Origin of the sequence: Bradyrhizobium cosmicum (assembly GCF_032290525.1) — a bacterium.
Taxonomy (GTDB): domain Bacteria; phylum Pseudomonadota; class Alphaproteobacteria; order Rhizobiales; family Xanthobacteraceae; genus Bradyrhizobium; species Bradyrhizobium cosmicum_A.
The window spans coordinates 167375-276782 of record NZ_JASXTA010000005.1; the positions used below are offsets into that span (position 1 = coordinate 167375).

The 109408-nt window shown below is 64.0% G+C and carries 118 protein-coding genes and 4 pseudogenes (2 of these 122 cut by a window edge); 64 read left to right on the plus strand and 58 right to left on the minus strand.

Annotation, left to right across the window (positions count from 1 at the left end):
• The 7 genes and pseudogenes from QSV46_RS11380 to QSV46_RS11410 form a co-directional block, all read left to right on the plus strand.
• Window positions 1-128 carry the 3' end of a pyridoxamine 5'-phosphate oxidase family protein gene (locus QSV46_RS11380; protein WP_314950333.1) on the plus strand. The gene continues 598 nt to the left of window position 1, outside the view, so 128 of the gene's 726 nt are visible here — the last part of the coding sequence; its start codon lies beyond the left edge, outside the window; it ends in the stop codon at window positions 126-128.
• 50 nt (window positions 129-178) lie between these two features.
• Window positions 179-1456, plus strand: a complete 1278-nt coding sequence (locus tag QSV46_RS11385) for an ArgE/DapE family deacylase (protein WP_314950336.1) — start codon at window positions 179-181, stop codon at window positions 1454-1456.
• Between the two features lie 255 nt (window positions 1457-1711).
• Window positions 1712-2521: an alpha/beta hydrolase gene (locus QSV46_RS11390; protein ID WP_314950338.1), complete on the plus strand. Its 810-nt coding sequence runs from the start codon at window positions 1712-1714 to the stop codon at window positions 2519-2521.
• A 34-nt stretch (window positions 2522-2555) separates the two neighbouring features.
• Window positions 2556-3397, plus strand: a pseudogene (gene kynA / locus QSV46_RS11395) (tryptophan 2,3-dioxygenase).
• Window positions 3398-3405: 8 nt separating this feature from the next.
• The gene (gene kynU, locus QSV46_RS11400) at window positions 3406-4608 is read left to right on the plus strand and encodes a kynureninase (protein WP_314950339.1); all 1203 of its coding nucleotides are present in this window, start codon (window positions 3406-3408) and stop codon (window positions 4606-4608) included.
• 141 nt (window positions 4609-4749) lie between these two features.
• Entirely contained in the window at window positions 4750-5148 is a 399-nt protein-coding gene (locus QSV46_RS11405; RefSeq protein ID WP_314950341.1) for a PaaI family thioesterase, read from the plus strand.
• Window positions 5149-5299: 151 nt separating this feature from the next.
• The gene (locus QSV46_RS11410) at window positions 5300-5911 is read left to right on the plus strand and encodes a GNAT family N-acetyltransferase (RefSeq protein ID WP_314950343.1); all 612 of its coding nucleotides are present in this window, start codon (window positions 5300-5302) and stop codon (window positions 5909-5911) included.
• A gap of 78 nt (window positions 5912-5989) precedes the next feature.
• On the opposite strand, the gene QSV46_RS11415 is transcribed toward QSV46_RS11410, so the two are convergent.
• Both QSV46_RS11415 and QSV46_RS11420 read right to left on the minus strand, forming a co-directional pair.
• Window positions 5990-6295, minus strand: a complete 306-nt coding sequence (locus QSV46_RS11415; RefSeq protein WP_271602968.1) for a hypothetical protein — start codon at window positions 6293-6295, stop codon at window positions 5990-5992.
• Window positions 6296-6390: 95 nt separating this feature from the next.
• The gene (locus QSV46_RS11420) at window positions 6391-7077 is read right to left on the minus strand and encodes a DUF2161 domain-containing phosphodiesterase (RefSeq protein WP_314950348.1); all 687 of its coding nucleotides are present in this window, start codon (window positions 7075-7077) and stop codon (window positions 6391-6393) included.
• Window positions 7078-7202: 125 nt separating this feature from the next.
• On the opposite strand from QSV46_RS11420, the gene QSV46_RS11425 reads away from it, so the two are divergent.
• Complete coding sequence (locus tag QSV46_RS11425) at window positions 7203-7550, plus strand: GrlR family regulatory protein (RefSeq protein ID WP_314950351.1); 348 nt, start codon at window positions 7203-7205, stop codon at window positions 7548-7550.
• On the opposite strand, the gene QSV46_RS11430 is transcribed toward QSV46_RS11425, so the two are convergent.
• Complete coding sequence (locus QSV46_RS11430; RefSeq protein ID WP_314950353.1) at window positions 7551-8231, minus strand: SDR family oxidoreductase; 681 nt, start codon at window positions 8229-8231, stop codon at window positions 7551-7553.
• Window positions 8232-8345: 114 nt separating this feature from the next.
• Between QSV46_RS11430 and QSV46_RS11435 the strand changes: the two genes are divergently transcribed.
• A complete protein-coding gene (locus tag QSV46_RS11435; RefSeq protein WP_314950356.1) occupies window positions 8346-9089 on the plus strand; it encodes an SGNH/GDSL hydrolase family protein in 744 nt (247 codons plus the stop codon).
• On the opposite strand, the gene QSV46_RS11440 is transcribed toward QSV46_RS11435, so the two are convergent.
• Entirely contained in the window at window positions 9079-9822 is a 744-nt protein-coding gene (locus QSV46_RS11440; RefSeq protein ID WP_314950357.1) for a tyrosine-protein phosphatase, read from the minus strand. The genes QSV46_RS11435 and QSV46_RS11440 overlap by 11 nt on opposite strands.
• Window positions 9823-9893: 71 nt before the next feature.
• Between QSV46_RS11440 and QSV46_RS11445 the strand changes: the two genes are divergently transcribed.
• Window positions 9894-10205, plus strand: coding sequence for an MliC family protein (locus QSV46_RS11445; protein ID WP_314950359.1), 312 nt, complete (start codon window positions 9894-9896; stop codon window positions 10203-10205).
• Between the two features lie 112 nt (window positions 10206-10317).
• Here QSV46_RS11445 and QSV46_RS11450 read toward each other — a convergent pair whose 3' ends face one another.
• On the minus strand, window positions 10318-10521 hold the full coding sequence (locus QSV46_RS11450; protein ID WP_314950361.1) for a DUF2735 domain-containing protein: 204 nt from the start codon (window positions 10519-10521) through the stop codon (window positions 10318-10320).
• Window positions 10522-11061: 540 nt separating this feature from the next.
• Here QSV46_RS11450 and QSV46_RS11455 point away from each other — a divergent pair.
• The 4 genes from QSV46_RS11455 to QSV46_RS11470 all read left to right on the plus strand — a co-directional run bounded on the left by QSV46_RS11455 (window position 11062) and on the right by QSV46_RS11470 (window position 14546).
• On the plus strand, window positions 11062-12096 hold the full coding sequence (locus QSV46_RS11455) for a glutamine synthetase beta-grasp domain-containing protein (RefSeq protein WP_314950363.1): 1035 nt from the start codon (window positions 11062-11064) through the stop codon (window positions 12094-12096).
• Between the two features lie 195 nt (window positions 12097-12291).
• Complete coding sequence (locus tag QSV46_RS11460; protein WP_314950366.1) at window positions 12292-12993, plus strand: GrlR family regulatory protein; 702 nt, start codon at window positions 12292-12294, stop codon at window positions 12991-12993.
• An 18-nt stretch (window positions 12994-13011) separates the two neighbouring features.
• Window positions 13012-13695, plus strand: coding sequence for a substrate-binding domain-containing protein (locus tag QSV46_RS11465; protein ID WP_314950369.1), 684 nt, complete (start codon window positions 13012-13014; stop codon window positions 13693-13695).
• Window positions 13696-13727: 32 nt separating this feature from the next.
• Window positions 13728-14546 (plus strand): tetratricopeptide repeat protein, encoded by an 819-nt coding sequence (locus tag QSV46_RS11470; RefSeq protein WP_314950371.1) that lies wholly within the window; start codon window positions 13728-13730, stop codon window positions 14544-14546.
• Here the strand turns inward: QSV46_RS11470 and QSV46_RS11475 are convergent, their stop codons facing one another.
• Window positions 14547-14777, minus strand: coding sequence for a hypothetical protein (locus QSV46_RS11475; protein WP_314950373.1), 231 nt, complete (start codon window positions 14775-14777; stop codon window positions 14547-14549). It abuts the gene before it with no gap.
• A 601-nt stretch (window positions 14778-15378) separates the two neighbouring features.
• On the opposite strand from QSV46_RS11475, the gene QSV46_RS11480 reads away from it, so the two are divergent.
• The gene (locus QSV46_RS11480; protein WP_314950375.1) at window positions 15379-16083 is read left to right on the plus strand and encodes a GrlR family regulatory protein; all 705 of its coding nucleotides are present in this window, start codon (window positions 15379-15381) and stop codon (window positions 16081-16083) included.
• A gap of 69 nt (window positions 16084-16152) precedes the next feature.
• On the opposite strand, the pseudogene QSV46_RS11485 reads toward QSV46_RS11480, so the two are convergent.
• The 6 genes and pseudogenes from QSV46_RS11485 to QSV46_RS11510 all read right to left on the minus strand — a co-directional run.
• Window positions 16153-16689: pseudogene (locus tag QSV46_RS11485) on the minus strand (transporter); the annotation flags it as partial.
• 167 nt (window positions 16690-16856) lie between these two features.
• Entirely contained in the window at window positions 16857-17003 is a 147-nt protein-coding gene (locus tag QSV46_RS11490) for a hypothetical protein (protein WP_314950378.1), read from the minus strand.
• Between the two features lie 101 nt (window positions 17004-17104).
• A complete protein-coding gene (locus tag QSV46_RS11495) occupies window positions 17105-17377 on the minus strand; it encodes a DUF2721 domain-containing protein (protein ID WP_314950379.1) in 273 nt (90 codons plus the stop codon).
• A 227-nt stretch (window positions 17378-17604) separates the two neighbouring features.
• Window positions 17605-19048, minus strand: a pseudogene (locus QSV46_RS11500) (DUF1254 domain-containing protein).
• A 70-nt stretch (window positions 19049-19118) separates the two neighbouring features.
• Window positions 19119-20588 (minus strand): DUF1254 domain-containing protein, encoded by a 1470-nt coding sequence (locus QSV46_RS11505; RefSeq protein ID WP_314950382.1) that lies wholly within the window; start codon window positions 20586-20588, stop codon window positions 19119-19121.
• Between the two features lie 103 nt (window positions 20589-20691).
• Window positions 20692-21378, minus strand: a complete 687-nt coding sequence (locus QSV46_RS11510) for a hypothetical protein (RefSeq protein WP_409997167.1) — start codon at window positions 21376-21378, stop codon at window positions 20692-20694.
• A gap of 659 nt (window positions 21379-22037) precedes the next feature.
• Between QSV46_RS11510 and QSV46_RS11515 the strand changes: the two genes are divergently transcribed.
• On the plus strand, window positions 22038-22409 hold the full coding sequence (locus QSV46_RS11515; protein ID WP_314950385.1) for a hypothetical protein: 372 nt from the start codon (window positions 22038-22040) through the stop codon (window positions 22407-22409).
• A 231-nt stretch (window positions 22410-22640) separates the two neighbouring features.
• Here the strand turns inward: QSV46_RS11515 and QSV46_RS11520 are convergent, their stop codons facing one another.
• The gene (locus tag QSV46_RS11520; protein ID WP_314950388.1) at window positions 22641-23612 is read right to left on the minus strand and encodes a hypothetical protein; all 972 of its coding nucleotides are present in this window, start codon (window positions 23610-23612) and stop codon (window positions 22641-22643) included.
• A 241-nt stretch (window positions 23613-23853) separates the two neighbouring features.
• Window positions 23854-24033, minus strand: a complete 180-nt coding sequence (locus QSV46_RS11525; protein ID WP_314950391.1) for a hypothetical protein — start codon at window positions 24031-24033, stop codon at window positions 23854-23856.
• Window positions 24034-24459: 426 nt separating this feature from the next.
• On the opposite strand from QSV46_RS11525, the gene QSV46_RS11530 reads away from it, so the two are divergent.
• A complete protein-coding gene (locus tag QSV46_RS11530; RefSeq protein WP_314950394.1) occupies window positions 24460-24939 on the plus strand; it encodes a tail fiber domain-containing protein in 480 nt (159 codons plus the stop codon).
• A 738-nt stretch (window positions 24940-25677) separates the two neighbouring features.
• Here QSV46_RS11530 and QSV46_RS11535 read toward each other — a convergent pair.
• A complete protein-coding gene (locus QSV46_RS11535) occupies window positions 25678-26592 on the minus strand; it encodes a LysR family transcriptional regulator (protein WP_314950948.1) in 915 nt (304 codons plus the stop codon).
• 75 nt (window positions 26593-26667) lie between these two features.
• On the opposite strand from QSV46_RS11535, the gene QSV46_RS11540 reads away from it, so the two are divergent.
• Complete coding sequence (locus tag QSV46_RS11540; protein ID WP_314950398.1) at window positions 26668-27129, plus strand: heme-binding protein; 462 nt, start codon at window positions 26668-26670, stop codon at window positions 27127-27129.
• 68 nt (window positions 27130-27197) lie between these two features.
• Here the strand turns inward: QSV46_RS11540 and QSV46_RS11545 are convergent, their stop codons facing one another.
• Genes QSV46_RS11545 through QSV46_RS11555 form a run of 3 tightly spaced genes read right to left on the minus strand, consistent with a single transcriptional unit; the run spans window position 27198 to window position 31143 of the window.
• Window positions 27198-27815, minus strand: a complete 618-nt coding sequence (locus tag QSV46_RS11545) for an Isoquinoline 1-oxidoreductase subunit (RefSeq protein WP_314950400.1) — start codon at window positions 27813-27815, stop codon at window positions 27198-27200.
• A 23-nt stretch (window positions 27816-27838) separates the two neighbouring features.
• A complete protein-coding gene (locus QSV46_RS11550; protein WP_314950402.1) occupies window positions 27839-28363 on the minus strand; it encodes a (2Fe-2S)-binding protein in 525 nt (174 codons plus the stop codon).
• The gene (locus tag QSV46_RS11555) at window positions 28360-31143 is read right to left on the minus strand and encodes a xanthine dehydrogenase family protein molybdopterin-binding subunit (protein WP_314950405.1); all 2784 of its coding nucleotides are present in this window, start codon (window positions 31141-31143) and stop codon (window positions 28360-28362) included. The genes QSV46_RS11550 and QSV46_RS11555 overlap by 4 nt, the downstream gene beginning before the upstream one ends.
• A 274-nt stretch (window positions 31144-31417) precedes the next feature.
• Here QSV46_RS11555 and QSV46_RS11560 point away from each other — a divergent pair, with 274 nt between their 5' ends.
• Together QSV46_RS11560 and QSV46_RS11565 are read left to right on the plus strand one after the other, a co-directional pair.
• Complete coding sequence (locus tag QSV46_RS11560; protein WP_314950407.1) at window positions 31418-32977, plus strand: multicopper oxidase family protein; 1560 nt, start codon at window positions 31418-31420, stop codon at window positions 32975-32977.
• A gap of 119 nt (window positions 32978-33096) precedes the next feature.
• A complete protein-coding gene (locus tag QSV46_RS11565) occupies window positions 33097-34719 on the plus strand; it encodes an ABC-F family ATP-binding cassette domain-containing protein (protein WP_314950950.1) in 1623 nt (540 codons plus the stop codon).
• A 165-nt stretch (window positions 34720-34884) separates the two neighbouring features.
• On the opposite strand, the gene QSV46_RS11570 is transcribed toward QSV46_RS11565, so the two are convergent.
• On the minus strand, window positions 34885-35418 hold the full coding sequence (locus QSV46_RS11570) for an REP-associated tyrosine transposase (protein WP_314950409.1): 534 nt from the start codon (window positions 35416-35418) through the stop codon (window positions 34885-34887).
• A gap of 194 nt (window positions 35419-35612) precedes the next feature.
• Window positions 35613-37829 carry an alkaline phosphatase family protein gene (locus tag QSV46_RS11575; protein WP_314950411.1) on the minus strand — a complete coding sequence of 739 codons (2217 nt, stop codon included), beginning with the start codon at window positions 37827-37829 and terminating at the stop codon, window positions 35613-35615.
• A gap of 254 nt (window positions 37830-38083) precedes the next feature.
• Here QSV46_RS11575 and QSV46_RS11580 point away from each other — a divergent pair, with 254 nt between their 5' ends.
• Entirely contained in the window at window positions 38084-38959 is an 876-nt protein-coding gene (locus QSV46_RS11580; RefSeq protein ID WP_314950414.1) for an MBL fold metallo-hydrolase, read from the plus strand.
• Window positions 38960-39089: 130 nt separating this feature from the next.
• Here QSV46_RS11580 and QSV46_RS11585 read toward each other — a convergent pair whose 3' ends face one another.
• From QSV46_RS11585 to QSV46_RS11595, 3 genes are all read right to left on the minus strand, one after another.
• Entirely contained in the window at window positions 39090-40142 is a 1053-nt protein-coding gene (locus QSV46_RS11585) for a type II asparaginase (protein WP_314950416.1), read from the minus strand.
• 243 nt (window positions 40143-40385) lie between these two features.
• On the minus strand, window positions 40386-40634 hold the full coding sequence (locus QSV46_RS11590) for a hypothetical protein (protein WP_314950419.1): 249 nt from the start codon (window positions 40632-40634) through the stop codon (window positions 40386-40388).
• Between the two features lie 95 nt (window positions 40635-40729).
• Window positions 40730-41293: a helix-turn-helix domain-containing protein gene (locus tag QSV46_RS11595; RefSeq protein WP_314950420.1), complete on the minus strand. Its 564-nt coding sequence runs from the start codon at window positions 41291-41293 to the stop codon at window positions 40730-40732.
• Between the two features lie 103 nt (window positions 41294-41396).
• Here QSV46_RS11595 and QSV46_RS11600 point away from each other — a divergent pair, with 103 nt between their 5' ends.
• Complete coding sequence (locus tag QSV46_RS11600; RefSeq protein ID WP_314950421.1) at window positions 41397-41768, plus strand: nuclear transport factor 2 family protein; 372 nt, start codon at window positions 41397-41399, stop codon at window positions 41766-41768.
• A gap of 44 nt (window positions 41769-41812) precedes the next feature.
• Here the strand turns inward: QSV46_RS11600 and QSV46_RS11605 are convergent, their stop codons facing one another.
• On the minus strand, window positions 41813-42775 hold the full coding sequence (locus tag QSV46_RS11605; protein WP_314950422.1) for an alpha/beta hydrolase: 963 nt from the start codon (window positions 42773-42775) through the stop codon (window positions 41813-41815).
• Between the two features lie 105 nt (window positions 42776-42880).
• On the opposite strand from QSV46_RS11605, the gene QSV46_RS11610 reads away from it, so the two are divergent.
• From QSV46_RS11610 to QSV46_RS11620, 3 genes are all read left to right on the plus strand, one after another.
• Window positions 42881-43558, plus strand: coding sequence for a nitroreductase (locus QSV46_RS11610; protein ID WP_314950424.1), 678 nt, complete (start codon window positions 42881-42883; stop codon window positions 43556-43558).
• Window positions 43559-43688: 130 nt separating this feature from the next.
• Window positions 43689-43892, plus strand: coding sequence for a hypothetical protein (locus tag QSV46_RS11615; RefSeq protein ID WP_314950426.1), 204 nt, complete (start codon window positions 43689-43691; stop codon window positions 43890-43892).
• A 56-nt stretch (window positions 43893-43948) separates the two neighbouring features.
• Entirely contained in the window at window positions 43949-44539 is a 591-nt protein-coding gene (locus tag QSV46_RS11620) for an NAD(P)H-dependent oxidoreductase (RefSeq protein WP_314950428.1), read from the plus strand.
• On the opposite strand, the gene QSV46_RS11625 is transcribed toward QSV46_RS11620, so the two are convergent.
• The 3 genes from QSV46_RS11625 to QSV46_RS11635 all read right to left on the minus strand — a co-directional run bounded on the left by QSV46_RS11625 (window position 44536) and on the right by QSV46_RS11635 (window position 48142).
• Window positions 44536-46617: a methyl-accepting chemotaxis protein gene (locus QSV46_RS11625; protein ID WP_314950430.1), complete on the minus strand. Its 2082-nt coding sequence runs from the start codon at window positions 46615-46617 to the stop codon at window positions 44536-44538. The two genes, QSV46_RS11620 and QSV46_RS11625, sit on opposite strands and share 4 nt — an antisense overlap.
• Before the next feature lie 112 nt (window positions 46618-46729).
• Window positions 46730-47515, minus strand: coding sequence for a 2-keto-4-pentenoate hydratase (locus tag QSV46_RS11630; protein WP_314950432.1), 786 nt, complete (start codon window positions 47513-47515; stop codon window positions 46730-46732).
• 15 nt (window positions 47516-47530) lie between these two features.
• A complete protein-coding gene (locus QSV46_RS11635) occupies window positions 47531-48142 on the minus strand; it encodes a helix-turn-helix domain-containing protein (RefSeq protein WP_314950435.1) in 612 nt (203 codons plus the stop codon).
• 100 nt (window positions 48143-48242) lie between these two features.
• Here QSV46_RS11635 and QSV46_RS11640 point away from each other — a divergent pair, with 100 nt between their 5' ends.
• Together QSV46_RS11640 and QSV46_RS11645 are read left to right on the plus strand one after the other, a co-directional pair.
• The gene (locus QSV46_RS11640) at window positions 48243-48725 is read left to right on the plus strand and encodes a tautomerase enzyme (protein WP_314950438.1); all 483 of its coding nucleotides are present in this window, start codon (window positions 48243-48245) and stop codon (window positions 48723-48725) included.
• 37 nt (window positions 48726-48762) lie between these two features.
• Window positions 48763-49497, plus strand: coding sequence for a crotonase/enoyl-CoA hydratase family protein (locus tag QSV46_RS11645; RefSeq protein WP_314950441.1), 735 nt, complete (start codon window positions 48763-48765; stop codon window positions 49495-49497).
• Between the two features lie 12 nt (window positions 49498-49509).
• Here the strand turns inward: QSV46_RS11645 and QSV46_RS11650 are convergent, their stop codons facing one another.
• Window positions 49510-49950: a DUF1810 domain-containing protein gene (locus QSV46_RS11650; RefSeq protein WP_314950444.1), complete on the minus strand. Its 441-nt coding sequence runs from the start codon at window positions 49948-49950 to the stop codon at window positions 49510-49512.
• A gap of 190 nt (window positions 49951-50140) precedes the next feature.
• Here QSV46_RS11650 and QSV46_RS11655 point away from each other — a divergent pair, with 190 nt between their 5' ends.
• Window positions 50141-51091, plus strand: a complete 951-nt coding sequence (locus tag QSV46_RS11655; protein ID WP_314950446.1) for a DUF2778 domain-containing protein — start codon at window positions 50141-50143, stop codon at window positions 51089-51091.
• A 65-nt stretch (window positions 51092-51156) separates the two neighbouring features.
• Window positions 51157-51414: a hypothetical protein gene (locus QSV46_RS11660; protein ID WP_314950447.1), complete on the plus strand. Its 258-nt coding sequence runs from the start codon at window positions 51157-51159 to the stop codon at window positions 51412-51414.
• Window positions 51415-51658: 244 nt separating this feature from the next.
• Here QSV46_RS11660 and QSV46_RS11665 read toward each other — a convergent pair whose 3' ends face one another.
• The gene (locus QSV46_RS11665; RefSeq protein WP_314950449.1) at window positions 51659-53515 is read right to left on the minus strand and encodes a tannase/feruloyl esterase family alpha/beta hydrolase; all 1857 of its coding nucleotides are present in this window, start codon (window positions 53513-53515) and stop codon (window positions 51659-51661) included.
• 1 nt (window position 53516) lies between these two features.
• Window positions 53517-53765, minus strand: coding sequence for a hypothetical protein (locus tag QSV46_RS11670; protein WP_314950452.1), 249 nt, complete (start codon window positions 53763-53765; stop codon window positions 53517-53519).
• 274 nt (window positions 53766-54039) lie between these two features.
• Here QSV46_RS11670 and QSV46_RS11675 point away from each other — a divergent pair, with 274 nt between their 5' ends.
• The gene (locus QSV46_RS11675) at window positions 54040-54531 is read left to right on the plus strand and encodes a MarR family winged helix-turn-helix transcriptional regulator (protein ID WP_314950454.1); all 492 of its coding nucleotides are present in this window, start codon (window positions 54040-54042) and stop codon (window positions 54529-54531) included.
• Between the two features lie 140 nt (window positions 54532-54671).
• Window positions 54672-55763 (plus strand): substrate-binding domain-containing protein, encoded by a 1092-nt coding sequence (locus QSV46_RS11680; RefSeq protein WP_314950458.1) that lies wholly within the window; start codon window positions 54672-54674, stop codon window positions 55761-55763.
• 156 nt (window positions 55764-55919) lie between these two features.
• Here QSV46_RS11680 and QSV46_RS11685 read toward each other — a convergent pair whose 3' ends face one another.
• The 6 genes from QSV46_RS11685 to QSV46_RS11710 form a co-directional block, all read right to left on the minus strand.
• Entirely contained in the window at window positions 55920-56702 is a 783-nt protein-coding gene (locus QSV46_RS11685; RefSeq protein ID WP_314950460.1) for an ABC transporter ATP-binding protein, read from the minus strand.
• A complete protein-coding gene (locus tag QSV46_RS11690; RefSeq protein ID WP_314950462.1) occupies window positions 56690-57745 on the minus strand; it encodes a dihydrodipicolinate synthase family protein in 1056 nt (351 codons plus the stop codon). The genes QSV46_RS11685 and QSV46_RS11690 overlap by 13 nt, the downstream gene beginning before the upstream one ends.
• A gap of 6 nt (window positions 57746-57751) precedes the next feature.
• Entirely contained in the window at window positions 57752-58573 is an 822-nt protein-coding gene (locus tag QSV46_RS11695; protein WP_314950464.1) for a GNAT family N-acetyltransferase, read from the minus strand.
• Window positions 58560-59597, minus strand: a complete 1038-nt coding sequence (locus tag QSV46_RS11700) for an NAD-dependent epimerase/dehydratase family protein (RefSeq protein WP_314950466.1) — start codon at window positions 59595-59597, stop codon at window positions 58560-58562. The genes QSV46_RS11695 and QSV46_RS11700 overlap by 14 nt, the downstream gene beginning before the upstream one ends.
• Before the next feature lie 18 nt (window positions 59598-59615).
• The gene (locus QSV46_RS11705; protein ID WP_314950468.1) at window positions 59616-60386 is read right to left on the minus strand and encodes an ABC transporter permease; all 771 of its coding nucleotides are present in this window, start codon (window positions 60384-60386) and stop codon (window positions 59616-59618) included.
• A gap of 84 nt (window positions 60387-60470) precedes the next feature.
• Window positions 60471-61118, minus strand: coding sequence for a TetR/AcrR family transcriptional regulator (locus QSV46_RS11710; protein ID WP_314950470.1), 648 nt, complete (start codon window positions 61116-61118; stop codon window positions 60471-60473).
• Window positions 61119-61219: 101 nt separating this feature from the next.
• Between QSV46_RS11710 and QSV46_RS11715 the strand changes: the two genes are divergently transcribed.
• The 5 genes from QSV46_RS11715 to QSV46_RS11735 all read left to right on the plus strand — a co-directional run bounded on the left by QSV46_RS11715 (window position 61220) and on the right by QSV46_RS11735 (window position 64718).
• The gene (locus tag QSV46_RS11715) at window positions 61220-62224 is read left to right on the plus strand and encodes an ABC transporter substrate-binding protein (protein ID WP_314950472.1); all 1005 of its coding nucleotides are present in this window, start codon (window positions 61220-61222) and stop codon (window positions 62222-62224) included.
• Between the two features lie 295 nt (window positions 62225-62519).
• A complete protein-coding gene (gene minC / locus QSV46_RS11720) occupies window positions 62520-63218 on the plus strand; it encodes a septum site-determining protein MinC (protein ID WP_314950474.1) in 699 nt (232 codons plus the stop codon).
• Between the two features lie 19 nt (window positions 63219-63237).
• Window positions 63238-64053, plus strand: coding sequence for a septum site-determining protein MinD (gene minD / locus QSV46_RS11725; protein ID WP_314950476.1), 816 nt, complete (start codon window positions 63238-63240; stop codon window positions 64051-64053).
• Complete coding sequence (gene minE, locus QSV46_RS11730) at window positions 64050-64331, plus strand: cell division topological specificity factor MinE (RefSeq protein WP_314950478.1); 282 nt, start codon at window positions 64050-64052, stop codon at window positions 64329-64331. Before minD ends, minE begins: the two co-directional genes overlap by 4 nt.
• Window positions 64332-64532: 201 nt before the next feature.
• The gene (locus tag QSV46_RS11735) at window positions 64533-64718 is read left to right on the plus strand and encodes a hypothetical protein (protein WP_314950481.1); all 186 of its coding nucleotides are present in this window, start codon (window positions 64533-64535) and stop codon (window positions 64716-64718) included.
• Window positions 64719-64739: 21 nt separating this feature from the next.
• Here QSV46_RS11735 and QSV46_RS11740 read toward each other — a convergent pair whose 3' ends face one another.
• Window positions 64740-64988 carry a hypothetical protein gene (locus QSV46_RS11740; RefSeq protein WP_314950483.1) on the minus strand — a complete coding sequence of 83 codons (249 nt, stop codon included), beginning with the start codon at window positions 64986-64988 and terminating at the stop codon, window positions 64740-64742.
• A gap of 113 nt (window positions 64989-65101) precedes the next feature.
• Window positions 65102-65491 carry a hypothetical protein gene (locus QSV46_RS11745; RefSeq protein ID WP_314950484.1) on the minus strand — a complete coding sequence of 130 codons (390 nt, stop codon included), beginning with the start codon at window positions 65489-65491 and terminating at the stop codon, window positions 65102-65104.
• Window positions 65492-65621: 130 nt separating this feature from the next.
• Here QSV46_RS11745 and QSV46_RS11750 point away from each other — a divergent pair, with 130 nt between their 5' ends.
• A complete protein-coding gene (locus QSV46_RS11750) occupies window positions 65622-66407 on the plus strand; it encodes an SDR family oxidoreductase (RefSeq protein ID WP_314950486.1) in 786 nt (261 codons plus the stop codon).
• On the opposite strand, the gene QSV46_RS11755 is transcribed toward QSV46_RS11750, so the two are convergent.
• Together QSV46_RS11755 and QSV46_RS11760 are read right to left on the minus strand one after the other, a co-directional pair.
• Entirely contained in the window at window positions 66408-66638 is a 231-nt protein-coding gene (locus QSV46_RS11755; RefSeq protein ID WP_314950487.1) for a DUF6894 family protein, read from the minus strand.
• Between the two features lie 360 nt (window positions 66639-66998).
• Window positions 66999-68027: a hypothetical protein gene (locus QSV46_RS11760; RefSeq protein WP_314950488.1), complete on the minus strand. Its 1029-nt coding sequence runs from the start codon at window positions 68025-68027 to the stop codon at window positions 66999-67001.
• A gap of 357 nt (window positions 68028-68384) precedes the next feature.
• Between QSV46_RS11760 and QSV46_RS11765 the strand changes: the two genes are divergently transcribed.
• The gene (locus QSV46_RS11765) at window positions 68385-68981 is read left to right on the plus strand and encodes a L,D-transpeptidase (RefSeq protein WP_314950490.1); all 597 of its coding nucleotides are present in this window, start codon (window positions 68385-68387) and stop codon (window positions 68979-68981) included.
• Between the two features lie 139 nt (window positions 68982-69120).
• Window positions 69121-69342, plus strand: coding sequence for a hypothetical protein (locus QSV46_RS11770; protein WP_314950493.1), 222 nt, complete (start codon window positions 69121-69123; stop codon window positions 69340-69342).
• Here the strand turns inward: QSV46_RS11770 and QSV46_RS11775 are convergent.
• Together QSV46_RS11775 and QSV46_RS11780 are read right to left on the minus strand one after the other, a co-directional pair.
• Window positions 69339-69770 (minus strand): hypothetical protein, encoded by a 432-nt coding sequence (locus QSV46_RS11775; RefSeq protein WP_314950496.1) that lies wholly within the window; start codon window positions 69768-69770, stop codon window positions 69339-69341. The two genes, QSV46_RS11770 and QSV46_RS11775, sit on opposite strands and share 4 nt — an antisense overlap.
• A gap of 180 nt (window positions 69771-69950) precedes the next feature.
• Window positions 69951-70415 carry a MarR family winged helix-turn-helix transcriptional regulator gene (locus tag QSV46_RS11780; protein WP_314950499.1) on the minus strand — a complete coding sequence of 155 codons (465 nt, stop codon included), beginning with the start codon at window positions 70413-70415 and terminating at the stop codon, window positions 69951-69953.
• A 101-nt stretch (window positions 70416-70516) separates the two neighbouring features.
• On the opposite strand from QSV46_RS11780, the gene QSV46_RS11785 reads away from it, so the two are divergent.
• The 6 genes from QSV46_RS11785 (at window position 70517) to QSV46_RS11810 (ending at window position 76748) form a co-directional block, all read left to right on the plus strand.
• Window positions 70517-72439, plus strand: coding sequence for an FAD-binding monooxygenase (locus QSV46_RS11785; RefSeq protein WP_314950501.1), 1923 nt, complete (start codon window positions 70517-70519; stop codon window positions 72437-72439).
• A gap of 154 nt (window positions 72440-72593) precedes the next feature.
• Complete coding sequence (locus QSV46_RS11790) at window positions 72594-73598, plus strand: SH3 domain-containing protein (protein WP_314950503.1); 1005 nt, start codon at window positions 72594-72596, stop codon at window positions 73596-73598.
• A gap of 170 nt (window positions 73599-73768) precedes the next feature.
• Window positions 73769-74047, plus strand: a complete 279-nt coding sequence (locus tag QSV46_RS11795) for a hypothetical protein (protein ID WP_314950506.1) — start codon at window positions 73769-73771, stop codon at window positions 74045-74047.
• A 324-nt stretch (window positions 74048-74371) separates the two neighbouring features.
• The gene (locus tag QSV46_RS11800) at window positions 74372-74539 is read left to right on the plus strand and encodes a hypothetical protein (protein WP_314950508.1); all 168 of its coding nucleotides are present in this window, start codon (window positions 74372-74374) and stop codon (window positions 74537-74539) included.
• Window positions 74540-74564: 25 nt separating this feature from the next.
• The gene (locus QSV46_RS11805) at window positions 74565-74918 is read left to right on the plus strand and encodes a hypothetical protein (protein WP_409997165.1); all 354 of its coding nucleotides are present in this window, start codon (window positions 74565-74567) and stop codon (window positions 74916-74918) included.
• A gap of 219 nt (window positions 74919-75137) precedes the next feature.
• Window positions 75138-76748, plus strand: coding sequence for a hypothetical protein (locus QSV46_RS11810; RefSeq protein ID WP_314950510.1), 1611 nt, complete (start codon window positions 75138-75140; stop codon window positions 76746-76748).
• A 37-nt stretch (window positions 76749-76785) separates the two neighbouring features.
• On the opposite strand, the pseudogene QSV46_RS11815 reads toward QSV46_RS11810, so the two are convergent.
• Window positions 76786-77378 (minus strand): annotated as a pseudogene (locus QSV46_RS11815) (TetR family transcriptional regulator).
• The gene (locus tag QSV46_RS11820; RefSeq protein WP_314950512.1) at window positions 77378-77722 is read right to left on the minus strand and encodes a multidrug efflux SMR transporter; all 345 of its coding nucleotides are present in this window, start codon (window positions 77720-77722) and stop codon (window positions 77378-77380) included. Before QSV46_RS11820 ends, QSV46_RS11815 begins: the two are co-directional and overlap by 1 nt.
• A gap of 236 nt (window positions 77723-77958) precedes the next feature.
• Here QSV46_RS11820 and pdxY point away from each other — a divergent pair, with 236 nt between their 5' ends.
• On the plus strand, window positions 77959-78771 hold the full coding sequence (gene pdxY / locus QSV46_RS11825; protein ID WP_314950514.1) for a pyridoxal kinase: 813 nt from the start codon (window positions 77959-77961) through the stop codon (window positions 78769-78771).
• 4 nt (window positions 78772-78775) lie between these two features.
• On the opposite strand, the gene QSV46_RS11830 is transcribed toward pdxY, so the two are convergent.
• Window positions 78776-80068, minus strand: a complete 1293-nt coding sequence (locus QSV46_RS11830) for a hypothetical protein (RefSeq protein WP_314950516.1) — start codon at window positions 80066-80068, stop codon at window positions 78776-78778.
• 307 nt (window positions 80069-80375) lie between these two features.
• On the opposite strand from QSV46_RS11830, the gene QSV46_RS11835 reads away from it, so the two are divergent.
• The 4 genes from QSV46_RS11835 to QSV46_RS11850 all read left to right on the plus strand — a co-directional run bounded on the left by QSV46_RS11835 (window position 80376) and on the right by QSV46_RS11850 (window position 81737).
• On the plus strand, window positions 80376-80540 hold the full coding sequence (locus tag QSV46_RS11835) for a Flp family type IVb pilin (RefSeq protein ID WP_314950955.1): 165 nt from the start codon (window positions 80376-80378) through the stop codon (window positions 80538-80540).
• A gap of 129 nt (window positions 80541-80669) precedes the next feature.
• The gene (locus tag QSV46_RS11840; protein WP_314950519.1) at window positions 80670-80849 is read left to right on the plus strand and encodes a hypothetical protein; all 180 of its coding nucleotides are present in this window, start codon (window positions 80670-80672) and stop codon (window positions 80847-80849) included.
• A gap of 177 nt (window positions 80850-81026) precedes the next feature.
• The gene (locus QSV46_RS11845; RefSeq protein WP_314950522.1) at window positions 81027-81281 is read left to right on the plus strand and encodes a hypothetical protein; all 255 of its coding nucleotides are present in this window, start codon (window positions 81027-81029) and stop codon (window positions 81279-81281) included.
• Window positions 81282-81590: 309 nt separating this feature from the next.
• On the plus strand, window positions 81591-81737 hold the full coding sequence (locus QSV46_RS11850; RefSeq protein WP_314950524.1) for a hypothetical protein: 147 nt from the start codon (window positions 81591-81593) through the stop codon (window positions 81735-81737).
• Here QSV46_RS11850 and QSV46_RS11855 read toward each other — a convergent pair.
• Entirely contained in the window at window positions 81704-82327 is a 624-nt protein-coding gene (locus QSV46_RS11855) for a bifunctional transcriptional activator/DNA repair enzyme AdaA (RefSeq protein ID WP_314950526.1), read from the minus strand. The genes QSV46_RS11850 and QSV46_RS11855 overlap by 34 nt on opposite strands.
• A gap of 107 nt (window positions 82328-82434) precedes the next feature.
• On the opposite strand from QSV46_RS11855, the gene QSV46_RS11860 reads away from it, so the two are divergent.
• From QSV46_RS11860 to QSV46_RS11870, 3 genes are all read left to right on the plus strand, one after another.
• Window positions 82435-82911: a nuclear transport factor 2 family protein gene (locus QSV46_RS11860; RefSeq protein WP_314950529.1), complete on the plus strand. Its 477-nt coding sequence runs from the start codon at window positions 82435-82437 to the stop codon at window positions 82909-82911.
• A gap of 15 nt (window positions 82912-82926) precedes the next feature.
• On the plus strand, window positions 82927-83847 hold the full coding sequence (locus QSV46_RS11865) for a DMT family transporter (protein ID WP_314950531.1): 921 nt from the start codon (window positions 82927-82929) through the stop codon (window positions 83845-83847).
• A 70-nt stretch (window positions 83848-83917) separates the two neighbouring features.
• Window positions 83918-84319, plus strand: a complete 402-nt coding sequence (locus tag QSV46_RS11870) for a VOC family protein (RefSeq protein ID WP_314950533.1) — start codon at window positions 83918-83920, stop codon at window positions 84317-84319.
• A gap of 4 nt (window positions 84320-84323) precedes the next feature.
• On the opposite strand, the gene QSV46_RS11875 is transcribed toward QSV46_RS11870, so the two are convergent.
• Window positions 84324-84674 carry a zinc ribbon domain-containing protein YjdM gene (locus QSV46_RS11875; RefSeq protein WP_314950536.1) on the minus strand — a complete coding sequence of 117 codons (351 nt, stop codon included), beginning with the start codon at window positions 84672-84674 and terminating at the stop codon, window positions 84324-84326.
• Window positions 84675-84840: 166 nt separating this feature from the next.
• Here QSV46_RS11875 and QSV46_RS11880 point away from each other — a divergent pair, with 166 nt between their 5' ends.
• The 3 genes from QSV46_RS11880 (at window position 84841) to QSV46_RS11890 (ending at window position 86878) form a co-directional block, all read left to right on the plus strand.
• Window positions 84841-85374: a helix-turn-helix domain-containing protein gene (locus tag QSV46_RS11880; RefSeq protein ID WP_314950538.1), complete on the plus strand. Its 534-nt coding sequence runs from the start codon at window positions 84841-84843 to the stop codon at window positions 85372-85374.
• Between the two features lie 336 nt (window positions 85375-85710).
• Window positions 85711-86391 (plus strand): cell envelope biogenesis protein TolA, encoded by a 681-nt coding sequence (locus QSV46_RS11885; RefSeq protein ID WP_314950540.1) that lies wholly within the window; start codon window positions 85711-85713, stop codon window positions 86389-86391.
• Window positions 86392-86599: 208 nt separating this feature from the next.
• Window positions 86600-86878, plus strand: a complete 279-nt coding sequence (locus tag QSV46_RS11890; RefSeq protein ID WP_314950543.1) for a hypothetical protein — start codon at window positions 86600-86602, stop codon at window positions 86876-86878.
• A gap of 116 nt (window positions 86879-86994) precedes the next feature.
• Here the strand turns inward: QSV46_RS11890 and QSV46_RS11895 are convergent, their stop codons facing one another.
• Window positions 86995-87783 carry a transglycosylase SLT domain-containing protein gene (locus QSV46_RS11895; protein WP_314950957.1) on the minus strand — a complete coding sequence of 263 codons (789 nt, stop codon included), beginning with the start codon at window positions 87781-87783 and terminating at the stop codon, window positions 86995-86997.
• Window positions 87784-87999: 216 nt separating this feature from the next.
• Between QSV46_RS11895 and QSV46_RS11900 the strand changes: the two genes are divergently transcribed.
• Together QSV46_RS11900 and QSV46_RS11905 are read left to right on the plus strand one after the other, a co-directional pair.
• Complete coding sequence (locus QSV46_RS11900; protein ID WP_314950545.1) at window positions 88000-88470, plus strand: SMI1/KNR4 family protein; 471 nt, start codon at window positions 88000-88002, stop codon at window positions 88468-88470.
• Between the two features lie 149 nt (window positions 88471-88619).
• A complete protein-coding gene (locus QSV46_RS11905) occupies window positions 88620-88937 on the plus strand; it encodes a hypothetical protein (RefSeq protein WP_314950548.1) in 318 nt (105 codons plus the stop codon).
• A gap of 143 nt (window positions 88938-89080) precedes the next feature.
• Here QSV46_RS11905 and QSV46_RS11910 read toward each other — a convergent pair whose 3' ends face one another.
• Window positions 89081-89827, minus strand: coding sequence for a DUF1236 domain-containing protein (locus tag QSV46_RS11910; protein WP_314950551.1), 747 nt, complete (start codon window positions 89825-89827; stop codon window positions 89081-89083).
• A 392-nt stretch (window positions 89828-90219) separates the two neighbouring features.
• Here QSV46_RS11910 and QSV46_RS11915 point away from each other — a divergent pair, with 392 nt between their 5' ends.
• The 3 genes from QSV46_RS11915 to QSV46_RS11925 all read left to right on the plus strand — a co-directional run bounded on the left by QSV46_RS11915 (window position 90220) and on the right by QSV46_RS11925 (window position 91020).
• Window positions 90220-90417 carry a hypothetical protein gene (locus QSV46_RS11915; protein ID WP_314950553.1) on the plus strand — a complete coding sequence of 66 codons (198 nt, stop codon included), beginning with the start codon at window positions 90220-90222 and terminating at the stop codon, window positions 90415-90417.
• Window positions 90414-90719, plus strand: a complete 306-nt coding sequence (locus tag QSV46_RS11920; protein WP_314950555.1) for a GlsB/YeaQ/YmgE family stress response membrane protein — start codon at window positions 90414-90416, stop codon at window positions 90717-90719. Before QSV46_RS11915 ends, QSV46_RS11920 begins: the two co-directional genes overlap by 4 nt.
• An 82-nt stretch (window positions 90720-90801) precedes the next feature.
• The gene (locus QSV46_RS11925; RefSeq protein ID WP_314950557.1) at window positions 90802-91020 is read left to right on the plus strand and encodes a hypothetical protein; all 219 of its coding nucleotides are present in this window, start codon (window positions 90802-90804) and stop codon (window positions 91018-91020) included.
• Window positions 91021-91112: 92 nt separating this feature from the next.
• On the opposite strand, the gene QSV46_RS11930 is transcribed toward QSV46_RS11925, so the two are convergent.
• Window positions 91113-91895: a methyltransferase domain-containing protein gene (locus QSV46_RS11930; protein ID WP_314950560.1), complete on the minus strand. Its 783-nt coding sequence runs from the start codon at window positions 91893-91895 to the stop codon at window positions 91113-91115.
• Window positions 91896-92001: 106 nt separating this feature from the next.
• Here QSV46_RS11930 and QSV46_RS11935 point away from each other — a divergent pair, with 106 nt between their 5' ends.
• Entirely contained in the window at window positions 92002-92268 is a 267-nt protein-coding gene (locus tag QSV46_RS11935) for a DUF2312 domain-containing protein (protein WP_314950562.1), read from the plus strand.
• Window positions 92269-92417: 149 nt separating this feature from the next.
• Here QSV46_RS11935 and QSV46_RS11940 read toward each other — a convergent pair whose 3' ends face one another.
• The 5 genes from QSV46_RS11940 to QSV46_RS11960 form a co-directional block, all read right to left on the minus strand.
• Entirely contained in the window at window positions 92418-92930 is a 513-nt protein-coding gene (locus tag QSV46_RS11940) for a ParB N-terminal domain-containing protein (RefSeq protein ID WP_314950564.1), read from the minus strand.
• Window positions 92931-93091: 161 nt separating this feature from the next.
• On the minus strand, window positions 93092-94108 hold the full coding sequence (locus tag QSV46_RS11945) for a hypothetical protein (RefSeq protein WP_314950566.1): 1017 nt from the start codon (window positions 94106-94108) through the stop codon (window positions 93092-93094).
• A 745-nt stretch (window positions 94109-94853) separates the two neighbouring features.
• Entirely contained in the window at window positions 94854-95375 is a 522-nt protein-coding gene (locus QSV46_RS11950) for a hypothetical protein (protein WP_314950569.1), read from the minus strand.
• The gene (locus tag QSV46_RS11955) at window positions 95372-96472 is read right to left on the minus strand and encodes an SMODS domain-containing nucleotidyltransferase (RefSeq protein WP_314950571.1); all 1101 of its coding nucleotides are present in this window, start codon (window positions 96470-96472) and stop codon (window positions 95372-95374) included. The genes QSV46_RS11950 and QSV46_RS11955 overlap by 4 nt, the downstream gene beginning before the upstream one ends.
• Window positions 96473-96556: 84 nt before the next feature.
• Window positions 96557-100321: a vitamin B12-dependent ribonucleotide reductase gene (locus QSV46_RS11960; protein ID WP_314950572.1), complete on the minus strand. Its 3765-nt coding sequence runs from the start codon at window positions 100319-100321 to the stop codon at window positions 96557-96559.
• A gap of 762 nt (window positions 100322-101083) precedes the next feature.
• Between QSV46_RS11960 and QSV46_RS11965 the strand changes: the two genes are divergently transcribed.
• The gene (locus QSV46_RS11965) at window positions 101084-101980 is read left to right on the plus strand and encodes a DMT family transporter (RefSeq protein WP_314950574.1); all 897 of its coding nucleotides are present in this window, start codon (window positions 101084-101086) and stop codon (window positions 101978-101980) included.
• Here QSV46_RS11965 and QSV46_RS11970 read toward each other — a convergent pair whose 3' ends face one another.
• The 3 genes from QSV46_RS11970 to QSV46_RS11980 form a co-directional block, all read right to left on the minus strand.
• Window positions 101981-104233, minus strand: a complete 2253-nt coding sequence (locus QSV46_RS11970; RefSeq protein ID WP_314950577.1) for a CHASE3 domain-containing protein — start codon at window positions 104231-104233, stop codon at window positions 101981-101983.
• A complete protein-coding gene (locus tag QSV46_RS11975; RefSeq protein ID WP_314950580.1) occupies window positions 104230-104643 on the minus strand; it encodes a response regulator in 414 nt (137 codons plus the stop codon). Before QSV46_RS11975 ends, QSV46_RS11970 begins: the two co-directional genes overlap by 4 nt.
• Window positions 104644-105132: 489 nt before the next feature.
• The gene (locus QSV46_RS11980) at window positions 105133-107973 is read right to left on the minus strand and encodes an autotransporter domain-containing protein (protein ID WP_314950583.1); all 2841 of its coding nucleotides are present in this window, start codon (window positions 107971-107973) and stop codon (window positions 105133-105135) included.
• Window positions 107974-108442: 469 nt separating this feature from the next.
• Here QSV46_RS11980 and QSV46_RS11985 point away from each other — a divergent pair, with 469 nt between their 5' ends.
• Window positions 108443-109408, plus strand: partial view of a helix-turn-helix transcriptional regulator gene (locus tag QSV46_RS11985; RefSeq protein WP_314950584.1) — the 5' portion only. The gene runs 177 nt beyond the window's last position; 966 of the gene's 1143 nt are visible here — the first part of the coding sequence; its start codon is at window positions 108443-108445; its stop codon lies off the right edge, out of view.

Genomic DNA, 109408 nt, shown 5'->3' on the forward strand with positions numbered 1-109408 from the left:
CACCGGAGCCGTGCCCGCGCCTGCTCGACGGCGTCACCCGGCCTGCGACGCTCGATGGCTATTCGGAAGGCCGGCTGCTCGAAGATGCATTGCGGGATGCCTATTTTGCAGAGTACCCGAACGGTTGAAATCGGCTAGCTTGCGCGCTGTTCGATTGTTGAACGCCTGGAGCAGCCTGATGAATGCGCAAACGCAGCAGAGGATTCTTGACGCCGTCGATGCCGGCTTCGAGGCCCAGCTTGCGACCACACGTGATTTCGTCGCGATTCCTTCGACCCGCGGGGCGGAGGGGCCCTGCCAGGACATGATCGGGGACCTCCTGCGCGCGCGGGGCTATGAGGTCGACGACTGGCACATCAACGTCGATGATCTGAAGGACCTGCGCGGCTTCGGGCCGATCGAGCATGATTTTTCGAAGGCGCGCTCGGTGGTCGGTACGTACCGTCCCAAGACCGAGACGGGCAAATCGCTGATCCTTCAGGGCCACTGCGACGTCGTGCCCGCCGGCCCGCTGGAATTGTGGGACACGCCGCCGTTCTCGCCCGTCATCAAGGACGGCAAGATGTTCGGCCGCGGCGCCTGCGACATGAAATCGGGCACCATCGGCGCACTCTATGCGCTGGATGCGATCAAGGCCGCAGGCCTCAAGCCGACGGCGCGGATCCACTTCCAGTCCGTGATCGAGGAGGAGAGCACCGGTGTCGGCGCGCTTTCGACGCTGCAGCGCGGCTACCGGGCGGATGCCTGCTTCATTCCGGAGCCGACCGGCGGCAAGATGGTGCGCTCGCAGGTCGGCGTGATCTGGTTCCGCCTCCGCGTGAAGGGGCATCCGACCCACGTTGCCTTCGCGGGCTCCGGCGCCAACGCCATCATGGCGGCCTATCATCTGATCCAGGCGGTCCAGAAGCTCGAGATCGAGTGGAACGAGCGCGCGAAGGCCGATCGCCACTTCAAGACGCTGAACCATCCCATCAACTTCAATCCCGGCATCATCAAGGGCGGCGACTGGGCCTCCAGCGTGCCGGCCTGGTGCGATGTCGACTGCCGGATTGCGGTGCTGCCAGGCTGGTCGGTCGCCGATCACCAGAAAGAGATTGCGGCCTGCATTGCCGCGGCCGCGCGCAACCACCGCTTCCTCGCCAACAACCCGCCGGAGATCGAATGGTCGGGCTTCCTGTCGGAAGGCTATGAGCTGACGGGTTCCGCCGCGCAGGAGGCGGCGTTCGCAAAGGCCTTCGACAAGGTCTATGGCGGCGCGGTCGAGGACCTCGTATTCACCGCGCTCACCGACACACGCTTCTATGGCCTCAACTACGGCATCCCGAGCCTGTGCTTCGGCGCCAGCGGCGGCGAGATGCACGGCTTCAACGAGTTCGTCGAGCTGGACTCGCTGAAGAAGACGACCAAGGCGATGGCGCTGTTCATCGCGGATTGGTCCGGAGTGGAGAAGGCGTAACCACGGGCGTTGCTCTTTCCGCCGTCATTGCGAGGAGCCCTTGCGACGAAGCAATCCAGGCTGCCGCCGTGGAAAGACTCTGGATTGCTTTGCTGCGCTCGCAATGCGGGCGGGTTTCGTTGCCAGCGGCGCCTGTTGCCCAATCCACCGGCTCTCCCGAATACTTTAAGCTTAAAAGAAGGACTAGGATGCCGGCCTTACCGGTGGCAGACTGGTGCTCGTTCGCAATGCCTTGAGTCCGCCGAGGAAGTCACGATGCGCGATTGGGATGATGCTTACGCCAATTCCGCCCATATCCCGGGCTCGGACAAGATGCCGGCGCAGTGGGCGGAGCGGGCGGCGGCCTATCGGGTTGGGCTGAAAGATTTTCGTGCCGACATCGCCTATGGCCCCGGTGAGCGCCAGCGTCTCGACCTGGTCCTGCCCAACGGCGACAGCAAGGGCCTCGTCGTGTTCGTGCACGGCGGCTACTGGATGCGCTTCGACAAATCAACCTGGACGGATCTCGCCGAAGGCGCGCGGCATCACGGCTGGACGGTGGCGCTGCCGAGCTACACCCTGGCGCCCGCCGCGTACATCTCCGACATTACCGCTGAAATTGCCGCCGCGACCGCCAAGGCGGCCTCGCTCGTCTCGGGCCCGATCCGGCTCGCCGGGCATTCGGCCGGCGGCCATCTCGTCACGCGCATGCTGTGCGACGACAGCCGGCTCGAGCCCTCCGTCTACGATCGTATCACCGGCACGCTGTCGATCAGCGGCCTGCACGATCTGCGTCCGCTGCTGAAGACGAAGATGAACGAGACGTTGCGCATGACCATGGAAGAGGCCGCGCTCGAAAGCGCGGCGCTCCATCTGCCGCGCGGGCATTCGCCTGTGACCGCCTGGGTCGGCGGCAGCGAGCGGCCCGAATTCATCCGCCAGTCCGACCTGATGGCCAATGTCTGGACCGGCTTCGATGTGCCGACGCGCCTCGTCGTCGATCCCGGACTGAACCATTTCACCGTGATCGACGGACTGAAGGATCCGTCGTCGCCGATCACCGCGCGCCTGATCGGCCTCGACTGACGAGGCGAGGGATGATCGATCGAAAGGGCAAGCCATGACGTCCAGCGATTACGATCCCACCAAAGAGGGCGCCCAGACCGATTTTGCCCGGCGCATGTCTTACGGCGACTATCTGGCCTTGGATGCGATCCTCGGCGCGCAGCATCCGCTCTCGGAAGCGCACGACGAGATGCTGTTCATCATCCAGCATCAGACCACTGAGCTGTGGATGCGGCTTGCGATCCACGAGCTCAGCGCCGCCCGCCGCGCCATTGCCAAAGACGAGGTGCAGCCCGCGATGAAGATGCTGGCGCGGATGTCGCGCATCTTCGAGCAGTTGAATAGCGCCTGGGACGTGCTGCGCACGATGACGCCGAGCGAATACACGCGCTTCCGCTCGCAACTCGGCCAATCCTCGGGCTTCCAGTCGCGTCAATACCGGCTGATCGAATTCCTGCTCGGCAACCGCAACCGCGCCATGCTCAAGCCGCACGCGCACGATGTGGAGACGACCGAGCTGCTCGAAGCAGAGCTCGCGACGCCAAGCTCCTCTACGACGAGGTGCTCCGGCTTGCGGACCGCAACGGGCTCAAGATGCCGGCTGCCGTGCTGGCACGCGACGTCCGCGAGCCCCACAGCTTCAACGAGGGCGTGCTGCAGGCCTGGCGTATCGTCTACGAGGCGCCGGAGACGCACTGGATGCTCTACGAGCTCGCCGAGAAGATGGTCGATTTCGAGGACTATTTCCGCCGCTGGCGCTTCAACCATGTGACGACGGTTGAGCGGGTCATCGGCTTCAAGCGCGGCACCGGCGGCACCGGCGGTGTCAGCTACCTCAAGCGCATGCTGGAGATCGAGCTGTTTCCCGAGCTCTGGCGCGTCCGCACCATTCTTTAGAGATGTCCATGACCGGGTTTCGCGTCTACGACGACACCAAGGCTCTGTTCCACCTGCCTGACGGCGTGATCTATCTCGACGGCAATTCGCTCGGCGCGCTGCCGCTGGGTGTTGCCGAGCGCGTCAGCCGCGTCATCACCGCCGAATGGGGTAACGAGCTGATCCGCGCCTGGAACAGCGCCGGCTGGTATGTCCAGCCGCGTCGCGTGGGCGATCGCATCGCGCGATTGATCGGCGCGGAAGCCGGCTCCGTGATGGTGGGCGATACGCTGTCGCTCAAGGTCTATCAGGCGCTTGCGGCCGCGCTCGACATGAACGCCTCGCGCAAGGTGGTGCTGTCAGACACCGGCAATTTCCCAACCGATCTCTATATGGCCGAAGGCCTGATCGCGACGCTCGGGCGCGGCCATCAACTGCGCCTGGTCGCGCCGGAGAAGATCGAGGCCGCATTGTCGGAGGAGGTCGCTGTCCTCTACATCACCGAAGTCGATTACCGAACCGGCCGCCGCCACGACATGGCGAGGCTGACCGCGAAGGCGCATGCGCTCGGCATCGTCACGGTGTGGGATCTCGCACATTCGGCGGGCGCATTGCCGGTCGATCTCGCCGCCTGCGGTGCGGATTTCGCCGCCGGGTGCACCTACAAATACATCAATGCCGGCCCCGGCGCGCCGGCCTTTCTCTACGTCGCGCCGCGCCATGCGGACAGGGCGCACGCCGCGTTGTCGGGGTGGATGGGCCATGCAAAGCCCTTTGCGTTCGAGCTTGGCTATGCGGCTGCTGGCGGCGTTGAACGCATGCGCGTCGGCACGCCGCCGGTGCTCGCAATGGCGGCGCTGGAGGCTTCGCTCGACATCTGGGACCGGGTCGATATCGCCGAGGTCCGCGCGCGCTCGCTGGCGCTCGGCGACCTCCTGATTGCGGAGGTCGAGCGCCGCTGCCCGTCTTTGAAGCTGGTGACGCCACGCGCGCATGAGCGTCGCGGCTCGCAAGTCTCCTTCGCCTTCGATGGCGGCTACGCCGCGATGCAGGCGCTGATCGCCCGCGGCGTCATCGGTGATTTCCGCGCACCCGACATCATGAGGTTCGGGATCACGCCGCTGTATATCGGTGAAAGCGAGATCGTTCGGGCGGCGGAGATCATCGAAGCGGTGATTGCGGGAGAGGTGTGGCGACAGCCGGGATATCAGATCGTGAATGCGGTGACGTGAGCACCCCGGGCATCGTTGCGGGCAAGGCGAAGCATGCGCAAATGCGGGCGCCGATGTCGGCACGGTAATTACCTCGGACGTCATTGCTTTGCCGTGCGAAGCCATTCACGCTGAGATAACAATGAATTGGGAGGAGATCCGATGACACCGCTCGAGAAACTTAAAGCGATGAAGATGCCGTTCGCCGAGCTCAAGGGCGTCGAGTTCGTCGAGGCCGGGAAGGATCGCGTGGTGGCGAGGATGACGGTGCGGCCCGACCTCTGCACGCTCCACCACACCATCCATGGCGGCGCGGTGATGGCGCTGGCCGATTCCGTTGGCGCGGCGGCGACCGTGATCAACCTGCCTGAGGATGCCAAGGGCACGACGACCCTAGAGAGCAAGACCAACTTCATCGGCGGCGCCAAGGAGGGAACCACGGTCATCGCGACCGCCACGCCGATCCACAGGGGCCGGCGGACCCAGGTGTGGAGCACCCGGCTGGAAACCGAGGACGGCAAGCTGGTCGCATTGGTGACCCAGACGCAGCTCGTCCTGTAAGACTACGGGCCTTTGATTTTGTTAACGAATTAGTCGATCCCGCTGCCCGAAACTTGGGCAGGTTCCGTCTTGAAAAATTTGTTGCGACGCACAATATTGGAAGCCTAGGGATTCGAACGCCTCCTCGAGGGACACCAAGAGGAGTTTTGACGTGGTACTTGAAGAGACGACTCGCGCAACGTCCGTTCCGGGCTATGTGCGGACCCTGAGCCAGCAGGAAGAATTGCCGCTTCTGCGCGATCACCTGCTCAGGCTCGATGCCGAAAGCCGGCATGACCGTTTCAATGGCTTTCTCGACGACAGCTTCATCGAGCGGTACGCCGCGCGCTGCGCCGAGGACGGCACCGTGATCGTCGCCTATATCGTCGACGGCGTGGTCCGCGGTGCGGCCGAGCTGCATCCGCCCGAGGACGATTCGCTGCCCGAGGTGGCCTTCAGCGTGGAAGCCTCCGCGCGCCGCCAGAACGTCGGCACGATCTTGTTCAGTCGGCTGATCGCGGAAGCCCGCTGGAAGGGCTACAAGCGCCTGCGCATCACCACGGGCGCCGAGAATCACGCGATGCGGGCGCTCGCCAGGAAGTTCGGCGCGCATCTGCAGTTCCGCCACGGCGAATCGACCGGCACGATCGATCTCGCCAAGACGCCGGAGGCCGAGCTTGCCGATCTCGCGGCCTCGCCATTCACGGCCAGCCGCGCACTTCTCAGCTTCAACTCGACCTGCTGGAAGCTGATCTCCGCGATGTACGGCAATCGCGCCGCCTGAATAGAGACGCGGACCGGAATCAAAAAAGCGGACCGGCAAAACCGGTCCGCTTTTGTATTGGGACAAGGAATTAGGCGCTCAGGTACCGGTGCGCTTGTCGTTGCCGAAGCGGCGCACGACGCGACGTTCGACCACCACCGAGCGCTGCGCACCCTGTTCGCCGGCGATCACGCGCGTGGCGGTGATGCGGCTGTTGGTGCGGGCTTGCTTCTTCACCTCGGCCTGGACGGTTTCGAGCGGCATGCCCATCAGAGCTGCAGCAATCTCGGCCTGCTGCTCCTGGTCGTCGGTGATGCCGACGGCGGCGAAGATCGCCTCGTCCAAGGTCGGAGGATCGTGGCGCACGCGCCGCGTGCCATATTTGGTATTCCAGTCTGCGCTCATAACGGCCTCGTTTCGATGCCGGGATACCTAGTGCTGGAGATGTTGCATTGCAATATGAAATCCGTGTGGCATCACAGCTATGCACCGGTCGGGTGTCATGGCGGTGACGTGACACCGGCATCGCCAGCAACCTGCTGCTGCGGCCAGCGCTTCAGCGCGGCATGACCGGCATCGGTGAGCCCGTAGATTCCCCGGTCGGCGCGTTGGAACCAGCCATACACATTGTTAAGCAAGATCTTGCCGGCGTCGGGGCAGCGCTCGCGCAATTCGCTCACGCGCTGCGGGCCTGCCGCGAGCGCCGAGGCGCAAGCCAGCGCCTGCTGGCGATAGGCCGTCATGATCGGCGCGCGCGTGCTGCCGCCGAGCACGGGATCGCCTTGGCGGCGCTGATGCTCGGCGACCAGGCGCGAGCGGACCTTCGGCTCGCGGCGCGGCGCGGCCGTCGGCGGCTTCACCAGCACCTCGACCTGGCCGCGGTCGGTGACCCCGAGCATGCCGAAGCCGAGGCGGCGGCAGAGGTTGCGATAGCGCGCATCGCTCTCGCGTCCCTTGCCGCGGATCGACATCTTTGCCGCGATCCAGACCTCGTCGCCGGCGGGCGCGCGGTCGACCGCCTGGAGGATCAGCTCGAGATTGAAGGCGAGTTTGAGCTCCCCGATCACGACGACCGGCGGATCGCCGGCGCTGAGGCCAACGAGATCGCAGCCGCCAATCTCGCCCTTCACGGAGAAGCCGAGCTCTTCGAGGAAACGTTTGACGGGCAGGTAAAGCGCGGTTTCCAAGGAATGTCCGATCGGAGAATCAGTTGCGGGCAGTTTAGCCGGGTTCGGATTTGAGACTCTGCACCAATTGATCGGGAACCGATGGTGCGGTTATCTTGCCACCGGACAGTCGGCGCTCCACGAAGATGACGATCAGGAACGGGCTCTATCACATCCGCATCGAGATGCTGGATGCCGTCCAGGGCGGCAATCAGGGCGTGATGGTGCTGCGCGACGGCACCATGCGGGGCGGAGATTCATTCTTCTTCGCCTATGGCAGCTACACCTCCGCCGGCGGCAAGTGGAAGGGCGAGCTGACCAATGAGGAGCACTCGCCCTCATTCGACGAGCGCCCGGTATGGGGTCGCAAGGTCGTGACCATCGGCTTCAGCGGCACCTACGACGACGAAACCGCGTATGGCGAGGGCATCGCGCTCGCCGGCAAGCAGAGCATCCGCTTCAAAGGCAATCTGCGGCTGCTGGTGCCGGATTGACTATACCCGCCCGCCAACCGGGATCAGCGCGCCCGTGACGCCGCTGGCGGCATCGCTGGCGAGGAACAAGATCACTTCGGCGAGTTCCTGCGGCGTGACCCATTCGGAAAAATCCGCTTTTGGCATGTCGGCGCGGTTGGCCTTGGTGTCGATGATCGAGGGTAGCACCGCGTTCACCGTGACCTTGCCTTTCCACTCGCTGGCCAGCGCCTCGGTGAGGCGATGCACGCCGGCTTTCGACGCGGCATAGGGGCCCATGCCGGAGCCAGCCTGAAGCGCGGCCATGGCGCCGATATTGACGATGCGGCCAGCTTTCGACGCGGCGAGGTGCGGCAGCGCCGCGCGCGAGGTGTTGAGCCCGGTCAGCACGTTCAAGGCGTGCATGCGCTGCCATGTCTTGATGTCGCCGTCGGCGACCGTCTCGAACGCGAAGCCGCCGGCGATGTTGATCAGCGCATCGAGCCGGCCGAAATGCTTCGCCGCCGTCTCGACCGCCGTCGTCGCCTGCGCCGCATCGGAGAGGTCGATGCCGCCGATCTCGATACGCTCGGGCGTTGCGGGGATCTGCGACGGCGCATGGTCGATGCCTGCAACGCGCGCACCGCGCGCCAGCGCGGTCTCGGCGACCACCTTGCCCAGCGCGCCGACTGCGCCGGTCACGACAATGACTTTTCCCTGCACGAGACTCTCCGTCGTTCACTGGCGCCGACTATTGCTCCGCTCAAATTGGACTTGCAATGGCGGTCGGTTCCAAATTGGGCTATGGATGCAACCTTAGATCGAGGAGATTGTTTCATGACCGACAATTTGCCGACCCTCGAGTTTCCTGCTGCGATCGTTGACTTGCAGTACCCGCTGGCGAACTTCAGGAAGGCATTGGGCGGAAGGGGGCCCGTGCGCATCGTGGCGATGGGGTCATCCTCGACGGCCGGACTTGGCAACGTCGTTGCATATCCCGCGCGGCTCGAGCTGTATTTGAGAAAGCACTACAAGGATGACGATCTTCATCGGGACATCCGGATCGACGTGCTCAACCGTGGCAAGGGCGGCGAAGAGGCACCGCAAGAAGTGGCTCGGTTCAACGACGACATCTTTGCCGACAATCCTTCGCTGGTGCTCTGGCAGGTCGGAACCAACGCCGTGTTTCGCAGCAACGAATTCGACTTCGATGAGGTGGTGGCCAAGATCGCCGAGGGATTGGCGCTCCTGCGCGATCATCCCACCACGGATGTCATTCTCATCGACCCGCAATACGTGACGGCCATGCTCGGCGACAATGCCGAGCTCTCGGAGAAGATGGTCTCGGCGATCCGGACCGCGGCGCAAGGCGCCAAGGTCAATTTGTTCCAGCGCTGGGCGCTGATGCGGCATTGGAACCAGCACAACAACGCGTCGTTGGAGCAACTGCTCGCTCCGGACGACGAGTTGAAGCTGCACCAGAGTGACTGGAGCACCATGCAAGTCACGCGAGCTCTGCGCTCGGCGATCCTGACGGCGACCGGTGCAACACAAAGATGCCCGTGCCTGATTACGACGTGAGATAGCGCTCCTTGAGCGCGGTCCGCTCGGCCGCGCCGAGCTTGAGGCCGTCGCGCAAATAGGCTTCGAGGTCGCCATATTCGCTGCCGACGGCTTCGAACGCAGCCGCAAGGTAAGAGGCCTCGACGCTGCCGATGGCATTGCGTACGTCGTCGGGCAGGTCGGTGGCGGCCGTTGCGTCGCGCCTGTAGTGCTGGTTGGTCAGCAGATAGTCCTCGGCGATGATTTCATCGGCCACGCCGAGCGCATGCAGGATCAGCGCGCTGGCAAAGCCGGTGCGGTCCTTGCCGGCGGTGCAGTGGATCACGAGCGGCGCGCGATCTTCCAGCAGATGGCCGAACAGCGCGCGAAAGCTGTGCGTGTTGTGACGGACATAGTTGCGGTAGGACTCGCGCATGAGCTCGATCGCGACCGGCGCAGTCAGCGCGCCCTTGGCGAGCTCGGCGCGCAGCGCGGCGACCACCGTCGGCTCGATCGGCAGCGAGTGCACGGCGATCTCGGTCACCACGCAGACGCCGGCCGCGCGCTCCTCGACGCCGCGAAAATCGAACGCGCTTCGCACGCCCAGCCGCCGGACGATCTCGACGTCGGCGGCGGTGAGCTGGCCGAGATGGTTGGAGCGGAAGATGTGCCGCCAGCGTGTGATGCGGCCGTCCGACGTCGGATAGCCGCCGAGGTCGCGGAAATTGCTGGCGCCTTGCAGGGCGAGGTGGCGGACAGGGGAATCTGACATGAGATCAGCTTGGGGTTATGTTTTCCTTGGACGCACGACGGGTGTCCTTGAGGTCTATACAGGGGGCGATCATGGACCGGCACAAGGCCATTCTTTGGGGGATCACCATGCTGTCGGGTGGAATTGTCAGTATGCAGCAGGCCGAGGCGCAGACGTTCCGGACCTACCGCTGCGCCGATGGTACGCAGTTCATCGTGGGGTTTTATGACGAGGACAAGCGCGCCTTCCTTCAGATCGACGGCGAACCTGTGACTCTCGCGAAGCGGCTGACGGTCTCGGGCGCGCGTTATTCGGGGGCGGGGATCACGCTGAAGATTCCCAAGAGCGGGGCCGCCACGGTCAAGCATCTGAAGCGGCCGGTGACGGACTGCGCGGTGATCTGAACGACGGCATTCCCGCCAGAATCAAAAAGGGCCGAAACCTCGTTGTTTCGACCCTTCTTCAAACTGCCGGTCGCTCCAGCGAGCGCGGCGGTATCAAACCGGCGAAAGGGCATCATCGTTCCCATTTGGGCTTTGCTTCGTCGACGGCGTCCTGATGGTACCAGCTATCGCTGCAGATCGAGGCGTTCGCGGGAAGCGAGGCATGATCGGCGGGAAGGCGGGCGTCGCCATGACGGCGTCCGGCGAGAGCTGCGCGGCCCCCGACAGGGAATTGGTAGATCGTTGCTGATCCGTGGCTCAGACCATTGTTCATCATTTCGATTTGCTCCTCAGTCGAAGCGCCTTGGCCTCCATGGTGCGCCCGACTCGTTCGATTGTGGTTACCGGAATCCCCATATCGGCCCCGCCCCCTGGATTGGAAAGTGCTGAAAAGGAAATCAGTTGCCGCCCAATTCGTAGGCAGGAGACCGTCTGCACCCCCTAGGGCACTGCGTCAGTGACTAACGCGTGGGCCATTCCAAAGGTTGCCAAGCAGGGGCGGGGCGCTTTACGAAAATTGCCGGACGTTGATGCGCGATTCATCGGCAACCTCCGCAACCACTTGGCTGCCCTAGAATCAGGCGTTTTTCGCGGGTTTTTTGCGGTGCAGCTTCACGCGAAGGTGCGCGTCTATGACGCACGCGGCTGCAGACAATTCCTCGGCAGCGTCGTGCCCCCGGCTTGGGGACGGACAGCTTCCCTGCTGCGGCCTTTTGGCATGTAAAATGCTTGTAAAGCGCCGGCCGATGATGGCCGGGTACAAACGTGCAGGGGCCCTGCGGGCCCCCGCCTTTCGCATCATCTACAGAGAGGCTCAATGACCAAGTATAAGCTCGAGTACATCTGGCTCGACGGATATACGCCGACTCCGAACTTGCGCGGCAAAACACAGATCAAGGAATTCGCGTCGTTCCCGACGCTCGAGCAGCTCCCGCTCTGGGGCTTCGATGGCTCCTCCACCCAGCAGGCCGAGGGCCACAGCTCGGATTGCGTGCTGAAGCCGGTCGCGGTGTTCCCGGATGCCGCCCGCACCAACGGCGTGCTCGTGATGTGCGAAGTCATGATGCCCGACGGCAAGACCCCGCACGCCTCCAACAAGCGCGCCACCATCCTCGACGATTCCGGCGCCTGGTTCGGCTTCGAGCAGGAATACTTCTTCTACAAGGACGGCCGTCCGCTCGGCTTCCCGGCCTCGGGGTATCCGGCGCCTCAGGGTCCGTACTACACCGGCGTCGGCTTCTCCAACGTCGGCGACGTCGCTCGCAAGATCGTCGAGGAGCATCTCGACCTCTGCCTGGCGGCCGGCATCAACCATGAAGGCATCAACGCGGAAGTCGCCAAGGGCCAGTGGGAATTCCAGATCTTCGGCAAGGGCTCCAAGAAGGCCGCTGACGAAATGTGGATGGCCCGCTACCTGATGCTGCGTCTGACCGAGAAGTACGGCATCGACATCGAATTCCACTGCAAGCCGCTCGGCGACACCGACTGGAACGGCTCGGGCATGCATGCCAACTTCTCCACCGAGTACATGCGCACCGTCGGCGGCAAGGAGTACTTCGAGGCGCTGATGGCCGCCTTCGACAAGAACCTGATGGACCACATCGCCGTCTACGGCCCGGACAACGACAAGCGTCTGACCGGCAAGCACGAGACCGCGCCGTGGAACAAGTTCAGCTACGGCGTTGCTGACCGCGGTGCTTCGATCCGCGTTCCGCACTCCTTCGTCAACAACGGCTACAAGGGCTATCTGGAAGACCGCCGTCCAAACTCGCAGGGCGACCCATACCAGATCGCCTCGCAGATCCTGAAGACGATCGCATCCGTGCCGACCGAACAGAAGGCAGTCGCCTGAGATCCTCCCCGCCCGGGCTGGGGGGCTGGCCCGGGTTGGCTCTCAATCCGCCGGAGCTGAAAAGCTCCGGCGGATTTTTTGCATCTTCATGACGGCCATCTCCAGGATCCACGGGCCCCGATTGCGCGAAAATTGTCCTTCGCGGCCGAAAGCGGGATAGACTGCGCATGGATGTGCGTAAGCCCGGGACGGCTGGTGTTTGAAGGCTTCTACAAGACGAGATTTCAGCTCGGCGGCAGCGTCGGCCGGAGCGTGATGCATGCCGGCAATGGCAAGATGCTCGGCGGCAATTCGGCGTTCGCCCATATCGGCAGCTATGAGAAGACGGACAGCGGCGTCGACATCGTCATCAAGACCGTCCGCCACAACCCCGATCCGAACTACCGGGCCATGGCCGGCACCGACGATGCGACGCTGCTTGCGAAAGGCTGGGCTGAAGGCGATCTCTATCGCTTCAAGGGCGAGCTCAAGGAGCTGCCCGGCGTTCCCTTCCAGTCGCTGATGACGCCGATCACCGAGGATGAGGTGCCGATCGCCGGCGGCGTCGGCGAGGCTGGCATCGCCGACGGGCTCTATTCGATCCACCTGCGCATGCTCGACGGCCTCGACGGCGGTCTCACCGGCGTGATGCTACTGAACCGGGGCCGCATCCTCGGCGGCGATGCCTCGTTCTACTATCTCGGCAGCTACACCGCCGCGAACGGGCGCTGGAAGGGCCTGATCCTCAACCAGGAGCACACGCCGGCCAAGCACGATCCGATCTTCGGCGGCCACGAGGTCGGCATCGGGTTCTCCGGCACCTATGACCGCGAGGAGGCGGTGCTGGAGGCGACCGCACTGGCCGGCAAGCGCAGCCTGCGCCTGACCGCCGCGCTCAAGCTGATGCATCCCGCCTGATCGCGACAGGAATTGCTCATGGAAAAAATTCGCATGCTCTCGACGCTCGGCCTGATGGGCGCGATGCCCAGCCTGTCCTCCGCCTTCGAGGCTTCGACAGGCATCCATGTCGATGCCGACTTCGCGCCGACCTTGGCGCTGCTGAAACGCCTGCGCGACGGCGAGGCCGCCGATCTCGTGATCCTCACCCGTGAAGGGCTCGACGAGATGATCGGCGAGGGCCGCGTGGTCGCGGGCGGCGCGGCCGATCTCGCGCGGTCCTTCGTCGGCATCGCCGTGCGGGCAGGGCAGGCGCATCCCGATATCGGCAATGAATCCGCGCTGCGCAAAACGCTGCTGGCGGCGCGATCCGTCGCCTATTCGCGGCTCGGCGCGAGCGGGGTCTACTTCGCCCAGCTGATCGTGCGGATAGACATCGCCGCGGAGATCAACGCCAAGGCCGTCATCGTCGAACAGGGGTTTACGGCGGAGCGGCTCCTGAGCGGCGAGGCGGATCTGGCCGTGCAGCAGATCAGCGAACTGAAGCAGGTCGAGGGCATCGAGATCGTCGGCCCGATCCCGCACGAGTTGCAGATGCCGGCCGTGTTCTCCGCCGGCCGGATGGCCCACGCCAAACACGCCGAAGCGGCGGACCGGCTGCTGCGCTATCTGGCTTCGTCCGAGGCCGTCCCGGTGCTGCGCCAATCGGGACTCGAGCCTTGAAATTGCCGGCGCGGGGACGCAACGTAATGGCCATGCGGATCTGTCTCCTTGTCATCATCCTCGCGCTTGCCGCGCCGCCATCGGCGCATGCGCAATCGGCCGACCTCGTGCTGTGCGACCGGGTGGCCGCCGATCCCAGCGATCCGGACAAGCCGGCTGACGTGAGGGGCGTGAGCGAGATCGCGGCCTCCGACGTCGCGACCGCGATCAAGTTCTGCAAGCAGGCAGCAAGCTCGTCGCGGCGGGCGATGTTCGCGCTCGGCCGCGCCTATGCGGCCAACCGGCAGACAGGCGAGGCGATCGCCGCCTGGCGCAAGGCGGCCGACAAGGGATCGAGCGCGGCGATGGTCGAGCTCGGCGTCGCCTACGGCACCGGCTCCGGCATTGCGAAGGATGAAGCGCAGGCGCGAAAACTGTTCGAGAAGGCGGCGCAATCGGGCAACCCCCGCGGCGTCAGCAATCTTGCGGCGCTCGGCGGCACAGGCGGCGCGCCCGCCGATCCCGCGCAGGCGAGAGCCTTGCTGGGCAGGGCCGCCGAGACCAATGCGGAAGCGCAGTACCAGCTCGGCCTGATGCTTTCCAACGGCAATGGCGGCGAGAAGGACGATGTCGCGGCGCGCGCCCTGTTCGAGAAGGCCGCCGCGCAAAACCATGCCGGCGCGCTGGAGCGCATGGGGGCCTTCGCGCAGGACGGCCGCGGCGGGCCGAAGGACAAGGACGCGGCGAAGGCCTATTACGAGCGCGCCGCCGCGCTCGGCGACGAGGATGCGAAGAAGGCGCTGGAGCGGATACGCTGTCCCTATGCGATCAAGGACAAGCAGGGCAAGCTCGTCACCACGCTGTGCTTCTGATCACTTCATGTAGTAGGCGAGATCGTTACGGGCGTCCCGATAGGTCGTATCGAGATAGCCCGGATATTTTCGCGCGGCCTGCGCCACGGCGCGCACCACGCAATCCCAGAAGTCGCCGTTCCAGTCGAAATGCTTGTTGTAGGCGTCTTCGAATTTGACGGCGGTGATGATGGCCTGCCGGATCGCTTGATCCTCGGCGTGGGGATGGGCGCGCTTCAGATAGCCGAACATCGACCCTTCATGGGCATGGTCGCGCTCGTAGCGATATTTCGCGCCGGACTGCTCCGGCTTGAGCGCGCGATTGATGCTGACCTCTTCGGCGGTCGGACGGCCCTCGATCGTGTCAAGACGGTAGCGCTGGGCCAGAGCTCGTACGCGGCGTCCAGCAGCGGCTGCTCGCGGCGCTGGCGATGATGGCGCTGAGCTCGTCTCTGCCCGATGGCTGCGGCGTATCCATGCCGCTTTGTCGCGCCTTGGCGCAGGCGGGTTCGAAGCCGCCCAAGCCCGCCGAGAAGCACGACATGAGGTGCAGCGTCACTGACGCTTGAGGAGGGCCATCCGGAACCGGCCAAAACAAAAACCGCGAAAACAACCCCATGCACAGTAGCCAAGTCGTTGAAATCGCTTGGTCGCCGAATTCACTTGCCGGCCGAGATCGCCGATTGCGGATTTTGCGAAAACATCTTGCCTCGTCGGGCAAAACAGGGGCATGATGGCATCCTGCGGCGAGTGGCTCCACGAGCAGCCCCTGCGCGGAAAAGCCGGGTGGCCTTGGCACCGCGAGGGTGCTAGGTAGCCCGCGATTCTTTCTTATCTTTGCGGGTCAATTGCGTTGCTGGACGGACTCTACAAGGTTGAATACGGCATCAATGGCGCCTTCGGCCGCAGCATCATGTGCATGCACAATGGCAAGCTGCTGGGCGGCAATTCCGCCTTCGCGCATCTCGGGACCTATGAGGTCAGGGACGGAGCGATCGAAGCCAATGTCATCACCGAGCGCCACAACGACGATCCCAACTATAAGCCGCTGATGGGCACCGATGTCGCCGCGATCAAGGTGCGCGGCAGGACGGAGGGGTCGACGATCCTGTTCGAGGGCAAGGCCGATCCGGTGCCGGGCAGCGTGTTCTGGGCGAACCTTGCGCCACTCGACGACAAGGCGCTGCCGCCGCGCGGCGCGGTCGGTCCCGGCGGCATCGTCAACGGCCTGTACTCCATCCACCTCCGCGCGCTCGACGGCGTCGAGGCCGGCCTCTCCGGCGTCATGCTGCTGATGGACGGCCGCATCCTCGGCGGCGATGCGTTCTTCTACTATCTCGGTGCCTACTCGTCGGCGAACGGCCGCTGGAAGGGCGAGATGCTGAACCAGGAGCATACGCCGGCGAAGGGCGAAAACCCGGTCTTTGGCGGCTGCGAGGTCGGGATCGGCTTCTCCGGCACCTGCACGGCCGAGAGTGGCGAACTCGAAGGCATCGCGCTCGCAGGCAAGCGCAGTTTGCGGCTGGCGGCTTCGCTCAAGCTGATGCGGCGGGCTTGAGGCGCTTGCTCAGAGTGCAGATGTCCGTTGCTTGCGTGAAGCAGGCCTCATGCGTCGCCTCCGGCAAAGTCAGCAAGTGACACAATGCGGAGAGCGCCGCGTCGGCGTTACCGTGCTGGGGGGCGCCATTGGCGAAATCGAAAACGTCAGCCAGGTATTCCAACCCGCCGGGCGGTTTGCGGCAGCGAATTCGCCGTATCCCTTCAGATTCAGGTAACCCTGCACGTCCCCGACCGGAAACAGAAATCCGATCTGCGGACCTACGCCGAGGACGCGTGACCGGAAACCACCCAGGAGCGGGTGCTGTCCGGAATCGTCTGTGATCTGCTGATAGGCATATCCCACCAGGCCGACAAAGACCTGCTTCGAGAGAAACTGGAAAGCGCCCCAATCGACGTGAAAATCAGTGCCGTTCTGATATTGCGTGTCGTTGTTATTGAAATTGTAGATAAATCCGGCGACGGCCGAAAACTCGTGCCCCGCTTGCGGACTGAAGTAGGTGTAGCCGCCGCCGCCATCGATGGCGCCATGGCCGATGCCGAGATTGGCGAGGCGGTTTGGAACGTATGCCCCGATGGGAATGTCGCCCGTCACGTAGGTCATGAAGCAGCGCCACGCTGAGACTTGAGTGGACGAGCCAACGCCGAGATTTCCGTTGGATGTGTCGCGTGTCATTTGTCTGCCCAAATGGCTGAGATCACATTGCAACCACAGGCGAGGTGAGGAGCCTCGGTTGCGCACATACTACCTGAAGTCGTCGTCGCAAAACGGCATCAGTAGTCTGGAATCGCCCGATTGCAAAACAGCATCGGTGGTTGCTGATGGTGGTATGCGGCATACGAACTGACCCAGACCAGGAGCGACATGATCAGGCCGATGACGCCGGCGTTGTCCGCAAACACGGTGCCGGTGCCGGGCATGCCGAGCCTGAGCTGGCTCCCGCCAGGCGATGGCCCTCACGCTTGTTGCAGCCGTTCATTGAATTCACCTCCGCTTCAACAACGATCTGAATGCAACGGGCTCAACCGTGATGATCGTGCTCACTGAGCGCAATCCTCACCTCGCGGGCGAAATCAACCAGCGCCGTCGTGAAGGCGCCGAGGGCAACAATGAAGAGGATGGCAACTCCGTGCTCATGCTGAAATCTAAGGAGCGCAGTCGTGAACGCGACGATGATGAGGATACTGATAGCGATACTCCCGACCACCGCCCAGTAGATTGCCCGGTTCAACATGGCTGCACGTCGAGTGAGACGCGGAACGTCGGCCTTAAGCCGGTTCCTCGTCGTATCCATCTCGGGGATCGCGTTCAGGAAGATCGATCGATGATTCTGTTGAGCCGGGATATCAGCACGGCGATGAAAGCGGCAAGCGCGCCGAGCAGGAAGGCGGGAGCCGCTGCCTGCGAAATGACTTGCGACAGCCGACTGACGGAGGGTGTATCCATTGGCTCCGCGCTCGGGGTGTGATCGCGGGAAGGTCGGCCGCCATCACCGTGCGATGACGGCGGCCGGCGTGATCGTTAGTTCGCCACCGCCACGATCGCCGGCGGCTTCCAGGTGCCTTCGCCCGGGGGCAGAATCGAGGGAGCTTCGGTCTTGGGCGAGTACAGGCGCATGACGAGGTAAATGTCGCCGTTCGGCGCCGGCAGCCAGTTGGACTCTTTGTCGGCGCCCGGCGACTTTTTCTGGATATATAGCGTCATGGAGCCGTCGGCGTTCTTCTTCATGTTCGGCAGCATCGGCGAATTGATCAGATGGCGGTTGATCGGGTTTTCGACCAGCAGCTGGGTCTTGCCGTCGTACATGGTCACCGACCAGAACGCGTTGACCGGCGGGAATTGCCCGGCGGCAAAGGTGATCGTGTAATTGTTCTTGCTGCCGTCGAGCGCCTCACCATTGGCGAGGGTCTTCGTCATTGGATATGTCGCCTCTGCAGCGTCATTGCCGTAGATTCCAGCCTTTGCGCCGGCGGCGCGAAGCAGCCAATTGCCGTTGAAAAATGCACGATCGCCGAACAGCGAGCCAACCTTCCAGCCGTTGACATGTTTTTGTTGATCCTCAACGTATTTCTCGACCTTGGCTTCGCCCTCCTTCATGCCAAGCCCGATCTCGAGCTTGTGCGTCAGGGGGAGGTCCTTGAAATTGAACGTCTTGCCGGCACCGACGCCGATACGCGCGAGCTTGGCGCGAATTTCCGTCTCCTCAGGCCCGGCCGGCGCGAATTGCAGCGCAAAGTCGAGATATTCGAAGAAATTCGTCTTCACCATCTCCTTGTCGATCTTGGGGAAGTTCATCGCGACCGTGGCGACCGTCGCTGGCTGATTCAAATACGTTGAAAGCGGCTGCACCTTGTAGCCAGCCTGGACCTTTTCGACATTGAGCATGTCGTCCGCTCCAAACAGCTGAGTGCGGTAGCCCGCCACGGAGAACTGCGTTGTGGACTGAAACACCTTCTTGATGCCGGGCGGAGTGGCGCCTTTCCAGTCGGGGCCGACGACCATGTAGTCGCCCGGCTGGCTGCCGGTCGTGCGGGTGCCGATGTAGCCGTAGTTGAAGGTGTTACCGTCTTCGAGTTGCACCGAATAGTAGCGGCCCGTCTCCACCGGAGGCACAGACAGCACGATCGGCTCTGCCCGTAAATCCATCCAGAGGAATGAGTAGGGCGTGTCGCTGTTTGGTGACGACCGACGTGTCCTTGTAGGTAAAGACGCGCGCTTCGTTCTTGATCTGGTTGAACGGCGCCTTGAATTGTCCCGAGTTCTTGTCGACCGCGTACTCGTACATGACCGCATAGTTCATCACGATGGGCAGGCCGTAGATGAAGCCTTCCTCGGCGATGTTCTTGGCCTCGCGGATGTCAGGCCATTCCACCTTGGCCTGCGCGCTCGCCGGAATTGGCGTCATTGTCGTAACCGTCAGTGCAGTCAGTGCTGCGGAACGAAGTAGATCGCGTTTTGTCAACATGATGCCGATCCTCATCTGGGACGCTACATGCACACACGGCGGCGCCGAAGCGCCGGCGCTCAAATCAATTTCACTGGACCGACAGGCCCACCGTTCCGGTCTGTGCCTTCACGACCGGCGGCGGATTCCATTTTCCGGTCAGGGCGTCGGCTTTCGGGCTGTAAAGCCGCATGGTCAGATTGAAAGCTCCCTTCGGCGCCGGAAGCCAGTTGGCTTCCTTGTCCTTGCCTGGACTCTCGTTCTGAAAATAGAGATCGAGCGACCCGTCGGCGTTGGTCTTGAATGGCATCCAGCTGCTGACGGCGAAGCGGTTCAACACGTTGCCCACCTGGAATCCCTCCGAGTCGTAAAGGGTAATCGACCAGAACGCATTGACCGGTGGCACCGCGCCCTTCTCGAAGGTGATGGTGTACTTGTTGGCGCCGTCAAGCGGCCTGCCGGTGTCGTCGGCGAGATTGAGCGGATAGACGGCATCCTCCGGCAGATTGGCGCCAAGCCCCAACTGCGCGACAATGGCCCGCTTCAAATAGTAGTTGCCGTAAACACCCATCGTGTCGGTGTTCATTGACCAGCCATTTACAACGCGCGCCAGCGTCGGCACCTTCCACGTCATCAGCTTCTGCCCGGCCTGCGGCGCAGTCTCCAGTGCCCGCTGCACGACCGGATCGAGCTTGCTGATTTCAAAACTCTTGCTCGGCTCAATCCCGATTTTCTTCATCTGCGCGATGATCGGCTGATCGGTGATGTGCGGCGGGTGAAGCTTGAGCAACTCGGCCGCTTGCGCGAAGTAGACTCCGGCCGACATCGTATCGACCTGTAGCTTCGGCGCCGTCTTCATGTCGACGCTGGGATCGATCTTGACCTCTAACGGATTTGGCGTTTTGCCGAACTCGGAAAGCAGAGCGACTTTGTAGCCGGCCTGGATCTTGTGGACCGCATCATAGTCCGCTGGGCCGTCCGTCTTGGTGCGGCCGATGATCCAGACATAAGGGGTCGGCGCGTCAATGCGCACGGTGTCCTTCGGCAGCTTGAACTCCTCGGCAAACCTGTCGCGCAGATCGGGCCGCCAGCCGGGTGACGTGACCAGGAAAGTCCCCGCCTTGGTACCCGTCGTGCGCCAGCCCGGTGAGGCAAACACGTTCGACCACATATCCAGCATTGGCAGGAGGTAATAGCGTCCATTGGTATCCGGCACCGAGATCACGACCGGCTCCTTGGTCATGTCCAGCCATGAAACTGAATAAAGCGTATCAAAGTTGGTCCGCACCACGCCCTTGTAACTCGCCGGCGGGTATTCGGGCACGTTGACGAAGGTGTTCATCGGGCCCTTGAACGAGTCTTTGCCCGGCTCAACGTTGGTGGCCTGCTTTCGCGTAATGTCCATCGTCAGGAGGGGGTAGAAGTAGACATAGGCGTCCACGGCGATCGCGTGCGCCTCCTCCTCGGTGATTTTCGGTGCCCCGCCTTGGGCAAGTGCCGCGGGTGCGGCCGCAACACCGAGATATAGACATAAGGTCAGCTGCAGAATTCGTCGGAACATGTCGAACACTCCTTCTACATTGCCACTGAGCACCCTGGCGCCGGTGCCATTTCGTTCAACTCAATCGAAAACAGGGAAGCTGCCGCTTCCCCGTGCATTGCCGTCAATAGCAGGGCGGGTATGGATAATAGCCGCAGGCCGGGCGAGCGTAGGAATAGGGGGCATACGGTGCGGCATAAGCTGCCGCGCCATATGCAGCCGCGCCAACGGCGCCGGCATACATCGCGCCACGGAACGCGCTGCGCCGCGCAACGCCGGCAAACGACATCGGCGTGAAGGGCCGGCCGATGATGTCGATGAAGAGGGCGGCCCCACCGTCGGCGCCGGCAAGATCACCTTCAAGGGTCTGAACGTTGAAGGTGAGCTTGTCGCCCTCGATCTTCGGATTCTTCAGGACCACGACGGCATCCTTGACCGAGCCGTCCTTGCCCAGCACGGAGACGGTCGCGTTCGGAGGATTTTTGGCGAAACTGTCTTCACCCGATCCCCACTCCGCGATCACGTCAGCGGTCGGCTGGTGGCCGGCGGATCTTACCGGGCGGTCGGCAAATATGATCGAGCTGGGTGATACGCCGGTCAAAGTGAGTGTGTCGCCCTGCAACGTCGCACCGCGGGAGTTGAGCACGAACAGCGACGGCACGATCTCGGGTTTGGCTGCGCCAGATGGCGCACCGATCGTCTTCATTGAAGGCGGCGCTGCCGCGTTCTGGGCGAGCGCCGCGTTGGTGGTGTATAACGTTGTGCCCAAGGCAAGCATGCCGAAAATATGATTCAGATGTGTGATGCGCATGGCTTTCCATTCCTGTTTCGCAAAAACAGATCGGTCGCGTGGAAGCACTCTCGCGTCAGATGCGAGAAGGGGCGCAAGAAAGGAATACGGCTTCGTTTGCAGAGAACCGCCGCTCGACGTCTGCAGCAATCGTTATCAGGGCCAGAATTACTTCGTTGTAAGGTAAAAATTGAGCGACGACTTGGAAGCGTTTTGCTTCGACTACCTCCACGAGCTATCTAGAGTATAGCACTCAGGAAGGGCGAGAACCAGCCATGGTGTTCTATTTTGTCCCCCTACATCTCTCGCACTCTCAACTACTCACCCCTCGCAGCGTGGGGGTGTTCGTGTTGTGGAAGTGATCCGAGTGTGACGAGGCGAATTGTCGCATTCCGGTTCGTGAAGGCAAACGATGTGCTGTCTTAATCGACCGCTGCACTTTCAACGTTCAACAAGTCGGCTCCTCGCATGACTGGAGGCAGCGACCACAACGGAACGTAAGCGTCGCTGCCGTTCAGCGGAGCGGTTGACAGAATTCTAGCTTCCATATTGCGCCCGTGCGCGTTACGCTCTCACGGAGAGACAATCCATTCACTTCTCTTGATTCAAATCAATACGATACCCGCACGATTGTCGTCCGATGAAATTGCTTCGGTGAGATCTCAACCGGGGAGTTCTGCATGAAGAGTGTATTGCTTTTCTTGGCGATGATGGGCGGCCAAACAACAATTCCAGTCAGCGAACGCGTCCCTCAGCTGAATGTCGAGGCGACGTGCAAGGCGACCGTAGCCACGGATAAGGCGATGGGCCTGGATCTGCCGCAGAGCTATGATGATTGCATGCGCGACGAGAATTCCGCGCTGCAACAGCTCAATTCCGTATGGCTCACGAACTCCGATAGCCTTCGAAACCGATGCGAAGGCGAGGCGACGGCTGGCGGCAGTGACAGCTATGTCGACCTGCTCACCTGCATGCAAATGGCAGATTGGGTGAAATCGACGCCGGACGCTCCAAAGTTGAGGGGAGCGAGCAAGAACCGAAACAAGCTGTGAGACGCCGCCGGGGATTGTTTGCAGCCGGATGCTGTGCCGATGCTTACCTTGACCGCATCGCGTGGACCGTTACCTGCAGCAACTCGACAAGCGGATAGTAGCGAACGTCGAGCCGCTGCAGTGAGGAAAAAGGTCGGCACGAAAGCAATACTCAGTCGGCGCGGCGATCTGGCAGCGGGATTGGATCCGTCTCCGCGCGGTGTCGTCAACAAGATGGGCCCGCCCGGCGTCTCAGTTTCTGACGAAGTATAGCGGCGTTCTGATCGTCAGCTGATAGGCGGGCTTTGGGGTCCATGCAATCTGGGCTGTGACGCCAAACAAGCGATTATCGTTATCGTCCATCCGGTCGAGGTCGAGCCGTACAATGGGCTGAGTAAAGGATGGCATTGTCGCGAGGTTCAGCAGCTGCGCACCCCCGAATGATTGAACGCCCGCGCGGCCCGTGAGCTTCCAGTTGTTGGGCCACTGATAGTAGCCGCCGAGATAGCCAATGGTGTTCGGGTTGATCGTTGCGAGTGGAGAGTCGACATTGATCCTCGTGTATTGGGCCCCGGCCAGCAACCCGTTGGTCTCGTCTTCGTTCAGCGCATAATCGAACTCCACAATGTTGTTGAAGGACGTCGTCGCAAGCGCCGAATCCGGCACCGATCTCGTGATGGTGGTCTGCAGTGTAATCGTTGGTATCGATCCGCCATTCTGCTGATAAAGGTCAGCCTGGAAACCGACGTTCCAGCTGGAGATCGCAAGGGACGACCAATCAGACGTCCCACTTTGCGACGCGCTCGCCGTGACACCGCCGTACAACGAGACGGCGTCGGTAACATCGACCGTCAGCGGAACGTCCAGCGCGATGCTTTGGCTTGAGGGCGAGGAACGAGCCGGAAAGCTCGAAAGTCGCGGAGAACTCGACAGATCCGACAGGGTTCGAAGCGCCGCGATGGCCGTTGACAGCGAAGGACTGCTGAAGCCGATCGAAAGTGTATTGGCCGGCACCGTGGCGTAGTTCGTTCTCAAGTCCAGATAGATATTGGGCCACGAAGTCGGCCTGGAGGCATCATCGCTGTCGCCAGGATCCTTAGCCAGCACGGGATCGGAGAGACATACCAAAACCGGCACCCACGTCAGACGACAACACGACCGAACCAACGCGGTAAAACCCAGGACTTGCGCCGTCCCTTTGGCTCGAGTGCGGAAAACTGACATTCTCATCCAAACCCGCCGCCTTAAAGTACGGAGTTTTGGAGCGGAAGTCATAGCTTACCGAGAATTCGCGTCGGGAGCTACGCCCCGGTGGCAAGGTCAGCATGTGCTGATCCTCAGGTAGCGCTGGTTGGGAATTCAGGATCGTATTGCCAGGGCGAAGCTAGAGCACATCCACTTACCGTCCGATCTGTCCAGTGCCACAGCACCAAGGCCGACACTTGCGCCCTTATGGGGGCATGCCCTACGCAGCCTTCTCGCTGCGGCCGGAGGTTGGATGGATCCGGGCGATCTCCTGCCAAGCCATCGCCAGGCGGACCAAGCGTTGCCGCTCCAGCCCATCGGCCGCCAGGGCGAACTTCATAGCGGTGAGCGTTTCGCGTTCGGGGTCACAATCGTCATGCATCAACGGGAATGTGGTCACGGACGCGTTTCGCCGACATTTGAACGCCTCCTCTGCAGAGAGGGGCAGCAAAGCCGATGCCAGATGCCTGCAAGAGGGCGTGCATGACCAGCTGCATCAAACGCGGCGTGGCGTCTGTAGAACTCAAGACAAGGTCGCCAGAAAAAGAGCTATTAAGCGCAATTGAAGGTGCGTCGCTTGAGGAGCCTCTTTTGTTTGCAATGCGGCACCTCCAGTATTTTTTTCTTAGCACAACCTGTCCGTGAGGGCCAGCGACGATAGTTAGTCTGCATCTCTGTCACAGTCTGTCGATGCGGCGATGGTCTGTGAATTGAGGCGCGGAAGGTATCGCCTCGGAGAACAATTGCTCGCCGGGCGAAAATCTGATCCTATTCTTTATTCTTTGGCGAGAAATTCCCTGACAACAATTGAACGAAGGAGACAATGATGCGCTCGATCCTCCTCGCTGCGCTCGGCATTACCGCCTTCTCCGCAACCATGGCCATCGAGACACCCGAGGCAAATGCTGTTGTCTATTGTGCCGCTGGTGTCTACCGCGCGGGCTGCGTCGTCCGTCCTGTTGTCGCGCCCGTCGTCGCACCAGTGGTCGGCGTGCGAGGTGTTGCACGGCGGACCACCCGGCGTGTCGTCCGGCGATCGGACATGATGCTCAAGCACGACATCTTCCTGATCGGTCATCTCGAAAACGGCATCGGCTTCTATCGCTTCACCTACAACGGCGGCAACAAATCCCATGTCGGCGTGATGGCGCAGGAAGTGGAGACGATCATGCCCACCGCGGTGCTGCGCGGCAGCGACGGCTACCTGCGAGTTTCGTACGACATGCTCGGCGTGAAGTTCCAGACCTACGACCAATGGATCGCGTCGGGCGCCCATGTCCCGGCCGGCACACCCGTTGATCAGTAACGCGCCCGATGCCGCATCTGGCGCGCAGCGGCCGTGAGGTGGCGCGGAGCCGTCCTCTGCTCCCTGCGGCCAGCTGCGGGCTGGGTCAGCGCTTCAAGCTCGCTGCGCAGTCCAATGGCCTGAGCAACGTGCGCTTCCCGAATGGCCACTCCAGCTCCCGCGGCCAAAGTTACCAGAGAGCCGGCCTGAGCCGGACGCGAATTTGTCCTGGACTGTCACCGACGCCCGAACTGCGCCGGAACGCGCCACGTAGCCTCTGAACCTGACTAAGTTCGGATGTGTGATTGTTCCGTTGGTGATGTTGACGGTGAAATTATAGGTCGCATCGCAAGTGCCTCTTTGCGTCACGAAAACGAGGTCCCAGGAGCCGTCGAATGCGGAGCGGGCTTGCGCGATAGAGAGAAGGGCGACCAGGCAGCTCATGGCCGCCACACACGTGAGAAGCTTTTTCATTTTGTGCTCCAAGCGGTCCTCTACACATGGCGAGCGGAACTGGCGACTTCAATGCGGCTCGCCGGGGCCGGAGGAGGGATCTTCGCTTCGAGCCTTGGCCGTGCAAAGACTTGGTCGCGCAAAGCCTTGGTCGTGCAAAGTCTTGGCCATGCAAAGTCTTGGCCATGCAAAGTCTTGGCCACGCAAAAGCGGGTTCAAAGGACGTCGGTCCGAAACGCCGTCTTCAAGATCAGGGCGTCGTGTCCTCCAGGCCATTTCGAGGGGGCCATGCGGTGAAGCCGCAACTCATATCCGCAGGGCAGAGAGCCGCGTCACGAGGAATTCCATCGCGGCACGGACGCGCCGCGGCAACGCGCCGGCACCCCGCTTGACCCAGACGATCTGGAGGGGAATAGGCGGCGGCTCGTGACCGACGAGGATTTGCTCGACAATTCCCTGCTCGATGAGCCTGCGCACCTGCCAGAGCGGTGCGAGCCCGATGCCAAAGCCAGACGCCACGGCCGCATTGCGCACGGCGGCATTTTCCGATCGAAAGCGGCCATGCACCTCGATGCGCCGGTTGTTGCCGTCAAATACCCATCTGTCGTCGTCGCTGGTCCGCAGCACGCATTCATGACGGGATAGCTCGCGTGGATGCTCGGGACGACCGTACGTGGCGAGATAAGCCGGTGACGCGAAGACCGCCCAATTCAATCCGCCGAGGCGGCGAACCCGCAAGTTCGAGTCCGGCAGGTTGCCGATGCGCACGACGAAATCGAGCTTCTCAGCGACAAGGTCGACATGCTCGTCAGACAACACGAGTTCGATGTCGACCTCCGGATTCCGCATCAAGAATTGGCTGAGCGCGGGGGTCACATATTCGGGGCCAAACAGGCTGGATGTGCCGATGCGGATGATGCCGGCGAGGCGGCGATCGCGGGCGAGGAGATCTTCACGGGCGCCCTCGATGGTCGTGAGTGCGAGGCGGATGCGGTCGGCAAAGTCGAGCCCTGCCGCCGTCGGATGCAGGCGCCGCGTCGTGCGCGACACGAGCTCCACGCCGACATCCTGCTCGAGCCTCGCCAGCGACCGGCTCACCGCCTGCAGCGATCTGCCGAGACGAGCTGCTGCCGACGTCAGGCTACCCTCATCAACAATAGCCAGAAACGTCGTGTAGTCCGCCAGCGAGGTCAGGGTTATTCTCTCGGAAAGTGAGATAATGTCTCCTCAGTATCAGATATTATCAGCAGATGTGAGATATGTTGTTGATGAGCTCTCAACGACCTGGAGCTCTCCATGACGAAACTTGACCCCAATGCGGCAAACGCACCTCTCGCGGCCCTGACGCCGCTCTATGGTGCCCCTATAACGCTCGATGAGGCAGTGCTCGTCGCCGGCGCGGCGCGCGCCGAAGCGCAACGTCATGGCTGGCCAATGGTGATCGCCGTCACTGACAGCGGCGGCCATCTCGTTCTGCTATACCGTCTCGATCAGGCGCAGCACGGCAGCGTGCTCGTCGCTCAGCAAAAGGCGAAAACAGCGGTCGATTTCAGGCGGTCGACAGGGGCGTTCGAATCCGCGCTTGCCGACGGCGGCCTTCATCTGCGGCTTCTCGGCATGACCAATCTGACGCCTCTGGAAGGCGGCCTTCCGATCGTGCGCGACGGAAGGGTAATCGGCGCGATCGGCGTCTCAGGCATGCAATCGACCCAGGACGCGCAGGTCGCATCGGCAGGTCTTGCCGCGTTCGGATCCTGACCGGTCTCAAACCCCGAGGGCAGCGGAGAAGCACGAATACGCGGTGCAGTACGTCAACCGGCACGAGCTCACGGCGCAGGACACGCAGCTCCCGCCTTCACCCAAGCCTCCACCAGCGCGCCGGCCTGCGCCTGCGTACCCGGCACGGGCGAGCGGCCGAAGCCGGGCTTCCAGGCCCAGCCAACGAGGGTGTCCTTGCCGATGTGGTCGATCAGGTCTTCCACCTTGCGCCCGCCATTGCGGGCGGGATCCCTGATCTGCTCGCAGATTTCGCGGACGGTCTTGCCTTCCCAGGCCATCTCGCGCGGGGCCAGATGCCAATCGCGATGGCCGGGCATGCGGCCGGGTTCGAAATTGGCCTTCTGGTGGCAGGTGTTGCAGCGCATCGCCTCAAGGCCATGGCCGTCAGCGCCGCGCGTGACCGGCGGCTGATGCAGGCGGGCATTGTCGCCCTGGTGCGGCCTGTCGCCGGCCGGATGGCAATTGGTGCAACGCGGATGCGTCAGCACCCGGCCGAGCTCGGTGAAGATCGCAGCCGAGCGCTTTTCGGTGTCGCTGATCGCGGCAAAGCTCTCGGGCGAAGCGAGCGCATGGCTCGCCGTCTCCGACGCCGCGTAGCCCGCGCACAGGCTGCTCGCGAGTGCCGCGATCACCGCAATCGTCTTGAATCGTGCGTCGCAGATCATGGCTCGTGTGCCCCCAGGCACGCTCACTTGGTGGCAATGAGGTAGCGGGCTGAATCGGCGAGGATCACGTCGCGCACCGCCTCGTGATATTTGATGTAGCCGGTGCAGCGGCAGAGATGACCGTCGAGCGCATCCGCAATGGTCTGCTCCAGCGCCTCGCGCGCGACCGGCGTGCGCGAGAGACGTTCGAGCAGCACCTGACCCTCGTTGAGGAAACCGGCGGTGCAGTAGCCGCACTGAAAGGCGAAGTGCTCGATGAACGCTTTTTGCAGGGCCGAGAGCTCGCCGTCCCTGGCGTGCCCCTCGACGGTGCGGATCGACTTGCCGTCAAAGTTCACGGCGGGCGCGACGCAGGTGGGGCTGGTGGTGCTGGTGCCGTCGGGTGCGTCGACGATGATGGCGCAGCTCAGGCATTGCGCGGCGCCGCAGCCGAACTTGGTGCCGGTCATCCCGAGCATCTCGCGCAAAAAATCGTTCATCGAGAGGTCGTCGCGGACGTCCATCGGACCGTGCTTCTGGCCGTTGATGGTGAGGCTGAGGGTCGTCACGCGAGCACTCCCTTCAATAGGCTTGCGGTGACCGGCAGCGCGCGAAAGCGATGGCCGGTGGCGTCATGGATGGCGTTGATGAGGGCCGGCACGATCGGGATCATCACGACTTCGGCCATGCCCTTTGGCGCTTCGTCCGGTACTAGCGGCTTCAGCATCTCGATCTCGAGGTCGCGGAGCGGCAGGTCGGAGCCGCGCGCGACCAGATAGCGCCCGAGATTCCATTCGCCGTTGCCGGGACCGCCCTCGAACGGCGGCAGTGTCTCCAATAGCGCATAGCCGACGCCCATCGCGAAGCCGCCCTGGGCCTGGCCCATCACGACTTCCGGCACCAGCGCGGTGCCGCATTCGAACACGCTGTAGGCCTTGGCGATGCGCAAGGCACCCGTCGAGCGCTCGATCTCGACGCGGACGACCGTGCCGCACATCGAGGTGTAGGCGGTGCCGATCCGGTTGTTGTCGGTCGGCGGAAACTTGACGCTGGTGCGGTTGATCCGCTCGAACTTGCCGTTGCCTTTGCGGATCGCCAGCGCGTCGATGTCGGCGCGGTATTGCTCGCCGGACAGCGGAAAGCGGGCCCGCGACCACGCCCAGCGGGAGAAGCTGTGCGCCACCGCACCGGTGACGAAGCTGCGCGCATGGGCTGTCGCGGCCAGGACCGGCAGCGCCAGCGGTTCGAGGCCGGGCATGGTGAGCTGCCCGTTCTGCCAGCTTGCGACGTCCCATTGCCGCGCGCGCGGATCGGTCCTGGCGATGCGCCACAGCTCAAGCGCCGCGGGCCACAGGCCGAAGCGGAAGATGACGTGGGCGGCTTCCCCGGCGGAATGGGTGCCGACATGCGCGCCGATCGAGGAGCTTGTCGGCGAACTGATCGCGGGCACCCAGCGCGGATTTTTCTCCGCCGCATCCTGGGTCTTCTGGTCCATGGTGGCGGGATCGCCTGAGGTGACCAGCCCGAGCACGTCATAGCTATCGACGCGGGCGACCGAGACCTCGTCGGCAATGACGCCGAGATGACTTGCGACCCGGTTGGCCAGCGCCGTCCCGATGCCGTTGCCCATCTCGACATGATCGCAATAGATCGCGATCTTGCCGTCGAGTCCAAGCTCCACGCGTCCGAGCGAGCCGTCCGCGCCGGAGCCATAGTCTTTCGTCACGCAGGCGACGCCGGTGCCGACCAGCCGATCCGACGAGGTCTGCTTGAACTGTGCGCGCTGCTGCCAGATCGGATGCTGCTCGAGCTTGTCGAGGATTTCGGGCGTGCGCACCGAGACGATGTAGGGATTGCCCGTCATGGTCCGGCCGTTCTGGGGCAGCGCATTGCGCCGCCGGAATTCGATCGGATCGCGCTTGAGCTCGGATGCCGCCTCGTCGATCAAGACCTCCAGCGCCGTCTCGGCCTGCAGGATGCCGTAGCCACGCATCGAGCCCGCGCTCACGCCGCGCGAGTGCACCGCGACGGTCCTGACGTCGACCTTCGGAATGTCGTAGATGCCGATCGCGCCGGTGCCGGCGACGACGGCCACGCTGGCCGAGAAATGGGCGAGCCCGCCGCCGTCGAGCACGTGATCGGCTGCGAACGCCTTGATCTTGCCGGTGGCACGATCGATGCCGATGCGCGAGCGCATCTTGATAGCGTGGCGCTTGATGCCGCCCTGAAACTGCTGATAGCGATCATGCGCCAGCCGCACGGGCTTGCCGGGAAAGCAGACTGCCGCGAGCGCAACATAGAGAATGAAAGGTGTGTGATCGCGGCCACCAAAGCCGCCACCGACATGGGCGAACTGCGCGTTGATGTGCGACGGCTTGTAGGGCGCGCGGGCCTTGCCGAACAGATGCGCGATCGACTCCGCCGCCTCGTAGGGCGACTGTACCCCGAGCAGGAGTTCGAGGTTGCCGCCCTTATTGCCGTCCTTGCCGTTGTACCAGCCGAGCCCGCATTCCGGCTCCAGGAACATCGGGTCGACCGATTGCGTCTCGAACTCGCGGTCGAGCACCAGCAGCGAGGCGTCGTTTGCGGCGAGCTCGGCGCGGATCTGCTCGCCATATTTTGCCGCCTTGGCGTAATCCGCCGGCATGTCCTTCGCAAGGGGCGACCACACCGGCAGCGCCGCGCTCTGCACCTTCTTGGGCGAGACCCAACCGGCCTGGATCGGCGAATAAACATCCGGCTTGTCAGGCGAGGGGCCCGCCAGGCGGGTGAAGCGGAAGGCCCCGTAATCGGGGACGACCACAGGCCCGGTCTCCTCGCCGAATTGGACGAACGTGCCGTCGCGCAGCGCGAGACGCGCCTGGTCGAAGGCGTCGAACTTTTCGAAGATCAAAAGCGCGACCGGCTGTCCCAGATAAAGCGGCGTCGTGCCGACCGGACAGAACAGGTCGCCCGCATAGAATTGCGGCACCTGCGTCCCGATCCGGTCGAGATCAGCGGCGGTCATCACCACCGACGGCTTGAGCGCGCCGCCAAGGCGGGCGAGGTCCATGCCGGTATAGACGTGCGTGGCGTCATTGGCGCGGACCAGGATGGCGTGCGAGGTGGCCTGCGGCCAGCCAGCGAGATCGTTGGCCCGGAAGTCGGAGGCGTAAAGCTTTGCGCCGGTGACCTTGGCGACGCCGTCGACACGGCCGGTGCCCCTGGTCGCGGGATTGAACTTGCCGCGTCCAGGCAGCGTCTCGTGGGCTGCGAAGGGCACGCCCGCCGCGGACGCCAGATGTGACAGGCTGACCGAGATGCCTCCCGCCGACAACCACTTCACGAACTCGCGTCGCGAAGGCCCCATGATCAGATCCTTGTGCAAGGTTTCGGGGACATCATGATGCTGGCGGCATCAATGCCAGGAGAGTACGCCAATGCTAGCCCATATCCGTCGTGATTCGTCATGCGACGATAGAGAGGGGCAGGGCGTTTACAACCGGTGAATGTCCAGTGCTTCCCGGATTGGATCGTCGTTTCGCTTTTGCTTTAGACTCGAATCGAACTGAAGACGGATTGGCAACGGGGGCGAAACTCAAATGCAGCACGATCCGAACGATATCTCTCCAGTCACGGCGAATATGACAAAGCTCTCGCGGCGCCAATTGCTCGACTACGGTCTTAAGGTGGGAGCGTTGTCGCTGTTCGCAGGTGCGGCGAATGCCCAGCACGCCGTGCACGATCATGCGGGCATGTCCCACACCTCGGACATGTCGCCGACCATGGGGATGGTCGCTGAAACGCCCGTTCCTGCCATGGACCAGCTGCTGGTCGAGCCCGAGGTGCGGCGGTCCGTCAATGGCGTGCTGAGCACGACCTTGCGCGTCGGCTATGCCTATCGCCAGATCGGCGGCGTCAGGCTCTATGTCAGATCCTATGAAGGCGGCAGCCCCGGACCGACCTTGCGCATGAAGCCCGGCGAAACGCTGCGCATCAAGCTGATCAACGACCTGCCGCCGAACCGCGATGGATTGCCGGCCGACATCAGCCATCCGCACCAGTTCAACAACACCAATTTCCATTTCCACGGCGCGCATACGAGCCCGAGCGGGATCGCCGATAACGTCATGCGCTCGATGGCGCCGGGCCGCAGCTACAACATCGAAATCGCCCTGCCGGCCGATCACACCAGGGGTACCTACTGGTATCACCCGCACCACCACGGCAGCGCCGATATCCAGATGTCCTCCGGCATGGTCGGCGCCGTCGTCATCGAGGGCGATTTCGCCGACGTTCCCGAGATCGCCACAGCCCGCGAGCGCCTCATGGTGCTGACCCAGGTGGTCTACGACGCCAAGGGCATGGTCGAGAATTTCGAGACGCTGTTTCCGGAGACGGCGACGCGTTTTCTTGCCATCAACGGCCAGCGGCGGCCGGTGATCGAGATGCGCCCCGGAGAGGTGCAGCGCTGGCGCCTCCTCAATGCCGCCTATCAGGACGACATGCTGCTCGACCTGGAAAAGCATGATCTGCAAGCGATCGCCTATGACGGCATCCAACTCGGCGCCGTGCAACAGATGAAGCAGCTCCTGATCGCGCCGGGCCAGCGTGCCGACATCCTGGTGAAAGCGGGCACGCCCGGCACCTACGCCTTCAACGCGGCGCCCTACGATCAGGGCCACCCCTCGCCAGTCGGGCCGCTCGCGCGGGTCGTGGTCTCAGGCGAGCCGATGGAGATGAAGCTGCCGCGCGCCCTGCCACCGGCGCCGCTCGCCACCATCAAGGACACGGAGATCACCAACCGCCGCAAGGTGGTGCTGTCGGCGACCGCGCCGGAGGCCGATGCCGCCGGCCATTGGCAGGAATTCGAGTTCTTCGTCGACGGCAAGAAGTTCGACCCCAACCGCATCGACCAGAGGGTCAAGCTCGGGGCGGTCGAGGAATGGACCATCGTCAACACCCATGAGCACGATGACCATGTCTTCCACATCCACACCAACCCGTTCCAGGTGGTCTCGGTCAACGGCAAGGCGCTGGCGGTGCCGGAATGGCGGGATTCCGTGATCGTGGAGCGCAAGGGCGGCGTGGTCGTGTTCCGCTCCCGTTTCCTGGATTTCACCGGCGTCTACATGCTCCACTGCCATATGATGAACCATGAGGAGATGGGCATGATGCAGACGGTCGAGGTCTACAAGCCGTAAGCTTCCAGGGAATTGGAGGAATTCGGCGATTGGCCGGACAACCGGGCCCGGCCGGGCTTCCCCTGGCGGCTCGCATGGCCTATTACGCCGCAACGCAACAATTCCCCCAAAAAGACCCCATGATCCGCCTCGACAACGTCAGCAAGCAAGCCGGCCACCAGATCCTGTTCATCGAAGCCTCCGCCGCCCTCAACAAGGGCGAGAAGATCGGGCTCGTCGGCCCGAACGGCGCGGGCAAGACCACGCTGTTCCGGATGATCGCCGGCGAGGAACTGCCCGACGAGGGGCAGGTCTCGACCGATCGCGGCATCACCATCGGCTATTTCAACCAGGACGTCGGCGAGATGGCCGGCCGCAGCGCCGTGGCCGAGGTGATGAATGGCGCGGGTCCCGTCAGCGAGGTCGCGGCCGAGCTGCGCCAGCTCGAGGCTGACATGGCCGACCCCGACAAGGCCGACCAGATGGACGAGATCATCGCGCGCTATGGCGAGGTGCAGCACGCCTTCGAGGAGCTCGACGGCTACGCACTCGACGGCCGCGCGCGTGAAGCCCTGTCCGGCCTCGGCTTCAGCCAGGAGATGATGGACGGCGACGTCGGCAAGCTCTCGGGCGGCTGGAAGATGCGCGTGGCGCTGGCGCGCATTCTCCTGATGCGGCCCGACGTCATGCTGCTCGACGAGCCGAGCAACCATCTCGATCTCGAAAGCCTGATCTGGCTGGAGAAGTTCTTGCACGATTACGAAGGCACGCTGCTGATGACCTCGCATGACCGCGAGTTCATCAACCGCGTGATCTCCAAGGTGATCGAGATCGATTCCGGCTCGCTCACCACCTACACCGGCGATTACGAGTTCTATGAGCAGCAGCGGGCGCAGAACGAGAAGCAGCAGCAGGCCCAGTTCGAGCGCCAGCAGGCCATGCTCGCCAAGGAGATCAAGTTCATCGAGCGCTTCAAGGCGCGCGCCTCGCATGCAGCCCAGGTGCAGAGCCGGGTCAAGAAGCTCGACAAGATCGAGCGGGTCGAGCCGCCGCGCCGTCGCCAGACGGTGGCGTTCGATTTTCCGCCGGCGCCGCGTTCGGGCGAAGACGTTGTGGCGCTCAAGAACGTCTACAAGGGCTATGGCAGCAAGCGGATCTATGACGGACTCGATTTCATGATCCGCCGCAGGGAGCGCTGGTGCGTGATGGGCGTCAACGGCGCCGGCAAATCGACGCTGCTCAAGCTCATTGCCGGTGCGAGCGAGCCGGATCAGGGCACCGTGGCGGTCGGCGGCAGCGTCAAGATGGGCTATTTCGCCCAGCACGCGATGGATCTGCTCGACGGCGAACGCACCGTGTTCCAGTCGCTGGAAGACCAGTTTCCGACCGCCGGGCAGGGCTCTTTGCGCGCGCTCGCCGGCTGCTTCGGCTTCTCCGGTGACGACGTCGAGAAGCGCTGCCGCGTGCTGTCAGGCGGCGAGAAGGCGCGCCTCGTGATGGCGAAGATGCTGTTCGACCCGCCGAACTTTCTGGTGCTGGACGAGCCGACCAACCATCTCGACCTCGCCACCAAGGAGATGCTGATCACGGCGCTGGCGGATTTCGAAGGCACCATGCTGTTCGTCTCGCATGACCGGCACTTTTTGGCGACGCTATCCAACCGCGTGCTGGAGCTCACGCCGGACGGCATCCACCAGTTCGGCGGCGGCTACACCGAGTATGTCGCGCGCACGGGGCAGGAAGCGCCGGGATTGCGCTCGTAGTTGTAATCCGTAGCCCGGATGGAGCACAGCGCAATCCGGGTTTCGTGCCACGAGGATAGCCGAGCGATGAGGATGGTCCGGCCCCGGATTACGCTGCGCTCCATCCGGGCTACAGACCTCGATGGAATTTCGTAGCCCGGATGGAGCGAAGCGCAATCCGGGGGTTCAATTTCCTCGTTCACCAAAATTGCCGTTTATCTCGCCCACTCCTCCCCAATCAGCGGGCAGTATGTCGACGCGGACGTAACGATGCAGCGAGGAGTACGGCCAGTCGACCGGCGACGCGACCAGGCCGTGCTTGACGGGATTGTAATGGATGTAATCGGCGCAGCGTTCGAAATCGGTCTCGCCGCGAATTGTGTGCTCCCAGAATCGCCGCTGCCACAGGGCGAACTCGCCGCGACGATTGCGGGAGATCGAGGCGCCGGACGCGGCCAGTCGATGCGTGAACAGGCTCTTGATCCGCCGCCATCTGCCCGGGAAATCTGCATCACCTTCCGGCAAGGTCATGATGACGTGGAGATGGTCGGGCAGGATGACGATCGCATCGACCGTGAATGGTCGCTCGGCGCGCGTGGCGCGAAAGGCCGCGCGCAGCTTGTCGATGTGATCGACCAGCGCGGATGATCTTCGGTCATTCAGTGTCGCGGTAAAGAAGTAGCTTCCGCCCGGAACAAAATTGCGCCGATAGCGAACCATGCGAGGGACTTTCCCGGATTGCGCTTCGCTCCATCCGGGCTACAACCAAATCGGGAGATTTGCAATGAACTCGCTTGCGGTGCGGCGATCGTGCGGCGTGGATGGTCTGGCCCCGGATTGCGCTTCGCTTCATCGGGGCTACGATTACGTCGCCGGATGGACGCCGATCGGCGTCCATCCGTTGGGTTGTGTCTCTACCGCAAAATCTCGCGCAGTACCTCGCCATCGACCTGGTGCGGCCTGACGCCGAGAAGGTGCATGATGGTCGGCGCCACGTCGACATTGCGCATGCGGCGGATCGTTCTGTTGTTGCGGATCTGCGGGCCGGCGGCGATGAAGGTGGCGCTCATCACCGGCAGTTTGGGATCATGGCCGTGGGCCCCGTAGAAATTCGGCATCGACAGCGTGGTCGTCGCCGCGTTGAACGGCGCATCGCCGAGGCGTGCCACGCCGGGGTTCTGGATGCCGTCGAAATTGTAGCCGGGAGCCATCAGCGCGAACACATCGCCGAAATCCTGCCCGATGGTCTTGCTGGTGCATTGCCCGATTCCGGCCTCGCACTGCAGTGGACGGGTCTCGACTACGCTGAAGAGCCGCCCGCCCTCGAGCGAGCCGTTGAACTTCGGGTTGGGATCGACAGCATTTTTCACGGCATCGGTGATCTGCGTGACCAGCGCCGTGTAGGTGGCGGGATCGACGGTGCCATTCAATTCGCGTTGCTGCAGGTTGACATAGATGTTGACCGCCGGCCCCGAGGTGCGGATCGCGAGCTTGGTGGTGTCGATGCCGGCATTCTTCAGGATGTTGGCCATGCTGACCGAGGTATGGAATGGCGCGAAGCCGTGGTCCGAGACGACGATGACGTTGCTGTCTTGCCCCGCCGCGTCGGCGATCCGCTTCACAGCCTTGTCCGCCGTCTGATAGGCGAAGCGGATATAGGATTTATAGCGGGCGACCTTGGCGGGGTCCTGGCCAGCGCCGATCGAGTTCGGGTCCTTCGGATTGGTGCCCTGGCGCGGGTCGGCGAGCAGGAACTGATGCTCCGAGCCGTCGGGCTGCTCGATATAGATCATGACGAGGTCGGCGTCGGGATTGTTCTTGATCGCGCGCTCGCCGATCTCGGTCTGATAGCGCACGAAGGTCTTGACCATGTCCTCGTACATTGCCTCGACCTCAATGTCAGGGAAGTCGGTGAAGCCCGGGCTCAGCCGCTCCGGAATACGGAAGTCGGCCTGCGGCCGCCAGAATCCGATGCTGTTGTTGATGTCGTCGACGTCGGCCAGCACGGCTGCGTTGCGCGGGATGAAGTTGGCGCCGTAACGGGCGAAGCGCACCACCGACAGATCAGGTGCGAGCTGCGAGACGAAGTACGCGGCGCCGACCTTGGCTCCGCTACTATCGAAGAAGAACGGCGCGTTCTCGCCGCCGAACTTCGCGTAGGCCGGTCCGGTCGCCGGCGGCGGGAACGGTCCCGCCGTGATGCCGCGCGTGACGTCGAAAAAGACGAGCGTGTCGTAGTTCACCTTGTTGTCATTGGTGGTATCGAGTGCGGCAACCCGGATCGCGTATTTCAGGTCCTGCGTGGCTGCGCTGGTGCAGGTTGCGGTCGGCGCCGACGCGCATGAAAACGTCTCGATCGGCGTGGACGTCGCCAGCACCGGGCTGAACGAGAAGCGGCCGGCCGCCTGGAGGGCCGTGGCCACCGCCGGATCGGGGGCGAATTCTGACCGGGAGAGCGAAAAACCCTGGGCACCGAGGCCGCCAAATGCACCGAACGGCACGGTGTAGTCGGTGATGCGGATCGGTTGGGCAGGTTGCACCACCGTGCCGTTGATAGAGATGTCGGCGCCATCGCCGCCCGGCCATGTGGCGGTGACCACTTTCTTTCCCTGCTGGCGCAGTTGCACCCACAGCGGCAGTGCCGTCGGCCGCGGCGAAGGTCCAAGCGGGCTCTCGCGATAGCCCCCGATCGGAGCGGCGAAGCCGCTGAGGCTCGATGTGATCGGCCCGACGATCGCCTGGAATGTGTTGGAGGGGATGTCGTTGTGGACAGCGGTCGAGCCGGTGGCGATTTCGATATGCGAGACCGCGGTGAGCGATGGCGACGCCGTGATGTTCTGGAGCGCCACGGCGCCGTGGCGGCTCAGTCGGGCCAGGCCGCCGTCGCGTGGCAGCACGCCCTCCTCGATGAACTGCTGGATGAAATCAGGCCTTGCACCATCGAGGGAGATGACGACCACCGACGGCGATCGATGCCCGTGATGGCGGCCCTGATCATGGTCGCGATCCCTGGCGTTGTCGAAGCCGCGGTCACGGCCGTTGTTATCCTGATCGGCGTGCGCCGGCACAGCCGTGCCCGCCAGCGTTGCCGCGAGCGAAATTGAAGATATCAGGGAGAAGAGCTTTTTCACGAGAACGCCCCATGTTTTTGCTGCGCAATCTGTGCGCGTGTAGCCTGAAATGACACGGAGATTATCGAGCGCGGCCGACGACGCGCGTATGACGCTTGCGCGACGCATCTGCGTCGTTGCGTGAAGCTGTCGCGAGAGTCCAAGTGAGGTTTTCGTCGCGCCGGTGATGGGAACTCGTCAGCGCAAGCAGACGCTCATGCGTCTTGAAGGCTGCGAACTCGTTCGCTACGCTTGAGAAAATTGGGGAGTGAACCGTGAAGCAGCTCAGGATCGGCGACATCACCATCGATGCGGTGATCGAGCGGGAGGGGCCGTGGCGGCGGCCGCAGGATTTTTTCCCGGCCTATGACGAGGGCGTCTTCAAGCGCCATCTGCCGAGCTTGGAGCCGGAGGTGTTTGACGCGGCGCGCGGCATGATGGTCATCACCTACCAGACCTTCGTGGTGCGCACGCCGCGCCACACCATTTTGGTCGACACCTGCACGGGCGAGGACAAAGGCCATCCGCCGCCGTTCGATTTTCCGGGCAAGGAGCGCTGGCGCAACGAACTGTTCGCGCTCGGCATCTCTTTCGAGCAGATCGACTACGTGTTCTGCACGCATCTGCACATCGATCACACCGGCTGGAATACGACCTTGCGCGACGGGCGCTGGGTGCCGACGTTTCCGAACGCGAAATACGTCTTCCACAAGGGCGAGTATGCGGCCTGGGAGGCCGAGCATGCCAAGGGCAGCAATCCGCCGGGGACCGTATTTCGCGACAACTGCCTGCCGATCGTCGAGGCCGGCCAGGCGCTGCTGGTGGACGACGATTACGCGCTCGATGACACCATCACGTTGACGCCGACGCCGGGGCATTCGCCCTGTCATTGCTGCGTGAACATCTCTTCGAAGGGTAGCCGCGCGGTGGTCGCAGGCGACCTCATGCATCACCAGATCCAGTGCCGCGAGCCCGACTGGTCGGCCATGCCCGATTGGGATCCAAAGCAGTCGGCGGTGTCGCGGCGAAAGTTCTTCGCTTCCGTCGCCGACACCGACACGCTGATCCTGCCGATCCATTTCCCGGCACCGACGGCCGGACTGATCAAGCCGCTGGGCGCCGCCTTTGATTACCGTTTCAAGCGGGATTGACCACCGCCTCGCCGTCATGGCCGGGCTTGTCCCGGCCATCCACGACCTTTGCTACACGGCAACAAGAACGTGGATGCCCGGGACAAGCCCGGGCATGACGAGTTCGTGGAGCGACCGCGCGTCGGACGCTCTAATACGCATAGAACATCCGCTGGATCTCCTTGGTATCGGTCGTCCTGGTCAGCGCCAGCATCAGCAGAATGCGCGCCTTTTGAGGATTGAGCGTATCCGAGACGACGAAGTCGTGTTCGTCGTCCTTGGCCTCGCCATTGCGCGCGACGATGCCGTTGCCGACACGGCTGCTGCGAACGATCACGACACCCTTCTTGCGGGCCTCGTCGAGAGCCGGCTCGACCGCAGGCCGGGCCAGGCTGCCGTCACCCACGCCGGCATGCACGATCCCCTTGGCCCCGGCGCCGACGAAGGCGTCGACCGCGACCCGGTTCATGTTGGCATAGCCGTAGACGATGTCGACTTGCGGGAGGGCATCGAGACTGGAGACGTCGAATTCGGAGTCCGCCGTGTGCCGGCGCGTCGACTGGCGATAGAAGTACGGCTTGTTGCCCTGCATGTAGCCGAGAAAGCCGAGCTCCGGCGTACGGAAGGTGTCTGCCGTCGAGGTGTTGTTCTTGGTGACGTCGCGCGCCGCGTTGATCTGATCGTTGAGAGCGACCAGCACGCCCTTGCCGATCGCCTCGTCACTGCCTGCGAGGATCACCGCGTTGAAGAGATTGATCGGCCCATCCGCGCTGATCGCTGTCGACGGCCGCATCGCGCCGACGATGACGACGGGCTTCTTGCTCTTGACGACCAGGTTCAGGAAATAGCTGGTTTCCTCGATCGTATCGGTCCCGTGGGTGATCACGATTCCATCGACGTCGTCCTGCGCCAGGAGCGCGTTGACGCGCTTGGCAAGCTTTAGCCAGTAGTCATTGTTCATGTTCTCGCTGGCGATCTGGAAAACCTGCTCGCCCTTGATGTTGGCCACCGTTTTCAGTTCAGGGACGGCGTTCAGGAGGGTGTCGATGCCCACCGTGGCTGCGGTATAGCCGACGACGGTGGTGCTGCTCGCGCCGGTGCCGGCGATCGTGCCACCGGTTGCCAGAACCATGACGTTGGGCAGGCCGGGGCCGCGCGCATTCGCGGCCTCAAGTCCGATGAGCAGCGCGAAGAGCAAGCTCATTATCGCCATGATCTGATGACGCACTCGCAGTTGCCACATCTTGACGTCCCTTTCCAGAAAACGATGCGCCCCGGTTCGCTCAGCACTGCATGATCCGTCAGTCGAGGCCTCCTGTCCAGCGTGGCGATACTTCGGATGATTTGGTCTGGACGCTGGGTACACGGAAACACATACACGAATGGCCGGGACAAGCCCGGCCATGTGGCAGTTCGTCTAACGATTGCTCGCCAAAGAAGCAGTGCGTTACGCGCCGACCTCGCACTTCTTCATAAAGCTGTTCTTGGCGGCGCCGGCGAGTGGCTTGCCTTCGGCGCTGACGGCCTTGGGCGCGCAGGCATCCGCCTTGCACTTCTTCAGGAACGAGGTCTTGGCGGCGCCGGCCAGCGGCTTGCCGTCCTTGCCGACGGCCTTGCTCTCGCAGGTCTCTTGGGCGAATGCCGAGCCTGCCGCGAAGGTGGCAAGAATCGCAGCGAGGAAAATCCGCTTCATCATGGGTGTCTCCCTAAACCAAAAATTGGCAGACGGATTGGAGCCGGGAATCGTGGCGCAATCAAGCAGGACGGCGTCGATATTTCGGCCGCCGCATCTTAGATGTCTCCGCCGATGCTTCTGACCAGCATGCCAACCTGAACGGTGATCAGCCGCCGCATCTCCTTGCCGCTTCTCGCGGTTTCGCGCAGCCCGCGCATGCCGAACACCAGGCATCGCGCCAGCACTTCCGGATCCTCCGCGATCCCTGCGGCCTGCACCTGATCGCGAATGAGATCGGCGACTAGGACCTGGAAGTTGTCGTAGACCTTCCGGACCGCGGGGAAACCGAGGTCGAAGAGATCTGCCGCGTCGGGATGCGCCTCGATCAGATCGAACCCATGGGTTCCCCAGGACTTGCAGGCGTGGAGCAGCTTGGCGTCAAGACCATCGAGGCGGGCGATCGCGGCCCTGATGTCGCGATGCTTCTGCGCGTCCATCCTCCAGATCACCGCCGCGAACACGGCATCCTTGTCGGGGAAGAGCAGATAGAGCGCCGGCCGCGATATCCCGGCCTGCGCGGCGATGTCACCCATGGTCGTGCGGGCGTAGCCGTAGCGCGAAAACACTTCTGTCGCCGCCGCGGTGGCAAGCTCCTCTTTCGAAACCGTGTGCTGGGGCATCACTCCTCAGGGGCGCGAGAAATCGCACAGGCCGGAGATTGACAAAATTTCGATAATTGTCAATACGTCAAAAACGACATGCAGCCACGAGAGGTTCGGCAGGATGAACGACGAAGCGCGACTGAAGACCTGGAACACCTATCAATCGGCGTGGGGGCCCGTCGACGAGCACGAGCGCCGCCGGCTGCTCGAGCTAAGCGTGGCCGCCGACTGCGTGTACACCGATCCGGGCTCGCAGATTGAGGGGCGCGAGGCCTTGATGCTGCGCATCGGTCAGACCCAGCTCAAGTTTCCCGGCGCCTATTTCAGGAATGACAGCTTCCTCGAGCACCACGCGCAGGGCCTCTTCCGCTGGACGATGTACGACGGCGCCGGAACAGCATTCGTGAAGGGAGAGAGCTTCGGCCGCTTTGGCGAAGACGGGCGGCTCGTTCAGGCAACGGGATTCTTCGAGGTGCCGGCGGCCAAGGGTTGATCGCCGGCTGATGTTGCAAAGGTGAATCCGTTGCGGGCCGTGCGTCACGTCCCCTGCGCGAGCAGCGCCTTGAAATCGGCTCGCGCACGCTGCGCCTCGGCCCGCGCGACGTCCGAGGAATCGCCGAGGCCGAAATAGCCGTGGATCAGGCCGGGACCTTCATGGTGCTTGACGCGCACGCCGGCTGCTTCCAGAGCCCGCGCATAGGCCGCGCCCTCGTCGCGCAAGGGATCGAACCAGGCGGTGGTCACGATCGCGGGTGCGATGCCGGCAAGGGATGCCGCACGAAGCGGCGAGACGCGCCAGTCGGCGGCGTGCTTGGGATCGGCGAGATAGTGGCCGCAAAACCATTCCATCGTGGCGCGGGTGAGGAAGTAGCCGTCGGCATTCTCCATGCGTGACGGAAAGCGATCGTTCTCGCGCGCATCGGCATAGCTGCCGAGGACGTCGGTCACGGGATAGACCAGCAGTTGGGCGGCGAGCTTGATGCCGGCGTCGCGGCAGGCGATCGCGGTCGCGGCCGCGAGATTGCCGCCGGCGCTGTCGCCGGCCACGCCGATGCGCTTGGCATCGCCGCCAAATTCCGCGACGCGGCCAAATACGTCGCGCATTGCGGCGAAGGCGTCCTCGAACGCGCCGGGAAAGCGCGTCTCCGGCGGTCGCCGGTAGTACACCGAGACAACGACCGCGCCGGTCTCGATCGCGAGGTTGCGCGCCTGCCGGTCGTGGGTCTCGAGATCGCCTGCGACCCAGCCCCCGCCATGGAAGAACACCACCGTCGGTGCGGGATTGGTGCCGATGCGGTAGACACGCGCATCGAGCAGGCCGGCGCCGCCCTTCACCTTGATATCCTGCACGGTGTCGACGGGCGGCGGCGGCACGGCCGCGCGTGAGGCAGCCAGTGCACGCAAGGAATCGCGGGCGCTCTGTGGCGTCATCACGGTGGGATCGCGCAGCGGCAGTAGCGGGATGATCTGGGCGATGACGGGATCGAGCGGCACGGCCATGGTGGTCTCCTCACGGGGTTCTTGGTCTTGCTTGCGGATCAACATAGATTTTGCGCATGACGTCGGCAACCGGTCGCCGAACGAACGGGCAGGGAGGTTGAAGAGGTGGAATTCGAAACGCTAGTCCAGTCGCGCCGCAGCGTGCGCGGCTTCAGGAACGAGCCGGTGCCGCGCGCGGTGATCGAGGCGATCATCGAGAGCGCCAAGCGTGCGCCGTCGTCGATGAACACTCAGCCCTGGCACGTCCATGTGCTCACGGGCAGCCCGCTGGAACAGCTGCGCCGCCGCAACATGGAGGAGATGGTCGGCGGCGCCAAGGTTATGCGCGACATCGTCAGCCATGGCGAGTACCAGGGCGTACATCGCACTCGCCAGGTCGACATCGCCAAGAAATTGTTCGGCGCGATGGGAATCGCGCGCGACGACAAGCCGATGCGCCAGGACTGGGTGCTGCGCGGCTTTCGCCAGTTCGACGCGCCGGTCTCGCTGGTGCTGACCTATGACCGCGTGCTCGACCCCGGCGCGGTCTGCCATTTCGATCTCGGCGCGCTCTGCTACGGAATCGTGCTGTCGGCCTGGGACCGTGGACTCGGCTCGGTGATCAACGGGCAGGGCATCATGCGCTCCGACATCGTGCGCGAGGTCGCGAGAATCCCGGAGGACGAGGTCATCATGACCTGCGTCGCGATGGGCTATCCCGACGACGGCTTTGCCGCGAACGCGGTTCGCTCGGACCGCGAGTATAACGAGGAGTTCGTGCACTACGTGGGTTTTGCCGACTAGCACGACGAAGAGACGATTATTCTCTGGAGAAATTTTTGGTGCGGACTCCTTGCGACCTCTTGCAATCTCGAAGGTGCAGGAGGAACAATATGCGGATTGAGAGGTTTGTTGCTGGCGCGAGGGAATTGACATGCGGCGGCTGGCTAGCCTGGTTCGGCGGTTGTTCGGCCCGCGAATGCGGCGCCCGATCGATGATGATCCAAACCTTCCCTTCACACCCGACGAATTCGGCCGGCTGATCCGCAGCGGCAGACGCGAGGACATGAAGCTGCTGGCCGAAGGGCTGGCGTGCCGGTCCATCCCGCACCGCGCCAGTTATCGCGCCACGCACTGAATCGCCGCGACCAAGGGAAGCGTCCCCGCGCGCGGGTTTCGTGCTAGTCTGATCGCATGAGCAATCGCATCCTCGTCCTCTACGGTTCCTACCGCTCCGACCGCATGGGCATTCGCCTTGCGAATTTCATCATCAATGGCCTGCGCGGCCGCGGCGACGACGTCGAGTTCATCGACGCCAAGGCGATCGGCCTGCCGATGCTCGACCGCATGTACAAGGAATATCCCAAGGGGACTGCGCCCGAGGCGCTGGAGAAGCTGGCCGGGCAGATCCGCAGCGCCGACGGCTTCGTGTTTGTGACTGGCGAGTACAATTGGGGCATCCAGCCCGGCCTGAAGAATCTCACCGACCATTTCCTCGAAGAATGGTTCTGGCGTCCGGCCGCGATCGTGAGCTATTCCGCCGGCCGGCTGTCCGGCGCGCGCGCCGCGACGGCCTGGCACGGCACGCTGTCGGAGATGGGCATGGTGGTGATCTCGAGCACGATCGGGGTCGGACCGATCGCGCAGACCTTGTCGGAGGCGGCCGAGCCGATCGGCGACGGCGGCAAGGCGCTGGAGCGCTCGTTCCCGCGTTTTGCCGACGATCTCAATTGGTGGATCGAGGCGGCGAAGGCGCAGCGGGCGCGCAAGGCGCCGCCTTATTAAGCGGCCCTGACCTCGCCGAGGAAGCGGTCGAACTGTCCGGCGAGGTCGCGCGACTGGGTCGAGAGCTGCTCGGCCGCGCCCAGCACTTCCCTTGCGGCCGCACCGGTGTGGTCGGCGGCGCGCTGCACGCCCGATATGTTGGTGTTGACCTCCTGAGTGCCGCGCGCGGCTTCCTGGACGCTGCGGGCGATCTCCTTGGTGGCGGAGCCCTGCTCCTCGATCGCCGCGGCAATCGCAGTGCCGATCTGGTCGATCTCGCCGATGACGTCGGCGACGTTGCGGATCGCGGCGACGGTCTCGTCACTCGCGGCCTGGATCGCCGAGATCTGCTCGGAGATTTCGGTGGTGGCCTTGGCGGTCTGGCCCGCCAGCGACTTCACTTCGGCAGCAACCACCGCAAAGCCGCGGCCGGCATCGCCGGCGCGTGCGGCCTCGATGGTCGCGTTCAGCGCCAGCAGATTGGTTTGCTCGGCGATGCTCTGGATCAGCGTGACGACGTCGCCGATCTTCTGGGCGCCCTCGGCGAGCGCGCGTGCGGTGTCGCCGGTGCGGCGGGCGTTGTCGACGGCGCGCGCCGCGATCTCTGTGCTTTGAGCCACTTGACGGCCGATCTCCGCGATCGAGGAGGTCAGCTCTTCCGTGGCGCTGGCAACGGTCTGCACGTTGGTCGACGTCTGCTCGGAGGCGGCGGCGACGACCGCGGCCTGGCTGTTGGTCTGGGCCGCCGTCGAGGTCATCGATTGCGCCGTGCTTTCCATGGTGGATGAAGCCCGGGACAAGCCGCCGACAAGCTCGGTGATCTTGGCCTCGAACGCGCGGGTGAGCCCGTCGAGGGCCTGGGCGCGGCGCATCTTGCCGTCGTTCTCGGCCTGCTTCTCCGCCGCGAGCCGTTCGGCCCGGATCATGCTGTCCTTGAACACCTGGACGGCGGCGGCCATCGCGCCGATCTCGTCGGAGCGCTCGGCGCCGGGAATCTCCTCGGCAACGTCGCCGTCGGCGAGCCGCGACATCCGGCTCGTCAGATCGACGATCGGGGCGCAGACGCGGCGGCGGACCGTCACGACGAGGCCGGCGCTCGCGATCAGTACGGCGAGAAGCCCGACGAGTGCGATGGTGAAGCTGGTGCGCGCGGCGGCGGCGGCACCGGCGAGGATAGATTCGGCATTGTCGTAGAAGGCGTCGCGGACCTCGATGATGGTGCCGAGGCCGCGTTGCGTGGCGGCGTAATAGGTGTCCACGTCGTGTTCGTACTTGCCGCTGATCGCACCTTCCTTCGCGAGCTTGAGTTCGCGGCCGAACTCCTCGATATAGATCGCGTTGAACTTCTCCAGTGCGGCGGCGACGTTGGCCGGAGTTGCGGGATTGCCGCGCAGCTCCAGCAGCGACATCACGATCTGGTCGTTGCGGCCCTGCGAGCGGCTGATCTCGGCCTTCTCGGTGTCGGTCGCCGGTTTCTTGCCGCCGACGAGATTCTTGTGCAGGCTGGAGTTGAAGCCGCCCACATCGCGCAATGTCATCGCGATGTTGGCGTAGCTGGCCTGCCGGTAGGCATCGCCGTTGAGGATCGCCATGCGGCGGACCTGCTCGTTGAGCAGCGCGGTCACGCCGCCGTTGAGCACGGCGTTGTCGGCGACGATCTTCTTGGCCGCGTCCTTGCGTGCCTCTGGCGGTCCCGCCATCGCCTTGTCGATGGCCTCGCGCAGCGACGTGAATTTCGAATTGATGCCGTCGATGCTGCCGCCGATGGTGTTGCCGTCGTCGAACGGACCCGGCAGCTCCTTGCGCAGCGCATTTATCTTGTCGCGCGCGCCATCGGTCTGCTTGCGCAGCTTGTCGTGCTCGGAAAGCTGCGCCGGATCGTAGGTCGCGGGACCGTAAAGGATGTTGGTGGCAAAGCCGCGCTCGGGGTTGAGATAGCGCGGGATGTCGCTGACGGCGCGGACGATCGCGAGCCGCCCCTGCGCTTCGGTGATCCGCTCCATTGTCTGGTATTTCGTCACCGCGACATAGACGGCGAGGCCGCCGCCGACGGTCGAGAGCGAGACGATGGCGGCGGTCAGCAGCGTACCGATTTTCATGATCTGTCCGGCAATAGCGCGGGAGAAGTGTTTGCACGGAAGATAGGCAGGCGATGTTAATCCCGGGTTTACGCTGGTGGCCGCCATGCGCCGCGCGCATGCGTCCATTCGTCTAGTTGTAGGTCGCGCTTACGGTTCCCAGCGGACCGAAATCGGCGATGTAAGTCTCGCCCGGCTTGGGCCGCAGCATGCCGGTCAGCGTACCTGTGCTGATGGTCTGGCCGGCCTCGAGGCGGATGCCAGTCCGTGACAGCTCGTTGGCGAGCCAGGCGAGCGGCACCAGCGGATGATCGATCGCCTCCGCAGCGCTACCGCGGCGTCTCTCGGCGCCGTTGCAATTCAGGACGACCTCCTGATTGGCAATGTCGCGGTTGCGCCAGTCCGTGATGGGCTCTCCAAGCACGATCGTTCCCGATCCAGAGCCGTCGGCCATGATCGCGGGCATCGGCGGAAACGCCGCGTCGTGAACGAAGCGGCATTCGGCGAGTTCGATGCCGGGATGCAGCGAAGCGACGGCATCGCCGACCTCTTCCACCGTGTAGGGCTTCGCGCGCGGAGGCAGGTCGGCGCCGAGACGTGCCTGGTACTCGACCTCCGGAATCGGACTGCATTGCTTGATGTGCTCGACGCGCGCGGGCGAGCTCTTGATCAGCGGCGCGAACACTCGCCCGTAGATCGGCGTAGAGATGCGAAGCTGGCGCTGGAGCCCGGGTTTCATGCCGGCGATCTTCCAGCCGACGACGTCCCAGCCCAGTTCTTCTTCCACCATCTGCGCGACGCGGTACGCCGTTTCGGCATCCGGTGGCACCAGCCGCTCCGCGAGACCGCTTTGTTGTCGGCCCTCGCGGCGAAGATTGGCGAGATGGCGGGCGAGCTCGAGTTGTCGGGACAAATCCATCGGTGCGTCTCCATTCTATCCGGTGGTGCCGGCGAGGGCGGAGGACAGGATCGTCTCCAGTTCCTCTTGAACCTGATCGAGCGCGTCGGCGCTGCGAGCCGCGCGGCACATCGCGACCGTGCCTTCGATCGAGGCGACGACGAGGGTTGCGAGCCGCTGCGCGCGCTCGGCAGCCACGCCTTCGCGCAGCAAGGCTGCGCACATGTTCTGCCGCCAATCTGCGAGTACGCCGTCTGCGAGATCGAGCAGATGCTGCTGCGTCGTCTCGTCGTCCTTGTCGGAGGCTTCTCCGACATAGCGATCGACGGCGACAGCGAGCACCGGGCAGCCGGCCTCGAAACCGGTCGCTTCGAGCTGGCGGCGCCACGAAGCGACGAAAGCTCTGAGGCCTCCGATCACGCCGCTTTCATTCATGGCCTTCTCCAGGGGAATCGACACCTGCTTGCCGGCGAAGATCACGGCTGAGGCGATCAGCTGCCGCTTGCCGTCCGGGAAGTGGTGACTGATCGAGCCGCGCGGCGTCGCCGTATGGCGGACGACATCTCGCATGCTGGTGGCGTTGACGCCGCGCCGGCTCATCAGGTCGGCGGCGCCGGCGATCATCTTGTCGCGTGTGGTGGTGGGCATTGGACGTTCCGCAGTTGGCTGTCTTGTCTAGACTATGACACTTGACATAGGCAAGCGGCGATGAAATATGACGCATGACATATTCGTGGAAAGGGATACGTTGACGATCATCACCGTGACCGCACCGGCCGGCCGACTTGGCCTTGCGCAGCGCCGCCGCCTCGCCGAAAGCCTGACCGATGCCGTGCTCGAGCCCGAGATCGGCCAGCATGCGCCAGCGGCACGAATGGGCTTTCAGGTGCATTTCCATGACCTGCCGGCCGACCGCATGGCGATCGGCGGCCGGCTCCTGTCCGACCAGGAGACGCCGCGCGATGTCATGACCGTCAATATCGCGGTGATGCACGCCGCCTGGCCTGCCGAAGTGCGAGCGGAGGTGATCCGCAATGTGCTGGCGCGGCTTGCGGAGGCCTGCGGCATGCAGGCGCCTGCGCCGGCTTGGTGGGTCAATTTCGAGATCATCGAGGAGGGAAGCTGGGGATCGCGCGGCGGCGTGCTCTCGATCCTGCAGCTCCTGGACTCCGGCGTGTTCACGCCGGTGCGGATCGAAGCCATCCGCGCGGCAATTCAGCCGCCGACCTGATTTACCGACACCGACCGACCAATCCGGAGGGAGCCAAATGAGCGAAGGTCAGATCCGCACCGAAGCGCACGGCGATGTCTTCAAGATCGTCATCGACAACGCCGCGAAGAAGAACGCGTTCACGCCGCCTATGATGGAGCAATTGTCCGATGCACTGACTGAGCTGCACGACAACGAGGCCTATCGCGCCGGCGTGATTTGCGCCGAGGGCAGGGATTTCACGGCCGGTCTCGACATGCCGAAATTCTTCGGTCCGACTGCGGAAAAGCGTAACATCACGGAAGGCAATGTAGATCCGTTCGGCCTTGCCAAGCGGTGCCGCAAGCCGGTCATTACCGCCGTGCAAGGCATCGTGTTCACGATCGGCATCGAGCTGATGCTCGCCGGCGAGGCCAAGCGCGGCATCGCGCCGCTTGGTGGTGCGCATTTCCGCTTCCTCTCGCGCGCCGGCTGGGGCGATGCGATGTACCATTTGTTTCTGTGCGACGAGTTTTCCGCCGAGCGCGCCCACGCGATCGGCCTCGTCCAGGAGGTCGTGCCGCCGGGAGAGCAGGTCGAGCGGGCAATGGCGCTCGCCGCCATCATCGCGCGCAACGCGCCGCTGGGCATCCAGGTCACCAAGGAAGCCGCGTCGAAATACATCGAAAGCGGCGAGGCGGCGGCGATCGCCTGTATCCCAACAATCCGCGATCGCGTGCTCGGCAGCGCCGACGCGAAGGAAGGTATTCAGTCCTTCATCGAACGTCGTGCGGCCGTCTTCCAGGGCCGCTGATCGCACGCGCGTCTAGACTAGCCGCCGATCCAGCCTGTCGAGGATCTCCAGCGTGGCGCCGTCGCGTTCGCCTGCGAAATATCGGGCGAGCGCCTCGCCGAAAACGGGCTCGTCGGAGACCGCGCCGAACAGCGTCATCGACGAGCGGAATTTGGCGTCGTCAGGCGCGCCGAGGATGGCGTTGATGGTCCGCCCCTCGACCGCGAGCACGAGGCGGGTGCATTCGATCAGACGCGGGCCGAGGACGGGGTGGGCGAGGTAGGCCCTGGCCTCCGCGCGGGAGCCGATGGCGTAGCGCTGCGACATCGCGCTGAGGCCGAGGCCGGCGATTTGCGGGAAGACGAACCACATCCAGTGGCTCTGCTTCCGTCCGCGGGTCAGCTCGCCCTGAACGTCGCGAAAAACCTGATTTTGGGCCGGGACGAACCGGTCTAGGTCGAAAGGATCGGTCATTGGATACCCCCGGGGGTGCCTAACTGGCCGTGATTATGCCTAACTTTTGGCTCCCAATGTGGTAGCTGGTATAGAGTCTCCGGGTGGGGGTGGGTCCCCCGGGGGTCGATTTGGGGATCTGATGGTTTCCGACGCCGCACACGCCGAGAGGCTGTTGTCGCGCCGCCGTATCGGGCGAGCGGAAACGATATTGCTGTCGTTGGGCGCTCTCGCGCTGGCGGTGGGCGCGGCCGCTTGGGTCGCGGATATGGGTGATTCGACCCCGTTGGTCACCGCCGCACTTCCCCCCGCCAATGCCCCTTCGTTCGACGACCGTTTCGCCTCGCTGTCCAGCAATCAGCCCGCCCGCGACGCCGGCCTGCGGGGACTGGAGCGATCCGCCATGAGCGCGGTCCAGCTCAAGCTGCGTGACGCCAGGGCGATGCTCGCCCAGAAGCTCCAGGGCGACGACTGGCGTTCGACCCTGACCGAGGACGATCGGCATGTGGTTGACGAGAGGAGGCCGTCGCAGCGCGCCGACGCCGTCCCGATCCCGCGCTCGCGCCCGACCCAGGCGGACATCGCCGCCCAGATCGCCTCCAGCCAAGCCTATGCGGAGACCAACCCCAGGGTCGATAACCGCAACTTCTTCGAAAAATTCACCGACAAGATCAAGCTGGCCTCGCTGACGCCCGACAGCGGCCTGTTCGGCAAGGCGCCGGACCTTGCCGCGCTCGGCTACGATTCGCGCACGGCGGTCTACGACATCAAGGCCAAGGCACTTTACCTGCCGAGCGGCGTCGCGCTGGAAGCCCATTCGGGCATGGGCGCGCTGATGGACGACCCCGACCACGTCGACCAGCGCATGGTCGGCGCGACCCCGCCTGCGATCTACGACCTGAAGCCGCGCGAAAAGCTGTTCCACGGCGTCCGCGCGCTGCGTCTGACGCCGACCGAGGGCACCAGCGCGCTCGGCCGCGTCGGCCTGCTCACCCACAATTACATGCTCGGGCCGCGCGGCGATTCCAACGGCTGCGTCTCGATCAAGGACTATGATCGCTTCCTCAAGGCCTGGGACAACGGCGAGTTCAACCGCCTGGTCGTGGTGCCGAGCCTGAGCGGACCGGCGACCGCCTCGCAGCGCGCGAGCACCAATTCCTGATATTGCCTGCTGCGGCGGGGCTGCCGTTTCCCCTTCGTTAAGCCGTCCTCGTCCAGAAGCAGCCCATGAGTGATCCCCAAAGCTCCGACACCCCGCTGCGTACCACGTTCAAGATCAAGCTGAACGGTGACACGCTGGCGATCGCGACCGTCGGCCAGGCCTATCAATTCCTCACCAACTTCAAGTCGGTCGAGTGGATGGAATTCCGCTCGCTGCATGAAGACGCGGTCGCGGCGCTCGAAGGCGCCGCCGACAACGCCATGCTCGCAGTGCAGGCGACCAACGCCGTGCGCGCGCTGTTCGTGAGCGCGAAGCTGCTCTAAGGGGCGTTCTTAGTGGCGTATCCGCGCGTGCAGATGCGAGTTGCAGTAACGCGCCATCACCCATGCTCCGTCATTGCGAGCGCAGCGAAGCAATCCAGGCTGTCTCCGCGGAAAGACTCTGGATTGCTTCGCTGCGCTCGCAATGACGAAATTGGGGGGGGCGATCGTGCGCACTCTTACGCCTGCGGCGCGCGGCGGAAGCGCGCGCCGCGCTTGTTGAGCTCGTTAGCGAGCCTGCACGTGATCAGTGCCTGTGGTCGCCGCGCCCGTCGTCGTCATCGTGGAAGTCGTGGTCGCCGCCCGGCCTGAAGCCGGGGTCGATGCAGGCAAAACTGCCGGCGTCGTTGGTCATGCCGCTGCCCTTGTAGGCTGCAATCTTCGGATAGACGCAGAGTGGCCTGGTACCGCCGGTCGGGAAGTTCATGGCAATGCGCGGATCGAAAAGCCCGCCGGCCGGATAGGGCGAGGTCGCATTGGTGTTGGCCGCGACGATGCGTTCCGGCGCGATGCCTTTCTCGACCCAATCCGTGATGGCCTTGAGCTCATTCCCGGCGAAGCTCGCGGTGGCCGCGCCGCCGCCGCAATGGGCCATGTTCGGCACCATGAACAGCCGCGCGAAATCGGTCGCGCGCCCGCTCATGTGCCTGTCCATGTTGCGATACCAGCGGGCGATCGCAGCGCCCGAGAAAATGCCGTCGTTGACGGAGGAGGAGATGATCAGCTTGCCGCCGCGCGCCCTGAACGGACGCAAATCGGTCGAGACCGCGGCCATGAAGTCCATGCTGCTTTCGGGATAGGCCGCCGTCCTGGTGAAGATCTTCGGCGCGTCGGTGTCGAAGTTGAAGCGGAAGACGAAGGCCTCCTGACCATTGGGCCCGTTGACCGGCGTGACGACGGGTGGCGTCTGGAAGATCATCGGAATCGCGCCCGCGCCGAGCGTCAGGTTGATGGCGGTGTTGACACCAGGCACCGGCGCGGTGACGACGTTCCAGAGTTGCCAGCCCGCGCCCGGCGCGGTGGGTGGCGTCCAGATGCCGGCATCCCAGAACCAGTTCGAATAGAGCCGCTCGCCTTTCGAGTTGACCGGCCCGGCATAGATCTTCTTTAGCGCGTTGACCTGCGCGGCGGTCAGGCAGGTGCCGCCATGCGGCGTGCTGCCGTGCGAGCCGGTGCCGCATGTGTAGCGCGCGAGCGCCGGATAGACCTTCTTGGCGGTGCAGGCGTGATAATTGTCGACGATGCCGTCAACGAGCCCATCGAGCGCGTCGCAGGCGCTCAGGATCGCGGCCGAGGCCACCTGGAGATCCTGCGCGGGAAACGTGTCGGGAATGAAGGGTTGTCCGTTGACGTCCTTGCTGGTTGAAAGGGTGCCGAGCACCTGCTCGTTCCAGGCTTCGGCGAGGCCCGCCTGCGGCAGGTTGAAGCCGGGATTTTGCGAGATCACGCCGTCGAACAGCCAGGGAAAGCGCTGCGACGCCATCATGGCGTCGCGTCCGCCGTTCGAGCAGCCCATGATGTACGAATAGACGGTGTCGAGGCCGTAGAAATAAGAGATGATCTGCTTGGAGATCGTCGCGGTCTTCTCGATGCCGTTGTAGCCGTAGTCCCTGCGCGCCTGGGCGTCGACCGCGAAATGCGCCGAGCCGCCGGCATTGACGTCGTCGTCCTGATGGCCGCCAACGACGTTGGCGGCGCTGTCTTCGTGACCGCCGTCATCGGCGGCCACGGCCCAGCCCTGGCCGAGCTCGACGCCGGCCGCGCCTTGCGGGTCTGCATTGAGGCTGCCGTCGGTGCCGCCGCCACCCATCATCTCGAAACGGCCGTGCCAGGTGTTGGGCAGGTTGAGCGCGAAGCCGATCCCGTAGGTGAAGTGATCGGGGTCCTGCGTCGACACCCGCTTGTTGATGATGCCGATCACGTTGCAATAACCCGATTTCTGGGTCGCGCTCAGGATTTGCGTGTTCGGCAGGGTGAGCCCCGTGAGGGCGGTACACGACGCGCGCGGCGCGACGCCGCTCGGTGGCAGCCCGTGCGCAGCGGCCTGGGCCCCGAGAGACGCCCACGTGGCGACGATCGTCGACGCGAGGAAAAATCGTTTCATGTCATGCCCTCCCAGTTTCATCATTGATGATCGAACGAAAACGCCGGACGTGCCGCCGGCCGGCGAGACGTTGGGCGGCGGGATTCATTTGCAGGATCGATGTCGGGAGAAATGCGCGCGCGTCCGCGATCAGCGGCAACGCAGCTTCGGCTGCGTGCAAAACCATGGCGCCGCGATGCGATGTGGCATGCGGAATGGCGCCCACCCCCTGACGACGACACAGACGTTCGCTCCCCTTGAACCCGCTCACGTGACGGCGGGCTCGCACGATCCTAAGGGAAGCGATGTTGCCGTGTCAACATGACGCATTACGCGATATTGCCGTGCAACCTGTCGTAGAAGCTATGCGCGCGAGACCAGATTCCAGCCGGCTTCTCGATCCAGCGAGGTTGCGTTAGACTCGGCGTCCGAATCCTCAAACCGGCCGGAAGCACCGCGACCGGCTTCGCGAAAGATGCGCGTCGATGCAGCCAGGCAAGGCACGGGTCAGGAAACGGATCGCGCGGCCGCCGCGGGCGGCAGGCGTGACAAAGCCGTCACGATCGGCGCCGCGCCCGGTATCCGGCGCGAAGACGGCCAAGGTGAAACCGCTTGCCCTCGGGGACCTCTCGCAGCTGCTGGGCTACAGCATTCGGCGGGCGCAGCTCTGGGTGTTCAAAGAATTCAGCCGGCAATTGGCGGTCTTCGAAATCAGTCCCGCACAGTTTTCGGTGCTCTGCGTGATCGATGCCAATCCTGGCGTCAACCAGCTTGCCGTCGCGCAGCTGTTGTCGATCGAGCGGGCCGGGCTCGGCAGGCTGGTCGACCATCTGGAAGGCCGGGGCCTGGTGCGGCGCACTGCGTCGGCGATCAACCGCCGCTACTACGTGCTTTATTTGACCGAAGCCGGCACGGCGCTGCTGGGCCGGCTGAGGCTGGCGGCCGCCGAAAGTGACAGGGCGCTCGCGGCCAAGGTTGGACCGCGCGCCTACAAGGACTTGCAGCGTGCGCTGTCGATCTTTGTCGAGGACGCCTGAACGATCCACGGCGGCCCTGATTTGACGGGCCGCTCCTCCTTTATCATGGGTTGAACTGCCTGGCAGGAACGGGCAAACGGTCCGCGAAGAGCGTGGCATGCGCCACCGATTTCAAGCCTGACTGAGAGGGAGACCCCACCATGAAACGCCGTACATTCCTCAAGGGCGGGGCGGTCGCCGGCGCGACGACGCTGGTTGCTGCACCCGCGATCGCGCAAGGCGCTCCCGAGATCAAATGGCGCCTGACCTCGAGCTTCCCGAAGTCGCTCGACACCATCTATGGCACGGCACAGACCTTTGCGAAGTATGTTGCCGAGGCCACCGACAACAAGTTTCAGATCCAGACGTTTGCGGCCGGCGAGCTCGTCCCCGGTCTGCAGGCGCTCGATGCCGTCAGCACAGCCTCTGTCGACATGGCGCAGACCCCGCTCTATTTCTACATCGGCAAGGAGCCGGCACTGGCCTACGCCACCGGCGCGCCATTCGGCATGAACCATCGGCATCAGGAATCCTGGTGGCATTTCGGCGGCGGCGCCGATCTCACCAACGAAGCGCTGAAGCCGTTCAAGGCGCATGCGATCCTCTGCGGCAATTCCGGCACCCAGATGGGCGGCTGGTTCCGCAAGGAGATCAAGACGGTCGACGATCTCAAGGGCCTCAAATTCCGCATCGCCGGCATGGGCGGCCATGTGCTGGCAAGGCTCGGCGTGGTGCCGCAACAGATTGCAGGCGGCGACATCTATCCGGCGTTGGAGAAGGGCACGATCGACGCAGTTGAATTCGTCGGTCCCTATGACGACGAGAAGCTCGGTTTCCAGAAAGTGGCTAAATACTACTACTTCCCCGGCTGGTGGGAAGGCGGTGCCATGCTGCACATGATCGTCAATGACGAGAAGTGGGCGAGCCTGCCGAAGCAGTACCAGGCGATCGTCAATCAGGCCGCGTCCGCTGCGGGCGCCTGGATGCTCGAGAAATACGACAGCGTGAATCCGGCGGCGCTGAAGCGATTGATCGCCAATGGCGCGGAGCTGAAGGCGTTCCCGCAGCCGGTGCTGGAGGCCTGCTACACGGCGACCCAGGACCATCTCAACGAACTCGCCGCCAAGAGCGAGCTGTTCAAGCGGACCAAGGACAGCCACGACGCCTATATGAAGGAGCTGCTGTTCTACACGCAGATCGCGGAAAATTTCTACGACAACTATCTGCTCGGCAAGATGCGCAACAAGAGCTGAGTGTGAGAGGGGCGCAGTGCTTGCGCCGCGCCCGGCTTCGTAGCCCGGATGGAGTGAAGCGCAATCCGGGATCTCGCACGCCAACGGCACCGTCCCGGATTACGCTTCGCTCCATCCCGGGCTACGAACCGATCGTGCAGAACGAGCGTGGCCGTCTTAGGCCGCGCCCAAGCCCAGCTTCTCGTAGATCCGCCGCGCATAGGCGCCGAACGCATCCGTGGTCTTGAGCGGAAGATCGCGCGGGAAGGGCAGGTCGATCGGGAAGTAATCGGCCATTTTCGCAGGGCCGGCGGTCAGCACGGCGCAGTGCGAGGACAGGAACACCGCTTCCTGGATCGAGTGCGTGACGAAGACGATGGTCTTGCCGCTCTCGCGCCAGATCCGGAGCATCTCCAGATTCATCTGCTCGCGCGTCAGCGCATCGAGCGCGCCGAACGGCTCGTCCATCAGGATCAGCTTCGGATCGTGGATGAAGGCGCGCGCGATCGCGGTGCGCTGTTGCATGCCGCCCGAGAGCTGCTGCGGATATTTCTGCTCGTAGCCGGCAAGCCCGACGAGGCCCAGCAGATCGCGCGCCCGCTCGCGCGCGGCCTTGCTCGGCAGGCCGACGATCTCGGCCGGCAGCAGCACGTTGTCCAGGATGGTGCGCCACTTCAGCAGCAGCGCCTGCTGGAACACCATGCCGATGTCGCGGGTCGGATCGAACGGGCTTTTTGCGTTGCCGATTCTGACGGTGCCGCCGTCGGCGCCGTGCAGGCCGGCCAAGATCTTCATCACCGTGGTCTTGCCGCAGCCGGACGGACCCACGAGGGAGACCAGCTCGCCTTCCTGCACGTCCATCGTGACGTCGGACACCGCGAGAAACTCGGCGCCGCCGCTGCGATAGATTTTCCGGACGCCTTGCAGGCTGATGAACGGCTCGGAGCTCATGCCAGCCATTTGGTCAGGTTGTCGGCGACGAAGGAATCGTCGCTGAGGTCGGCATGCTCGCGGCAGACGCGGTCGATCTCGTCCTTCTGGCCGGGGCTGAGGCCCTCGTTCGGATCGAGGCACCACAAGCCCTGCATCAGGCCCTGGCGCCGCAAGATCTCGTGGCAGCCGGCGATGCAGCCGTGGAAATTATTGGCGACGTCGAAGAAGGCGCTGTTGCAATCGGTGACACGGGCATCGAGCGCGAGCAGGTCAGCCGGGACGGTGTCCTTGTGCCGCGCCGCCTTGCAGCGCTCGAACTGTTTGATGGCGCTGGCCGTCCACACCGACCAGTGGCCGAGCAGGCCGCCCCTAAAATAGGTGCGCGTGGTGACGCCGTTGTCGCGCAGATCGAACGGCAGCATCAGGTCGAGCAGGATGTGGTCGTCATTGCCGGTGTAGAGCGCGACGCGGTCGAGCGCGCCGGCGGCCGCGACGCCGCGCAGCACGTCGAGTGTCCGGTAGCGGTTGAACGGCGCGATCTTGATCGCGATGACATTGTCGATCGAGGCAAAGCGCTGCCAGAACCGGCTCGACAGGATGACGCCGCCGACGGCGGGCTGAAGATAAAAGCCGACCAGCGGGATCTCGGCGGCGACGGCCGTGCAGTGCGCGATGATTTCGTCCTCGGAGGCGTTTTTCATCGCGGCGAGGCTGAGCAGGCCCGCGTGGTAGCCGATGTCGCGCGCGGTGCGGGCCTCAGCGGTCGCCTGCCGGGTCGGGCCGGCAAGGCCGGCGACCATCGCCAGCGGACGCCTGGTCCAGCTTGCGGCGGTCTCGGCGGCGAGCTCGAGCACCGGACGATAGAGGCCGACGTCGCGGATCGCGAATTGGGTGGTGTGCACCCCAACGGCAAGGCCGCCTGAGCCGGCGTCGATGTAATAGCGCGTCAGCGCCCGCTGATGCTTTTTGTCAAGCTGGCGCTCGGCGGTAAGCGCGAGCGGATGCGCCGGCAGCACGGCGCCCTCACTGATCAGCTTGCGGATATCGGCGTTGATCTGGCTGTGGTGCATGATGTCCTATCCGAATTCAGGGCCGGCGACGGCGAATGGCATTTCCTCAGCCATGGCAGTGGCGGGGCCGAACCGCATGCGCTGGAAGGGGCGTTCGATGGTCCAGCCTGAAACGGTCAATCCCTCCAGGAACGCGGCTTGCGATACGATGGCATCGATCAGAAGCGGGCCGGTTTCGGATCGCGCGATCGTATCGACCAGGGCCAGCGCTGCTGCGGCATGATCGGAAAACAACGGACCGATATGGCGAGCGGTCCGGCCGTCGCGAACCAGCGCGATGGCTCCATTCGCGGAGACGATACGCGAGCCGGAGCGCTGTGCGATGGCGGAGAGGAGGGCGGTCCGGTCAAAACCGGTGCCCCGCCGGTCCCGCGCACGTAGCGCATCGATGGTTGCGGATGAAGATGGGGGCGCCTCGGCGCGCGCGGGTCTCACCAGCTTCAGCCGCTGCAATTGCAGGGTCGACGTGAATCCGAGCGGCCCGTAGACGGCAGCGCCGTCCGGCGTGGCGTCGAGCCAGCTCGTCAGTCCGTTCTTGCGCGCCGTTTCCAGGCAGGCATCGACGAGGCGCGTGGCAAGGCCGCGGCGGCGATGCGTCGCCGACACCAGCACCATGCTGATCCAGGCGTTGTTGCCGGAGTAGGGCAGCAAAGCAGCTGTCGCGACCAGCCGCGCGCCGTCACGGATGCCGAATACGACACCTTCGTGCAGGAAGACGCGCCAATCCTCCTCGGTCTGGTTCCAGCGCGCTTCCGTCGACAGTGCGAAGCCGCCGATCGCATCTTCGACGCCGAGCTTGATGATGGGCAGGCCGTCAGTAGCGACCATCGCGCACCTCGTATTTGGTGGGCTTGCCGAGGCTCGGCATGGCGCGGGAGACCCAGTCGGCGGTCCAGGCGATCAGCTGCTCGGTGTCGACGACGGGCAGGCCGAACAGCTCGACCGCTTGCGAGGTGTTTGTCAGCCACGCCGTCGGCTCTTCCTTGCCCGTCAGCACCGGCGCGCGGCCGAAGCGGGCGCCGAATTTCGCGGCGAGGTCGCGGACCGCCAGGATCTCATGGCCGCTGACATTGATCGGAGAGGTCGGCGCGGTGCAATGCGCCAGGCACCGCAGCGCCTGCGCGGAGGCATCGCCCTGCCAGATGAAATTGACGTGGCTGATGCTGACGTCGATCGGCGTGCCCGTGAGAACCTTTGTCGCGATGTCGTGCAGCACGCCGTAGCGCATGTCGATCGCGTAATTGAGGCGGAACAGCCGGCCCGGCGTCGAAAACTTGCGCGAGAAATACTCGAACATGCGCTCGCGGCCGACGCAGGACTGGGCGTATTCGCCGGGCGGGTTCGGTGCCATGTCCTCGGTCGCGCCTTTGCCCTCGACGGGGACGAAGGGATAGATGCAGCCGGTCGAGAACGCCACGATCCGCGACGACGGGAAGGCCTGTGCGACCAGCGCCGGCACATGCGCGTTCATCGCCCAGGTCAGCGACAGATCGCCCTCGGCGCCGAACTTGCGGCCGGCCATGAAGACGATGTTGGGCGCCTTCGGCAGCGCGTGAATGGCGGTCTCGTCCATCAGGTCGCAATTGACGGTTTCGACCCCGCGCACGAGGAGCCAGTCCTTGACACTGGGATCGCTGAAGCGGGCGACGCCGATCACGCGGCGATCCGGCACGGCGGCCGTCGCGAGCCCGGCCAGCGTCGGTCCCATCTTGCCGGCGACGCCGAGGATCATGATGTCGCCCTCGACTTTCCCGAGGTCGTCGATCAGCGCCTGCGTCGGCCGGCACAGGAGATCGTCGAGCGCTGCGATATCAGGGATCGTCTTCGGCAAATTGTGGCGGGTGAGCAGCATGGATCTGGTCCTTGGTCTTCAGGTCTGCCTGGCATCGCCGACCACGAACATGCGTTCGAGGACGAGAACCAGGCCGTACAGGGCGACGCCGAGCAGCGTGAGGAGCACGACGGCCATCACCATCGCCGGCGTGTCGAGCGACGACTGAACCTGGATCATGAGGTAGCCGAGCCCGCGCTCGGAGGCGATGAACTCGCCGACGATGGCGCCGGCGACCGCGAGAATGGCGCCGACCTTCATGCCGGAGAACACATAGGGCAGCGATCCCGGGAGCTGGATCTTGCGGAACAGCGTCCAGCGCGAGCCGCGCAGCGATTTGACGAGATCGAGCAGATCCGGCTCGACCTCGCGCAGGCCGCGTGCGGTGGTGAGGAGGATCGGGAAGAAGCAGATGCTGAACGCGATCAGGATGTTCGGCACGATGCCGTAGGAGAACCAGACGATGAAGAGCGGGCCGAGCGCGACCTTCGGGATCATGTTCAGCGTCACGAACAGCGGCAGCAGCACGAGGCTCAGCAGCGGTGCCCAGCTGAAGATCACGGCAAGCGCGACGCCGACGAAGGCGCCGAGCGCGAAGCCGCCAAGAATTTCGATCGCCGTCACCAGCGTATTGGCGCCCCAGGCATAACCTGCGGTTCCCAGCGTCTGCACCGTCGCCAGCGGGGAGGGCAGAATGAATTTCGGGACGTGGAAGGCGTCGACCGCGACCTGCCAGAGCACGAGCACGGCAAGATGCACGATCAGGATGATCGCAAAGCTGCGCGACGTGCGGGCTGCGTCTCCTGCCACCGGTTGCTCCCTGTTGTCGGCAGCGACGATGCCGCCGGGGTCGAGCCTAACCGGCCTTGCGGGAAGTTTCAACCATCTGGTTGATTACGGCCGGAGTGAATGCAAGACGAGATCGGCGACATGCCGGCGACGGGCGCGTCTTGCCGCCCGGCTCGACAGGTCCTTGCCGAAGATCGCCGACAGCGTCGGCGTGTTGGACAGATAGAAATAGCTGAGGCCGGCAATGGAGATATAAAGCTGGATCGGGTCGATCCCCTTGCGGAACATTCCGGCGCGCACGCCTTCGTGCAGGATGTGGGACACGCTCTTCACCAGCGGCGAATGCATCGCCTCCAGCCGGGTCGAACCGCGGACGTGACGCGCGCCGCCGCGGTTCTCGTCGTTCAGGAGCACGATGAAATCAGGGTTCGTCGCCAGATAATCGAACGAGGCCTCGATCAGCTTCCGGATCGCCTTTTCCGGCGGCAGGCCTTCGAGATTGAGCTGGCGCTCCTGTTCGCGGATATCGGCGTAAACCCATTCGAGCACGGCGAGATAGAGCGCGTCCTTGTCGCCGAAGTAGTGATAGACGAGCTGCTTGTTGACGCCGGCGCGCGTCGCGATCTCGTCGACGCGGGCGCCCGCAAAGCCGTGGCGGGCGAATTCCAGGCGCGCCGCGGTGAGCAGCTTCTTGCGGGTGGCGACGGGATCGCGCCGCTGCGGCACGGTGTCGCCAGATCGTTTTGCGGGCATTTCCAACCAAACAGTTGACAAGTGGAGGGCGGGCTTGTTGCATTGGTATCCTCACACGGGGAGAGCGACAAGCCGGGTCGCTGGCAATGAGGAGAGATGCAATGAAGCGTTTGCAGGCGGCTTTTTTGGCTCTGGCGATCGGCTTGCCGGCGGTGCCGGCGAGCGCGGGCGAGGCGGTCAACCTGATCCTGAACTGGACGCCGACCGCCGATCACTCGCCATTCTACTACGCCAAGGCGCAGGGCTGGTACGAGAAGGCCGGCATCGATCTCGCCATCGAGGTCGGCAAGGGCTCCGGCGTCTCCGCCGCCAAGGTCGGCGCCGGCGGCTCGCCGTTCGGCATCGCCGATCTCGCCACCATGCTGGTGGCGAAGAGCAAGGGCGCCGACGATGTTGCCCTGATGAGCATCTACGCCAACACCGGCCAGACCTTCTACTGGCTGAAGAGCCACGGCGTGAACGGCGTCAAGGATTTCCCGAACCACAAGATCGGCAACCCGCCGGGCGATGCCTCCCGCGTGATGTGGCCGGCCTTTGCCAAGGCGGCAGGCATCGCGCCGGATGCTGTCAGCTTCGTCAATATCGGGCCGACCGCGAAGATCGCGGCGTTGAAGAGCCATACGGTCGATATCATCAGCGACTTCTACAACGAGCACGATCTGAAGGTGATCGAGTTCGGTCCGGACCTTGGTTACGTCAACTGGAAGGACATCGGACTCAATCCGTACGGCAATTCGCTGATCGTCAACGGCGCCTATCTCCAGAAGAACCCGAAGCTGGTCGAGGAGTTCGTGCGCATCTCCCAGAGGGCCTTCGCGGCCTGCGTCGCCGACGCTGCGCCGTGCCTGAAAGCGCTGCTCGACCAGGTCTCCGGCCTCGACAAGGAGAACCAGGAGCGCCAGTGGGAGCGCATCAAATTCTTGATGACGGATGAGTTCACCACCACCAAGGCTCTCGGCTGGATCGACGGCGATCGGATGAAGAAGGACTATGAGCTGGTCCAGACCTATCTCGGCATGGAGAAGCCGTTCGATGTGACCACGGCATTCACGACGAAGATGCTGGACCCCGCCATCAAGGTGGATGCAAGCAAGGTGAAGAAGTAGGGGGGCGTCCGTCATTGCGAAGGGCACGTGCCGGATTCTGATCTCGTGCCCCGGACGCAGCGCAGCGCCTCTTCGGCGATGCGCTGCAGAGCCGGGGCCCATATCGGCCGAGAGCCGAGCCGTGTGGCCTGGGTCCCGGCTCTGCGCCGCAACGCTCACGCGTTGGGGGGCGTCCGGGTCACGCGTGCGGCGATACTGGGCCCACACCCACGTAACCCCACGGAGAAATTAACCAGCCATTAACCATATCGGCGGCATCGTTAACCATTCAATAACAGGGATCGAGTCGGCCGCTATGGAGGCTGCAGTAAAACCTCAACGCCAAATGGTTCGCCTGCGCGGGCGCTCTTACGTGGCCTTCGTGTTCGTGCCGACGGTTCCGATCCAGGACTGGCTGCAGGAAATCGACACAACCATCGCGCGCTCCCCCGGCTTCTTTGCCGGCCGGCCGGTGGTAATCGACCTGTCCTCGGTCGATCTCAGCCAGTCCGGCATCGGCCATCTGCTCACCAGCCTGCAGGACCGCAACATCCGTGTGCTCGGCATCGAGGGCGTGGAGGAGGACCGGCTGACCCCCACGATGCCGCCGCTGCTCTCGGGCGGGCGCAGCTGCGTGGTCGAGCCGAGTGCGCCCAAGAAGCCCGAGGCGAAGGCCGAGACCAAGCCGACCTCGCTGCTGCTCGACGCCCCCGTGCGCTCCGGCCAGACCGTGATCTTCCCCGAGGGCGACGTCACCATTTTGGGGTCGGTCGGCTCCGGCGCCGAGGTCGTCGCCGGCGGCTCCATCCACATTTACGGCGCGCTGCGCGGCCGCGCCATGGCGGGCGTGAACGGTCACACCAGCGCGCGCATCTATTGCCAGAAGATCGAGGCCGAACTGCTTGCAATCGATGGATTTTATCAGACCGCCGACGATATCGACGCCGCCTTGCGCGGCAAGCCGGCCCAGGCCTTTCTGCAGGGCGACACCATGCGAATTACCGCGCTGAACTGACCAGAAGGAGATATTCGAGATGGCCAAGGTACTGGTCGTGACATCAGGCAAGGGCGGGGTCGGCAAGACCACGACCACCGCCGCACTGGGGGCTGCGCTGGCGCAGCGCGGCGACAAGGTCGTCGTCGTCGATTTCGACGTCGGCCTGCGCAATTTGGACCTCGTGATGGGTGCCGAACGCCGCGTCGTGTTTGACCTCATCAACGTGGTGCAGGGGGTGGCAAAGCTGCCGCAGGCGCTGATCAAGGACAAGCGGCTGGAGAATCTCTGGCTGCTGCCGGCTTCGCAAACCCGCGACAAGGACGCGCTGACGGAAGAGGGCGTGGGCAAGGTCATCGCCGATCTGCGCAGCCGCTTCGACTGGGTGATCTGCGACAGCCCGGCCGGCATCGAGCGCGGCGCCTCCATGGCGATGCGCTTTGCCGACGAGGCCGTGATCGTCACCAATCCGGAAGTGTCCTCGGTGCGAGATTCCGACCGCATCATCGGCATGCTCGATTCCAAGACGGTGCGGGCCGAGACGGGCGAGCGTGTCGAGAAGCACATTCTCATCACCCGCTACGATCCCTCGCGTGCGGCGCGCGGCGAGATGCTGACCATCGATGACATCCTGGAAATCCTCGCAACACCCCTGCTCGGCATCATCCCCGAGAGCCAGGACGTGCTGCGCGCCTCCAACGTCGGCACGCCGGTGACGCTGGCGAATGCGGACGGCGCCCCGGCGCGGGCCTATATCGACGCGGCGCGGCGGCTGTGCGGCGATACTGTCGCCATGCAGGTGCCGACCGAGCGCAAGGGTTTCATGGATCGCCTGCTGCGACGGAGGGCTGCATGAGCATGGGTCTGCTTCGGCTTCTCCGCGGCAATAAGGCCTCGGCACCCGTCGCACGCGAACGGCTGCAGATCCTGCTTGCCCATGAACGCGGGCTGCGCGGCCAGCCCGATCTGCTCGGCGTGCTGCGTGAAGAAATTTTGGCCGTCGTCTCCAGGCACGTCACACTGGATCCGACCAAAGTTATCGTCCGGCTCGATCGCGGCGACGAGGTCTCGACCCTCGAGGTCGATATCGAGGTGCCCAACGATTTCGAGCGCAAGAAAGCGGCGGTCGCGTAGGGGGCGCGGCCGACGAGGTTTTGGGGTGGGTGAAAAGGCGGTCCGCCGGGCATGGCGGGCCGCCTTTATTTTTTAGGTCCCCGGGAGGAGACTGCCGATGTGATCGGCACTGAGCGGAACGGGCATAGCGACGAGATCGTTGTTCGGGAGCCGCGGAGCGCCGAGCCGGGCGCCGCGGTGTCCTCAAACGGGAGAGCGCCCATGATGTCCGAGGTCCAGGTCCATACCCTCGCGCGGCAGATGCTGGAACAGCATGGTTTTGCGGCGATCGCGAAGGCTGCCGAACAGGCGCAGGCCTGCGAGGGCCGCGGCGACGCCGACGAGGCCCGGGAATGGCGTCACATCGCGGATGCGATGAAGATCATGCGCGGGCCGGCCCATAGCTGACACATATAAGCGCGAGCGTGCTCAGCGCTCGCCGCGATCGGTGCCCTGCGACGAACTTCGATTCTGTGTCTGGGGCTGCGCCCGCTCGCCTGTGGCCTTGCAGGGAAGCGGCTCCCACGTGCCGTCCGGTGCCTGCTGATAGGCGCTACAGCGCGATGAGACGGATTTTTCATCGCCTTTCTGAGCGTCGGAATTCTTCGCCAGCACGGGCGCAGTCAGCACCGTGGCGGCCGCGATCGCGCCAGCGAAAACGAAATGGATCTTCCGCATGAGGGCTCTCCTGTTCGCATTCGAAGAGGCCGCATGCTGTCGAGAATTGTGACGATTTTTGGCCGGAGCCGAGGCTCCGTCACGGTGTGCTTAATGCTGCGAAAGCTGCTCCGTTAGCCGCCCTTGGCGCGGATCAGGCCGGCGAGGTTGACCTTCTGGGCCTCGCACCAGCCGGGCATGCCGAGGCGGCGCTGGTCCATGTCGGTCGCCTGCGTCGCGACCGCGACCTCGGCCATCAAATCGTCGTCCTGCTTCTCGCCCATCTTGCCGCCGGTGTGCATCCAGGCGATCGCCTTGCGCACCTTCTCGGTAGTGCCGTCGGGCAGCTGCATCTGCTGCGCCTTCTGCACTAGGTCCTGATAGACGAGATCCGTGCCCGGGCATTCGACCCTGGCGGCAAAGGCCTGCAAGACCATCGTCACATAGTTCGAGCGTGGATGGTCGGCCGCTTGGGCCGGCGCGGCGACCAGCAACAGGCCTGCGATCAGGAAAGGGGTGCGCATCCTCGGTATCTCCTCCATTTTTTTGCGAGGCTAGCGTCCGGCGGGCCGCTCCGCAATGGTGCCGAGGCGGATTTGTCGCGTCGCGCTGCGGTGCGCTATCGTGGTCCGAATCCCGGCCTCGGAGAGCGACATGAGCCTGTTCAGCAAGCCGTTCGATCCCGCAACTGACACGGCGCTCGTCACCGGCGCGGGCAACGGTATCGGCCGTGCGATCGCGCAGGCGCTCGTCAGCGAGGGCGTCCGGACCGTGTTTGCCGATGTCAGCGCGGAGCGGGTGAGCGCCGCGATCGGCGCGAGCAGCAAGCCTGAACTGGCCGTGCCGTGGGTCGGCGATCTTGCGAGGCTGGAGGCTTGCGACGAGCTGCTGGTTGCCGCACGGGCGGCGCTCGGCGAGGTCTCGTATTTCGTGCACAGCGCATCGCCGCCACGGCGCGAGGCCGACCACGCGCTCGCGGTCGATCGCAACACCTGGCAGGAGATGCACGCCGTCAATCTCGACGCCGGATTTCATCTGGCGCGCGGACTGGCACAACGGCTGATCGTAACGAAGCGGCCCGGCTCGTTCCTGTTTCTCACCTCGCTGCATGCGGGCACGCCGCGCAACCTGCCGCATTACTCGACCGCGAAGGCGGCAATGGCGATGCTGGTGAAGGAGCTCGCGAAGACGTTGGGGCGGCACGGTATCCGCGTCAATGCGCTGGTGCCCGGCGCGATCGCGGCCGGCGGGTTCGTCGCGGATGCTTCGCTGGCCAAACACATTCCGCTCGGGCGCCTCGGCGAAGCCGGGGACCTCGCGCCGATGGCGCTCGCGGTGCTCTCGAACAAGCTGTCAGGTTACGTCACCGGCGCAGCCTTCGTCGTCGACGGCGGGCTGTCGCTGACGAACTGGTTCGAAGCGCCGACGCTCGAAGACTAGCTACCGCTGCCAGGCCGGCACGGGGTCGAGCGGCGTGCGATAGACCTCGTTGTGATCGCGGTCGGTGACGCGCACCGCGCAACCCTTCTGCTGAAGCTCCGGCTTCACCTGCGACAGCTCGCTAGCCAATTGATCGGCGCGATCGGAAGCAACCTCGATGTCTTCGAGGATGATTCCACCCTGGTTCTTGAACTCTTCACCAACCACGAGATCGAAGGAGTAGTAAGGCATCCGAATTCCCCGGTGTGACGTTCTGAGATTCAATGGACCTCTCAACACGTCTCGCATGATACCACTGAGTCGATATCTATCGAATGAACGGATCGCGCAATCTCTGTGCTTATGGCGCAGAAATGATGTGCAACATTCGAGCGCATTAAGTTTTTATTAGATATGTCGGCATGATCATAAGGCATGGAATTGCAGCAGAACCGGGCTCCGGGAACCGGCAGCTGCAAGAGAAGGCCGCCGGCATAGATCCCGACGGCCTTTTCTCTTGACGGAAGACGATTGAAATATCGCTTCCCGTAGTAACCCGGACTCAACGCATCACATCGAGTCGGACAGCCTGTGCGAGATCGTGCCGTTGCTCTAGCGCAGCGGCATCGGCGGACGCACGACAGGTCCGTCGTCATCAGCAACGGCTTGCGTCGTGGCGACCGGCGGAGCTGGCGGCGGGACCGCGGCGGCTTGCGACGGCGGTGCGAGCGGCGCGGGCGAATAAGCCGGCATGTAGGTCTGCGACGCGACCGGCTTCGGCTTGCGAACCGGCGGCGGCGTTGGTGCCGCGGTTCGCGGCGGAAGCGCGGACATGCGCGCACGTGGATCAGTGGGCTTCGTTTCGGCGAGCGGCTTCGGTGCGGGCGGCTTCGCCATTTCGCGCGCCATCTGCTCTTGGCCGGCTTTCAGCTCGGCAATGTTGACCTTGAGCGCTTCGATCTGCTGCGCCATCGCGGCGAGATCGCGCGTCATCGATTGCACCGACTGCGTCGCGTCGGCGGGCAATGTTGCGGCGGGCGCGGCGGCGGCAATTTGAGTCGGGGGCGGCGTCGCAGGCTGAGCGGCCGCAGCTTGCACCGCGGGCTGTTCGGCCGCCTGGTCCGCTGCGGCTTGCTCCGTGGGCGCCGCGGCCTGTGCGGCGGAGACCGGCGCGGTCTGCGATGTCGCAGGCAGCAGCGCTTTCAGCGCGGGTGTCCATTCCGCGATCATCTGCCTGGCTGTGTCGCCGTGTTTCTCCCAGGCAATCGTCGCAGCCGCGCTGCTTCCCGCAAACAGGAACGTGACGAATGCGCCGCGCAGCCACTTGCCGGCGGCCGATCGCTTCCGTCGGCCGCGGCCATCGCTTGCCGCAACACGCACGGCGGTATCGACCGAGGGCGCGGCCGCCTGCGGTTCGGCGACGGGACTGAATTTGGGCTCCAGATTCACTCTGGGCTCCGGCGCGAATTTCGGCTCCGGACGGCTCACGATCTCAGGCGCCAGCGCGGGCGCGGCCCTGATCGGGCGCGAGGCCGGCACCATGTCGGGCGAAATCTGCACCGCGTCATGCGGGTCGTTGTCCTTGACCGTGTCCTTCACGATCTCATCGACAATCTGCCGGGGGTTCAACGTCGCGAGCATCGCAGCTCCTTTGAAGACCTGGTGTTTCGAGTTCTGGTCGTTCGCATTGGCGCGAGCCGATCTGTTGAGGTGAGCCGATCTGGATTTAACGAGTTTGGCCCCATGGCGCACGAGTCCAGCCGGGTTTGACCAAAGCAAGGCGAGGGGATGGAGATGCTGCGACGCTCTTCCGCCGTTTGTGGTGATGGAACCCGGGTTGCCGAACACGTGCAATTGTTCCATCTTGCCTTGTTTTCAGCACGATTTGGGCAGCATCTGGCGGCGCTGGGGGCGCTGCTATTCGCTATCGGGGGGCCGGTGGTGCCAAAATCTCTATTCGCTTTGCTCGTCGTTGCCTTGTTGCAGCTCGGCGGCTGCATGCAGACGACGCTTTCGCCGTCGACGGACGCGAGCATGACGCCGCGCGACCGTCAGTTGCTCGCGCATGCGCCTTACGCGAAGGCGAACGTGCCCGAGCAATATCTCCGCCACATTGTCGATTATCCACGCAAGGAGCAGCCGGGCACGATCCTGGTCGATACCGATGCGCGCTATCTCTATTTCGTGCTGCCGGAGGGCAAGGCGATCCGCTATGGCGTCGCGGTGGGCGAGGAAGCGATGGCTTTCTCAGGCGTCGCGCGCGTCGGCCGTCTGGCGGAATGGCCGGATTGGGTTCCCACCGCCGACATTCAGGCGCGGCTCGGACCCTATCCGGCGCGCGTCTCCGGCGGTCCCGCCAATCCGCTGGGCGCGCGCGGCATCTATCTCTATGTCGGCAACAAGGACACGCTCTACCGCATCCACGGCACCAACCAGCCCGAGTATATCGGGCAGGCGATCTCGTCGGGCTGCATCCGGATGCGCAACGAGGACGTGATCGATCTCTACGACCGGGTGAAGCTCAATTCGATGGTCGTAGTGTTGCCGCCCGGACAGAACGCGCGGGTCGGGACGGGACCCAGCTGGCGCGGGTAAGCGGAACGGGCGCGTCTGCTGCCCGCTCACTCAAGCGTGAATGCGCCGGGGTTGGTCGATCCGTCAAAGGTGAACGGCTTCACATCCGATCCGCGACGGTTGCGCTATGCCTCAATGGCCGGTTGCCATTGGAGGCATCATGCAAAAATTCTTTGATCCATTGAATGCGAACGACCGCCGTATTGTACGGAAATGGCGGCTCGCCACGCTCGGCTTTTACGGATCGATCCTGTTTGGAATGATCCTGTATGCAGCGCTGCGTTGGAATCCGGATGTGAACTACGCCTTGGCTGATTCGGCGGCACGCGCGAAGATCGTAGGTGCCTCCGGCTCGAGCCGACCGGGGCCGGTCTCGCCCTAGTTCTCGGGCCGTGCGATGCGCCATTGAAGGGTCGTGGCGTTGCCATTGGCATCGCCCGGCGCCTTGTCGGCCGGCGAGGTGTAGAGCGGGCGATAGCGGTAAGCCCACATCTTGCTGCCGTCGTCGCGGTTGATCACGGTGAAGTCGCCAACGGCCCTGGCTTCGGCCGTTGCGGGCAGCGGGAGCCAGCTCTCGGTGCATTTGCCATTGCAGGTCGACGTCTTGCCGGTGGTGTCGCGCTCGTAAATGTAGAGCGTCATGCCTTTGAGATCGACCAGCTTGGGGCCCTGCTTGGTCAGGACCACCTTCGCCGGGGCGACGGTTGCTTCGGGCTTCGGCGGAGGAGGGTCGCCGCCGCCATGTCCGTTCGCGAGCGCAGAAGCGGTCGAGAGTGCGAGGACCGCGGCTGCGACGTGGAACCTGAACATCCGATACTCCCGAACGACAAAGTTAATCGCGCGTTAAACGCAAAATCGCGCCGACCGTAGCAGCCGAAGGTTAGTTCCTGGTTTCGCGGCCTTGCGAAACATACTGATAGAAATACGGGGCTCTAGCTTTTTGACGCGTTTTCTTGACGCGAGCCGGTGTCCACATCGCTCGAAGGCGCTCTAGGCCTGCGCCTCGCGCAGCGGGGCGCGGCTGAGCTCGTTGCCGGCGGTGATGGCCTTGCGCAACAGCCGCATCAGCTCCTCGCCTTCCTTCGCGCTGAGGCCGCGCAGCATGATGCGCTGGGCCGACTCGACTGCCGGCGTGATCTTGCGCAGCGTGCGCCGGCCCTCATCGGTGACCTCGAGCTCGCGGGCGCGGCGATCGCGGCTGGAGGCGCGGCGCTCGACGAGGCTCTTCTGAACCAGGCGGTCGATCACGCCGGTGATGGTGGTGCGGTCATAGGCGATCAAGCCGGCGAGCGTCACCTGGTCGAGCCCCGGATTGGCCTTGATGGTCGCGAGCGCGGCATATTGCACCGGCGTGAGGTCGAAGCCGGCGTCCTCAACTTCCGCCAGAAACACCGCCACTGCGATCTGCTGGAACCGGCGCGCCAGATGCCCGGGCATGTCGTTGTTGTCTTTCATCGAATTCTCCTCGAGGCAGGGACCAGGCGAACGTTGACAAGTATACTGATAGTCAGCATACTGATCAATATCCAAACAGAACGTTGCCGGGAGAGCTGCTCATGCAATTCCATCTCAATGGATTTCAGCCGGGCGATCCTGAAATTGCCGATCCCGCCGAGCGCATTCACGCCCCGGGCGCTGTCGGCGCCGTGCCTCAAGAGGTCGATGTTCTCATTGTCGGCTGCGGTCCCGCGGGCCTGACGCTCGCCGCCCAGCTTGCGCAATTTCCCGACATCAAGACCTGCATCGTCGAGCAGAAGGCCGGCCGCTTGCTGGTAGGGCAGGCCGACGGCATTGCCTGCCGCACCCTGGAGATGTTCCACGCCTACGGCTTCAGCGAACGCGTGCTGAAGGAGGCCTATTGGGTCAACGAGACGACGTTCTGGAAGCCGGACGAGCGGAGGTCCGACGCAATCATTCGCAGCGGCCGCGTGCAGGACGTCGAGGACGGCCTGTCGGAGTTCCCGCACGTCATCCTCAACCAGGCCCGCATCCATGACGGCTTTCTCGACGTCATGCGCAAATCGCCGGCCAAGCTCGAGCCCTGTTACAGCCGCCGCCTGCTGGACCTTCAGGTCGATCCGGCCGCAGGCACCGCCGACCATGCCGTGACCGCGCGACTCGAACGCGTCGATGCCGGAAACGAGGGCAAGGTCGAGACCATCAGGGCGCGCTATGTCGTCGGCTGCGACGGCGCGCGCAGCACGGCGCGCAAATCAATCGGCCGCGAGCTGCACGGCGATTCCGCCAACCACGCCTGGGGCGTGATGGACGTGCTCGCGGTGACCGATTTTCCGGACATCCGATTCAAGGCCCTGATCCAGTCGGCGAACGATGGTAGCCTGCTGATCATTCCGCGCGAAGGCGGCTACATGGTCCGCCTCTATGTCGAGCTGGCAAAACTGGATGTCGGCGAGCGCGTGGGGAGCCGCAACATCACCGCCGATGACGTGATTGCGAAGGCGCAGCGGATCTTGAGGCCGCATACGCTGGACGTGAAGGAGATCGCCTGGTGGTCGGTCTACGAGATCGGCCAGCGCCTCACCGACAAGTTCGACGACGTGCCGGAGGCCGAGATCGCGACACGCCTGCCGCGCATCTTCATCGCCGGCGATGCCTGCCACACCCACAGCCCGAAGGCGGGCCAGGGCATGAACGTCTCGATGCAGGACGCCTTCAATCTCGGCTGGAAGCTCGCCGCCGTGCTGCGGAAGCAGTGTGCGCCGAGCCTCTTGCATTCCTATTCGGCCGAGCGACAGGCGGTCGCGAAAGAGCTGATCGATTTCGACCGCGAATGGGCGGGGATTCTGGCGTCCGCTGCCAAGGCCGGTGGGGCGGATGCCGCCAAGACACAGGATTATTTTGTCAGGCACGGTCGCTACACGGCAGGGACCGCGACGCATTACCGCCCATCGGTCCTGACGGGCGCAACTTCTCATCAGAAGCTCGCCGAAGGCCTCGTCATCGGCAAGCGCTTTCACTCCGCGCTGGTCATTCGGTTAGGAGATGCCAAGCCGGTTCATCTCGGCCACGCATCGCAGGCCGACGGCCGCTTCCGCATCTATGCGTTTTCGCCCGCGGAAGACCCTGCGGCGACGGACTCGGCCGTTCGTGGCTTGTGCAATTTTCTGACCGAGGCGACGCAATCGCCGGTCAGGCGCTATACGCCGGCCGGCCACGACATCGACAGCGTGATCGACCTGCGCGCGGTCTTCCAGCAGGATCATCGCGAGCTCGCCCTGGAGGCGATGCCGGCGCTGCTGCTCCCGCGCAAGGGGCGGTACGGCTTGATCGACTACGAGAAGATGTTCTGTCCGGACCTCAAGGGCGGCCAGGACGTGTTCGCCATGCGCGGCATTGATCGCGAGGCGGGCTGCATGGTGGTGGTGCGGCCGGACCAGTACGTCGCGACTGTACTGCCGATCAACGACTTTGCTGCGCTTGCGTCGTACTTCGACGGGTTCATGACGCAAGCGAAGTGACGCTCAACAGCTCTCTTGCGCGTCGCGCCGATGAACGGCAAATGAATATTGAACCGTGCGCGGCGTGCGTCTCGGCCTTTCGACGGATTCGACCATCGTGCGCGGAACGCCCGTTCCGCTGGTGCGTTCCGACTCGACAGAGGAGGAATTCGCCATGAGGCTCAAAAGCGCTTTGGTTGCAGCATTTCTGCTTGTCCCGACGGCCGCGCTGGCCGCGCCGGGCATCGTTACCGTCTCGACCGGCCTGCGCGCCGGACCGGGCGCGGGCTTTCCCCTGGTCGATCGCGTCCCCGGGGGCGCGCGCGTCAACATCCATGGATGCCTGCGCGGCAATGCCTGGTGCGACGTGAGCTTCTCCGACGATCGCGGCTGGGTGTCGTCGCAATATCTCGAATATCTCTACCGCAACCACTACGTCTATCTCCCCGATTATGCCGACGAGATCGACGTGCCGGTCGCTCCGTTCGTGCTGACCTCGTACTGGTCGAGCTACTACGCGGGACGTCCCTGGTATCGCCGCCATGCTTACTGGAATAATTACTGGACCTCGCATCAGCACGTTGCGACGCGGATGACGATCGATCCGCGTGCGGCCCGGGTCGGCCGTGCGGCGACGCGAGACGCTGCGATCGCGCTGGGACGCGAAGGCGTGCGTGGCAAGACAGACGTCAGGGGCGCTGCCGCGATCAGCGGGCGTGACGCCGCGACCGCACGGCGTGACGCCGCGATCGCCCGGCGCGATGCTGCGGTGACGGCCGACCGGACCCGCGCCGGACGAAGCGAGCGCATTACCCAAGAGCGCATCGTCCGTGAGCGCACCAACGTGCAGACCCGCAATCCGCGCGATGCGCAGGCGCGCGTGATGCACGAGCAGGCGCAGAGCCGCGCCGCGGTGCGTGCGCAGCCGATGGCGCGTGCGCATGAAACGCCGCGTGTCTCGGCCGCGCCAGCTGCGCGTCCTGCGGCGCCCCACATGGCTCAGCCGAACGTCAGCCATGGTTCGCCGATGAATGCCCGCGCGCAGATGCCGGCGCCGCGTGCGGCTGCGCCTGCGATGCCGCACGGCGGTGGCGGCGGTGCTGCGCACATCAACAACGCCGCCCCGCGTGGCGGCGGCGCGCCGGCCGGCGGCCCCGGTGGCGGCCACCAGAAGCACTAGCTTTGCCAGCGAAAGCCCGGCCCTCGCGCCGGGCTTTCTGTTGGGCCGGGTTCGGGTTCCGTGCGCGTACAATTTAAGAAAGTTCTGCGCGGGCAGATTTCATCGATCGTAATATGTGTACTCAAAGCTGTAAGCATCCACTCGGGGCAGCGGGGCACGGGAGGATGACGATGAGACAGAGCCAGGCGGAGACGCGCCGCCATAATGTCGCGAAGAAGTCCATGACCAAGGAGGCCAAACAGCTGACCGGCCTGATCGCCGGACTGCGCAAATCCCTCGACGTGATCCACAAGGAGCGGACGCGCACAAAGCTCAGTGGTGCCGAGATGGGCATGCTCGACGAGCGCCGCAACAATCTGCTGCTCACCATCGCAGCCTTGGACGATCGCCTCTCGGCGGTACAGGGGCTGATCGATCTCGGCCGTCCGCACATCATCCGCGTGCACTGAGCGCGGGCGCTAGCGGTTCCGTCGCGGCGGCGATGGACCGAGCCCGGCCGGCGGGTCTGTGCGGCATAGGGATCGACCGCGATGCCGACGGATCGTGCGGCTTTGGGTCTGCGCTCGCGCTAGCGGCGCCACGCCAGCCCGTGACAGGCAGAATCGGATTCATGATACGCAAGATCGGTCTCCGTCGTCCGGCGGGAACCAAGGCACAACGCTGCCGTGGAGGGCACCAAATTGCCACGCTGTCGGCGAATTGCGGCCAAAGCTCGCTGCCACGACGGCAGCGGGTGCAGGGCAACGCAAGGGGAATGCGCATTGGCGTATAAGATGATCGCAGAACGCGACAACGAGAAGTGCAGTTTTGCCCGCGAGAGCCGGTTGCTCATCGTGGCGAAGGCAAAAGTATGGGCGAGCGAGGGATGGCAGGTCGTCATCACCGACCAGGACGGCAAGGCCTATACTCCGCCCGAATTCGATCAGCTATCGGCGGCGTGACCGCGCGACGGGGCAGGGGACGACATTGATTTGGCTGTTTCGACCGGGGCGCGAGGTGATCGCGCCCCTGTTGACTCTCGCAGCCGCCGCCGCACTCACGGCAACGGTTGCGTCGGCGCAAAATCTCGATGCCGGCAAACCGCCCGCGAAGCTTTTCGCGGACGGCTGCGCGGCCTGCCATCGCAGCCCGCGCGGCCTGGCGAAAGGGCGCTTCAGCCTGACGCTCACCTGGTTCCTCAGGGATCATTACGCGACCAGCTCCGACTCCGCCAAGGCGCTCGCGGCGTATCTGGAATCGGTCGATGGACCGCCTCCACACGCCGTAGCCAAGCCCGGCGCAAAGCCGTCCAGATCCGCGCCGCGTTCGCCGAAGGGGTGACAAGCCGGTCGTCGCAGTACGCGACGATCGCGCTCCCATTCTCAATCAGGAATAGAATGATTGTGGCGGCCGCCCAGAGGTGGTATTAAACCTAAAGTAGTTTAAGCAGAAACAGCAACCGAAACGTCCTGTCGGGCGGATCTCGGGATTTTGTCGCACATTGATTTTGAGCTCGGGCGCGGGCGGGGCGGTTGAGCTCGCATCCGGTGAGGACCTCCCATGAAGCATTGGCAGTCTTTGGCCCTGATGCCGCTGGCGTTCGCTGCGGTCATTTTGGCGGTGCCGGCGCGGCCCGCCGCGCAGGCGCAAGCGCCGCAATCGCAGGCGGCGGCACCACCCTATATTCCGCAGGCCAAATTCTGCGCCGATGGAAGCAACGGGCTGTGCGCGATCGTGCCGGCCTATATCGGGCCCGATCCAGGCCTTGCGGAGACACAGGGCTATAATGGCCTCTACGGCCAGCCGCCGCAGAACGAGAAGGCCGACGTGCAATCGCCGTTCGACAATATGTCCTGGCAGATGTTCGTCGCGCTCAACTGGGTGGCGAGCGGCGTCAAGGAGCCCGCGGCACAGGGACTGACGCAGCCGGGCCGGCGGGTCTGGCAGACCTATCCGACGGTCTCCTCGCTGTTCGGCAACGCACCTATCATCGCCGGCTGTCCCCAGGCGCTGGCGTTTCCGATCTTCCATATCGGCTCGAACGGCAAGGGCCAGCCGATGCCGAACAACGAGGAATATCTGCAAGCCGCGACCAACAAGCCGCTGATCGACATCAACGGCAACTGGACGCTGTTCGAGCGGCGCGTCAACGAGATCGAGGCGCAGTATCTGCGTGCGCCCGGCGGTCAGAAGTCGCAGACGCTGACGACCAGGGCCGGCCAGCTCGATTTCATCAAGAACAATCCCGGCGGCGCCGAGTTTACGTCGTCGGCCACGGTGCGGGACGGCAACAATGGCTCGATCGAGATCAAGGTGTCCTGGCGCATCCTCGATCCGTCCAAGGACGATCCGTCAAAGTTCTTCACGCAGAACATCCTGCTGGCGGTCTCCGGCGATCTCGTGCGCGACGGCCGTCCGTTCTGCCGCAGCGAGCGGGTGGGGCTCGTCGGCATGCACATCCTCCAGCGCAATCCGGTGAACAAGAACAATCCGGCGCTGCGGCCGCAATGGATCTGGGCGACCTTCGAGCACGTCGACAACGCGCCGCTCGCAAACGCTCCCTGCAACGTCGCGGACGGCTGCGGCACCGACAAGGCCACGAACTGGATCAACCAGCCGAGCTGCGGGCCGGCAAGTCCGGCGCCCGGCTCGCATTTCTCGTTCTTCAACACCGGCGCGCCGTCGAACCTCGGCACAAATATCTCGCCGCAATCGCCAGGCATCGCGAAGACGGCATTCCCGTGGAATCCGCGCAAGCCCTATGCGCAAGGAGGCACGTCCAGCGCAACCGCGCAGCCGCAGGCGGTGCGCTGCTGGCGGATCTATTCGACGACGAGCACCCTCAACGAGCAATGGCGGATGGCGCTGAGCTCGCTCAAGAGCGTGCTCCAGAACTACATGCTGGTCGGCACGCAATGGGGCGGCGTTGTCGAGCCGCCGACCCCGCCGAATCCGGTCCCGGCCAACGCGGTGCCCGGCATGCTCTCGAACATGACGCTCGAAACCTACATCCAGAATTATCTGAGCGATGGAGCTGCAGGTCTCGGCTCATGCGTGAGCTGCCACAATTTCGCGACGCTGGCGGATGGCAAGACCTCGGCGAATTTCAGCTTCCTGCCGGGTATCGTGGATGCGACGTCGCTGCGCGCGAAGATCAAGACCGCGCCTTGAGGTCTTTGTAGCCGGGATGCGCTGCGCTCCTTCCGGGCTACGGAGTGGTGCGCGGAGCCACTACGCGCGCCCGACGCGTCTGCGCGATCAACCTGTCGTGCACGGCGCGCAAATCCGCGCTCATACGCGTCTGTCCCGTCGTGACATAAGACAGCCACGCGCCATCTGCGGCGAGACGGACGATTTGGAGCTCGGGCGTTGCGTCGGTCGCGCGATGGCGCTTCAGGCGCGTCTTCATCCAATCGTTCCAGAGCCGGCGCAGCGACGGATCGGTGACGACGACCATGCTCAGCGCCGCCCAGGGCGTGGCGAAGCCGAAGTTTTCCCGGTGAATACGGCATTGACATAGGCGCGCGTAAAACTGCCGCGCAGCTCGGAATCGGCCTCGATAGCGGCGTCGATCTCGGCGTCGACGCGGGCGAGGAGATCGGCGAACAGGCCCTCGATCAGCGTCTGCTTGCTGCCGAAGTGATGAAACAGCCCGCCTTTGGTGACGCCGGCCGCTGCCGCGACCGCCTGCACCGTCACGCCGGAGACGCCGTGATCCATGGCGATGGCTGCCGCGCCGTCGAGCAGGGCGCGCCGCACCTGCTCGGGCTGCTTGGCGCGGGTATAGGCGCTCGCCGGCATCAATGCACCGTGGTCCCCGAGAACAGGTTGATGACCACGACCCCTGATACGATCAACCCGATGCCGACGAAGGCCGCGGCATCCAGCATCTGGCGGAACAGCACGAAGGAGACCGTCGCGGTCAGTATGATGCCGACGCCGCCCCAGATCGCATAGGCAATGCTCAGGGGGATGACGCGGATGGCGACCGACAATGCGTAAAACGAGGCGACATAGAACAGCACCATCGCCAGTGTCGGCCACGGCCGGGTGAACTGCGCGGATTGCTGGAGAAACGCGGACGCGGTGACCTCGAACACGATGGCGAGGGCGAGCGCTGCGTAGGCATGAAAGGCGGAGGCCATGACGGGCTCACATATCCGCAAAAGATACCGCGTGGTAGGTATGTTTCGTACGCGGTAGATCACTTTACCGAGGCAGGTATCACGTGTGAGTGACGAGCCTGCGACAGGGGGAGCCGGATGCAACGGATTGGGCATCGAATTGCCGGCGCTGAGGCATTGCTGAAATCGGCGTTTGCAGGCCAAGGCACTCTAGTTGCGCTTGCCTCATCCGTCGTTTGACTCTACGGAACCTCTCCATGCTCGTCATCTCCATTCAAAGCCAGGTGGTCCACGGCCATGTCGGCAACAGCGCGGCGGCCTATGCCATGCAGGCGGAGGGCGTGGACGTCGCGGCGGTGCCGACGACATTGCTGTCGAACCATCCGCGCTATCCGAGCCTGCGCGGGCGGGTGCTGGAGACCGAACTCGTCGCCGATCTCCTGAAAGGCGTCGAGGAGCGCAACCTCGTCGACGAAGCCGCGGTGCTGGTCACCGGCTATCTCGGCTCCCCAGGCAATGCCGCTGTGATCGCCGATTTCGTCGAGCGGGCGCTGATGCGGAATTCGAAACTGGTTTATCTCTGCGATCCCGTGATGGGCGATGATGGCCGCGTCTATGTCGCCGACGGCATTCTGGATGTGATGCGGCACCGTCTGCTGCCGGCCGCGAACCTGACCACGCCGAACCAGTTCGAACTCGAGCTGCTGTCGGGTATCTCGATCGCGGATACGCAGGGATTGCGCACGGCGTGCGCGGCGCTGACGGGGAAGAGCCGCATCGACGTCGTCGCTACCGGTTGCACGCTCGCCGACACGCCGGAAGGACAGGTGGAGACGATCCTGTGCGCCGACGGTCAATTGTCGCGCTTTGCGACACCGCGGCTGCCGATCCGCCCCTATGGTACCGGCGATCTCCTCACCGGCCTGATCGCGGCGCATCTGGCCAAGGGCAAAGCGATGGAGGCCGCGGTGCGGCTCGCGGTCGAGACCGTCTTTGCAGTGCTGGTGCGCACGCAGGAAACCGGCGCCGCCGAGATGCGCCTCGTGCCGCTGCCGGGGCGTCAGCCGTAACGGCTCAGGTCGCGCGCTTCGCGGCTGATTGCGCCGATTTCTGCGGCCTGGCCTTCTGCTCGCGCGCGGCCTGTGCCTTTGGCGGCTTGGCGCTGGCCACGGCCCGCGCCTTCTTCGGTTTGGCGTTGGCGACGTCCTTGCGGTCCGCGGTGCCACGCTTCGAGATATATTCCGCTCCATCGATCGGGCCGACATGCGGCGGATCGCGGCCGAGATAGGGCCGGCCGATGCCGAACGCCTTGCCGTTGGCGTCGACCCACTTCCACAGGATTTCGGTCGAGACCCAGCGCTGCGCGCGGTTGTTGCCTTGGGTGCTGACGATGTCGGCCGCCATGCCGTGACCGTAGCCGCCGCGCGTGCTGCCGCCATGGTAGGAGCGGTCGGACGCGGCCTTCAGGCCGCTCGCGATCGATTGCCGGTAGTCGTCGCGGAACGCACTGGTGATGCCCGGCGAGAGGCCGGCGGCTTCGGCGGCGAGCAGCGTGCGAAACAGCTTTCGCTTGAAGCTCTTGTCCATGCCGCCGATCACGTAGTCCATCATCGTCATGCCGGCGTGCTCGGCCGCCTTCGGATCCTTCCAGCCGAAATCCTGGTCGACCAGTTTTGTGAAGCTGCGCATCACCGTGACCATCTTGCCCTTGCGCTTGACGGTGACGGCGCGCCGCTCCTGGACCTTGATCGAATCTTCCTTGGCCGTGCGCTGGTAAAGTGCCCAGAGATAGCGGTCGATGCAGGCATCCATGACGAAGCACTCGTCGAGCACGGCGACGGTGTCGGCGGGCGGCGAGGCCTTGCTCGCGGCGGGCGCAGGACCGGTTGCGATCGCTGCGGGTGACAGCGCGTCTGTTGTCACGATCTCGGTGGGATCAGCGGATGCGAGTTTGATGACGGGCTCCGGAGCCGAAGCTGGTGCGGCATCGCTGACAACGGGCGCTGGTTCGGGCGAAAGCTGCGGTGCAGGTGGGGCTTCCGCCGGCAAGATCAGCGCCGGATCGGCCGAGGCGAGCTTGATGGCGGGCGTCTCGGGCACCGCTTCAGCGGTTGCCGGGGACGGTGCAGCAGCAGCGACGGCCGCGATGTCGGCCGCCAACGCGACACGGTCCGCGATCGCCGCATCGCGCGGGACATCGGCCAGCTCGAGACGCGTGAGATCCTTCGCGCGCGACACCGCAGCCGCATTGGCGCCGCTGTTCTCGATGAGGGCCGGAACGTAGGCAGACAGCGAAAGCGCCAGCCAGCCGGCGAAAACGGCCGAGGGGCACGAGACCGCCACCAGAAGAGACCGCCGATCGTTCATGATCCCTGCCTCCAAACGGTTCTGTTCGAACCAATCTTGCACAGCCAGGCACGCAATGCGTCAATTGTTCGGAGGATGGTGTGGCGGCGCAATGGCGCAAATCGGCGAAAAAGGGCTTTTCGGGCAGGTGTTGCCGAGGAGCAACTCGAGTTCCCTGCGATTCCGAGGCGGCGCCCCGCCGAGAGGCTTCCGCAAAGGCATTGTCGTCAAATTGAGGCGGTTGAATTTACGCAATCTTGGATTGCGATTCGGTATCTCTCCCGCGCCGGCAACGTCCGGTAGAGCTGGGAAGGACGCGAGCGTGAAATTGAAATGCCTGTTGGCCGAATTTGCCGCCGATGAATCCGGCACCACCGCGATCGAATACGGCCTGATCGCAGCAGGCATCGCGCTGGCGATCATCGAGATCATCTATGCGCTCGGCACCAATCTCGTCGCAAAGCTGCAATCGCTGGCGACCGCGTTGAAATAGGGCGTCACTCCACGCCGCCTCGAGAACGGCGGGTGTCGGTGAGGGCGCGCTGTTTTTGCCCGGTTGCCCGCGGCAACCTTGCCGAAGCCGGCGCGTTGGTCGAACATGACGCACTCCTCGCTTCGTCCCATGGACGCATTCGATCCCACCGAGCCCGCCATCCTGCATGATCGCGTTTCGGGCGCGATCATCACTTGGACCGCCGATCAGGCTGAGGATTATCGCCGCGCCAGCCGGTCGCGCGATGATGGAACCGTGGCCTGGAAGACCTATGTTTTCGACGGCTGGGGCAATGTCATGGGCGGTTGAACCGCTGGCGGGCGCTCCCAGCCCTCCAAGCCGCGGTAGCCCTTAAAGCCTCCAAGCATTGGGCGCATTAAGCATATCGCCATGCATGGGGCGTGATGTTGCGATGCAGCAATGCATGTCGCAACGCAGCAAATCAGGATTACATGTGCTCCGAACCTTCCTTGAGGAGCATCATCAATGAACAAGAAGATTCTGTCGATCGCAGCCGCTGTCCTCGCCATCGCGGGCTCGACTGCCACTTTCGCCGCCGAGCTGCCGGCCTATGAGGCCAACGGCATTGCGGCTTCGCCCATGCAGGTCCGCGTGCTCGGTGCCGCCCATGTCGAGCAGCAGGTGGCCGCGCCCGCCACCAGCGTCACGGCGCTCCAGGCCAGCGTCCTGACGCCGCGCAAAGTGAAGACCGCGACGGCGACCACGGGCTCCGCCCGCTAGACCTAAGCTTCCGGCGACGGCACGGTGCGAGCGCATCGTGCCTATCGCAGGATTCGGGTTTTAAGAAGGCGTCGTATCGCATTGAGCCGCGTTCCCTCCAGGGAGCGCGGTTTTTTCGTCGCCCATGCGCGGATCGAGAAGCCGACGCCGAAAAAAAATCGCTTGGGGCCCTCGTTGTGTACCGCCGTTCAAGACGAGTGTGATCTCCTTAATACTTGCTTTGCAGATCACGGCGCCTGATGCGGGCGCCGCCGATGGGCGGCCAAGAGGCGTTTTCATAACGAAGCGTTTTCATAATGGAGGGCTGTCATGCCCGTTGCGCAAAAAGCCGTTGTTGTCGCCAGTTCGCCGCGCGAATTTATCGTCAGGCATCTCGCATTGTTCGCAGCCGCCGGGCTGTTCGTGTTCGTGCTGAGCCTGACCTACGGGCTCGATCTCAGCCCCGGGTTCTTCTGAGACGTGGGCTGCGCACGCTTTGATGTGCGCAAGCTCGACGGCGATCGTCCGTAGAGTTCGGCGAAGGCGGCGTTGAATCTGCGCAGGCTGCCGAAGCCGGCCTGGAACGCGATATCGATCATGGTGTGATCGCCGGAATCGAGCAGGCGCTTGGCGCGCTGCACGCGCAGCGTCCCGGCCAGCTGCTGCGGCGTCGCACCGACATGGCGCTCGAACAATCGTGCCAGATGTCGCGAGGAGATGCCGAGCCGCATCGCAAGCGACACGACCGAATCCTCGTCGAGAGCGCCGTCATTGATCAGCTTCACCGCACGCGCGACCGTCGAGCGCGTGCCGTTCCAGGCCGGGCAGAACGGCGCGGTCTCGGGACGGCAGCGCAGGCACGGCCGGAAGCCGGCGGCTTCGGCTGCCGCGGCCGTCGGATAATAGACGACGTTGCGCGTCAGCGGCTGCTTGGCCGGGCAGACCGGGCGGCAATAAATGCCCGTGGTCTTCACTGCCGTGAAGAAGCGGCCGTCGTAGCGGGGATCGCGGCGCAGCCGCGCGGCGTTACAGGTCGTAAAGCTCAGCATGGCCGGATGATAGCGCATGCCTGCGCGGACGGAAGAGCTGAGGGATGACCGAGTCCGATTGTGGCGAGCCGCCGGGCACGCAGCGGCCTAGAACGCGGCGCTCAAAGCAAGCAGGGAAGCGCATCATGACCAGTTCGAAAGACATCGTCCTCAACGCCTGGAAAACCTTTTCGTCGCGCGATGCGGATCGCATTGCGGCGCTGTTCACGGACGATGCCGAATGGATCGCGCCGAAGGGCAACGCTACCGCGGTCGCGCTCGACCACACCGACCACATGATGGGTGCGCAAGCAATCGCGCGCTTCATCGCGGTGGAGATGCACAAATTGTTCTCCGCGATCGATATCGCGTTTCGGGGCGTCTATGCCGACGGCGATGTCGTGATCGTGGAGGAGCGGATGCGCGCCACGCTTCCCGGCGGCAAGCCGTACGAGATCGACTATTGCTTCGTGTTCACGGTGGCCGGCGACAGGATCCGCGAGGTCAGGGAGTACATGGATACGCGCAAGGGATGGCGGATGGTGTTCGGCGAGGAGGCTGAATGCTCAGGCGACCGCGTGCCAGACCTGCAAGTGTGCGGGTTGAGCCGGCCCGCGCGCTGACATAAGGCTTGCGCCATGGATCAGCGAACGAGCGGCGCTGACGCTCTCACTCAGAAGAACGATGCGGCGCCGGCGTTGCTCGGCGTCGTTTGCGGCCTGTCCGCGGCGCTGTTCTGGGCGCTGGGCTTTGCCGGCACGCGGCATGGGCTCAAAGTCGGCTTCACGCCGGTCGATCTGCTGGTGCATCGCTATGTCTGGTCGGGAATTGTGTTCCTGCCGCTGGTGCTGCGCGCCGGCATCTCGGATCTCTGCGGCATCGGCTGGAGCAGGGGCCTTGTGCTGATGGTGCTCGGCGGCCCCGTGATGTCGCTGATCTCCTATGCCGGATTCCTGTTCGTGCCGCTCGGCCACGGCAGCGTGATCCAGCCGTCCTGCGCGACGCTCGGCGGCCTGTTGCTCGCCGCGTTGTTTCTCAAGGAGAAAGTCTCCGCCTCGCGCCTTGCTGGCGCCTTCGTCATCGTCGGTGGCCTCGGCGTGATCGGCGCTGAATCGATCGGCCATATCGGCGCCGACGGCGTGCTGGGCGATCTGACCTTCGTGCTCACCGGATTGATGTTCGCCGGTTTCGGTGCAGCGCTGCGGCATTGGCGCGTCTCCGCCGTGTCGGCCGCCCTCGTCATCAACGTGCTGTCGCTGCTGCTATTGCCGGTTTATCTTGCGACCGCCGGTCTGGCCCATGTCGCGGCATTGGGCGTCAAGGAGAATGCCATCCAGGCGCTGGCGCAGGGCGTGCTCGCCGGGCCCGCCGCGCTGTATCTGTTCGCCGTCTCGGTGCAGCGGCTCGGCGTCGGCCGCGCCGCTGTGTTCCCGGCCTGCGTGCCCGCGCTGACGCTGCTCACCGGCTGGCTGCTGCTCGGCGAGCGACCGACGCTGCTGCAGGCGGCGGGCCTCGTCACGGTGCTGTGCGGGTTTTATCTGGCGCAGCGGCAGAGGTAGGGCGCATCCGAGCGACCCTGCGGCACCATCGCCGATTGCGCCGCGCTCCGGCCGGGCTACGCTGTCCGCCATGACCTTCCTGCTCAACATCGACGTCCCCGACGTCGCCGCTGCGACCACCTTCTACACCGCCGCGTTCGGCCTCACCGTCGGCCGCCGGTTCGGTACCGATTTCGTCGAACTGCTCGGCTGGCCGGCGCCGCTTTATCTGCTGACGAAACAGGCCGGCACGGTGGGCGCGGGCGAAGACCGCCGCCGCTATGAGCGGCACTGGACGCCGCTGCATCTCGACGTCGTCGTCGACGATGTCGATGCTGCCGTCGAACGCGCACTCGCCGCCGGTGCGATCCTCGAGGCACCGGCGCGCGATGCGCCGTATGGGCGGATCGCCATGCTCGCCGATCCCTTCGGGCACGGGTTTTGTCTGCTGGCGTTCAGCGCCAAGGGGTATGACGCGCTGCTTGGCGGCTAATCGCTCACGCCTTCTTCACGAACTCCGATTTCAAATTCATCGCGCCGATGCCGTCGATCTTGCAGGCGATGTTGTGGCCGTCGGTGGCCTCCTGGAGGCGGATGTTGCGGACCTTGGTGCCGCCCTTGACCACCGAGGACGAGCCCTTGACCTTGAGGTCCTTCATCACGATGACGCTGTCGCCGTCGGTGAGCGGATTGCCATGGGCATCGCGCACGCCGGCCTCCTGCGCGACGGCTGCGGCCGCTTCCCCAGCAGCGCTCCATTCATGGGCGCACTCCGGACAGACCCAGAGATCGCGGTCCTGATAGGCGTGCTCGGACTGGCAGTTCGGGCATGTCATCGGTTCGGTCATCGCTTGCCTCGCAGCTAACGGGCGCGCCGCACGCATTCCGCCGGAAAAGAAGGATTGGAAGCAAATCCTTTACCATGGCTGCCGGTCCTTCTTGAAGCCGTGGAACCTTAGGAAATCGGGAAAAATTCCGCGGTATCCATGTCCTGACATCAGGGAACATACGGCCATGAGCGATCATCGCGCAGCGACCAGGCATCACACCCAAAGGACCGGTATCGTCGCGTTCGACAATGGCAGCGGCAGCACCATCAGCGTGCCCTGCACGATCCGCGATGTCTCGGCCAGCGGCGCCCGGCTGCAGCTCAACAGCTCGGCCTGGATCCCGGAGCGGTTTGCGGTGATCTTCGCGAGCGGCCTGCGCAAGGATTGCCGGCTGGCCTGGCGCAAGGAAAGGCTGATCGGCGGGGCGTTCGCCGACGGCTATGCGAGCGCGGACGAGCAGGCCGCGATGATGACCGCGGACGAGCAGTCGCGGCACCGGCTCGGGATCGGCGCGCGCGTCAGGGCGGCGCGCGAAATGCGCGGCTACACCGAGGCCCAGCTCGCCGAGCGCCTCGGCGTCACGCCCGCCTTCGTGGCGCAGGCCGAGCAAGGCGAGGCGGACATTCCGCTCTACCAGCTCATGCACATCGCCGATCTCCTGATGGTCGGCCTCGACGGTCTGGTGGCCGGACCGGTGCCGGAGGACGTCGACGCGTAACTATTCGTAGCCCGGATGGAGCGAAGCGAAATCCGGGGTGTTGCCCCAAGCTACGCCGGCCCCGGATTACGCTTCGCTCCATCCGGGCTACACCGCTCCGCGCCTCGAAACAAAATGTGCGAAAACAACCCCATGCACAGTAGGAAACATGAGGGATTTCAGAGTTCTGTAACTCCGAATATTTGAGCCTGCGGCCGGCGGGAGCATTCCGCGCCGCGCTTCCGTCGACTTCGGCGATACCGAATCAAATTTGACTCGTCGGGCAAAACAGGGGCATGATGGCATGGTGGCGCGGCTCGCGACCTGGGCCTGTGCGTCGCCAGTCCGCGGGGCGAGATGCCGAGAAAACTGCAAGCAAAACCGAAAAGCAAACCGAACAGAAAACTGAAGACCTACCAGACCTCGCTCGGCTTCTACGACCAGGCGATCGCCGCACCGTCGATGAAGGCGGCGCTGGAGGCCTGGGGCGCCAGCTCCAACCTGTTCCACCAGGGCGCCGCCAAGGAAACCGACGACCCCGACATCGTCGCCGCGACCATGGCAAGCCCGGGCGTCGTGCTCAGGCGCCCGGTCGGATCGGACGGGCCGTTCACCGAGCACGCCGCGCTGCCGACCGATCTCGCCGCGGAGGACGAAGCCAGGCCTAAATCCAGGTCAAAAGCCAAGAGCAAGATCAAGTCCAGGAAGCCTGCGGCCAGGAGCGCAGGAAAGCCGTCCCGCAAGATCGACGACCGACAAGCGCGCAAGGCCGCGGCTGCGTTCGAGCGAGAAGAGCGGCGTCGGGACGCCGAACGCCGCAAGGAGGAGGCTGCCCGCGCCAGGGAGCGCGCGCGCCGGGACAAGGCCGTCGCTGCAGCGCAGGCCGCGCTGGACAAGGCGAGACGCGAGCACGAAGCGCGGGCGGAGCAGATCGAGGCCGAGCGGGCCGCGCTCGAGGAGCGCGCCGAGGCGGAGCAGGGCCGGTGGGACAAGCAGAGGATCAAGCTGGAGGAGGCGGTGCGGCGCGCGCGGGAGTAGGCAGGATGAGGCAAGCGACTTGTCCGCCATAGCTCGAAGAGCGAAGGAAGCGAAACCGATCCGCGCTGGTGATGCAATGATGGGTTTCGCAAGGGCTCTACCCATCCTACGGCCTCCCGCCCCGACAGCGATCATGCAAGCCGGTCGCGCGAAATTGGCTTGCCTTGCCTTGCGTCCTTTTGCACTCTCCTGGCAAGGAGGCCAACGCATGAAGACAAAGACCATCATTTGCGCGCTCGGAACGGCGCTGGTGCTGTGCACCCAGGGGATATCAGGTGCCGAAGCCCGGACGCGGAAGGCCATCGTTCGTGAACCGCAGCCGAGGCTTGTGATCACGGCGCCCGTGCTCAGGCCGACGCCGTGGGATTACAATATCGTTCCACGCTATCGTTATCGCCCCGAGGACGACCGCGTCGATCCCTACGGCCCGCCGCTGGTGCCGTCGTATGTCCGCTATGAGGGCTGGCGGTGGCCGTATTGGTGGTGAAGTCCACCGGCGGACGCGGAATAGACCTGTAGGATGGGTAGAGCGAAGCGAAACCCATCCCGCATTGCCTCTGCGGAAACATGATGGGTTTCGCAAGTGCTCTACCCATCCTACGGCTAGTCATTGTCACCAGCCAGCCGCACAAACTGCCGCTTCATCGCGTTGACCCTGGCGACATAGCCCGCGACGAGGTGATCGCCGCAGCGCTCGTCGGCGATCATCTGAAACTTGCGGCGCGCATAGGCCGTGGCGGGACCTGCGCCGCAGAGATGGATGAAGGCGGCCAGATCCTGCTTTTGCTGGGCGCTCGCCTTCACATCGCCTGCACGAGCAAGAACGTCAGCCACATTGCGGTCCAGATACACCGATGCCAGCTCGATGGCGTGGCGCGGGATCGCGCGAACATAGAAGCTCGTGAACCCGCAACCGGTCTCCGTGACCGCGTTGCCGCGGACACAGAACCGCGCGGCGTCGGCGTAGGCGCCGTCGAGCATCTGAAAGAGGCCGACGGCGCTGGAGGCGGGCCGGTAGATCGCGAGCGGATTAAAGCTCCATCGCCACCGCCAGTAGGTGCGCGCCACCGGATTGCCTGAACTCTCGACCTGCGCAAGTGCTGCCAGCAATTCGGGCGTGATCGTCGCCGTGGAGTAGGTGCGGAAGAGGGGGCCGTACTGCCGCCAGGTCTCTAATGGATACTTGTCGAGGGAATTGCCGACGAGGACGAACAGCTCGGTCGGCTTGCGGATGATTTGATAGGCGATATTCAGCAGCGCGAAGGCCGCAAGCAACACCGCCACCGTGCTGGCGATGCGGACCAATCGTGGTGCGCGAGCGAAGGTCTTTCGTGCCCACCGAGCGGCCCGCCGGGCGCTGCGAAGGCGGAGAGGTTTCCGTTTTCTTGGCATGGGTCTTGTGGGAAGCCGGCAGGATTGATCCGTTGCGAAACCCGTCACATCGAGATGCTGGTCGGTAGGGCCTGGTGCGTTTCAGCGCCGTCCGCCGGACAATCGTACATGACACCACCATCAAGACATGAAGACCATGCAGCTGACACGTAGCATACGCGGGGAGCTCGCCCACAGGGGCGGCTTGATGATCCACGGAATTGGAAGTTTAGGCCCATGAACTATCTGGATCTCATGGACGACCGACGGCCACCGGCGCCTTCCGCCGCCATCCGTGCGCTGGAGCAGCATATCGGCGCGCCGCTGCCCGCGCCCTACAAGGCGCTGCTGGCGCAATCCGACGGCGGCGGTTTCGAGCGTTGCGGCGTCGAGCTGCCCTGGCGCAACGACCGCACCGTTCTCGACGTGCTGTTCACGACCGATCCGACCGACAGCTACGGCGTCATCGACAATTACGATGTGTATCGGAGCATGAATCGAATCCCCCGGCTGAGCTGCCCCTTCGCGCCCGATCCCGGCGGCGACCTGTTTCTGCTGAGTCTGGAGGCGGACAGCTACGGCAAGGTCTTCTACTGGGAGCACGAGCGCGAGCCGATGAACGGTGGCGACATGTTCGCCGATTTCCCGAACACAAACGAGCTCGCGCCCGATCTTGAAAGCTTCATTCTCGGCCTGGGAGAGGCGTGAACGCATACACGGGTGGTCGAGCATGTGACGGGGGGAAGCCGGGATTCACTGTCGCCGAGTCGTGGCCTCTCCAGCGATCTTTTTCGGAGAGGGGAACCAAGCGGCGAACGGGCCGTTGCATCCACGACACATACCCTCCGGAGAACATCATGAAAAATATTGCAATCTCTTTCGCCGTAGCCGCAAGCGCGCTGCTCGCGACTGCCGCTAACGCTGCGCCTCTCATTGCCGATCGATCCATCAGCTCGGACAGCAACATTCAGAACGTTCGCATGGTCTGCAACGAAGACGGCCGTTGCTGGCGCGAGCGCGGCCAACGACAGGTTATCGTTCGCGAGTCCTATGGCTACGCGCCTCGCGAGCGCTACATCGAGCGCCGCGGCTACAACAGCGGCTACGAGGAACGTGGCGGCATCGGCTTCCGTGCTCCCGGCGTGAGCGTTGGGATCGGCACCGACCGCTACTGAGACAAACAACCACAGATTTCCGAAGGCCGCGGCGAAATCCGCGGCCTTCGTGCGTTCAGGCCTGGCGTTTATGCCAGTCGCGTCGGGCCGAACGAGAAAGGGCGGCCGTGAGGCCGCCCTTTCGGTTTGCGCGATCCGTCGGCTTAGCCCTCGATGATATAGACGATCTCGTGGGTGTGCGGACGAAGGATGACGTACCTGCCGTGCACCAGGATGAACTCGTATCCGCGCCACTCCGGATAGATTTCGACGATGCGGCTCGGGAGCGCATGATAGCGGACGCCTGCCGGGACGATGGTGCCGACCGAGATGTTGAAGTTCACGTTGGTGACTTCCTCGACCTTCTCCTGCTTGATGGCCGAAGTGATCTGGGTCCGCTTTTCGGCGGGAGGTGCCGCGACCGCCGTGGTAGCAGCATTGCCGGTCGTCTTGCCCTCGGGCGCCGAAGGCTTGCTCTCGGCGGTCGGGGTTTTCATGTCCTTCGATGTGGTGGCCGAATCGGGCGCCTTCATCGTCCCATCCGCCTTCATCTCGCCGGTCTTCTTGCTGTCGGCGGTTGGCTTCGTCACGTCCTTCGAAGTGGTCGCCGGGGCCATTGTTTCCGTGGTCTTCGCCTTGCCATCGGCCTTGACGTCGCCCGAGTGCTTTGCGTCAGGCGCGCCCTGTGCGTGCTGCGGCGTTGCTTGTGCCGGCGAGCCGTGGGGTGCCGCGGTGGGAGCTCCCTTTGCCGGAGGCGCATTCATCGGCGCCGCGGTTTCGGCTTTCGGCGAAACGGCAGCGGGGGACTCCGAACCCTTTGCTCCGTTCTGGTTGACGCCTTGCGCCATCGCAACACCGGTCGCAGCAAGCAAGGCCGCAACGGCGACAGAAGCCATCAAAGTATGTCTCATCTGATCTTTTCCAATTCATTTGAATATGATGCCGACGAACGTCAGCCATGGGGAGTGAACGGCCTCAACCGGCTGTAGTTCCGTTTCTATTTCTGGTTTAATGGCGATTAATGCCTCGATATTCGAAAAGTCTGCAAAATGCAGGAGAATCGGCGCCAATCGGGGTCTATTTCCTCGGACTCACCTGGAAGCGACTGGCCGGATTCAAATATAAGTTGTGGTCAGGGGAACCCTCGGTCGTTGCAGCTGTTGTGTCAGTGATCCCCGAGCGTAGCGGATCGAACTTCCGAGCTTCCCCTGTACCCCAGCAGCGTCATTACAGACACCGGTGCGAGAGCCGGTCGGCTCGGCGCGAAGCCTGAATCTTCCGTGCGTACCAACCGGAAATCGTCATGAACAGCCCCGATGTTCGCAATGCCATTCAGATCGACCACGGCTCCAGCCTGGCGATCTGCGAGGAAATAGCGGACCGCCTGCGGACCAGGCTTCGGGGCGAGCACGACCCATTACCGCAACATCTGACGACCCTCGTCGACCAGCTTGCGCGGATCAGCAGACATTCGAACCAAGCGATTGAGGTCACAAAATGAACATGTCGAGCGAAAGCCTTTTGGTCATCCTGTTTGTAGGTCTGGTCGCCGGCTGGCTCGCGGGCCAGATCGTCCGCGGGACCGGCTTTGGGATTGTCGGTGACATCATCATCGGAATCCTGGGCGCCTTCGTCGGCAGCTGGCTGTTGCCGCAGCTCGGCGTGCATCTCGGCAGCGGCATGATCAGCGCGATCGTCAACGCGACCATAGGCGCGGTCCTGCTGCTCCTCGTCGTCCGGCTGCTCCGCGGTGGCGGCGGATGGGGCAGCAGCTGGCGCGGCAGCTGGGGCCGGCGCTGGTGACCCATGCTCACGCAGCAGCATCAGGCGCTGGTGAGACGCGGGCGACGAGGACACCCGTGGCTACCGCCGGATCGGTGCAGCCATGCTAGACTTTTCCAATGCATCGTTTTCGCCTGAAACGATCGGCATCATGAAAGCTGCGCTGGATACGGCGGTTGCGTCACTGCCAGGCCCGGTCAGCTCCGCGCATATCCAGGCCATCGCGGAAACCATCCTGCGCACCGCGAAGGAGGGCGAGCGAGACCCCATGATCCTGCAGCGCATGGCGCTGATGGAGCTTCAGATCTCGACGCGGTGTTGATGCTGGAGTTGCGGTGACGGTGCAACGATCCAATCGATGGGCCAGTGCACTGGCACCGAAACCCATAGGTCTTTCGCGATCAACTCACATCTTCAGCCCGGCTTGCGTCCGCTGATCGCGTGCGCGCGGGCGCTGCAGGTGATGCGGCCGTCGGTGTCAGCGGCGAGATGCGCCCCGACACGCTGCATGAGCTCGCCGACGTCGGCCGCCGGCATCGCGGCGATGACAGGCGCGGTGGAAGGAGCCTTCGTCTCCACGTTCCAGAACTCGTCGAAATCGGCAAACGTCCGCTGCACGGTGATCTCGCGGGTCTGGATCTGCTGCAGCCCGGCCGCGCGCCAAAACCCATGAAGCGCCGCGAGGCTGGATGCTTCCATATGCGGCGGACGCGTTGGCGACAGCCCCATCGCGTGCATCTCGTTGATGATCGGATCGAGCGGAAAGCCGCCCCCCAACATGTCCCACATGTAGGATGCGACGAGGCCGCCGGGACGAACCACCCGCGCCAGCTCCGCGACACTCTTCGATGCATCCGGTACGAACACGAGAACCAGCGCCGTCACCGCGGCATCGAAACTTGCCATTGGAAACGGCAGCGCCATCGCGTCGCCCGTTTGAAACACGGCGCCGCGCGCGCCGGGACGCGTGCGGGCAAAGGCGAGCTGTCCCTCGGACGGATCGATGCCGTGCACGGCGCCAGGGGCGCAGCGTGCAACGATGAGCTCGGTGAAGGCGCCGCTGCCGCAGCCGACATCGATCCAGCGCAGCCCAGGTGCCGGCTTGAGCCAGTCGAGAAAGACCTCGCCGACCGAACGGCTCCAGACTCCCATCACCTGCTCATAGGCGGCACCGTCATCGAAGCGAAGCTCGGGCATGGAACGGCTCCCTCGGCGTTGCAACGGGCACTGCGCGGCGGCGAGGTTAACACATTGGTCATTTCTTTGCGGTCATTTTCACGACCTCAATCAGCAAAGAGGCACCATGTCCGACATCACCATTCCCGGCGGCAAAATCCGTTCCTTCGTCGAGCGGGTCGAGAATCTCGACACCGAAATGCAGGAGTTGAGCGAGCAGAAGAAGGAAGTGTTCACGGAGGCCAAGGGCGAGGGTTTTGACGTGAAGATCCTCAAGGAGATCATCAAGCTGCGCAAGGAAGACAAGAACGAGCGCGACGAGCGCGAAGGCCTGCTCGATCTTTACCTGCGCGCGATGGAGACGGCATCGCCGGAGCAGGCGAAAGCGGCGTGAGACGATTGGGTTGATCGGCGAAGAGAGATAGTCGCGATCTGCGGATTGCGGCTATCGCTCTGGCGCGAGGAGACGGGCGGATATATCGTGATGGTTTCGCGCACCGTCACCGCAATTCGATCTGTGATCTCAAGACCTGCAGCCGGCCATCAATAGCGGCCGCCACTGCCCTTTTGTTGCGTGATCCAGTCCGACAATGTTTTCGGTGTCAATTTCGCAGTCCGGCCGGGCGATGCCTTCGGATTGTCGCGGCCCGTCGTCGAGCGGGTGCGCGGCGCTTCCGTTGCGTGGACGCCCCTGAAGGCAGCCATCGATGCCTCCGCGGCTTCCTTCTCCAGGCGCAACTGTTTCAACCGCGCCATCTTGATGCGCTCTGCCTCGACTTCGGGTCGCTCGGACAGCAGCGATTTGGGTTGAGCAAGCTCGGCCGGGACCAGGACGCCGAGAATGGTCGTCTCGCCGAGCGCCTTGCAGGCTTCGAGCCGATGCAGTCCCTCGACCAGAACGAGGCGGTCTCCGTCGAGCCGAACGGAAATGGGGGCCTGTTGTCCGATGTCCAGAATGCTTTCCGCGATCTCCCCGACGATCTCGGGCTTGATGGCTTTCTTCATTTTCGTGGGAACGAAAATCTTCTCGATCGGGAAGCTCTCCGCTGTGGGCATAACTTGACTCCGCGTCTACCAGGCCCGTCGGAACCCATGCCGGTGGAGGTGGGAGTTTAGAAGGGAAGGGTGGGACCGCAAAGGCAATTCGGCGGCAGGCTGTTGATGAGCATCTGGAACAGACCTGCGATTGCGGCGGACACGATTAGGGTGACAGCGGCTCACCAATCCGGATCGCCGTAAGGGTCCATCATATAGGGCGGAGGCATCCAGGGTCCTCGCGGCGGCGGCCTGGGCCGCCGGGGTGCGGTCGCTTGCACGTGCGGCCGCGCTGGCGCAGCCGTGTCGTTGCTCGTCGTGCTCCGCACGACGGGTTTCGCGGATGCAGACGCGGATGGAGCCGTCTGTTGCGTTTGCAGCGCCTGGACCTGTGCGGCGAGGCGAGCATTGTCCGCCGCATCCTTCTCCTGTGCCGCCTTGAGCTTTTGAATGGCGTCAGCCTGCTCGCGCAGCGTCTGCTCGTTGCGGCTCTTCAGTTGCTCGAGTTTTGCGTTGATGCTCGCAAGCTCGTTGGTGATGGTCTTGAGCGATTGCGCAAGATCAGACGATGACGGGGCGGGCGTCGTGGCGGCTGGTCTTGGAGCGTCAGGTCTTGGAGCCTCAAACCCTGGAACGCTTTCCGTTTCCTTGCCGGGCGGCGGCGCAGGTACGGGCGTTGGCCCATCCGCAGCAGCCAGCAGCACGGCCGGCGGCTGCGCAGGAGGTTCGACCGCGGACGCCTGCGGGGGTTGGTTTGCTGCCGGCGGAGCCCATCGCGCCATGATCGACTTGGTGATCGACCTGGCCTCATCACGATATTGCGTAGCGAAGGCGGCACCGAGAATGCCGATCGCCAGCACGAGGCCAACCAAAGTGCGCAGCATGGGCCGACCTTGCTTCAGGCCTTGATCGCGAACCTTGCTATCCGGTGCCGGAGCCTTGCCCCTGGGAGCCGCGGCCGCCTCCGGACCGGCGCTTGCTTGCGAGATCCGCGGGCCTTCGTTGCCGCGTTCCATTCCGGAAACCAGCCGGTCCAGCCGCGCAAGGTCTTCCTCTGCGCTCTTGATCTGGTCATAGGCCCGTGCGAGCCCGCCTTCGGCGCGCACCGCGTCCGCCTTGGGGGCAGCAGGCTCTTCGGCATCAGGCTTTTCAGTATCAGGTTTGGGGTCGTTCGCTTCAGGCACTGATGCGCTTTCCATCCAGTCGGGCGTCACTGGGAGTGCGGCTGTCCAATCGCTGGGACGATAGGCCTCGCCACTGTCCAACACAACGCGCGAGCGAAGGAGAAAATATGGCGGTCGCGGAGGTGGAGCGTGGGCGTTGCCGAACCGGCATGCGTCGCGAGCGCCAGGTACATGACCGAAATCGGTGTGGCTCCCGCTGATCCCTATGTAGGTCAGCGTGACAGTTTCACTGTCTCGTCGTGAACCCGGCAGCCAGATCGCAACGGCCCGCATTGTTCTAAATCAACAAACCCGCTCCTTGGCGAATTACGCTGACGCACCGTTCCAATCCAGGAAGGAGAGTGGACATGTCGCGCCGAACCATCGTTTCACTTGCCGCATCCGCCATCATTGGCATTGCCTGCCTCGTGACTGTTTCGACCGACGCCTCCGCGTATCGGAGAGGCGTCGGGGTTGGTCGGGTTGGTGTTCATCACGGCGGTGTCTATCGCGGTGGCGTCTATCGTGGTGCAGCCGTACGCCGTGGAGTTGCCGTGGGCGTCGGAGCGGCTGCGGTTGGTGCGGCAGCCTACGGGGCCTACGGAGGCTATCGCCGTTGCGGCTACGAACCTTATCCCCCTTGCTACTAGCCAGCCTCGTAGCCTGTCTTGGCGCAGCGGCCACCGAGTAACCGGTCGAGCCGGGCTTGGCGGCCGTCTGTCCGAGGCGCAACCATCACCGCGATTGCGGTGGTCCAGTTAAGTGTCACCGTAATCCAATCCTACGGGGTACCGCTACGATGATTCTGGTCAGGTTCATAATAGCCGGCTTGCCACTGCCTGCGCGCAAGCAGAAAGCAGACGTGCGGCGGGGTTAATGGACGCGCTCTTGCTTTCTCTAGCTTTGTTAGAAGAAAGTTGAACGCGGATTCGAACTCATCGAATGGCTTGAGTGATGAATATTCCGATATCAAACGAAAGCGGTCACGCAAATTGGTAAACTCGCCTGCCATGCTCGTGTACTGCTTAATCGACGCGTCGAGTTTGGCGGCTTGAAATGTCGGAGGTATCAGCACCGCTAGGAAAGCGCAGACCGCCGCCATGGCCGGCATCGACTCACCGACGATGTTCCACGTAGCAACGGCACCTAACATGACAGGAGAAAACAATGAGAAAAGTTTGATCCAACGCAGAAACCGCAGCCAAATGGTGAAAGTCAAAGCCGTGTAGCCGCAATTCTGGAACTGATTAAGGCACTCTGCTTTGAGAGCGGTGGTTCTGACATCGGGGCCTTGCACGTTCACAGAACACCCTCGGGGATTGTCGTCCCGAAGAGTCTCCGCCAGTCCTCGCCGGCGAGCCACTGATAGTTCTCGCGCTCGTTCAGGCATGCGTTGACGGCGTTGCGGTACGCCATCTGCGCCCGGCTTAGCCAATCAGAGCCGATCTGGACAATCTCGCCGCCGGGCATCACCACATATCCGTTCGCGTTCGCGATCAGGTAAGCGAAGAAATCACGCACCATCCAGTCATAGAAAAAAACACCTTGTTGATGGAATTGCCATGTCAACAGGAAGTCCTGAGCGAGTCTCTCGATTACGAAGGACTTCATCGGCACGGAGCAATTGTCCTGCCAGCATTTAAGCATACGGATCAGAGCGCGCGTGTTGCCATTCCATGCGCGATCGGATGCATCCAAGGCTGCAGATTCCTCTAGTGCGGTTGATATCGTATAGCGACCGTCTCCTTTCGAGTCGCAAACAATAACGCTGCCGTCGGTACAACGGAATCCGACTGCAACCTCGACGGTAACCGCATCGAACGGTACGATCACGACCTGACGATCGGCGCGCATGAGCGTGCGCGGGTTGGTCGCCAGTAGGGCCTCCTTGACTTCTTGCAGCAGCTGGGATTGTCGATTACCCGATCGTTGCTGAAAGCGATGGTATACGTGATCGGGAAGAAGGAACAACGCATCTACGTCGCGGGGCGGTGCAATCTGTGTGCTCTTGCCCCATGAGCCGATGACGATGCCGTTTAATGTATCGGAGCTATGATCATAGTAGCGCCGGTTTAGACTTGCGATAACGTTAGTGTATTTTTTTAGGCCCGCGTCTCGATGCTTCTCCGAAACCGCGAGATTGGAGAGAAATCTAGTGAAGCGGGGTATGACATAATACCAGTTGTACGGCAGAGTTGGCAGCGGTGGCTGATTGTGACCGAAGAGCGCGCTAACTCCGAAAAGACCGAGATCCTGTGCTGCTCCACCAGTTGTTGTTGCCTCCAAAATGGTAGGTGATGCTAAGAGGTTCGCAAGGTTGTTGCCGAAAGCAGTACGGGGAGGAGGCGGGCTGTATCCCTCGAATAGCGCTGCTAGACTGTTTTTTGGGGCTGATGTCATGGAGCCTCAATAGCTTGGGTTGAAAGAAAGGCCGCTCGTTGGAGCGGCCTTCCCATTTCATCTCTTCGATGATGATTTACCCCCTCACGAACACCCCGTCGTGCTGCCGCAAGTATCGCACTTCATGCAGGTCCCATTCCGCACCAGCGTGAAGTTGCCGCACTCGCTGCACATCTCGCCCTCATAGCCCTTGGCTTTCGCTTCCGCGCGGCGCTCGGCCTTGCTGGGCACTGCGGTCTGCGCGGTGCCGGCCTTGCTCCACTGCAGCTGCTCCAGCTTCTCGGTGGGCGAGAGGTCGTGGGCCACTTCCTGCTTGAGCGCGACCGCGCCTTCCAGGACGTCGCCGGCACGGCCTGCGCCGTGCCCGGCGAGGGCAGTGACCTTGGAGCCGCCGGTCGGGGCGCTGTCATTGCCTTGCGAGACCGCGGTGGAGCCGCCGCGCATCACGAACAGATTGTCGGTGCGGGAGCGGGTGAGGCCGCGCGAGACCAGTCGGGTCGCCTGGTGGTTCGGCTCCTCCGGCTCCTTGCCTTCCTCGACGCCCTTGCCGAGCGCGTCGAAGTTCGACTCGGTCGGATCGACATGGGCGAGATCGAAGCGCGACATGTAGCTCACCGCGAGCTCGCGGAAGACGTAGTCGAGGATCGAGGTTGCATACTTGATGCTGTCGTTGCCCTGCACGGGACCCGCCGGCTCGAAGCGGGTGAAGGTGAAGGCGTCGACATATTCCTCGAGCGGCACGCCGTATTGCAGACCGAGCGAGACCGCGATCGCAAAATTGTTGATGAAGGAGCGGAGCGCGGCGCCTTCCTTGTGCATGTCGATGAAGATCTCGCCGAGACGGCCGTCGTCATACTCGCCGGTGCGCAAGTAGACCTTGTGGCCGCCGACGACCGCCTTCTGGGTGTAGCCCTTGCGGCGATCCGGCATCTTCTCGCGCTCGCGCATCACGATGATGCGCTCGACCAGCTTCTCGACGATCTTTTCCGAGACGTGCGCGGCACGCGCCGCCATCGGCTTCTCGTAGAGAGCCTCGACCGCATCGTCCTCGTCCTCATCGTCGGCGATGAGCTGCGAGTTGAGCGGCTGGCTGAGCTTGGAGCCGTCGCGATAGAGCGCGTTGGCCTTCAGCGCCAGCTTCCACGACAGCATGTAGGCGGACTTGCAGTCCTCCACGGTCGCGTCGTTCGGCATGTTGATGGTCTTGGAGATCGCACCCGAGATGAAGGGCTGCGCCGCCGACATCATGCGGATGTGGCTCTCGACCGACAGATAGCGCTTGCCGATCTTGCCGCAGGGGTTGGCGCAGTCGAACACCGGATAGTGCTCGGCCTTGAGGTGCGGGGCACCTTCCACCGTCATCGCGCCGCAGATGTGGACGTTGGCCGCCTCGATCTCGCGCTTGGTGAAGCCCACGGCCTGGAGCAGGTCGAAGCCGGGGGCCGCGATCGCCTCGGCACCGATGCCGAGCTGGTCGCGGATGAAGTCTTCGCCAAAGGTCCACTTGTTGAAGGCGAACTTGATGTCGAAGGCAGTCGGCAGCGCCTTCTCGACCTTGGCGATGGCTTCGTCCGTGAAGCCCTTGGCCTTCAGCGTCGAGGCGTTGATGCCGGGCGCGTTGGAGAGCGAGCCGTGGCCGACGGCGTAGGCCTCGATCTCAGCGATCTCGCTCTCGCGATAGCCGAGCGCGCGCAGCGCCGCGGGGACCGCGCGGTTGATGATCTTGAAGTAGCCGCCGCCGGCGAGCTTCTTGAACTTCACCAGCGCGAAATCAGGCTCGATGCCGGTGGTGTCGCAATCCATCACGAGGCCGATCGTGCCGGTCGGCGCGATCACCGTGGTCTGGGCGTTGCGATAGCCGTGCTTCTCGCCGAGCTCGAGCGCGGCCTCCCAGGCGGCCTGGGCGTGGCTGACCAGGTCAGCTTGCGGGCAGGAGACCAGGTCCATCGGCACGGGGTTGACGCTGAGCGCCTCGTAGCCGTTGGACTGGCCATGGGCGGCGCGGCGGTGGTTGCGGATCACGCGCAGCATGTGCGCGGCGTTCTTCTTGTAGCCGGGGAAGGTGCCGAGCTCGGCCGCCATCTCCGCCGAGGTCTTGTAGGTGATGCCGGTCATGATCGCGGTCAGTGCGCCGGCGATCGCGCGGCCTTCCTTGGAGTCATAGGGAAGACCCATGGTCATCAAGAGGCCGCCGATATTGGCGTAGCCGAGGCCGAGCGTGCGGAACTCGTAGGAGAGCTCGGCGATCGCCTTCGACGGGAACTGCGCCATCATCACCGAGATTTCGAGCACGATGGTCCAGAGCCGGCAGAGATGCTCATAGCCCTCGACGTCGAAGCGCTTGGAGGGGATGTCGTAGAACGTCAGCAGGTTCGCCGAGGCGAGGTTGCACGCCGTGTCGTCCAGGAACATGTATTCCGAGCACGGATTGGAGGCGCGAATGTCGCCGGACGCCTTGCAGGTGTGCCAGTCGTTCATGGTGGTGTTGAAGTGCAGGCCGGGGTCGGCCGACGCCCAGGCGGCGTAGCCGATTTTTTCCCAGAGGTCGCGCGCCTTCAGCGTCTTGGTGACCTTCTTGGTGGTGCGGCCCACCAGATTCCAGTCGCCGTCGGTCTCCACCGCGCGCAGGAAATCGTCCCGCAGCGAGACCGAGTTGTTGGAGTTCTGGCCGGAGACGGTGAGGTAGGCTTCGCTATCCCAGTCGGTGTCGTAGACGTCGAACTGGATGTCCTTGTAGCCCTGCTTGGCGAACTGGATGACGCGCTTGATGTAATTGTCGGGCACGAGGCTGCGGCGGGCGAGCTTGATCTCGCGGCGCAGGGCAGGGTTCTTCTCGGGGTCGAAGCAATCGTCGCCCGAGCCTTCGCAGTTGACGCAGGCCTTCAGCACCGCCTTGAGGTGCTTCTGGTTGATCTTGGATCCGGTGACGAGCGCCGCGACCTTCTGCTCCTCCTTCACCTTCCAGTCGATATAGGTCTCGATATCGGGATGATCGGCGTCGACCACGACCATCTTGGCGGCGCGGCGGGTGGTGCCGCCCGACTTGATCGCGCCCGCGGCGCGGTCGCCGATCTTGAGGAAGCTCATCAGGCCGGACGAGCGGCCGCCGCCGGAGAGTTTTTCACCTTCGCCGCGCAGGCGGGAGAAGTTGGAGCCGGTGCCGGAGCCGTATTTGAACAGGCGGGCTTCGCGGACCCAGAGGTCCATGATGCCGCCCTCGTTGACGAGGTCGTCACCGACGCCCTGGATGAAGCAGGCGTGCGGCTGCGGATGCTCGTAGGCCGACTTGGACTTGGTCAGCTTGCCGGTGAAGGGGTCGACGTAATAATGGCCCTGGCCGGGGCCGTCGATGCCATAGGCCCAGTGCAGGCCGGTGTTGAACCATTGCGGCGAGTTCGGCGCGACCATCTGCATGGTCAGCATGTAGCGGAGCTCGTCGTAGAAGGTCTGGGCGTCCTCATCGGAGGTGAAGTAGCCGCCCTTCCAGCCCCAATAGGTCCAGCAGCCGGCGAGGCGGTCGAACACCTGCTTTGCCGAGAGCTCGCTGACATAGCGCTCCTTCTCGGGCAGAAGGCTAAGCGCCTCGGTGTCGGGCACGGAGCGCCACAGGAAGGAGGGGACGGATTCCTCCTCGACCTTCTTCAGGCGCGCGGCGACGCCCGCCTTGCGGAAATACTTCTGGGCGAGCACGTCGGAGGCGACCTGCGACCACTCGGTCGGGACCTCGACGTTCTCGAGCTTGAACACGACCGAGCCGTCGGGATTCCTGATCTCCGACGTGGTCAGGCGGAAATCGATTCCCGCGTAAGGTGACTGTCCCGCAGTGGTGTGGCGCCGCTCAATCCGCATGGTCTTGCCCCGTCCTTTTATGTACCGGACCGCCTCCGCTGGGCGCCCGGGTCGCTATTTCGGTTCGCGAGTCCTAAGGACCTCATCGGCCCAAAGGCTTCGCAGTTCAGGCCGGTGGATCCGGCTCAGTTTCTCCCGGAGATGTCAGGTGCGCGCACCTTTCATCCGCCGGCACGTCCAGACCCATCCGCCCCCAAGGGGATGGGCCCGACATGCGTTCAACGCCCCACACCATCACAACGTCTACCGATGCCATCCGAGCCTGTTGCCGGCCCGTTCTGGCGCCCCGAAAAGTCCGCGATCCGCGGGCAGACAAGCCCTCATCCCGCTGCCTTCGTCTGGCTTGGCGGAGTGCAGTTTTGCGAGACCCTTTGGGGGAGTGCCGGCGGGACGCAAACTCACTCGCGCCGAACGGTTCGAAAGCTAGGACTCTCCGTTGCGCCCGTCAAGAACTAGTGCGAGTTCCTGAATCAAATACTAAATATGGTGGATTGCGGGGGATAACAGGGGCAAGCGCCGAGCCTGTTGTGGAGCCAAGTATCAGTGAGTCCTCAGGGATTCCCAACCGAAAAAATTTGTCTGCCGTGACGGTACGGAGCCTTCCACCCGCTCTTCACAGGGCAGGTATATTTTTAGGCAACGGGCTTGCCTCGGCGGGACTCACGTAGCGGTACGGAAGGTGAGGGCAGGCATGCCCGCCGGGGTGGTGGTCCGGGAGCCGAATCCGGGCCAAGCTGACCTCGATTTCTGCCGGATACCCACATGCTTGATTCGACCCGCCGGGATGCGCGAGCGCGCATCGCCCCGGCCGGCCTGATGTTCCTCGCGATCACCTCGATCGGCTGGGGCTTCAATTGGCCGGTGACGAAATTCCTGCTCGCCGAACTGCCGCCGCTGACCCTGCGCGGGGTCACCGGCGTGCTCGGGGCTATCCTGCTCGCGGCGCTCGCGGTGATGCGACGGCAGAGCCTGAAGGTGGATCCGGCGATCTGGCCGCGCCTGATCACCGCCGCCACGCTCAACGTCACCGGCTGGATGGTGCTGATGGGCCTGGCGCTGCTCTGGCTTCCCGCGAGCGAGGCGGCGCTGATCGCCTACACCATGCCGGTCTGGGCCTCGATCATCGCCTGGCCGGTGCTGGGCGAGCGGCCGACCTTGCTGCGCACGCTCGGGCTGGTGATGGCCTTCATCGGGCTCGGCTCGATCATGGGCGGCAACGGCTTTGCCGCGAGCGTCGAGAAGCTGCCGGGCATCGTCATGGCGCTGGGCGGCGCGCTCGGCTTTGCCGTCGGCACCGTGTTCTCGAAAAAGTATCCGATCCACCTGCCGCCGCTCACGGCCGCAGCCTGGCAGATCGGGATCGGCTGCCTGCCCATCTCGATCATCGGCCTCCTGGTCGAGACCACGCATCTGTCGCTGGTGACGCCGCTCGGCTGGTGGCTGCTGCTCTATTCGACCGTAGTGCAGTTCTGCATCGCCTATGTCAGCTGGTTCGCGGCGCTTTCGCGCCTGCCGGCGTCAGTGGCGGCGATCGGCACGATGGCGGTGCCGGTCATCGGCGTCGTCGCCTCCGCGCTGGCCTTGGGTGAGCCGCTGGGACCGGGCCAGATCGCCGCGCTGATCTTCACGCTGGCGGCGGTGGTGCTGGCGACGCGATAGCTAGCTTACCGCTACCCCGCCCAGCGCCTTCCGGATCATCTCGGCGAGCTGGTTGCGGCGGTAGGGTTTTGTCAGCAGCATCACGCCGTCGTCGAGCTTGCCGTGGTGGACGATGGCATTGTCGGTGTAGCCGGAGGTGTAGAGCACCTTCACGCCCGGCCGGAGCCTGGCCACCTCGTCGGCGAGCTCGCGGCCGCTCATGCCGCCGGGAATGACGACGTCGGTGAACAGCAGGTCGAAGGCCTGGCCGGCCGCGATCAATTGCAGCGCGGCGCGGCTGTCGGCGGCGGCAACCGTCTTGTAGCCGAGGCTCTGCAGCTGCGCGGTGACAAAGTTGCGCACCAGCGTGTCGTCCTCGACCACGAAAATGGTCTCGGCGCCGCCTTCGGCCTGCGGCGCCGCGGGGACGGCCGCCTCGATCACGCCTTCGCCCGGCGGCAGATAGAGCTTGATCGTGGTGCCGTGGCCTTGCTCGCTGTAGATCTTGATATGGCCGCCGGACTGCTTGACGAAGCCGTAGACCATGGAGAGACCGAGGCCGCTTCCCTTGCCGACCTCCTTGGTGGTGAAGAACGGCTCGAACGCCTTCTGCTGGATGTCGGTGGACATGCCGGTGCCGGTGTCGCTGACCGCGAGCATGACGTAAGGGCCGGCCCGCACTTCCGCATGGGCCTGCGCATAGGCTTCGTCCAGCACCACGCGATGGGTCTCGAGCAGCAGCTTGCCGCCGTTCGGCATGGCGTCGCGGGCGTTGATCGCCATGTTGAGCACGGCGTTGGTGAGCCGGGACGGATCGATATGCGCCGTCATCGGTCCCTGTTCGAGCACGGTCTCGATCTGGATCTGCTCGCCGAGGGTGGGGCGCAGCAGCTTTGCGATGTCAGCGATCGCACCGTTGATCTCGACGTTGCGCGGCTGCAGCGGCTGCCTTCGCGCAAAGGCGAGCAGGTGCTGGATCAGCTCGGCGCAGCGCTCGGCGGCATCGTCGATCAGGCGCGCTGCGCGCTGCAGCTCGGGCTGGCCCTTCAGGCTCTCCACCAGCGTCTCGGTATTGCCCGAGATCACGGTCAGCATGTTGTTGAAGTCGTGCGCGACGCCGCCGGTCAGCTTGCCGATCGCATCCAGCTTCTGCGACTGGTGCAGCTGCCGCTCGGTCTCGCGCGAGGTCGTCGCGTCGTGATAGACCAGCACCGCGCCGGAGATGTCGCCTTGCGCATCGCGCATCGGCCGGCCGCTGACCATGAGATGGCGGGGAGAGTTGCCGCCGTGCGGCCGCACGATCATCTCCAGCTGTTCGAACGGCTCGCCGCGCAGCACACGCACGGAGGGCAGCCCGTCGGCCTCGAGCGGCGTGACGCCGTCGCCGTGATAGACGTCGGACAGCGCGCGCAGATTGCCCAGGTTCATGCCGGCCCGGTGCAGCAGCATGCGCTCCGCGGCCGGATTGGACAGCAGGACATTGCCCTTCGCGTCGATCACCAGCACCGCCTCGGCCATGCTGTGGAACGTGCTCTGGAGCACGTTGACCGACAGGCGCAGCTCGTCATGGGCGGCGACCAGATGCTCGGTCCGCTCGGCCACCGCCGCCTCGAGTTGCTGATTGGCCGCCGTGGTCTCCAGCAGCGTGCTCTTCAGCGCGCCGGTGGTGCGCTGGCTCTCGCGCATCACCATCACCACCAGCAGCAGGATCACCAGCGCGCCGGCGACGTCGATCCCGAGCAGCACGATGCCGGTGCGGCGCGAATCCTGGGAGCGCACGGTGAGCAGGTGCTCTTCCTCGGCGCTCAAACGGTCGAGATTGCCCATCACAGCGTCCATGAGGCCGCGGCCCTCGGCCTTGCTCTGGACCGCGGCAATGCCGGCCTGGTCGTTCTCGGCGCGCAGGCGCATCACATGGGCGGCGATCTCGATCCGTCGCAGCGCCAGCGCCTCGGTCCCCTCCAGCAGCGCGACCTGATCGGGATTGTCGCGCACGACCCGCTTGAGGTCGGCGAGCGCCGGCGCGATCTGGGCACGCATCGCCTGGAACTCGTCGCTGAAGCCGGGGCTGCGATAGAGTTCGTAGCCGCGCGCGGCGCTCTCGGCGCGACGCATCAGCACGCGCAGGTCGGAGATCTTCTTCTGCACCTGGACGGTCTGATTGACCCAGGCGGCATCCGACCGCGACTTGACGTCGAGACCGATCGAGGCGGCGGTGATGAGCAGGAGGATGGCAAGTCCAGCACCGAGAATGACGCGCTGCGTTGGAATCAAGGTGCTTCTTTCTTGTCCTTCGGCCGTGCCGCCTCGCCGAGGCATTCCCGAATCGTGGTCAGCAGCGCGTCAGGCGTGAACGGCTTGCGCAGGCAGCGTGTCGCGCCGAGCTCCAGCGCCATGCGGAGGAAATCGGGGGAGGGCGAGGCCGATGAGGCGAAGGCATAGCCGGACATCGCGATCAGCGGGATCGCCGGCGCGCGCTCGTGAAAGATGCGAATGGATTCGAAGCCGCGCATATGCGGCATGAAGATGTCGACCAGCATCACGTCAAACGTCTGCGCCTCGAGCGCAGCCAGCCCCGTTTCTCCGCCGTCAGCCATCGTGACATCGAAGCCCTGACGTTGGAGGAGGACCTCGATGGTCGCGCCGACCATCGGATCGTCATCTACCACGAGGATACGCGGCATGACATTTCCCAGCAATCGAAGTCCCCACAGTCATTGGTGATACAGGTGAATCGCGCGTCGGGTCAATTTGGGATTGGATCAGCATAGATATGCACGGCGCGGTGCATAGAGCGGCGCGGGTTCCCGACTGTGTGGGAAGGCGCCGTCTGGCGTTCGGCGCCCGGTCGCCTCGGCAGGTCATGCGGACGGGGAATTGCTCGACTTTTCATAAAGTCGAGACAATCAACCGACCAGGAAACGCTGCTCGCCCTTTGAGAATCCCGTGCTGAGCAATTCAGCCGTCGGCGGGACGGTTTGGCGGAAACATCGCAAACAGGCGCAACAGCTCGACCAGGCGCCGCGCCGGACGAATGCGCGCTCAACCCAAATGTAATCCAGGCAGGTGACAGTTCGTGCTCAAATTTGCATCGCTTGGAGTTCAGACAAGCTTCGGTTCCGCGAGCGCGCCAGACCGTCAGGCGACAAGCATAGTAACTTGCGATGTCGTCATCACCAGGAGTAACGCACCACGCCCTTGCCGGCGTAGCTGCGAACCGTCTCGGCGAATTCGCCTTCGAACGTGGCGGCAGCGGACCAGCCGTTCACCCACCGCAGTTCGGCGGAAGCCGTCGTCAGGGCGGAATCGTGCGGCTGGGCCGCGCCGTTGACGACGAAGCTCGCGCCCGGCAGTGCCTGGAACGTCGCACCGATCGAGCGGTCGGCGTTGAAATCATGCGCCCATGCGAGCCGGCCGCGCAGAGTCAGAATGGCATTGTCCAGGGCATAGGCTTTGTCGCTGCGCAGGCCAAGCTCACTCCGAGTGTCGGTGACGCTCTTCGCGCCATAAGCAAGTGCAAATGCCGGCGTGCCCACCAGGGCCGATTCCGCGTAAGCCGGCAGATCCAGGGTGGTGAACTGGCCTGCGGCGTATGGGGTAAGGCCGAGGCCGCCCAACCACGGTGTCGCGAAGCGGTATCCGCCTTCGATGCGGCCCGAATAGGCATTGGCATTGAACGCGGCATGCAAGCGGTCGGCGCCGGCGATCGTCACGATCCGATCGGTGGTGATGTCCTGAAAGCCGTAGGCAAGCGCAGCCGAAACGTAGGCGGGACCGGATTTATGCCGAACGAACGCGCCGGCCTGGAACAGGTCGGATCGGCCGTGGCCGCTCTTGTCGATCGAGAAGCTGGTGCCACCGCCAGCAAGTGCAAAGCCCGCAACTGTGTCTGGCGAAAAGCGATAGTCGGCGCCGACCGCGACGCCGGCAAGGCTGCTCGTCGTATTGTTGCTGCCGAGCGCCGTGTTTCCGTCGGTCGTCTGCGAGCCGCCAAAGCCGGCCGCCCAGACGCTCCAGCGGGGATCGTAGGTTCGCGCGATTGGAGCTTTCGCGAACATGAGGGCATAGGCGTCGCGTTCCGGCCGGGACGCCCTGCGCCTGTCATCGGCGCCGGCAAAGGATGATGTGCCGGACGGCGTCGCGCTCTCGCCGCGTCCGGCGATGAAGGGGTCGGTCAGGACGCCCATGAACTGGTTCATCGCGTTGAAGGTCGCCTGCTGGCTGCCGGTGGCGGTCTCGCCCGCGGCCTGGGTCAGGCCGGCCGGGCTCAGGGCCGCGTAGATGCTGGAAATGCCGCCGTTCGCGTTGAAGGCATTGGTCAGCGCGCTGCCGACGTTCTGCTGATTGGTGTTGAGGCCGCCGGGGATCGCGAAGTGCAGGACGAGATCGAGATAGACGTCGTTGGCGTCGTAGCTCAGGCTCGTGCTGAAGTTGGGCGACAAATTGGTGTTGAGCGCGCCGAAGCTGCCGTTGAGGCCGCCCGCGGCGCTGAGGATCGTGTATTGCCGGCTGACGTAGCTTCCCGGTGCGAAAGCTGCCTGTACGGTCGCGCCGCCGAGCGTCGCCGTGCCCGCAACGTTGGTGCGGTCGGCGGACGAGGGCGAAAGTTCGATCAGGTAGGTCGAGGCCGCCGTGAACGAGAGGCTGCCCGTCACGTTCAGCGTTCCGATCGATTGGCCTGGCGCGAGCGTGCCGCCGTTCACGGCGACATTGCCGACCGTGCCGGTTCCGCCAAGCACAGCGCTGGAATTGACGGTGACGCCGCTCGCCGACGCTATATCGCCGCTGACCAGCAGCGTGCCGCCGTCGATCTGGACCGGGCCGGCAAAGGTGCTGGTGCCGGTGAGGGTCCAGACCGACGAGTTGGCTTTGGTAAACGTCCCAAAACCGCGATATTTTCCGGCCGGACTGAGCTGTGAAATGTCGAAGGTCGCCGCGCCGCTGCCACCGAGCTCGAACGTGTCGTTGCCCGTCCCGATCGCCGCTCCCGAGATGCTCGATCCCGGTGCGATCGTCAGCTTGTTGCCGGTGCCTTCGAACAGGATCGCGCCGATGGCACCTATGTTGCCGTCAGGCACCGTGGCGCTAATGCTGCCTGCATTGTAGACCGTCACGCCGGCGGCGCCCGGGTTCGCATGGATGCCGTAAAGGAGGCCGCTGACGGACCCGTAGTTGTAGATCGCACTGCCGGCCCCGACGGCGATGGCTGCCTGGCCGCGGCTGGTGACGATGCCACCAGAAAAGTTGTTGATGATCGAATTGGCGCCGACGCCGATGGCAGCCTGTACGCCCAGGCCCACGCCGGAGATCGTCCCGTAATTATTGACGAGGCCGGTCTGGTTGATCGTTACACCGTAAGACCTTCCCGTGATGGTGCCTCCGGCATAGTTTGTGATCGTGCCGGCAAGAAAAGCCGCCGCTCCACCGTAATTCGTCCCCGTGATAGCCCCGTAATTGTCGAGGACCAGCTCGAAGCCGGACACGCCGTACGAGGTGCCGGTGATCGTCCCCCTCGCGTTGTTGGTAATGGTGGTCAGCGCGTGTCCATCGATCCCGTAGTCGTTCCCAAGAATGGTTCCCGAATTCGTCACCGCGAGCGCGTTGCTGCCGCCCGTCGAGATGCCGGACTGGTCACCTGTAATCGTGGCCCCCGCCTTGTTGATCACCGTTCCCTGTCCGAGATAGATGCCTCGCGCGTTGGCTGCCGTGCCGCTCACCGTAGCTCCGCTTTCGACCGTGACAGTCGCGGTCTCTGCAGCGGTGCCGTAGCCGTTGGCGCCGGCACTCGTGCCCGGAGCGCCGCCGCCCTGGTTGATCGTCGTTCCGGTGCAGGTTGCGATGAGGTTCGGTTGGCCGGCCGCCTGCGGTGTGCAATCGGCGCGTGCCGATTGGCTCGCCAGCAGCGTTGCCGAGATCGTCAGGAGGCCTGCGATGTATCGCGCGAGGATGCGGCAGCGTGGCGTAGCGCAAAGGCCCCCGCCGGAATTGAAGATATCTCGGCACGACTTTGGCATTGTTCTTTCCAGTCTTCTTCCAGGCACGGGCCGCCACCTCGATTCACGTCGGCGCAAGCCGTTGGCCACGTGGATAAAGAATGGTGCGCTTCGTCGCGTCGCCCACCTGGGTGAGACGGTTCTACTTCCGCGGCGACCGTGGCGCGCAAAGCACACAGGCCGCACGAAACTGCCGCGCCGTGAGCGTGGGCTGCGAAGAAGATGCGGGGCTTGCCGGAGATCTCGCTCGCAGATGGATGCGTTTCGGAAGTAACGGTGCCGGTCGAATTATTGCCTGCCTGGCAGGCACGGAGCTGATGTTGTGGGCAGCGAGAGATCGTGAAGCCGGGAGAGGTGAAAATGAAGGCTGGAGAACGGATGCGCCGTCACCCGGTCGGGTGAGGCGTCACGGCGCAAGCCGTGATATTTATCATGCTACCTCCTTAGATTGTTAAAGCAGCGTTTGGTTGTTGATCGATTCAGGCGGAGCATGATGAATTTCTTGGGTGACAAGGTCGAGAAGGTTCTCGACCTGATTTATGACGCCGCGGCCGACAACGATGTATGGCCGCATGCACTCACGCAGATTGCCGATCTGACGCACAGCGAGGGTGGCATCCTGTTTGGTCAGTCTGTCACTGCCCAGCGGATCTATTTCGATTTCAACGGTCGCCTGAACGAGGAGTGCAACCGCGCCTATCAGGCGAGGCACATGCAGAATCCGTGGTCGCAGTACATGGAGCACCAGCCGACCGGGCAGCTGGTGATGTCCGACGAAGCGGTCCCGCTCGCAGAGCTTCAGAAATCCGCGTTCTACGACGAGGTGTTGCGGCCGCAGCAGATTGCGCACAACGGAATGATAGCGCTGGCGGCGCAGAATGATTTTCGTGCTGCTTTCAACATGTGCCGCAGCGCGGGGCAAGGGCCGTTCGATGGCGAGGAGCAGCGGCTTCTGCACTGGTTGTCACCGCATCTCTGCCGTTCGCTGACGCTGGGATTTCGGATCGACGGCTATTTGGCCATGCAGCATGCAGCGTTCAACGTCCTCGACCGACTGGCCGACGGTGTGGTGGTTCTCGACCGCAAGGCGCGCGTGCTGTTCGCCAACGGGACCGCGGTTCGGATGGAGGAGGAGGGATCGTTGCGGCTGCATCAGCCGATCGGAACTCATTCACCTCCGCATTCGCAGCGGCTGAACGAGTTGATCCGGGTCGCACTCCAGGGAGGCGCCGGTGGCACGATGGGCCTTCCGCGCAGCGGCGACGGCCGGCTCTTGACCGTTCTGGTCTCGTCGATCCGCGGCAAGGATCTCGGACGCTTGTCGGACGCCGGCGTGAAGGATGCGGCCGTGCTGCTATTCATCATCGACCCCGCCAACCGGCGATCCATTCCGCTTGGAGTCATCATGGACGCCTACCGCCTCACCCACGCCGAGGCGCGTGTCGCGCTGGCGGCG

Bases quoted from the DNA above. Each gene is read 5' to 3' on its own strand.
- QSV46_RS11385 (WP_314950336.1), top strand. From the start codon at position 179: ATGAATGCGCAAACGCAGCAGAGGATTCTTGACGCCGTCGATGCCGGC.
- QSV46_RS11390 (WP_314950338.1), top strand. From the start codon at position 1,712: ATGCGCGATTGGGATGATGCTTACGCCAATTCCGCCCATATCCCGGGC.
- kynU (WP_314950339.1), top strand. From the start codon at position 3,406: ATGACCGGGTTTCGCGTCTACGACGACACCAAGGCTCTGTTCCACCTG.
- QSV46_RS11405 (WP_314950341.1), top strand. From the start codon at position 4,750: ATGACACCGCTCGAGAAACTTAAAGCGATGAAGATGCCGTTCGCCGAG.
- QSV46_RS11415 (WP_271602968.1), bottom strand. From the start codon at position 6,295: ATGAGCGCAGACTGGAATACCAAATATGGCACGCGGCGCGTGCGCCAC.
- QSV46_RS11425 (WP_314950351.1), top strand. From the start codon at position 7,203: ATGACGATCAGGAACGGGCTCTATCACATCCGCATCGAGATGCTGGAT.
- QSV46_RS11435 (WP_314950356.1), top strand. From the start codon at position 8,346: ATGACCGACAATTTGCCGACCCTCGAGTTTCCTGCTGCGATCGTTGAC.
- QSV46_RS11440 (WP_314950357.1), bottom strand. From the start codon at position 9,822: ATGTCAGATTCCCCTGTCCGCCACCTCGCCCTGCAAGGCGCCAGCAAT.
- QSV46_RS11445 (WP_314950359.1), top strand. From the start codon at position 9,894: ATGGACCGGCACAAGGCCATTCTTTGGGGGATCACCATGCTGTCGGGT.
- QSV46_RS11450 (WP_314950361.1), bottom strand. From the start codon at position 10,521: ATGATGAACAATGGTCTGAGCCACGGATCAGCAACGATCTACCAATTC.
- QSV46_RS11455 (WP_314950363.1), top strand. From the start codon at position 11,062: ATGACCAAGTATAAGCTCGAGTACATCTGGCTCGACGGATATACGCCG.
- QSV46_RS11465 (WP_314950369.1), top strand. From the start codon at position 13,012: ATGGAAAAAATTCGCATGCTCTCGACGCTCGGCCTGATGGGCGCGATG.
- QSV46_RS11470 (WP_314950371.1), top strand. From the start codon at position 13,728: ATGCGGATCTGTCTCCTTGTCATCATCCTCGCGCTTGCCGCGCCGCCA.
- QSV46_RS11475 (WP_314950373.1), bottom strand. From the start codon at position 14,777: ATGTTCGGCTATCTGAAGCGCGCCCATCCCCACGCCGAGGATCAAGCG.
- QSV46_RS11490 (WP_314950378.1), bottom strand. From the start codon at position 17,003: ATGCCCGGCACCGGCACCGTGTTTGCGGACAACGCCGGCGTCATCGGC.
- QSV46_RS11495 (WP_314950379.1), bottom strand. From the start codon at position 17,377: ATGGATACGACGAGGAACCGGCTTAAGGCCGACGTTCCGCGTCTCACT.
- QSV46_RS11505 (WP_314950382.1), bottom strand. From the start codon at position 20,588: ATGTTCCGACGAATTCTGCAGCTGACCTTATGTCTATATCTCGGTGTT.
- QSV46_RS11510 (WP_409997167.1), bottom strand. From the start codon at position 21,378: ATGCGCATCACACATCTGAATCATATTTTCGGCATGCTTGCCTTGGGC.
- QSV46_RS11515 (WP_314950385.1), top strand. From the start codon at position 22,038: ATGAAGAGTGTATTGCTTTTCTTGGCGATGATGGGCGGCCAAACAACA.
- QSV46_RS11520 (WP_314950388.1), bottom strand. From the start codon at position 23,612: ATGTCAGTTTTCCGCACTCGAGCCAAAGGGACGGCGCAAGTCCTGGGT.
- QSV46_RS11530 (WP_314950394.1), top strand. From the start codon at position 24,460: ATGCGCTCGATCCTCCTCGCTGCGCTCGGCATTACCGCCTTCTCCGCA.
- QSV46_RS11540 (WP_314950398.1), top strand. From the start codon at position 26,668: ATGACGAAACTTGACCCCAATGCGGCAAACGCACCTCTCGCGGCCCTG.
- QSV46_RS11545 (WP_314950400.1), bottom strand. From the start codon at position 27,815: ATGATCTGCGACGCACGATTCAAGACGATTGCGGTGATCGCGGCACTC.
- QSV46_RS11555 (WP_314950405.1), bottom strand. From the start codon at position 31,143: ATGGGGCCTTCGCGACGCGAGTTCGTGAAGTGGTTGTCGGCGGGAGGC.
- QSV46_RS11560 (WP_314950407.1), top strand. From the start codon at position 31,418: ATGACAAAGCTCTCGCGGCGCCAATTGCTCGACTACGGTCTTAAGGTG.
- QSV46_RS11565 (WP_314950950.1), top strand. From the start codon at position 33,097: ATGATCCGCCTCGACAACGTCAGCAAGCAAGCCGGCCACCAGATCCTG.
- QSV46_RS11570 (WP_314950409.1), bottom strand. From the start codon at position 35,418: ATGGTTCGCTATCGGCGCAATTTTGTTCCGGGCGGAAGCTACTTCTTT.
- QSV46_RS11585 (WP_314950416.1), bottom strand. From the start codon at position 40,142: ATGAGCTTGCTCTTCGCGCTGCTCATCGGACTTGAGGCCGCGAATGCG.
- QSV46_RS11590 (WP_314950419.1), bottom strand. From the start codon at position 40,634: ATGATGAAGCGGATTTTCCTCGCTGCGATTCTTGCCACCTTCGCGGCA.
- QSV46_RS11595 (WP_314950420.1), bottom strand. From the start codon at position 41,293: ATGCCCCAGCACACGGTTTCGAAAGAGGAGCTTGCCACCGCGGCGGCG.
- QSV46_RS11600 (WP_314950421.1), top strand. From the start codon at position 41,397: ATGAACGACGAAGCGCGACTGAAGACCTGGAACACCTATCAATCGGCG.
- QSV46_RS11605 (WP_314950422.1), bottom strand. From the start codon at position 42,775: ATGGCCGTGCCGCTCGATCCCGTCATCGCCCAGATCATCCCGCTACTG.
- QSV46_RS11615 (WP_314950426.1), top strand. From the start codon at position 43,689: ATGCGGCGGCTGGCTAGCCTGGTTCGGCGGTTGTTCGGCCCGCGAATG.
- QSV46_RS11620 (WP_314950428.1), top strand. From the start codon at position 43,949: ATGAGCAATCGCATCCTCGTCCTCTACGGTTCCTACCGCTCCGACCGC.
- QSV46_RS11625 (WP_314950430.1), bottom strand. From the start codon at position 46,617: ATGAAAATCGGTACGCTGCTGACCGCCGCCATCGTCTCGCTCTCGACC.
- QSV46_RS11630 (WP_314950432.1), bottom strand. From the start codon at position 47,515: ATGGATTTGTCCCGACAACTCGAGCTCGCCCGCCATCTCGCCAATCTT.
- QSV46_RS11635 (WP_314950435.1), bottom strand. From the start codon at position 48,142: ATGCCCACCACCACACGCGACAAGATGATCGCCGGCGCCGCCGACCTG.
- QSV46_RS11645 (WP_314950441.1), top strand. From the start codon at position 48,763: ATGAGCGAAGGTCAGATCCGCACCGAAGCGCACGGCGATGTCTTCAAG.
- QSV46_RS11650 (WP_314950444.1), bottom strand. From the start codon at position 49,950: ATGACCGATCCTTTCGACCTAGACCGGTTCGTCCCGGCCCAAAATCAG.
- QSV46_RS11660 (WP_314950447.1), top strand. From the start codon at position 51,157: ATGAGTGATCCCCAAAGCTCCGACACCCCGCTGCGTACCACGTTCAAG.
- QSV46_RS11665 (WP_314950449.1), bottom strand. From the start codon at position 53,515: ATGAAACGATTTTTCCTCGCGTCGACGATCGTCGCCACGTGGGCGTCT.
- QSV46_RS11680 (WP_314950458.1), top strand. From the start codon at position 54,672: ATGAAACGCCGTACATTCCTCAAGGGCGGGGCGGTCGCCGGCGCGACG.
- QSV46_RS11685 (WP_314950460.1), bottom strand. From the start codon at position 56,702: ATGGCTGGCATGAGCTCCGAGCCGTTCATCAGCCTGCAAGGCGTCCGG.
- QSV46_RS11690 (WP_314950462.1), bottom strand. From the start codon at position 57,745: ATGCACCACAGCCAGATCAACGCCGATATCCGCAAGCTGATCAGTGAG.
- QSV46_RS11695 (WP_314950464.1), bottom strand. From the start codon at position 58,573: ATGGTCGCTACTGACGGCCTGCCCATCATCAAGCTCGGCGTCGAAGAT.
- QSV46_RS11700 (WP_314950466.1), bottom strand. From the start codon at position 59,597: ATGCTGCTCACCCGCCACAATTTGCCGAAGACGATCCCTGATATCGCA.
- QSV46_RS11710 (WP_314950470.1), bottom strand. From the start codon at position 61,118: ATGCCCGCAAAACGATCTGGCGACACCGTGCCGCAGCGGCGCGATCCC.
- QSV46_RS11715 (WP_314950472.1), top strand. From the start codon at position 61,220: ATGAAGCGTTTGCAGGCGGCTTTTTTGGCTCTGGCGATCGGCTTGCCG.
- minC (WP_314950474.1), top strand. From the start codon at position 62,520: ATGGAGGCTGCAGTAAAACCTCAACGCCAAATGGTTCGCCTGCGCGGG.
- minD (WP_314950476.1), top strand. From the start codon at position 63,238: ATGGCCAAGGTACTGGTCGTGACATCAGGCAAGGGCGGGGTCGGCAAG.
- minE (WP_314950478.1), top strand. From the start codon at position 64,050: ATGAGCATGGGTCTGCTTCGGCTTCTCCGCGGCAATAAGGCCTCGGCA.
- QSV46_RS11735 (WP_314950481.1), top strand. From the start codon at position 64,533: ATGATGTCCGAGGTCCAGGTCCATACCCTCGCGCGGCAGATGCTGGAA.
- QSV46_RS11740 (WP_314950483.1), bottom strand. From the start codon at position 64,988: ATGCGGAAGATCCATTTCGTTTTCGCTGGCGCGATCGCGGCCGCCACG.
- QSV46_RS11745 (WP_314950484.1), bottom strand. From the start codon at position 65,491: ATGCGCACCCCTTTCCTGATCGCAGGCCTGTTGCTGGTCGCCGCGCCG.
- QSV46_RS11750 (WP_314950486.1), top strand. From the start codon at position 65,622: ATGAGCCTGTTCAGCAAGCCGTTCGATCCCGCAACTGACACGGCGCTC.
- QSV46_RS11755 (WP_314950487.1), bottom strand. From the start codon at position 66,638: ATGCCTTACTACTCCTTCGATCTCGTGGTTGGTGAAGAGTTCAAGAAC.
- QSV46_RS11760 (WP_314950488.1), bottom strand. From the start codon at position 68,027: ATGCTCGCGACGTTGAACCCCCGGCAGATTGTCGATGAGATCGTGAAG.
- QSV46_RS11765 (WP_314950490.1), top strand. From the start codon at position 68,385: ATGCAGACGACGCTTTCGCCGTCGACGGACGCGAGCATGACGCCGCGC.
- QSV46_RS11770 (WP_314950493.1), top strand. From the start codon at position 69,121: ATGCAAAAATTCTTTGATCCATTGAATGCGAACGACCGCCGTATTGTA.
- QSV46_RS11775 (WP_314950496.1), bottom strand. From the start codon at position 69,770: ATGTTCAGGTTCCACGTCGCAGCCGCGGTCCTCGCACTCTCGACCGCT.
- QSV46_RS11780 (WP_314950499.1), bottom strand. From the start codon at position 70,415: ATGAAAGACAACAACGACATGCCCGGGCATCTGGCGCGCCGGTTCCAG.
- QSV46_RS11785 (WP_314950501.1), top strand. From the start codon at position 70,517: ATGCAATTCCATCTCAATGGATTTCAGCCGGGCGATCCTGAAATTGCC.
- QSV46_RS11790 (WP_314950503.1), top strand. From the start codon at position 72,594: ATGAGGCTCAAAAGCGCTTTGGTTGCAGCATTTCTGCTTGTCCCGACG.
- QSV46_RS11795 (WP_314950506.1), top strand. From the start codon at position 73,769: ATGAGACAGAGCCAGGCGGAGACGCGCCGCCATAATGTCGCGAAGAAG.
- QSV46_RS11800 (WP_314950508.1), top strand. From the start codon at position 74,372: ATGATCGCAGAACGCGACAACGAGAAGTGCAGTTTTGCCCGCGAGAGC.
- QSV46_RS11810 (WP_314950510.1), top strand. From the start codon at position 75,138: ATGAAGCATTGGCAGTCTTTGGCCCTGATGCCGCTGGCGTTCGCTGCG.
- QSV46_RS11820 (WP_314950512.1), bottom strand. From the start codon at position 77,722: ATGGCCTCCGCCTTTCATGCCTACGCAGCGCTCGCCCTCGCCATCGTG.
- pdxY (WP_314950514.1), top strand. From the start codon at position 77,959: ATGCTCGTCATCTCCATTCAAAGCCAGGTGGTCCACGGCCATGTCGGC.
- QSV46_RS11830 (WP_314950516.1), bottom strand. From the start codon at position 80,068: ATGAACGATCGGCGGTCTCTTCTGGTGGCGGTCTCGTGCCCCTCGGCC.
- QSV46_RS11840 (WP_314950519.1), top strand. From the start codon at position 80,670: ATGGACGCATTCGATCCCACCGAGCCCGCCATCCTGCATGATCGCGTT.
- QSV46_RS11845 (WP_314950522.1), top strand. From the start codon at position 81,027: ATGAACAAGAAGATTCTGTCGATCGCAGCCGCTGTCCTCGCCATCGCG.
- QSV46_RS11850 (WP_314950524.1), top strand. From the start codon at position 81,591: ATGCCCGTTGCGCAAAAAGCCGTTGTTGTCGCCAGTTCGCCGCGCGAA.
- QSV46_RS11855 (WP_314950526.1), bottom strand. From the start codon at position 82,327: ATGCGCTATCATCCGGCCATGCTGAGCTTTACGACCTGTAACGCCGCG.
- QSV46_RS11860 (WP_314950529.1), top strand. From the start codon at position 82,435: ATGACCAGTTCGAAAGACATCGTCCTCAACGCCTGGAAAACCTTTTCG.
- QSV46_RS11865 (WP_314950531.1), top strand. From the start codon at position 82,927: ATGGATCAGCGAACGAGCGGCGCTGACGCTCTCACTCAGAAGAACGAT.
- QSV46_RS11870 (WP_314950533.1), top strand. From the start codon at position 83,918: ATGACCTTCCTGCTCAACATCGACGTCCCCGACGTCGCCGCTGCGACC.
- QSV46_RS11875 (WP_314950536.1), bottom strand. From the start codon at position 84,674: ATGACCGAACCGATGACATGCCCGAACTGCCAGTCCGAGCACGCCTAT.
- QSV46_RS11880 (WP_314950538.1), top strand. From the start codon at position 84,841: ATGAGCGATCATCGCGCAGCGACCAGGCATCACACCCAAAGGACCGGT.
- QSV46_RS11885 (WP_314950540.1), top strand. From the start codon at position 85,711: ATGCCGAGAAAACTGCAAGCAAAACCGAAAAGCAAACCGAACAGAAAA.
- QSV46_RS11890 (WP_314950543.1), top strand. From the start codon at position 86,600: ATGAAGACAAAGACCATCATTTGCGCGCTCGGAACGGCGCTGGTGCTG.
- QSV46_RS11895 (WP_314950957.1), bottom strand. From the start codon at position 87,783: ATGCCAAGAAAACGGAAACCTCTCCGCCTTCGCAGCGCCCGGCGGGCC.
- QSV46_RS11900 (WP_314950545.1), top strand. From the start codon at position 88,000: ATGAACTATCTGGATCTCATGGACGACCGACGGCCACCGGCGCCTTCC.
- QSV46_RS11905 (WP_314950548.1), top strand. From the start codon at position 88,620: ATGAAAAATATTGCAATCTCTTTCGCCGTAGCCGCAAGCGCGCTGCTC.
- QSV46_RS11910 (WP_314950551.1), bottom strand. From the start codon at position 89,827: ATGAGACATACTTTGATGGCTTCTGTCGCCGTTGCGGCCTTGCTTGCT.
- QSV46_RS11915 (WP_314950553.1), top strand. From the start codon at position 90,220: ATGAACAGCCCCGATGTTCGCAATGCCATTCAGATCGACCACGGCTCC.
- QSV46_RS11920 (WP_314950555.1), top strand. From the start codon at position 90,414: ATGAACATGTCGAGCGAAAGCCTTTTGGTCATCCTGTTTGTAGGTCTG.
- QSV46_RS11925 (WP_314950557.1), top strand. From the start codon at position 90,802: ATGCTAGACTTTTCCAATGCATCGTTTTCGCCTGAAACGATCGGCATC.
- QSV46_RS11930 (WP_314950560.1), bottom strand. From the start codon at position 91,895: ATGCCCGAGCTTCGCTTCGATGACGGTGCCGCCTATGAGCAGGTGATG.
- QSV46_RS11935 (WP_314950562.1), top strand. From the start codon at position 92,002: ATGTCCGACATCACCATTCCCGGCGGCAAAATCCGTTCCTTCGTCGAG.
- QSV46_RS11940 (WP_314950564.1), bottom strand. From the start codon at position 92,930: ATGCCCACAGCGGAGAGCTTCCCGATCGAGAAGATTTTCGTTCCCACG.
- QSV46_RS11945 (WP_314950566.1), bottom strand. From the start codon at position 94,108: ATGGAAAGCGCATCAGTGCCTGAAGCGAACGACCCCAAACCTGATACT.
- QSV46_RS11955 (WP_314950571.1), bottom strand. From the start codon at position 96,472: ATGACATCAGCCCCAAAAAACAGTCTAGCAGCGCTATTCGAGGGATAC.
- QSV46_RS11960 (WP_314950572.1), bottom strand. From the start codon at position 100,321: ATGCGGATTGAGCGGCGCCACACCACTGCGGGACAGTCACCTTACGCG.
- QSV46_RS11965 (WP_314950574.1), top strand. From the start codon at position 101,084: ATGCTTGATTCGACCCGCCGGGATGCGCGAGCGCGCATCGCCCCGGCC.
- QSV46_RS11975 (WP_314950580.1), bottom strand. From the start codon at position 104,643: ATGCCGCGTATCCTCGTGGTAGATGACGATCCGATGGTCGGCGCGACC.
- QSV46_RS11980 (WP_314950583.1), bottom strand. From the start codon at position 107,973: ATGCCAAAGTCGTGCCGAGATATCTTCAATTCCGGCGGGGGCCTTTGC.